Source organism: Georgenia satyanarayanai (assembly GCF_009193135.1).
In the GTDB taxonomy this organism is placed as follows: domain Bacteria; phylum Actinomycetota; class Actinomycetes; order Actinomycetales; family Actinomycetaceae; genus Oceanitalea; species Oceanitalea satyanarayanai.
On sequence record NZ_VUKC01000014.1, the window covers coordinates 1 to 96885 of the forward strand.

Genomic DNA, 96885 nt, shown 5'->3' on the forward strand with positions numbered 1-96885 from the left:
CTGGAGGCCCAGCCACCGGTGACCGGACGGGGAGGTGCGGACCATGATGTCTTCTCGCACGTGCACGGCCGCCGTCGTCGGCGCCCTCGCGCTGGCGGTGGGCTGCACCTCCCCGGACCCGCTCGACCAGCCGTGCCCGCCGTCCCAGCACAACGGCCGTGCCCTCTTCGACGGCACGCAGGAGAGCCTGGACCGGTGGCGCATGGCGGGACCTGGCAGCTTCGAGCTGCAGGAGGACTGCTCCCTGCGCACCGTCGGCGGGATGGGCCTGCTGTGGTTCCCCGAGGAGCTCGAGAGCTACCGGCTCATCCTGGACTGGAAGGTCGCCGGGGACGACAACTCCGGGGTCTTCGTCGGCTTCCCCGAGCCGGGTGACGACCCCTGGGTGGCGGTGAACGACGGCTACGAGGTCCAGATCGACGCCACGGACGCCCCCGACCGCACGACCGGCGCGATCTACCTCCACCAGGGGGCCGACCAGGCAGCCGTGGCACGCGCGCTCGAACCACCGGGGGCGTGGAACACCTACGAGATCACCGTCGAGGGACGGACCGTCACGGTCCATCTCAACGGCACGCTCGTCAACAGCTTTGACTCAGACCGCCCCGACGGTGACCTGTCCGGTCACGTCGGCCTCCAGAACCACGGTGAGGACGATGATGTGTACTTCCGCGACATCCGCGTCGCCGGGCTGGACGGCCGCTGACCGGGTCTCAGGACCGGGCGAGGAGCTGGTCGATCGCCGGTGCCGAGAGCACCTGCTGCGAGACCATCTGCGAGGCCCCCAGCACGCCCGCGCGCCCCTCGGTCTGCGAGGCGACGATGCGCAGGTGCTGGGTGGCCAACGGCAGCGACCGGCTGTAGACGACCTCGCGGATGCCGGCGAGCAGGTGCTCGCCCACCTCCGAGACGATCCCGCCGATGACGATGACCGACGGGTTGAGCAGGTTGACGCACCCGGCGACGACGTCGCCGATGTCCCGCCCCGCCTGGCGCACCGTCTGGCTGGCGGTGATGTTGCCCGAGCGGACGAGGTCGACGATCTGCGCGGTGCGCTGGATGTCCACCCCCTGCGCGCGCAGGGACTCCACCACGGCCAGACCGCTCGCCAGCGCCTCCAGGCAGCCCACGTTGCCGCAGCGGCACGGGATCTGGCGGCCGCGCGGCACGGCGATGTGGCCGAGGTCGCCGGCGGCGCCCAGGGCGCCGCGCCGCAGCTCGCCGTCGGAGATGATCCCCGCGCCGATGCCCGTCGCGATCTTGATGAACATCAGGTCCTTGACGTCGCGCCACCGAGCGGCGTGCTCACCGAGCGCCATGATGTTGACGTCGTTGTCGACGAGCACCGGCGTCGGCAGGGTCTTCGCCACGTGGCCCGGGACGTCGAAGCCGTCCCAGCCGGGCATGATCGGCGGGCTGATCGCGCGGCCGAGGCGGTGCTCGACGGGGCCGGGCAGACCGATGCCCACGCCGGCGACGTCGGACACCGGGCGCCCGAGCTCCTCGACCATCTCGCACAGCGCCGTCGTCACGGCGTCCAGGACCACCTGCGGTCCGTCGCCGATGGCGATCTCCAGCGACCGCTCGCTCAGGACTGTCGACGCGAGGTCGGTGATCGCCAGACGGCCGTGGCTGACGCCGAGGTCGGCGGCCAGGATGATGCGTGCGCCCGGGTTGAACGCGAACGTGGCGGGAGGCCGGCCGCCCGTCGAGGACGCCTCGCCCGCGGGCACGATGAGACCGGAGCTGAGCAGCTCGTCGATGCGCGCGGCCACCGTTGGGCGCGCGAAACCAGTGACGGCAGCGAGGTCCGCTCGGGTCCTGGGCCGCCCGTCGCGGATGAGCTGGAACAGGGTCCCGGCCGACCGGGGGTCGGCCTCTCGCCGGATGTCACCCCGCTCCTCGAGGCCTGTCGGAAGTATGACCATGCACAGAGTAAACCACCGATGCTTCGACAGGTCACGCTCACGTAACTATCTTCCCTCTGCCCGACTTTTGATTGACGGACAACAGAATGCCCCCATACAGTGTCGCCATGGTCACAGCAGACCCCACACCCCCCCTCCTGCACATCACTGACATCGTCAAGCACTTCCCAGGCGCGAAGGCCCTTGACGGCGTGGACCTCGAGGTCCGCGCCGGAGAGGTGCACTGCCTCCTGGGCCAGAACGGCGCGGGCAAGTCGACCCTCATCAAGGTCCTCGCCGGTGCGCACCAGCCCGACTCCGGAGAGATCCGGTGGAACGGCGAGGTCGTCAAGATCGGCTCGCCGACCGCAGCGATCGAGCTCGGCATCGCCACGATGTACCAGGAGCTCGACGTCGTCGACGGCCTGAGCGTGGCGGAGAACATCTTCCTCGGCCACGAGCTGTCGCGCGGCGGCATGCTCAGGCAGGCCGAGGCGCACCGGCGCACCCGGGAGCTGCTCACCCGCCTCGGCCACGGGGACATCTCCCCGGGCCGCGAGGTGGGGCGGCTGTCCGCTGCCGGCAAGCAGCTCGTGTCCATGGCCAGGGCGCTGTCGCACAACGCGCGCGTCATCGTCATGGACGAGCCGTCCGCCGTGCTGGACCCCGAGGAGGTGGACAACCTCTTCCGCGTCGTGCGCGCCCTCCAGGCCGACGGCGTCGCGGTCATCTACATCTCCCACCGCCTGGAGGAGATCCGCCAGATCGGCGACCGCATCACCGTCCTCAAGGACGGGCGCACGGTCGCGGAGAACCTCGCGGTCGCCGACACCCCCACCCCCGAGCTCATCAAGCTCATGACGGGGCGCGCGGTCAGCGGCGACTTCGGCGGCGGAGCGGGTACCCACGAGCGCGGCGACGCCCTGCTCGAGGTGGAGAACCTCTCCCTCGCCGGTGTCTTCGAGGACGTGAGCTTCACCGTCCGTGCGGGCCAGATCGTCGGTCTCGCCGGGCTCGTCGGCGCCGGCCGGTCGGAGATCCTCGAGACCGTGTACGGCGCGCGCAAGGCCACGGGCGGCACCGTCCGGGTCAAGGGCAAGAAGCTGCGCCCGGGCTCGGTGACCGCCGCGGTCAACGCCGGCATCGGGCTCGCGCCCGAGGAGCGCAAGAGCCAGGGCCTCCTCCTCGACGAGCCGGTCTACCGCAACATCACCCTGTCCACCTTCGCGCGCTTCGCCCGCTCGGGCTTCCTCAACGAGCGCGGCGAGCGTCGCGCGGCCGAGGAGCAGATCAAGGACCTCCAGGTGGCGCCCGCGGACGGGGAGCGGCGGATCCGCACGCTGTCCGGCGGCAACCAGCAGAAGGCCATGCTCGCGCGCTGGCTCGTCCACGGCTGCGACGTCCTCGTCCTCGACGAGCCCACCCGCGGCGTCGACGTCGGGGCACGTGCGGAGATCTACTCCCTCATCCGACGCCTCGCCGCCCAGGGGGCTGCGGTGCTCATGGTCTCCAGTGAGATCGAGGAGGTCCTCGGCCTGGCCGACGACGTCCTCGTGGTCGCCGAAGGCCGCGTGGTCCACCAGGGCCCCGCTGACCAGATCGACGAGCACGGCGTGCTCGACCTCGTCATGGAAGGAACTCACGCATGAGTGAGAACACTGCGGCAGGCACCTCCGCCGCTGCGGCCGAGTCCGCAGCCCTGCCGCCCACCAACCGCGACCTCGTCCCGGACGACGGCGCGGCCAAGCCCACGGCCCGCCGCGGCCGCGGCTCGGGACTCGTGCGGAACCTCGGTCTCGTCGTCGCGCTCGTGCTCCTGTGCGTCGCCGGGTTCGTCACGGCGGGGGACCGCTTCCTCAGCGGGTCCAACGTCGCGACGATCCTCGCGCTCGCCGCGACCGTCGGCATCCTCAGCATCGGGATGACCTTCGTCATCACCGGTGGTGGCATCGACCTGTCCGTCGGGTCGGTCATGGGGCTGTCCACGGTGTGGGCGACCACGCTCGCCACGCAGACGATGGCCGAGGACACGCACTGGCTCATCATCGCCGTCACCGCGATGCTCGTCGGCACGGCCGCGGGCCTGGTCAACGGCGTCGTCGTCGCCTACGGCAAGGTCGTCGCCTTCATCGCGACCCTGGCCATGCTCGTCGCGGCACGCGGGCTCGCCGAGATCATCTCCGACCGCAAGACCCAGATCCTCGACGTCCAGGCGTTCAAGGACTTCTTCGGCGCCAGCTTCCTCGGCCTTCGGATCACGGTGTGGATGTTCGTCCTCGTCGCGGTCCTCGGCTGGATCGTCCTCAACCGGACGACCTTCGGCCGCCGGACCATCGCCGTCGGTGGCAACCCCGAGGCGGCTCGACTGGCCGGCATCAACGTCCAGCGCCACACGATGTACCTCTTCGCGATCGCCGGCCTCACCGCCGGCATCGCCGCGGTCACGATGCTCGGCCGCACCGGTGCGGGCACCTCGACGCACGGCGTGCTCCTCGAGCTCGACGTCATCGCCGCGGTGGTCGTCGGTGGCACGCTGCTCATCGGTGGCCGCGGCACGATCGTCGGCACCGTCCTGGGCGTGCTCATCTTCTCCACCCTCACCAACGTGTTCATCCTCAACAACCTGTCCACGTCGGTGCAGCAGGTCGCCAAGGGCGCCATCATCGTCGGCGCCGTCCTGCTCCAGCAGCGTCTCGCGGCACGCGGGACCAAGTAGACCCCAGACCCCATCCATCCCTGTCAGCAGTACCCGTTCAAGGAGGAACCACCCATGTCCGCACGTACCACCCGCCGCTTCGCGGTCGCCGCAGGCGTCTCCGTCCTGCTCCTCGCCGGCTGCACCGGTAACACCGAGGAGCCGGAGGAGACCGACAACGGCGGCACGACCACCGACGCCGGCTCCAACGCCGGCTCGAGCAACGACGAGCCCGGCGACACCGTCACCATCGGCTTCTCCGCCCCCGCCGCCGACCACGGCTGGATGGGCGCCATCACGGAGCAGGCCGTCGAGGAGGCCGAGAAGTACGAGGACGTCGAGCTGCGCCTCGCCGAGGGCACCAACGACGTCTCGCTCCAGATCAGCCAGATGGAGACCTTCATCAACGACGGCGTCGACGCCATCGTGCTGCTGCCCTTCGACGGCGCGGCGCTCACCGACATCGCCCTCGAGGCGATGGCGGCCGGCATCCCGGTCATCAACGTCGACCGTGAGTTCTCCGACCCGAACGCCGCGCGCGTCACGGTCCTCGGTGACAACTACGGCATGGGCGTGAGCGCCGGCTCGTACATCTGCGAGCAGCTCGGCGACCAGTCGGACGCCGTCATCGCCGAGATCGCCGGTATCGACAACCTGCCGCTGACCCAGGACCGCAGCCAGGGCTTCGCCGACGCGCTCGGCGAGTGCGGGCTCGAGGTCTCCAACCGCGTGGCCGCGGACTTCACCGTCCAGGGCGGGGAGTCCGCCACGGCGAACCTCCTCCAGGCCGCGCCGGAGATCGACGCCATCTGGAACCACGACGACGACCAGGGTGTCGGCGTCATGGCCGCCATCGAGAACGCCGGCCGTGACGAGTTCTTCGTCGTCGGCGGCGCCGGCTCGGCGAACATGATGCGTGAGATCGAGGGCGGCGACTCGCTCGTCCAGGCCACGGTCATCTACCCGGCCAGCCAGGCCGCCGACGGCATCCGCCTCGCGCGTCTGCTCGCGCAGGACAAGGGCATGAGCGACCTCGTGCAGGTCGAGGTCCCGCGCCTCGTCCAGCTCTTCGCCCCCGTCGTGACCTCCGAGAACGTCGACCAGTACATCGACTCGGCCTTCGAGTCCTGAGTCACCCGAGGATCCGGGGGCGCCGGCTGGTCCGGCGCCCCCGGTCCCACATGTGAAGGAGCATGATGAGCGAGGACAAGCCACGGATCGGTGTGGCGATGATCGGGTACGCCTTCATGGGGCGTGCCCACTCCCAGGCGTGGCGTAACGCGCACCGCTTCTTCGACCTGCCGCTCGAGCCGCACATGGCGGTGCTCGTGGGACGGGACGAGCAGCGCGCCACCAGCGCCGCCCGCCAGCTCGGGTGGGACGCCGTGGAGACGGACTGGCGCCGGGCGATCGCCCGTGACGACGTCGACGTCGTCGACATCTGCACGCCGGGAGACACTCACGCCGAGATCGCGGTCGCCGCGCTCGAGGCCGGCAAGCACGTGCTGGTCGAGAAGCCCATGGCCAACACCGTCGCCGAGGCCGAGACCATGGCGGCCGCCGCGAGCGCCGCCCGTGGCCGCGGCGTCCGATCGATGGTCGGCTTCACCTACCGCCGGGTGCCGGCCGTCCAGCTGGCCCGCCAGATGGTCGCCGAGGGGCGCATCGGTGAGGTGCGCCAGGTGCGCGCCCAGTACCTCCAGGACTGGCTCGCCGACGCCGACGCGCCGCTGTCCTGGCGCCTCGACAAGGAGAAGGCCGGGTCCGGTGCGCTGGGCGACATCGGTGCCCACATCATCGACCTCACCCAGTTCGTCACCGGGCAGCGCATCGCCGGGGTGGCGGGCATGCTCGACACCTTCGTCACCGAGCGGCCGATCGCCGAGAGCTTCAGCGGCCTGCACGGCACCGGCGGCAGCGAGCGCGGCCCGGTCACCGTCGACGACGCCGCGATGTTCCTCGGCCGGCTCTCGAGCGGCGCACCGGCGGTCTTCGAGGCGACGCGCTTCGCCTGGGGCCGCAAGAACGCCGTCCGCATCGAGGTCAACGGCTCGACGGGGTCCCTCGCCTTCGACTTCGAGGACATGAACGTCCTCCACTACTACGACGCCACCGAGCCGGCGGCGACCGCCGGCTTCCGGCGCATCCTCGTCACCGAGCCGGAGCACCCCTACATCGAGGCCTGGTGGCCCGCCGGCCACGGCCTGGGCTACGAGCACGGCTTCGTCCACCAGGCCGTCGACCTCGTCCGCGCCCTCGGCGCCGGTGAGGACCCCACGCCCTCCTTCGAGGACGGCCTGCACGTCCAGCGCGTGCTCGACGCGGTGGAGCGGTCCAGCGCGCAGCACAGCACCTACACGGAGATTGGAGACTGACCATGGCTCGACCGATCACTCTCTTCACCGGCCAGTGGGCCGACCTGCCCTTCGAGGAGGTGGCCCGCCTCGCCGGCGAGTGGGGCTACGACGGCCTCGAGATCGCCTCGTGGGGCGACCACCTCGACCCGTGGCGTGCCGCGGAGGACGACGCCTACGTCCAGGACCGCCTCGACATCCTCGAGAAGAACGGCCTGAAGGTCTACGCGATCTCCAACCACCTCAAGGGCCAGGCCGTCTGCGACGACCCGATCGACCAGCGCCACCGCGACATCCTCCCGGACCGCATCTGGGGCGACGGCGAGCCCGAGGGCGTCCGCCAGCGCGCCGCCGAGGAGATGAAGGTGACGGCGCGGGCCGCGGCCCGCCTCGGCGTCAAGACGGTCACCGGCTTCACCGGCTCCTCGATCTGGAAGTACGTCGCGATGTTCCCGCCGGCGTCCGAGGAGCTCGTCGAGGCCGGCTACCGGGACTTCGCCGACCGGTGGAACCCGATCCTCGACGTCTTCGACGAGGTCGGCGTGCGTTTCGCGCTCGAGCCGCACCCCTCGGAGATCGCCTACGACTACTGGACCACCCAGCGCACCCTCGAGGCCATCGGCCACCGGGAGGCCTTCGGCCTCAACTGGGACCCCAGCCACTTCACGTGGCAGGACCTGGACCCGGTCGCCTTCCTCCTCGACTTCCGGGACAAGATCTTCCACGTCCACTGCAAGGACTCCAAGCGCCGCCTCAACGGGCGCAACGGGCGCCTGGGCTCCCACCTGCCGTGGGCCGACCCGCGCCGTGGCTGGGACTTCATCAGCACCGGCCGCGGCGACGTGCCGTGGGAGGACGCCATGCGGATGCTCAACCACATCGGCTACGAGGGTCCGCTCTCGGTCGAGTGGGAGGACGCCGGGATGGACCGGCTCGTCGGTGCGCCCGAGGCCCTGGAGTTCGTCCGCAAGCTCTCCTTCCGCCCGTCCGAGGCCGCCTTCGACGCCGCCTTCTCCACGCGCTGACCACCGCTGCCGACGCCGGCAGCCGGCACCGATCGCCTCGGTGCGGGCTGCCGGCGTCGGCGCGTCCGCGTGTGGCGAACGTCAAATTGTCACGGTCCGATCACGGACCTACCGTTGACAGTCGACGACGACACCCTGGGGGGATCGACATGACGGTACGACGTACGCTCGCGGCCGGGCTCACGCTCGGCCTGCTGCTGGTCGCGGCGCCCGCCGCCGCCAAGGGCGGGTCCATCGACGGTGAGGGCGACAGGTACCACCTGACGAACGGCTGGGCGGGCGTCACCCACCTGTCCTTCTCCTACGGGCGGGACACCGACACCGTCTACGTGGGCAACTGGAACGGGAGGGGCACCGACTCTCTGGCGGTGCGCCGCGGCGCGACCTACCACTTCCGCAACAGCCTCTCCGGCGGTGCGGCGGACACCGTCGTCACCTACGGCCGCGCCGGGGACGACGTGCTCATGGGGGACTGGGACGGCGACGGCGTCGACACGCCGGTCGTCCGGCGCGGGAACGTCTACCACGTGAAGAACAGCCTGCGGGGCGGTGACGCCGACCGCGTCATCACCTACGGCCGCCCCGACGACGTCGTCCTCATCGGCGACTGGGACGGTGACGGCACCGACACCCTGGGGGTGCGGCGCGGCAACGTCTACCACCTGAAGAACTCCATCCGCGGCGGCGACGCGGACGCCGTCGTCACCTACGGCCGCGCGGACGACGAGGTGCTCGTCGGCGACTGGGACGGCCGGCGCGGTGACACCCTCGCCATCCGCCGCGGGGACGTCTTCCACGTCAAGAACTCCATCGGCGGCGGCGACGCCGACGTCGTCATGGCCTACGGGAACGCCGACGACGCCCCGTTCGTCGGCGACTGGGACGGCAACGGCACCGACACCATCGGCCTGCGCAGCTCCACCAGCTATCCCACCGCCCCGCCGGTGGGCAGCATGCGGGAGTACGACGAGCGGATGATCGAGATGATCAACGCGGAGCGCCTCTCCCGCGGGATCGGCCCGGTCCGCGCCTGGCCCCAGCTGCGCGCCGCGGCCGTGCGCCAGTCGCAGGCGATGGTGGCGCTGGGCCGGATCCAGCACGCCTCGTGGGACACGATCAGCTCCGAGGCCCGTGCGGCCGGCTGCTCACCGGCGTCCGAGCACATCGTGCGGACCTGGCAGCAGCGTGGGCAGACCCCCGACCCGCGCGCCGCGATGGACTGGTACATGGGCTCGGAGGTCCACCGCGGCGGCATCCTCAACCCCGAGTACCAGTACGTCGCCACGGGCTCGGTCGAGGCCGGCAACTACGCGTACAACACCCAGCGGTTCTCCCGCGCCTGCTCCTGACGTCGCGCCCCTGACCGGGGGCGCGGCCCGGCGCGGCTAGGGTGGGCACCGTGGAGGGAGCGCGCGTGGGCAGGTCGCTGCACGTCGTCGTCGCCACCCGCATCTTCGCCCCCGAGCCGGCCGCCGCCTCGCTGCGGCTCGGTGCGCTCGTGCGGGAGCTGGCGGCCGCCGGCCACCGCGTCACCGTCCTCACGACGACGACCCCCGACGACGTTACCTACGTGCCGCCCGCCGGCGTGCGGGTGCTGCGCCGCCCGGTGCTGCGGGACCGCGACGGGTACGTCCGTGGCTACGTCCAGTACCTCAGCTTCGACGTCCCGCTCGCGCTGCGGCTGCTGCTCACCCGGCGTCCTGACGTCGTCGTCGTCGAGCCGCCGCCGACGACGGGACTCGTCTGCGCCGTCGTCTCCCGGCTGCGGCGGGTGCCGGTCGTGTACTACGCGGCCGACGTGTGGTCCGACGCCGTCGTCACCGCGGGCATGCCCGGGCTCGTGGCCACGGTGCTGCGCGGGCTCGAGCGCGTGGTGCTGCGCTCGGCGCGGGCGGTCCTCGCGACGTCCGCGGGCGTCGTCGAGCGGGTGCGGGCGCTGGGGGCCGAGGCGACCGTCGTGGGCAACGGGGTGGACACGACCGTCTTCCACCCCGACGGGCCCGCCGTGGAGCGCGAGCGCCCCTACGTCGTCTACACCGGCACCGCCTCGGAGGTGCACGGCGCCGACGTCTTCACCCGCGCCATGGGGCGGGTGCTCACCGAGCGGCCCGACGCCTCGCTCGTCTTCATCGGGCAGGGGAGCGACCTCGCGGCCATGCGCCGCCAGGCCGAGGAGCTCGCCCCCGGCGCGGTGACCTTCCTGCCCCGGATGCCCCCGGAGGAGGTCGCGCGGTGGATCCGGGGAGCCCGCGCGTCCCTCGCCTCCGTGCTGGCCGGGGCCTACGCCTTCGCCTTCCCCTCCAAGCTCTACGCCGCGGCCGCGTGCGGGACGCCGGTGCTCTTCGCCGGCGTCGGGCCCGCGCGCGAGCTCGTCGCCGAGGGGCGGCTCGGGCAGGCCGTCGAGCACGACGTCGAGGCGGTGGCTGCCGCCATGGTCGCCGCCCTCGACGACGCCGGCGGTGACTCCGCACCGGCGTCCCCCGAGCGTCACCGGCGGGCCGCCTGGGCCGCCGCCCACGTCTCCGCCGCGGCCGCCGCCCGCCGCGCGGTCGACGTCGTCGAGCGGGCGGCGAGGAGACCGCGGTGACCGACCTTCCCCGGCGCGACGGGCGGGCCACCCGGGTGGCGCTGCTGGTCTACAACGACGCCCACGCCGACTCCCGCGTCCTCAAGACCGCGCACTCGCTGCGGGAGGCGGGTGCCGAGGTGACGATCCTCGCCGTCGCCCGTGCGCACCTGGGCTACCCGCCCACCACCGAACGCCTGCCCGACGGCGTCGAGCTCGTCCGCGTCCCCGAGCCCGGCTTCATCACCTGGGTCCCGCGCCTCAAGCGCACCCTCGCCCGCGCGAGAACTCGGCTCTCGGCGAGGAGGGCGCCCGCCCCTCCCGCCGACAGCCGAGTTGTCGCCGACAGCCGAGTTGTCGCCGACAGCCGAGTTGTCGACACGGCCTCCCCGCGGCCGGCGGTGCGGAGCGCCGTCCTCGCCAGGGCCCTCGACCCGGTCGACCGGCTCGCCCGCACGGCGATCCTCGTCCACTACTGGGTGATGGCTGCGCGCGAGGGACGCCGCCGCCTGCCCGACGTCGTCCACGCCAACGACGGCAACACCCTCCTGCCGGGCCGGCTCATCGCCCGGACCACCGGCGCGCGCCTCGTCTACGACTCCCACGAGCTGTGGCGCCACCGCAACGTCCGCCACCGTCCCGTGGGCACGCGCGTCGAGGCCCTCATCGAGCGGGTGGTCGTCCGCCGTGCCGACGGCGTCATCACCGTCTCCCCGTCCATCGCCCGCTGGCTGCAGCGCACCTACCGGCTGCCGGTGCTGCCCACCCTGGTGCGGAACATCCCCGCGGCCGGGGAGCCGACCGACCCGGCGCAGGGGCGGCTGCGCCGGCTCGCGGGCCTCGCGCCGAACGACCAGGTCATCGCCTACGGTGGGCGCATCACGACGAGCCGCGGGCTCGAGGAGACCATCGCGGCGCTCGCGCTGCTGCCCGCCCACGTCCACCTCGTCGTCCTGGGCTACGGGGACACCGGCTACCTCGCGCAGCTGGACCGGTGCGTCGAGCGGGCCGGCGTGCGCGGCCGGGTGCACCTCGTCGGCAAGGTCGCCCCCCACGAGGTGGCCGGGGCGCTCGCCGACGCCGACCTGTCCGTCGTCTTCGTCCGCCCCACGTGCCTGTCCTACGAGTACTCCCTGCCGAACAAGCTCTTCGAGGCGATCCACGCCGGCCTGCCCATCGCCGCCGCGGACCTGCCCGACACCCGGGAGATCGTCGAGCGCTACGGCGTCGGGGAGATCTTCGGCCTCGCCCGCCCCGACGACGACGGCGAGGTCCCGCCGTCGTCCACCGACGCGGAGGCCGCGGCGATGGCGGGCACGATGGCCCGCATCCTCGCCGACCCGGACGCCTACCGACGCGCGGCGCGAGCGGCGGCGACCGAGCTGACCTGGCAGCGCGAGGAGGAGTCGCTCCTCGCGCTGTACCGCCGCGTCCTCGGCGCGGCCGCGGCCCGCCCGTAGACTCCGAGCGTGAAGAACGTCCTGAGCATCGTCCGCCCGCTGCTCAGGGTGCTCCCGCCCGGGAGCCGGCGCTTCCTGCTCACCTACGGGATCCTCACCGCCGCGCTCGCGCTGCTCGACCTCGTCGCGCTCGGACTCGTCGGGACCATGCTGCAGACCGTCCTCAGCGACGGCCAGGCGTCCCTGCCGCTCATCGGCGACCTCACGACGACGGCCGGCCAGGTGACGGCCCTGGTCACCGTGTGCGGCGTCATCGTCCTCAAGGGTGTCTTCGCCGTCGCCCTCCTGCGCGCGGCCACGCGCCGCTTCGCCAGCCACGAGGTCGCCATCGGTGACCGGCTCTTCGCCGCCTACCTCGCCTCCCCGTGGGCCGACCGGCTCTCGAAGAACACCTCCGAGCTCGTGCGGACGGTCGACGTCGGGGTCGGGGTCACGGTGGCAGGCGTCCTCATCCCGACGATGACGCTCTTCGGGGAGATCGGCACGATGCTCGCCGTCGTCGTGGCCATCGTCGTGTTCGACCCGCTCATCGCCGCGGTGACGATCGTCTACCTCGCGCTGGTCGCGCTGCTGCTCGCCGGGATCATCTCCCCGCGGGCGGTCGCCGCCGGCCGGGAGAACCGGGACTGGTCCCAGCGCACCGTCCGCGTGCTGTCCGAGGCGCTCGGCGCGCTCAAGGAGGTCACCCTCGCGGGGCGCACCCCCGACGTCCAGGCCCGCGTCCACGAGACCCGCGGCCACTCCTCCCGGGCGCGGGCCGAGGCGAACTTCCTCGGCCAGGTGCCGCGCTACGTGCTCGAGACGGCGCTCATCCTCGGCTTCGCGCTCATCGCCGGCGTCGGGTACCTCACGGGCGGGCCGGAGGGGGCCGTTGCCGCCGTCGGGATGTTCGGCGTCGCCGGCTTCCGGCTCGTGCCCTCCCTCACCCGGATGCAGACGGTCCAGTCGACGGTGAACTCCAACGCCGCCTACGCGCGGCAGGTGGTCGCCGACATCGACAGCTCCGAGGCGCTCCTCGAGCGGCGCTCCGCCGAGCGCCCCCAGCACGAGCTCACCGTCGAGCACCCCGACATCGTGCTCGACGCCGTCACCTTCACCTACCCGGGCGCCGAGACGCCCGCGCTGGACCGGGTGAGCCTGCGCATCCCCGCCGGCGCGCACGTCGCCTTCGTCGGTTCCTCGGGCGCGGGCAAGTCGACGATGGTCGACATCCTCCTCGGGCTGCTCGAACCCACCGGCGGACACCTCGAGGTGGGCGGGGAGCGCCTCGAGCTCGTGCTGGACTCCTGGCGCCGGCGCATCGGCTACGTCCCGCAGGACGTCTCGCTCTTCGACGCGACGGTGGCCGAGAACGTCGCCCTGACCTGGGAGCGGGAGAAGGTCGAGGACGACAAGGTGCGCCGCGCCCTGCAGCGCGCCCAGCTCCTCGACACCGTCGAGGCCCGCGAGGGGGGCATCGACGCCCGCATCGGCGAGCGCGGGCTCGCCTTCTCCGGCGGGCAGCGCCAGCGCCTGGGGATCGCGCGCGGCCTGTACAACGACCCGCGCGTCCTCGTCATGGACGAGGCGACCAGCGCCCTGGACACCACGACCGAGGCGGCTGTCACCCGAGCGATCCGCGACCTCCACGGGGAGGTCACCGTCATCACCGTCGCCCACCGGCTCGCGACGATCCGTGACTCCGACATCGTGTTCTTCCTCCGCGACGGCCGGCTCGTGGCGCAGGGCAGCTTCGCCGAGGTCGTCGCCCAGGTGCCCGACTTCGCCGAGCAGGCGGCGCTCGCCGGGCTCTCCCGCACCGACTGAGGCAGGCCCGTGCTCCAGTCGGTGCGGGGCCCGGTCAGCGGATGCCGCGGAGCACGCCCGCGACGGGCCGCTGCTGCTCGCCCTGCTGGGCCGAGAGCACGACGATCGTCCCGGTGAGCGCGGGCAGCGCCCACTGCGTGATGCGGAGCTTGCGCTGGGCTCGCTTGAGCTTGCGCGAGGCGCCGGGGCGCGGCTCGGTGGCGCCGACGGCACCCTCGTCGGAGTGCTTGGCCACCTTCGCGCCCAGCACCCCGCTGTAGGCGGCGGTGAGCATGGCGGCCAGCGTCACCGCGGTCTTGACGGCGGTGTTCGCCTGCACCTCCGGCTGCTTGGCGAGCCGGCCCTTGTTGCCCTCGAGCAGCATGATGCCGCCCACGGCGTGCGCGCCGATGGCGAGGGCGTTGACCGGCGCCCACCGCATCCAGCCGGCCGCGGACAGCTCCAGCCGCTCCCGCGGGTCGCGGGCCTCGGCCGCTGCGCCGTTGAGGCCGATCGCGCCCATGAGGGAGCCGCCGAACCAGGCGGCGAGGCCGAGGTCGTGCATGCTGCGGGCAAGGGTGTTGCGCTGAGACATGAGTGGTCCTGACGTCGTCGGGTTGGTGAGACGTCGTCCAGTGTGCGCCGCGTCACACGCGCGTGCACGGGGAGGGCGCTCAGCGCAGCAGGCGGTCCAGGACGTCGTCGGCGACCGCCGCCTCGGTGGCGAAGCTCAGCTCACGGCTCGCCGCGTGCGCGGCGGCCTTGAACCCGGTGACCTGCTCGCGGGACAGCCGGGCGAGGGAGGCGGCAGCCGCCCCCGCCGAGAAGTCCCCGGCCACGACCCCGAGGCCGTGGTCGCTGACGACGCGGGCCATCTCGGGGCTCGGTCCCACCGCGACGGCCAGGCGCGCCTGGACGAAGTCGAAGAGCTTGTTGGGCAGCGTGCGGGCGGCGTTGGCGTTGAAGGGCGGGATCCAGAAGACCCCGACGTCGTAGCGGTTGAGCGTCGCCGGCAGCGCCTCGGGGGCGACCGGGGCGTGGAAGGTCACGCCCGGCAGCCCGGCCGCGCGGTCCTGCAGGCTGCGCAGGTAGCGGCCCCCGTCGCCGCCGGGCATGAGGTACAGGTCCAGGGACCACCCCTCACCGAGCTCGCCGACGACGTCGAGCATCGTCTCGAGGCTGCGGCCGGGGATGGCCCCGCCGGAGTGCACGAGGCGGATCGTGGGCCCGTCGACGGCGGTGGGGGACAGGTCCGCCCACGGCGCCGCGTTGCGCATGACCCGGGGACGCACGCCGTAGCGCTCGGCGTAGAGGTCGGCGATGGAGGCGGCGACCGTCGTCGTCGCTGCGCAGCGGGGCAGGTAGGTGCGGCACAGGTGGTCCATGAGCGGGGCGACGAGCAGGCGCCAGGAGGTGACGTGGCTGCGTTCCTCCGGTGCCCACTCGTGCAGGTCGGCCCACACGGGCGCCCCGGCCGCGAGGCGGTGCGCCACCGGCAGCGCGCGCGCGTCGTTGGCGACGACGGCGTCCCACCGGCCGCCCGCCCCGAGCCGCAGCGCGTGCCGGGACGCCGGGGCGGCGAGCTCGGCGGCGCCCCACCGCCGCGCAGCCAGCAGCGCGACGCCGCGGGCCGTCTGGGGCAGGGAGGGGACGCCGTCGGGAAGGCGGAGGTGCTCGTCGGAACCGGCCGGCCGCGGCCCGTACCCGATCGTCGTCACGTGGGCTCGGCGGGCGACGACGGACAGCTGGCGCAGCACGCGGGCGTCGGTGTGGATCGGGGAGAAGGAGACCACGAGGACGCGGGGACGGTCGGCCACCCGGCGATGCTACCGGCGGGCGGTGTCGCGCCGGCCATGCCCACGTGCGCGTGCCCGGCCCGGGTGGCGGGCGCTCAGTCGTCGAGCAGCACGGCCAGCGTCCGCAGCGTGCGGTGCATCCGGTGCGCGTTGGCCGCCTCGCTGCCCCTCCTCAGCGCCTTCGTCCGCCGGTAGCGCCAGCCGCGCAGGAACAGGACGACGGCGGTGGCCACCTGCCGGCGCCAGGGCATGGCGTGGCTGGCGGCGCCCAGCCGCGGTGCGGGGAGGGAGGCGGCGAGGGCGGCGGGGTCCGGTGCGGACAGGAGCACCTTCATGACGTCGTGCGCGAGGTGGCCGTGGCCGGCGTACTCCCAGTCGACGAGCCCGAGCCGGCCGTCCTCGAGCCGCAGCAGGTTGCCCACCCCCGGGTCCCCGTGCCTCACGCCGGTCGTCATGGGGCGGGTGTCCTCGAGCAGGGCGGTGACCCTGCCTGCCAGGGCCCGCCGGTCGAGGTCGGCGGGCCAGGTGCCGTCGGGCGGGTCCTGCGCCAGCGCGGTGAACGCGGTGACGGCGCGGGATCGTTCCTCGTCGTCCAACGCCGCGTGCTCGGCACCGAACCGCTTCCAGACCTCCGGCAGCTGATGGAGCAGCTCGAGCGCCGCGCTCGCGTGGGCGTCGGGGGTGATGGGCGCACCGGCGAGAGCCTCCTCGAGGAGCCAGTCAGCCCTGCGGGGCCCGTGGTGACCGCTGTCCACGATCCGCGGCACGACGAACGGCGTGCGCCCCGCCACCAGCGCCTGCACCCGGCTCCCGGTCATGAGCGCCGACGGCTCGGTGCCCGCTCGTCGCTGGACGGCGAGCGAGAGCGCCGGCTTCATGTAGAACGAGCGGAAGCGCAGCTGCCCATTGGTTCGCAACGCCCCGGCGATCACGACGTCGGCTCGGGCGGTGGAGTGCACACGCGGGGCCTCGGCCGGGTCGACGAGGAGCGACGACTCCGTCGCGGGGTCCACGAACAGTGGCGCGCCACGGAAACCGATGACAACGGCGGAGCGGTCCCCACAGGCGTACTCGCGCTGCCTGCGAGGGCGGAACCACGGCCGCCGGATCGCGTGGGTGGACTGTTCGATCTCCGCCGTCCACGCCAGCGAGCGGGCGGCGTCGGAGCTCGGAGCGTCGGCGCCGTGGCGAAGGTCCATACGGCACCGTAGCGGGGAGCGCGCCGGGGACCTGTCACCACCGCGGCGTGGCGCGCCCCGGGTGACGCCTGCTCCGGTGACACGATGGTCCGGTCGGACGGAAGGACTGTGGTGGACCCTCGGATCAGCGTCGTCACCCTGGCGGTGCGCGACCTCGCCGCGAGCCGGCGGTTCTACCTCGACGGCCTCGGGTGGACGGCCGTCGTCGATGTGCCCGGCGAGGTCGTCATGGTGCGGGTCGGTGAGCACATCGTGCTCTCGCTGTGGGACGAGGCCGCCTTCGTCGCGGAGGTCGGCCCGGTCTCCCGCGGCGACGGCGTCGTGCCGGTCACCCTCGCCCACAACGTCGCCACCGTCGAGGAGGTCGACGTCGTGCTCGCTGCCGCCAGGGCCGCCGGCGCGTCCGAGGCGAGCCGGGGTGAGCGCCGCGAGTGGGGCGGGTACTCGGGCTACTTCGCCGACCCTGACGGCTTCCGGTGGGAGGTCGCCTACAACCCCGGCCCCGTGGGGCGGCTGCTCCTGCCCTGAGACCGTGCCCGCGGTCAGGTCCCGGCCAGCTCCTCGACGACCGGCACGAGCTCGCGGCTGAGCACCGGTGTCAGCGACCGGACGTAGGTGTCGGTGAGGTGCGAGCCCTGCCGGTAGACGAGGACGTCGCCGATGACGGGCACGCACTCCTCGGCGGGGCACACGTGCTCGGTGAGGTCGACGACGCGGGCCGTCGGGACCCGCTCCGCAGCAGCACGCTGGGTGGGGGCGGCACTCTCCGCGATGCCGGTCTCCCGGTCGAAGGCACACGTCTCGAGCGACTGGAGGTTCTCGGCCACGCACTCGTACACGCTGATCTCCGGCGCGGGGTTGTCGAGGAGGACGGCGACGGGGATGCCGAGCTCGGCGATCTCTTCCCACCGCTCGACGAGCCCGTCCGCCATCACCTGCGCGGACCTGCTCCCGAGGTCGTCACCGCTCTGCGGGGCGTCGCCGCTGCGCTGGGAGGTGAGCACGGCGTCCGGCTGCAGCCGGGTGACGGTCTCGAGGGCCTCCTCGTTCCAGGTGCGGCAGGAGTCGTTGACCTTCCCGTCGACCACCGTGAGGGCCGCGGCGAAGGGGCACCCGGACTTGATGACGTAGACGAGGCGCCAGCCCTGCTCCTCGGCGACGGCGTCGAGCGCGGACTGCCACTGGTAGATCTTCGAGTCGCCGACGACGGCGACGGTCACCTCGCCGTCGGGGTCGCCGTACTCGCACACGAGAAGGTCCTCCTCGGTGACGTCGACGTCGCACCCGTCCGCGTAGCCGGCCGGGACGTCGTCGGGAGCGTCCACGGGCGCGGGGACGACGGCCTTCACGTCGGCGAGCGAGGCGAGCGAGCCCGGTCCCGCCGTCGTCGTCCCCGAGGGGGCCTCCAGGGCCGCCGCGCCGCTGACAGACCCGCTCGCGGCGGGCGCCGCGCTCGGCACCGCGAGGACGAGCGCGAGGCCGGCTGCCACGCCGACGAGCGAGAAGTTCGCGCCGACCGACAGCGCCAGGCCGTCCGACCGCGAGACGCTGCCGGAGAAGCGGATCGGGTTCTCGACGAACCGGTGGCTGAGGTAGGCGGGCACGACGGCCGCCGCCATGACGAGGAGCCCGCGCCCGCCGCCGAGCTCGCCCCACACGGCGGTGGCCGCGACGACGAGCGGCCAGTGCCACAGGTACAGCGAGTAGGACAGGGCGCCGACCCACACGGCCGGCTGCCACGCGAGCAGGCGGGCCGGGCCGCGGTTGCCGTCGACGAACCCCGCGACGATGACCGCGGCCGTGCCCAGCGTGGGCAGCAGCGCGGCCGAGCCGGGCCACGTGGTCCCGGCGGTGAGGAGGAAGCCGCTGAGGACGACCGCGGCCAGCCCGGCCCACCCGAGCACGGTGGCCAGCGCCCGGGGCAGGCGGCCCCACTGCGTGGCGCCGATGGCGACGAAGGCGCCGATCCCCAGCTCCCACAGGCGCGTGGTCGTGACGAAGAAGGCGGCGTTCGGGCTGGTCGCGGAGTAGTGGACCGACCAGAGGAAGGAGGGCACGACGATGAGGAGGATCGCGACCACCATGACGGGCCGCACGCGCAGCCGTCCGTCGCGGCGCACCAGCCAGCCGACGAGGACGAGCAGCAGCGGCCAGACGATGTAGAACTGCTCCTCGACCGCCAGGGACCAGAAGTGCTGGACGGGGGAGGCCCCGACGTCCTCGGCGAGGTAGTCGACCGAGCGGCCGGCGAGCACCCAGTTGACGACGTACAGCGCCGCGCCGACGACGTCCCAGCCGAAGGCGCGCCAGTCGACGACGGGCAGGGTCCAGACGGTGAGCGCCGCGGTGACGACGAGGACGAGCCCGGCCGCGGGGAGCAGCCGCTTGGCCCGGCGTGCGTAGAAGCGGCGCAGCGACACCCGGCCGTCGCGCTCGATCTCGCGGATGAGCAGGCCGGTGATGAGGAAGCCGGAGATGACGAAGAAGACGTCCACGCCGACGAACCCGCCCGGCAGCTGCCGCACACCGGCGTGGTAGACGAGAACGAGGCCGATGGCGACGGCGCGCAGCCCCTCGATGTCCGGGCGGAAGGCCGAGGAGCGGGCCGCCGGCGCCGGCCGTGCCATCTGCGTGTCGGTACTCGTCACCCGGGGCTCCTTCTTCGCACCGCGCGTGGATGAAGGGGGAGCGCGCGACGTGCCGGGTGAGCGTAGCCGCGCGGCTGACGCGGGCTCAACAGCCACCCTGCCCATGCCGGTCGCGCGCCGCCGATATCGTGGCACCCGGGTCCGGACCGGCTGGACCGGGAGGTGAGGGACGCCATGCGGATCGCCGTGGTCGCACTGGGCAAGATCGGGCTGCCGCTGGCGGTGCAGTTCGCCGACGCGGGCCACGAGGTCGTGGGTGTGGACGTCCAGCAGTCGGTGGTGGACCTCGTCAACGCCGGGACCGAGCCGTTCCCGGGGGAGGCGCACCTGCAGGAGAAGCTCGCCGAGCTGGTGCCCGCCGGGCGGCTGCGGGCGACGACGGACTACGCGCAGGCCGTGCCGGGCGCTGACGCCGTCGTGCTCGTGGTGCCGCTGTTCGTGGACGAGGCGACGGGCCGGCCGGACTTCGGGTGGATGGACGCGGCGACGCGCTCGCTGGGCGAGCACCTGACGCCCGGGACGCTCGTGTCCTACGAGACGACGCTGCCGGTGGGGACGACCCGGGGCCGGTGGAGGCCGATGCTCGAGGAGGTCTCGGGCCTGACCGAGGGGGAGGACTTCCACCTCGTCTTCTCCCCGGAGCGGGTGCTCACCGGGCGGGTGTTCGCCGACCTGCGCCGCTACCCCAAGCTCGTGGGCGGGCTCAGCGAGGCCGGTGCGGCGCGCGCCGCGGAGTTCTACGAGGCGGTGCTGAGCTTCGACGAGCGCCCGGACCTGGCCCGCGCCAACGGGGTGTGGGACATGGGCAGCGCGGAGGCGGCGGAGATGGCCAAGCTCGCCGAGACCACCTACCGGGACGTCAACATCGGGCTGGCCAACCAGTTCGCGGTCTTCGCCGACAAGGCCGGCATCGACGTGTACGCGGTCATCGAGGCGTGCAACTCCCAGCCCTACTCCCACATTCACCGGCCCGGGATCGCGGTGGGCGGGCACTGCATCCCGGTCTACCCGCGCCTGTACCTGTCCACCGACCCCGACGCCTCGATCGTGCGGACCGCGCGGGAGCACAACGCCGCCATGCCGGGCTACGCGGTGGACCGGGCCGCGGAGCTGCTCGGGGACCTGTCGGGCCTGCGCGCGGTCGTGCTGGGTGCCGCCTACCGCGGCGGGGTCAAGGAGACGGCGTTCTCCGGGGTGTTCGCCACCGTGGCGGCGCTGCGCGAGCGGGGGGCGGCGGTCTCGGTGCACGACCCCATGTACACCGACGCCGAGCTCACCGCGCTGGGCTGGGAGCCCTACCACCTGGGCGAGCCGGCCGACGTCGCCATCCTCCAGGCCGACCACGCCGACTACCGCGGCCTCACCCCCGCCGACCTGCCCGGGCTCCGCCTGCTCGTGGACGGGCGCCACATCACCGACCCCGCCGCCTGGGCCGGCACCCCCCGCATCGCCATCGGCGCCGGCCGCTGAGCACCGCATGAGCTGGTGGGCCCTGGTGCCGGACGCGCTCGCCCTGGCACTGCTCGCCGTCGTGCCGGGCGCGCTCGCGCTCCGGCTCCTCGGCGTCCGCGGCCTCGCGGCGCTGGCCGCCGCGCCGCCGGTGACCGTCGCGGCGCTGGGCGTGCTCAGCGTGCTGCTCGCCCGGCTCGGCGTCGCGTGGCGGCTGCCGGCGGTGCTCGCCTGCCTCGCCCTCATGCTCGCCGTCCTCGGCGGGCTCGCGTGGCTCGTCACCCGCCGTCGGGCCGCCGACGACGGCGCGTGGCAGCCCGGTCCGCTCGGCACCCGCCGCGGGCTCGCCGTGGCGGCCGGCACGGTGGCGGGCGCCGTCCTCCTGGCCGTGCCCTTCGTCGCCACCCTGCCCGGCCCCGACGCGCCGCTCCAGCAGTGGGACGCGGTCTTCCACCTCAACGCGCTCGTCACCGCGCGGGAGACCGGGGTCGTCACCCCGCTCGGGGGCCTGGCCCCGCTCTACGGCAACGGCACGCTGGCGCCGTACTACCCGACGGGCTGGCACGCGCTCCTCGCCCTCGCCCCCGGCGCCTCGGTGCCGGCGGTCACCAACGCCGGGGTGCTCGTCCTCGGCACCGGGGTCTGGGTGCTCGGTCTCGCCGGCCTGGCGCGCGAGGTCTTCCCCCGTCGCGCCCTGCCGGCCGTGCTGGCCCCGCTGCTCGCCGCCGGCTTCGTCGCCTACCCCGCCGTCCAGCTCACCGTGCTCGCCCAGCTCGCCAACGGTCTGTCCACCGCCCTGCTGCCCGGCGCGGTCCTCCTCGTGCTCCGCGCCGTGCGCGCCGTCCAGGGGCGGGCCGGGGCGCCGGCCGTCGCCGGGAGCGTCGTCGCCGCGGCCGCCGGGGTGGGCGGCGTCGTCGTCGCGCACGCGAGCGGGCTGTTCTCCCTCGCGCTCGTCGCCGGCCCGCTCGTCGTCGGGGCGCTGGGCGGCTGGGCGGTGCGGCTCCTTCGTCGGGGACGCCGCGCCGCCGGCGGCGCGGTGCTCGCGGCGCTCGCGACCGCCGTCGTCGGCGTCCCGGTGGTGCTGGCGAACGTCGACGCGCTGTCCTCCGTCGTCGGCTTCGAGCGCGCCAGCGGCCGCAGCCACGCCGCCGCGCTGCGCGAGGTCCTCCTCGACCAGACGCTCGCCCACGGCTACCCGGGCGACGGTCGTGGCCACCTCGCCGTCACGGCAGCCACGGTCGTCGGGGCGGTCCTGCTCGTCCTGCACCGCCGCCACCGGTGGCTGGTCGCCGCCCTCGTCCTCCCGGTGGCGCTCGCGGTCCTCGCCGCCGGGCCGGCCGACCACCCGCTGCGCTGGCTCGCGTCCTTCTGGTACACCCAGGCCGGCCGCATCGCCCCGGTCGCGGTCGTCCCCGCGGTCCTCCTCGCCGCGTACGCGCTCACGACGGCGGTCGACGCCGTCCGGCGGCGTGTCCCGGCCCGCGCGGCGGGGCACCTCGCCCTCGCGGCGGTGCTCGCCGTCGTCGTCGGGACGGCGGTGGCGCGCCTGCCCCTGCAGGCCCGGGTGGTCGCCAGCGCCTACGTCCCGGGCGAGCTGGCCTGGGGGACGATGGCGACGGCGGAGGAGCTGGCGATGATGCGGGAGCTGGACCTGCCGGCCGGCGCGGTCGTCGTCGGGGACCCGTTCAACGGCTCCGCGCTGCTGCCCGCCGTGGCGGGGGTGGACGTCGTCTTCCCCCAGCTGGGGGCCAGCGGGATGTCCCCGGCGCAGCGCGTCCTCCAGGAGGGGCTCGCCGCCGTCCACGAGGACCCGGCCGTGTGCGCGGCCCTCACCGACGTCGGTGCCACCCACCTCTACCAGGACACCGCCACGGTCGAGGACGGCGCCAAGCTCGACGACCGCACCGCCGCGATGCGCGGCGTCGACGTGAGCGAGGGCTTCACCGAGGTCGCCCGCGCGGGAGAAGCCGCCGTCTACAGCATCGACACCTGCGGCTGACGTCCCCGGGGGCGGGGTGGTGGCAGGATGTGGGGACCATGAGCACCACCAGCCGCGAGGTCGACGTCCTCATCATCTCCGACCTCCGTTTCCCCGGCGGGACCTCCCACAGCATCGCCACGGAGATCGAGGCCCAGCACGCCGCCGGCTACACCACCGGCCTGCTCCAGCTCAACGGCCCGCTCGTGCGCAAGGCGCGGGGCGTCAACCCGGCCGTCGCCGCGCTCGTGCGTGAGGGCAAGGCCCGGCTCCTCGTCGGGCCGCGGCCGGTCGCCGCGCGCCTGGTCGTCGTCCGCCACCCCGGGGTGCTCCAGGCCGCGGCCGCGCAGCTGCCGCCGGTCACGGCCGCGCACGTCGTCGTGCTCGCCAACGCCGGGCCGCGGGACACCGACGGCACGGTCGTCTACGACGTCGCCGCTGCGGACCGCGCGGCGCGCGAGCGGCTGGGCCGGGAGCCGCTGTGGGCGCCGATCGGCCCGCTCGTGCGCGAGGAGATCCGGGCCGAGGTGCCCGCGGACCGGCTGATGACCGAGGACTGGGTCAACGTCATCGACGTCGACTCCTGGGCGCGGCCCCGCACCGCGTGGGCCGCGGACCGCCCCGTCGTGGGCCGCCACAGCCGGCCGTCGGCGCAGAAGTGGCCGCGTGACGCCGACACGCTCACGGCCGTCTACCCCGTCGACGGCTCGTGGACCGTGCGGGTCCTCGGCGGCGCCGACCCCGTCGAGCGGGTCCTCGGCCGCGTCCCGAAGGCGTGGGAGGTGCTGCCCTTCGGGGCGATGACCCCGCAGGACTTCCTCGCCGGCCTCGACTTCTTCGTCTACTACCACGACCCCCGGTGGGTGGAGGCCTTCGGCCGCACCATCCTCGAGGCGCTGGCCAGCGGCGTGCCGGCGGTCCTGCCCCCGCACTTCCGCGCCCTGTTCGGGGACGCGGCCATCTACGCCGAGCCCGGGGAGGTGCGCGGCGTCGTCGAGCGGCTGCGCGCGGACCGGGCCGCCTACGAGGAGCACGCCCGCCGCGCCGGGCAGGTGACCCGCGAGCGCTTCAGCTACCAGACGCACGTGCGCCGGGTGGAGGCCCTGGCCGGCCCGCCCGCCGCCGACGGGCCCCGGGCGCCCGCGCCCGCGGCACCGGCCCCCGCGGCCGGCACGCCGCTCGTCCGCCCCCGCGCCGACGACGACGCCCCCCGCGTCCTGCTCATGTCGAGCAACGGTGCCGGGATGGGCCACCTCACCCGCCTGTTCTCCTACGCCCGCCGCCTCGACGGTGACGCCCGCACCTACCTCCTGTCGATGTCCCAGGCCGTCCCGGTCGCCGCGCGGCTCGGCCACCCCTACGAGTACCTGCCCTCGGCGAAGGCGCTGGGGATGCCGCCGGGCCGGTGGCGCGGGATGTTCGTCGACCGGGTGAGCGAGACGATCCGGCGGGTCCGCCCCGACGTCGTCGTCTTCGACGGCACGTGGCCCTACCAGGGCGTGGACGAGATCCGTGACAAGAACCCCCACGCCCGGTGGGTGTGGTCCCGGCGCGGGATGTGGCGCGCGGGCCTCAACACCGAGCAGATCGCCAAGGCGGCGTGGTTCGACCGGGTCCTCGAGCCGGGTGACCTCGCCGCGGAGTACGACGCCGGGGCGACCGTCGGTGAGCCCGCGCACCGCGTCGGACCGGTCACCCTCCTCGACGTCGCCGACCTCGAGAGCCGCGAGGAGGCCCGGTCCGCGCTCGGCCTGCCGCCGGAGGGCCCGCTCGCTCTCGTCTCGCTCGGTGCGGGCAACATCAACGACACCTCCGGGGACCTCGGAGCGGCCGCCGCCGCCCTGGCGGCGCTGGGCGTGGGGGTGTGCGTGACGGTCCCGGAGATCGCGGCGTCCGGCGGCCCCGCGGGAGGCGACGTGCACCTCGTGCGCGACTACCCGCTCTCCCGGCGCTACCGGGCCTTCGACCTCGTCATCAGCGCGTCGGGGTACAACTCCTTCCACGAGCTCCTCCGGCTCGGCGTTCCCGCGCTCCTCGTCCCGAACACGGCCACCTCGCTGGACGACCAGGAGGGCCGCGCCCGGTACGCCGCCGAGCACGGCTGGGCGCACACGCTGCCCGCGCTCAGCGTCGCCGAGGCCCAGCCGCTCCTGGCGGACCTCCTCGCCAACGGCGCGCAGATGGCCGCCCGCGCCCAGGCCGCCGACCCCGGCAACGGGGCGCCGGAGGCGGCCCGGCTCCTGCTCGACCTCGCGACGGGAGAGACCCGATGAGCCCGCTCCCCGCCCGCGCCGCCCGCCTCGCCCAGGGCCTGGTCCGCCGCGTGCGGGCCAACCCCACCGCCGAGCGGCTCGGCGGCCGCGTCGCCGGGCGCGTCCGCGACAGCCGCACCGCCCGCGAGGTGGTCTCCCGCGTCTTCGACCTCGACGTCACCGTGGGCGGCTCCGTCTTCCTCTCCGCCGGCCGGCTCCTCGGGGGGCAGGGCCTGGACAACCTGCCCGTCGTCCTCGTCCTCCTCGTCGGGGCCGCCGACGACGACGTCCCCGAGCTCCTCGAGAAGGTCGCCCAGGAACAGGTGCTCACCGGCGGGTTCCGTCCGGTCGTCGTCCTCGACTCCGACCACTTCGGTGCGGTCCGTCAGTACGGCTGGCCGGTGGACTTCGTCGTGCCGCGGAGCGCCTGGACCGACCCCGAGGTGGCGTGGCGCGACTACCTGCGCGAGCGCCTGCGGGCCATGCGCCGCGGGTACGGCGCCGTCGCGCTCGTCGAGCTCGGCGAGCCCGACGGCCTCGGGCTCGACGTGCTGGCGAGCATGGGCGCGGCCGGCTAGAGCTCCCGGGTGGGCCCGGGGTGGACGACGCGCGCGCCGTCGCTCACCGCGCCACCGGCACGCCCCGCCGGGCGCGGAGCTCGGCCACGGCCTCCGTCAGCCGGGCGGCGCGTGCGTCGAAGGTGTGCTCGCCACGGACCCGGACCCCGAGCTCCCGGCGCGCCTCGGCGCGTTCGGGCGTCTCGCTGAGCTGGCTGCGGATGGCGGTGGCGATGTCGCGCTCCCCGCCGTAGGTGAGCACGACGTCACCGAAGACGTCCGCGATCTCCGGGAGGTCGTCGCTGACGACGCGGGCGTCGCAGGCGGCGAGGTCGAAGAGCCGGTTGGAGAGCAGCCCCATGTCCCGCATGTCGTCCCAGTGGTCGTTGAGGACGACACCGGCGGCGCTGTAGACCGCGGGCAGCTCGGCGTTGGGGATGTAGGTGCCCTTCCAGGCGCCGTCGGGCAGCTGGCCGTCCCAGCGCAACCCGTAGACCGCCGGCACGATGCCGGCCTGGAGAGCGGCCGCCACGCTGGGGCGCACCCCGCGGGCGTTGGCGACGACGAGGACGTCGTGCGCACGGTGGCGGTCGGGCTCCACCGGGTGGAAGCGGTGCTGGTCGGTGCACTGGAGGAGCGGCTCGACCGGGCGGCCCAGACGCCGCCCCATGGTGTGGCACCAGCGCGGGGACGCGCCGAAGGCGAGGTCGTAGCCGGCCAGCTCGCCGGCGCTCACCCGGTCGGGGTGGCTGATCACCCAGGCGACGTTGGTGTGCCCCGGGTTGGCCTCGTAGGTCGCGACACCGCGCAGCTGGAGCACGACGTCGTCGAGGTGGGACGTCGGCCGGTACCAGGAGTCCTTGCAGTCGATGGACACCTCGTGCCCGAGGCGCTCGAGGGAGTCGCGCAGCGACTCGGCGAAGTGCCAGTCGCCCCAGTTCGTGCGGCGCTCGACGGTGGGCGCCCCGATCTTGATCGCCCAGCGCAGCGGGCGCTCGGGACGGTCGTGGACGAGGAGCGGCCGGGGGGCGACCTGGGTGTTGCGGGCCCGGTCGAAGCCGACGAGCCGGTAGCCGGGCAGTGTCGTCGCCGGGTCCGAGGCGGGCCGGCCGGCCTCGAGGAGCAGCTCGCGCTCGCGGCGCTGGTTGTCCCGGGCACGTCGGAGCCCGGTCTCCGTCGTGGAGTCGGTCACCGGTCTGAGCCACGCGACGCGGCTCGAGGGCACGCACACCGCCGACCTGCCGGTCACCTGCCGCACCCGCGCGGAGAGCTCCCCGCCGTAGATGTCGTCGCGCACCAGCGGGTCGAAGCCGCCGGCCGCTGCGACGTCGGCCCCGCGGACGGCGACGGCGGCGGCGCTCACCGCGGCGACCTCACGCTCACCGCGCAGCTCCGGGGCGTCGCCCCCGAAGCCGGACCAGGGCAGGTACCAGTCGCCGCTGGCGAGGTACTCCACCCCGGCCGACCAGACCTCACCGCCGGGGGAGAGGACGAGGGGCTGGGCGACGGCGTGGACCCGCAGCGCCTCGCGGAGCGGGGCGTCCCACCCCGGCTCGGTCCACAGGCCGTGGTGGAGGAAGACGACGTCCCGCCCCCGTGTGCGCCCGAGCCCGGCGTTCCGAGCGAGCTCCATCGGCAGCGGCTGGGAGAGGCGCACGAGCACCACCTCGGGGTGCGCGCCGAGCCGGGCGTGCAGCTCGACGAAGACGCCGGGCTCGGACGTCGCGTCGACGACGACGACCTCGACGGGGCCGTCGGCCGTGGCGAGGAGGCGCCGGACCGAGGTGAGGACCGTGTCGGCCGTGGCGGTCCGGGGCACGGTGACGACGACGCTGAGCAGCTCCTCGTCGCGGGCAGGGGCGTCCCGGACCACCGCGTCGAGGTCGACGAGCGTCTTGTGCAGCACGGCGTACCGGTAGGCCATGGGCTCGTGGGTGGTGATCCGCTCGCCCTCCTCGGTCCACACGTCGTACTCGGTGGCGATGATGGGGAGGAAGGTGAAGTCGGTGCGCTCGGCGAGCCGGACGAGCAGGTCCCAGTCGACGTAGCGACGCAGCGACTCGTCGAAGCCGCCGACCTCGTCGATGAGGGAGCGCTCGTGGACGAACACGATCCCGTCGATGTAGTTGCGCTCGCGCAGGTGCGCCCGGTTGAAGGGCAGGCCGCGGTACAGACGCCGGCCCTCCCCGCCCTGCTCGACGAGAGCCGTCACGGCGTAGGCGACGCGGTCCCCGGAGTGGACGAGGTGACGCACCATGAGCTCGAGGAAGTCGGGCACCCAGGTGTTGTCGGAGCCGAGGTAGGCGACGTACCGGCCGGTCGCACGCTGCACACCGGAGTTGTGGGCCGCCGCGACCCCCCGGTTGACGTCGTGGCGGACGACCTCGATCCGCTCGTCCGAGGCGTACCGTTCGAGCAGGGCCGGGGTGTCGTCCTCGCTCCCGTCGTCGACGACGACGAGCTGCCAGTGCGGGTAGGTCTGCGCGAGCACCGAGTCGATCGTCGCCCCGAGCAGGTGGGCGCGGTCCTTGGTCGGCACGACGACGCTGACCGTCGGCGGGTCGGGCGGCAGCGGCCGCGAGCGCAGCTCGGCCTTGACCCGGGCCTCCAGCTCGGTGTCGAAGGACGCCCGGTCCCGCTCGACGTGCTCGAAGCCCCGGGTGTCGAGGAGGACCTGCGCGGCGGCCCGGGCGGCGGCGAGAAGCTCGGCCGGCTGGTCCCAGGGCTCGCCGGTGGCACCGTCGGAGGAGCCGAGGGCCCGCCCCGCGGACAGGAAGTGGGCCAGGGGGCCGCCGGGTGCGGTGCCCGACTCGGGGTGGCCGGCCAGGTAGGACGCCGCGTCGAAGAGCGGGTGGGGGGAGCGTCCCGCCTCGGCTCCGAGGTCGAGGTAGTGGAGGAAGGGCCGGCGCGCGACCTGGACCTGCTCCTTGGCGGTGCGGGCGGGCTGGGAGGCGTAGTGCCCGGGGACGAACGCCGGGTGCGGGGAGAGCCCGCGAGCGTCGCCGTGGTCGACGAGGTGGGCCGCGGGATCGGCAGCCGCGTCGGTCCTCGCGGCCGGCTCGAGCTGCGCGAGGTACCAGTCGGGGTCGAACAGCCCGCTCTCCTGCACCAGCCGCACGGCGCGTGCCCGGGAGGGCGGGATCCAGCCGGGCCGAGGGCGCCGGGCGGACTCGCGCAGCTCACGGTTCTCCCGGCGCAGCTCCCCGCGAGCGTCCTGCAGCCGGCGCACGTCCTCGAGCAGCGCACGACGCTGCTCGCGCAGCTCGTCGGCCTTCTGCTCGCGCTGCTTCGCCGCGCGCCGTAGCTCGTGGATCTGCGCGTCACGCTGCGCGATCGGCGGGAGCCGTCGCATCCATGCCTTCACCGCCATGCCATCCCATCCCTCCGCGGACCGGTCACCCGCGATGCTACGTGGGTCGGCCGACCCGCTGGGCCCAGGCAGGGGCGACCGGTGCCACGGTCGTGGGCGGCATGGGGGCCGTCACGGTGGGGTCGTGGTGTCCGCGGAGGACGGAGAAGGGGCGCCCCTCGGAGAGGTCGAGCTGGAGCCGGGCCTCGGCCCGGTCGTAACGGGTGCCGAGCTCCTCGTCCCACCGCCGGGTGAAGGTCTGCGAGTCGCCCGGGAGCGGGGTGAGCTCACCGAGCACGACGCCCTCGCCGGCGGCGTACAGGTCGACCCGGACGACGGGCAGGGGAACGGCGAGGGAGAGGGCGGAGGCGATCTCCGTCATGAGCGGGAGCTGGGCGGGCACCCCGAGGGAGGTGTCGTACGTCCGTCCCTGCTGCACCGTGCCGAGGTCCGTGCCGTCGGGCCCGACCATGCGCACGCGCGCCACCGACGTGTCGGCGTGGACGGGCATCCGGCGGAGGAGGACGAGCGCGACCTCGCCGTAGAAGGCATAGATCTTGACGTCGTCGGGCAGCTGCTCCTCGGAACCGGGGAGGAGGGTCTCGGCGAAGAACGGCGCCCGGGCACCACGGGCGGCGGTGTAGTGCGCCACGATCCCCTCGCGGGTGTACTGCGCGCTCCCGTCGAGGAGCTCGAACCCGGTGCCGGTGCGCCGCAGGGGCAGCACACCGCGTCCGGTGGAGCCGCCGTTGCTCTTGAGGACGAACTGCGCGGGCAGGGAGTCCCAGTCGATGTCCGCGGGCGTGGGCCACACGCCGAGCACCTGCGGGGTGCTCACCCCGTGGCTGCGCGCCACCTCGTAGTTGTGCAGCTTGAGGAAGAGGTTGTGGCGCGCGTGGGTGTGCGCCCGGTCGTCCCGTGCGACGACGTCCTGGACCCGCTGCTGCTCGAGGATCCGCGTGTGCCACGACGCGACGCGAGGGCGGTACCGGGGTGGGGGTGGGGGCGGGGGTGGCGGGGGCGGGGGGACGGCGAGGCGACGCTCGAGCTTGTCCACCTGCCGGCGCAGCTGCCTGATCTGCGCATCGCGCCTCGCCACGGGCGGGAAGCGGCGAAGCAGGTGACGAAGGGTCATGAGGGGATTGTGTCAGGTGTCGGCGTGGCGATCGGTGACGCGTCACCGGTCCGGGCGCCGGGCGACCTGACGACCGACCGGGGCCGCTGTGTAACCTGAGGCGGTCGTCGAGAGGGGTTCTTCGTGAAAAAGCTCGCCGTTGCCGCACTGGTGATCCTGGTGCTCGTCATCGGTGCCGCGGTCGCCTACGACCGAGGGGCCGGCGTGCTGACGATCGGCCTTCTCGGCCTCGTCGCAGGAGCGGGGACGCTCGCCGCGATCGACGCCAACCAGAAGGTCCGGCGCCAGCAGCGTCACTTCAGCCGGTGGCAGAAGGCCTCGGAGCGGCGGATGAGCGTCGTCGAGGAGGAGCTCCTGCGGCGCGGCGCGCACGTGGAGGCGGCCACCCAGGACGACGTGCTCGGCACCGTCAGGCTCATGCAGGAGCAGTACCTCGGGCGGCTGGACCGGGCGCGGGGCGAGCTCGAGCAGGCCGCTGCGGCACTCCGCGGGGCCGCCGGCACCACGCGCCCGGAGTGAGACCGTGAGCCGTGACGTCGTCGGCGCGTACGCGACGGCCGCCGCCGCGAGCCCGAGGACCCTGGCCCGGGCACTGGTCCGGACGAAGTCGCGCGCCGGGCGCGACGTCCTCGCCGCGCTCGCCGCGGACCGTCGGCTGACCTCGACCCAGCTCGAGGACCTGGGCCGCCGGTACCTCGAGGGGACGCCTCCGGGGCTCCCGCTCGACCCGCGGCGCGTGCTGGACCTCGCCCGTGTCGTTGCGCTCCAGACCGACGAGCCCGACGACCGGTCCGCGGCGCTCGGCCTCCTGTCGTGGGTGAGCGACGAGCACGCTCACCTCCTCGGGGAGCGGGAGGCGACCCTGCTGCTCCAGCTCGCCGTCAAGGAGCGCCGCTTCCCGCGGGCCGACGCGGTCCTCGCGAACGTGCCCGTGGCCACCGGCGCCGGTCGCCTGGCCGCGGCCGACCTCGCCAACCCGTGGCTGCGTCCCGGTGCCGAGGAGGCTTCCTGGCTCGCGGCGCTCAACGCCGCCCTCTTCGGCCCCGACGCCGTCCAGGCCGGTCTCCTGCCCGACGGCGACACGCCCTTCGACCGGCTGACGACGACGAGCGCGCAGCGGGTCGCGCACGAGAAGAAGATCACCGTCGTCATCAGCTGCTTCAACCCCGACCGCCACCTCCTCACCGCGGTGCGTTCCGTCCTCGAGCAGACGTGGCAGAACATCGAGCTCTTCGTCGTCGACGACGCCTCGCCGTCGCCCGCCCCGGGCGTCCTCGAGGAGGTCGAGCGCATGGACGCGCGCGTGACGGTCGTCCGCAAGGCCGTCAACGGGGGCACCTACCGCGCGCGCAACACCGCCCTGCGCCTGGCGACGGGCGACTTCTTCACCTGCCTCGACTCCGACGACTGGGCCCACCCCCAGCGGCTCGAGCTCGGGGTGCGGCCGATGCTCGAGGACGAGAGCCTCGTCGCGACGCGGAGCCTGGGCGTGCGGGCCACCGAGCAGATGGAGCTGGGCCGGGTCGGCTACGGCGGGCGTTTCAAGGCCGCCTCCTCGCTCATGATCAGGGTCTTCCCGGTCGTCAACCGGGTCGGGTTCTTCGACCCGGTGCGCAAGGCCGCCGACAACGAGTACGCGCTGCGCGTCGAGTCGGCCTTCGACGGCAAGGTCGTCGACGTCCCGACCCACGCGCTCACCGTGCTGCTCGCCGATGCCGGCTCGCTCTCCGCGTCCGACTACTCCTCGGGGTGGCGCCACCCCGCGCGCTCGGAGTACCTCGAGGCGTACTCCGAGTGGCACCGCCAGGTGGGCCGGCGGGAGGCCGCGAGGTTCCTCGCGCCGCACGGACCGCGGCCCTTCCCGGCGCCGCGCCGCTGGGAGCGCCACCCGCAGGACGGGGAGGCGGGGCGGGAGCTGGACGTCGTCGTCCTGGCCGACTGGCGGGAGGACTGGCTGCAGCCCGGCACCCTCGACCGGCTGCACGCCTACGTGGCCGGCGGTCGGCGGGTGGGCCTCGTCCACCACGAGTCGCTGGTCGAGCCGGTGGCCGAGGAGCGCCCCCTGGCGCGACCGGTCCGTGAGCTCGTGCAGCGGGGCGTGGTCGAGCGTGTCTACCTCGACGACGCCCGGCACGCGGTCCTCACCGTCGTCGCCGACCCCCGCGTCCTCCAGTTCCCCCCGCTCCTCTCGCCGCGTCTCACGAGCGGCCGCGTCGTCGTCGTCGAGCAGGCCGCGGACCACTACACGACGGCCGACGTCGAGCGCCATGTGCGCGAGCTCCTCGGCGCCGACCCCGAGTGGGGTGCGTGGCCGGCGGCCCCGGACCCGGCGGAGCTCGTCGCGGGCGTCCCGGCTGCCGCGGGGACCGTCGACCTCGGCGACACCCCCGAGGCGACGGGCGACCTCACCGTCGGCTCCTGGCTGCTGCGTGAGCCCGCCGACGCGGAGCGGGGCGCCCGCCTCAGCGTCGTCCGCCGCGTCGGCGTGCCGGGGGGTGGCCCCGAGACGCGCGAGCTGAGCGACGCGTGGGCAGCCGGGGCGGCTCCCTGGGAGGAGACCGCCACCGACTGGCTCGACCGCTCCCCGGGTGCCGTCGCCGTCGCGGTGCGGACGGCGAGCGCGCTGCGTGTCGTCGTCGCGGCCGGGCTCCGCGCGGAGGCGACGGGGGCCCACGGGATCCGGATCGTGCCTGACGGCGCCGGCTCCCGCCTGCTCGTGCTGCACGGCTGACGAGCGGCCGGGGGTGTCAGCGGCGGGCGGTGAGCTTGCGCCTGACCCGGCCGAGCAGGCGGCGGAGGCGGGCGCGCGCGGGGACCGGCCTGGTCGCCGGCGAGGCCTTCAGTGTCGGGGCCGGCTTCTCGCCGAGCGCGATCATCCCCTGCGCGGTCACGTGGAAGACGGCCGCACGCACCCCCAGCGACTCCGGGCTCACGGCCTCGGGCTCCGGCACGGTGCCCTCACCGGTGGCGTGGGCGCGCCGGAGGACCGAGCGCGTGGTCTCCACGGTGAGGTGGCGGCCGGGAGCGACCTCGGCGCGGACACCGCCGCCCTCGGTGATCTTCTCCAGCGCCCGGCCCACCGTCTCCCGGTCCAGCACGAGGCCGGCCGTCACGCGGGCGGTCACGGGAGAGGGGTACCCGGACCCCGGGGCCGCCTCGGTGAAGGAGACCCGGGCGTCGGCGGCGAAGTAGTCGTGGAGCCAGCGGGGCAGCGTGGCGGAGCCGGGCAGCGTGACCGTGAGGTCGGTGTGCCCGGAGGCGAGCAGGCTGTCGGTGGTGACCTGGACGTCCTCGGGTGCCGCGCCGTCGGTCTCGACGACGACGTGCACGCCCGGCACCGTCCACTGCCGACCGGTGTTCTGCGGGCGGAACAGCGGGATGGGGAGGAGGTTCGCCGCCAGGCCGGTGCGCTCACGCTTGATCTCGTCCCCGCGGGAGACGAAGTTGCGGGCGCCCTGGTGGTAGGCCGTCGTCTTCCAGTCCGGGATGATGACGCCGCCGGAGGTGAGGGCGCGGTACCCGAACTCCGTGTCCACGATCCCCCGCAGACCGAGCGGGGCGAACCCCCCGGTGCGGAGGTAGAGGTCTCGCCGCACGGAGACATCGGCTCCGACGACCGCGACGAACGAGTCCGCGACGTCCTGCGTGAGGTACCGCCGCTCCTTGACGAACGCCTCCTGCCAGCCGTGGCGCTTGCGCTCCCGTCCCTCGAGCAGCTCACCGAGCGCGTCCCCGGACACGGCCCGCGCGACGTCGTCGGGGGTGATGCCGTCGAAGTCGACGAACCACTTGCGGCCCAGGACGACGGCGTGCGGCGTCACGTGGTGCCAGCGGGCGTGCGACTCGAGGTGCGCGGCGCTCACGACCATGTCGGCGTCGAGGAAGACGATGACGTCCGCGTCGGTGCTGCGCGCCCCGCGTTCCCTGGCGCGTCCGGAGCCGTGCTCCTGGGCCTCCTCCACCCGCAGCACGCGGGTGCCGGCCGGAGCGAGCCCGTGGACGGTCAGCGGGAGGGGGGAGGCGTCGTCGACGACGACGACCTCGGTGAGCTCCGCGGGGTAGGTCTGCCGGCCGAGCGCGGCGAGTGTCCGGTCGAGGTCCTCCTGGCAGTCGCGGGCCGGGATGACGACACAGACCCGCAGGGTCGGCTCGAGCTCGCCGAGGGCGGGCACGGGCAGGTCCCCCCACTGCTGACCGGTCACGGTGTGCTGGGTCGTCATGCGCGCTCCTTCCGCAGCTCGGCCACCTGCTCGGCGATCTGCCGGGCGCGGGCGTCGAACGTGTGCTCCCGCCGGACGAGCTCGCCGAGCGCGCGGCGTGCCTGCTGCCGCTCGGGGCTGTCGGCGAGGACGTCGCGGACGAGGTCGGGCAGCTCGGCGGGGTCCCGGTAGGTGGGGACCGCGTCGCCGAGCACCTCGGGGATCTCGGGCAGGTGGTCGCTGACGAACCGGGCCTCGCAGGCGGCGAGGTCGAACAGGCGGTTGGACAGCAGCCCGTCGCGGCGCATGTCCTCCCAGTGGTCGTTGAGGACGACCCCGGCGGCCCGGTACACGCCCGGGAGCTCGTCGTTGGGCACGTTCTCGCCCCGCCACGCGCCGGCCGGGAGCAGCCCCTTCCAGCGGTAGCCGTAGACGGCGGGCACGATCCCGCCCTCGAGCGCGGCGGCCACGGCGGGGCGGGGCCCGCGGGCGTTGGCGACGGCGAGCACCTCGTGGACGCGCTCGGTGTCGGGCGGGCCGGGCGCGAAGCGGCGGTGGTCGGTGCACTGGAGGAGCGGCACGGCGGGCTGGTCGAGCTTGCGGCTCACCCGCTCGCACCAGCGGGGGGAGGCGCCGAAGACGGCGTCGAACTCGCGGAGCTCGGAGACGGTGACCTCGTCGGGGTGGCTGATGACCCAGATGAGGTTCACGTGCGCCGGGTTGACCCGGTAGGGGCCGCGGCCGCGCAGGACGAGCGTGACGTCGTCGAGGTGGGCGGTGTCGCGGTACCAGGCGTCGCGGCAGTCGATCGTCACCTCGTGGCCCAGGCGCTCCAGGGAGTCGCGCAGCGCGACGGCGAAGTGCCAGTCACCCCAGCGCGCGCGCCGCGGCACGTCCGGCGCACCGATCTTGATGGCCCAGCGCAGCGGGCGCTCGGGACGGTCGTGGACGAGGAGGGCGCGCAGCCGCTCGTCGGCGTCGCGGGCGAAGCCGGCGACGGCGTAACCGGCGAGATCCGCCGGCTCGGCACCGTCCCACCCCTGCGCGAGGCGGTGCTCGTTGTCGGCGGCCGAGACGAACCGGGAGGCGCGGGTGCGGGGCAGCTCGTCGCTCGTGAGGGCGACGACACTGGTGCCGGCGAGCCCGCCGGGCCGCCCGGTCCGGCGCGCGAGCCGCACGGACAGGTCCGGGCCGACGTGGTCCTGGACGAAGAGCGGGTCGAAGCCCTCGACGGCGAGGAAGTCGGCGGCCCGCACCGCGACGGCGAGCGGGGTGACGGCGGGGACCTCGCGGGTGCGGCGCAGCTCGGGGGCGTCCCCGGCCAGGCCGGCGAGGAGCGGTGCGGCGTTGCCGTCCCGTGTGCGCATCGCGCCGGCCGACCACACGGTGCCCTCGCGGGCGAGCACGAGCGGCTGGACGGCGCTGTGCCGCTCGAGCGCGTGGACGAGCGGGCCGTCCCAGCCGGGCTCCGGCCACAGCGCCTCGGGCAGGAAGACGAGCACGCCGCCGCGGGCGGTGCAGGCTCCGACGTTGCGGGCCACCTCCATCGGCAGCTCCTGGCTCAGCCGCACCACCCGGGCCCGCGGCTCGGACCACAGCGCGAGCTGGAGCTGGGTGGCGTCCCCGGCCTCGAGGCGGCTGTCGACGACGACGACCTCGACCGCCCGCTCCGCGGTGCGCAGCAGCCGGCGCACCGTCGTCAGGACCGTCGCGAGCTCCTCGTTGGCGACGACGACGACCGAGGTGAGGCCCGGGTCGCGCTCCGCGGCGCGCGCGGCGTCCCAGTCGACGAGGCTGCGCTGGCGGATGAGGTAGCGGTAGCTGGCGAGCTCGTCGGTGGTGATGCGGTCGGTGCCCGTCTCCCACAGGTCGTAGCGCGTGGCGATGAAGGGTGCGAAGCCGAAGTCGGTGACCCGGGCGAGGCGGATGAGGTAGTCCCAGTCGACGTTTCGGCGCAGCGACTCGTCGAAGACGCCGACCTCCTCGAGCAGGCTGCGCTCGTGGAGGATGACGATGCAGTCGATGTAGTTGCGCTCGAGCAGTGCCTCCCGGGAGTAGGGCATCCCGCGGAAGCGACGCCGCTCCTTGCCGCCCTGCTCCTCGAGCCCCGACATCGCGTAGGCGGCACGCAGCCCCTCACGCTGGACGAAGCGCACCATGAGCTCGAGGAAGTCCGGTTCCCAGGTGTTGTCGGAGTCGAGGAAGGCGACGTACTCCCCGGTCGCGGCGGCCAGGCCGGTGTTCCGTGCCGCCGCCACCCCGCGGTTCGTCTCGTGGGTGACGAGGCGGACCCTCGGGTCGCGCAGGAAGGGGACGAGGGCCTCGGGCGTGCCGTCCCGGCTGCCGTCGTCGACGACGACGAGCTCCCACCGCGCGTAGGTCTGGTCGAGGACCGACTGGAGCGCCGTCGGCAGGACCGTGGCGCGGTCCTTGCTCGGCACGATGACGCTGACCAGCGGCTCCTCGCCGAGCGGCGTGGCGCGCAGCCCCGCCTTGAAGGCCGCCTCGGCCTCGGTGTCGAAGGCGCCGGTCTCGCGCCGCAGGTGCTCGTACCCGCGGGTGGCGAGGATGCTGCGCGAGGCCTCCCGCGCCGCCTCGAGGAAGGCCGCGGGCGAGGTGAGCCCGGGGAGGTCCCGGACCGCGACGGGAGGCGCCTCGTGCCCGGCGAGGAAGTGGCCGAGCGGGCCGCCCGGGTGACGCACGGCCTCGGCGTGCGCCTTGGCGTAGTGGTCGGCCCGGAAGCCGGGGTGCGGTGAGACCCGCGCCCGGGCGCCGACGCGGAGGTAGTGGACGAGTGCCGGCCCGCGGAGCTTGTCCGGGGTCTGCGGCTGCTCGACGTACCAGTCGGCGTCGAAGCAGGGGTGGGGGGAACGGCCCGCGCGGTGCCCCTCGGTGAGGTAGTGCTCGAGGGCGTCGGCCGCCCCGGGCACCTGCTCGCGGTACCAGGCCTCGTCGAAGAGACCGCTGGCGCGCACGAGCTCGGCCTGGGCGGTGGTGCTGCCGTAGTCCAGCCCGTCCGGCTCCGGGTTGTCCGCCCGGGGGACGCGGCCCCCCAGCTTGGCGACCTCCTGCTGCAGCGTGCGGTTGCGGCGCTTGAGCTCCTTGAGCTGGGCGTCGCGCCGGGCGATCGGTGGGATCCGGCGAACCAGGCTCGTGAGCCGCACGTGGGGACCTCCGTAGACGACGGGTGATGACGGGCGGGACGCCTGGCACGACTCTACCGGGCGCCCAGATCCCGGCCCGGCGCGGCCCGGGCGGAGGCCGGAGGTTATGCTTCCGACCCGTACGAGGACGCGCGGGTCGCTGCGGCGGCACGCTCCCGGGGAAGGACACCGCGATCAGCGCCACCGGCGAGTCACGGGCAGACGACGCCACGACCGACGCACCCGAGCTCGCCGAGGACGCGCGTTCTGGGCAGGTCGTCGAGCGGCACCGCCGGGCGGTGCGGACCCGCACGCGCCGTCGTCTCGTGCTGCAGCTCGGCTCCCTCGTCGTCGTGCTCGCCGCGTGGTGGGCGGTGACGGCGGCGGGCGTCGTGCGCCCGCTGTACCTGCCGGGGCCCGGCGCCGTGTGGGACGCGTTCGTGCGGGCGAACTCCTGCTACGAGGCGGGCACGCGCGTGCTGTGCGGCGAGCAGGGCTACTTCATGTGGGAGCACCTGCTCGCGTCCTTCCGCCGGATCGGGGTGGGTGTGGGCGCCGCCATCGTCCTGGGCCCCCTGCTCGGCTTCCTCATGGGAGCGAGCCGGTGGTTCAACGCGGTGAGCGAGCCCTACCTCAACTTCCTGCGCGCGCTCCCTCCGCTGGGCTACATCGGTCTGCTCATCGTGTGGTTCGGCATCGGTGACCTCTCGAAGTACTGGCTGCTGTTCCTCGCCGCGTTCCCGCCGATCGCGATCGCCACGATCAACGGGATGCGCGGCATCCAGACCGACCGCGTCCACGCCGCGGAGTCGATGGGCGCCAGCCGGTGGCAGGTGGTCACGCAGGTCATGCTCCCCTCGACCCTGCCCGAGATCCTCTCGGGCATCCGGATCGCCGTGGGCTTCGCCTGGACCACCGTCGTGGCAGCCGAGCTCAACAACGGCATCCCCGGCATCGGTGGTCTCGCCTACATCGCGGGCACCCAGCTGCAGACGGCGCTGACGATCGCCTGCATCATCGTCATCGGACTGTGCGCGGTGGCGCTCGACACCGCGTTGAAGTACCTGACCCGAGCGCTCGTCCCCTGGTACGGAAAGGCGGCCTGACATGGCCCCCCAGCTCATCCGCCGCTCGGCCGGCGCCCTGGCCGCGGCCGGCGTCCTGGCCCTGGGAGCCTGCGCGACCGCGCAGGAGGCCGCCCAGGACGCCGCCACCGAGACCGCCTCCGGGCAGCCGCAGGAGGCGTGCCCCGTCGAGGTCGACGAGAGTGTCACCGCGGAGGTGGAGATCGCCTTCCAGCCCATCCCCAACGGTGACCTCGTCGTGCGTGACGCCGGCTGGCTGGAGGCGTGCCTCCCCGAGGCGACGATCTCGTGGAGCCAGTTCGCCTCCGGTGCGGAGGTGGTCCAGGCCTTCGGCTCGGGCAGCGTCGACATCGGGCTCGTCGGCTCCAGCCCGATGGCCAAGCTCGTCTCCCCCGAGGTGGGCATGGACGCCCAGGTGGTGTGGATCCAGGACGTCATCGGGGAGGCCGAGTCACTCGTCTCCCGCACCGGTGCCCAGTCACTCGAGGACCTCGCCGGGGCGACCGTCGCGGTGCCCTACGGCTCGACCGCGCACTTCTCCCTCCTCAACGCGCTGGGAGAGGCGGGGCTCGAGCCGGGGACCGACCTCACGCTCATCAACCTCTCCCCGGACGCCATGGTCGGTGCCTGGGAGCGAGGGGAGATCGACGCGGCCTGGGTGTGGAACCCGACGCTCGAGGTGCTCCTCGAGAGCGGCGAGATCGTCCTGTCGAGCGAGGACACGGCGGCCGCGGGCACGCCCACCTACGACCTCACCGCGGCGACCACCGAGTTCATCTCCGCCAACCCGGAGTTCATGGCCACGTGGACGGCGCTGCAGGACGAGGCCGTCCGGGTGATCCGGGAGGAGCCGGAGCGGGCCGGTGAGGCCATCGGTGCCCAGCTCGGCGTCGCGCCCGAGGAGGCGACCGAGCTGCTCGAGGGATACGTCTACCTGCGCGCATCCGAGCAGGCCGGCGAGGAGTACTTCGGTGGCAAGCTCGGGGAGGACCTCGTCCGGACGGCCGACTTCCTCCTCGCCCAGCAGGAGGTCTCCGAGATCGCGCCGCCGGGGGTGTACGAGCAGGCCGTCTACGCCGACGCCATCGACACGGTGGCGCCGTGACGCTCACGCTGGAGCAGGTGTCCCACCGCTACGTCACCGAGCGCGGGGAGGTCGTCCACGCGGTCTCCGACACGACCGTCACCATCCCCGACGGCCAGTTCGTGTGCGTCGTCGGCCCCTCCGGCTGCGGCAAGACCACGCTGCTCAAGATGCTCGCCGGGTTCCTGCGGCCCACCGGCGGGAGCGTGACGATGGACGGGCAGCCCATCACCGCACCGTCCCCCGAGCGCGGCGTCGTCTTCCAGCACCCCAACCTCTACCCGTGGCTCAGCGTGCGCAAGAACGTCGAGCTCGGGCTGAAGTTCCAGGGGGTCGCGGCGGGGGAGCGGGCCGCGCGCAGCGGCGAGCAGCTCGAGCGGGTGGGCCTGGCGCGTTTCAGCGACGCCCGCCCCTACGAGCTGTCCGGCGGGATGCAGCAGCGCGCGCAGATCGCCCGGGTCCTCACCAGCGACCCCGGCGTCATCCTCATGGACGAGCCCTTCGGTGCCCTGGACGCCCTCACCCGCGAGCAGCTCCAGGCGGACCTGCTCCGGATCGCCCGCGAGGGGGGCAAGACGATCTTCTTCATCACCCACAGCGTCGACGAGGCCATCGTCCTCGGCGACCGGGTCCTCGTCATGTCCCCGCGGCCGGGCCGGGTGGTCCTCGACGTCCCCGTCGCCATCTCCCAGGCGCACGGCCGGACCCTGGACGCGGAGGAGCTGAGGGCGACCGAGGAGTTCCGCGAGATCCGGGAACGGGTCGCCACGGCGATCGTCCGCTGAGAGGCCGCTGGAGCGTGACGACCCCCACGGCCCTGGGTACTACGGCCCGGCGGATGCCCCAGAGTGCGCGTGTACGATGCTTGACGCAGATCGGCACACGCGGGTGACCCGCCGTGTGCCACGGTGCGGGCGGCAGGTTCGCTCCGGAACGTGCGAGACGACTTGGAGTTGCACATGACCGTGGACCTTGCCGTTGTGGGGCTGGGGTACGTGGGGTTGCCGCTGGTGTTCGAGGCGGTCCACGCCGGGATGTCCGTTCGCGGGTACGACGTGAACCAGGGCGTGGTCGACGGCCTCAACGGCGGCGTCTCGCACATCGACGACCTGGCCGACGAGCAGATCGCCGACCTCGTCTCGCGCGGCTTCGCGGCCACGACCGACGCCGCGGTGCTCGCCGAGGCCAAGCACGTCGTCATCTGCGTGCCCACCCCGCTGGCCGAGGACGGCGGCCCTGACCTGGGCCCGGTGCGTGCCGCGGTGGGCGACATCGCCCGGCACCTGCAGCCCGGCCAGGTCATCGTGCTGGAGTCCACGACGTACCCGGGGACCACCGAGGAGATCGTCCAGCCGATGCTCGAGGCCGGTGGCCTCAAGGCCGGCAGCGACTTCCACCTCGCGTTCTCCCCCGAGCGCATCGACCCGGGCAACGAGAAGTTCGGCGCGAAGAACACCCCGAAGGTCGTCGGTGGGGTGAGCCCGGAGTCCACCGAGGCCGCGGCCGCGTTCTACGGGCGTGTGGTGGACACGGTGGTGCGGACCAAGGGCACCCGCGAGGCCGAGATGGCCAAGCTGCTGGAGAACACCTACCGCCACATCAACATCGCGCTCGTCAACGAGATGGCCCGGTTCTGCCACGAGCTCGGCATCGACCTGTGGGACGTCATCGACGCCGCCAAGACCAAGCCCTTCGGCTTCCAGGCCTTCTACCCCGGCCCGGGCGTGGGTGGTCACTGCATCCCGATCGACCCGAACTACCTGTCCTACAACGTGCGTGCGCGCCTGGGCTACCCGTTCCGCTTCGTCGAGCTCGCCCAGGAGATCAACGCGACGATGCCGACGTACGTCGTCAAGCGCGCGCAGGACATCCTCAACGAGGACGGCAAGGCGATGAAGGGGGCGACCGTGCTGCTGCTCGGTGTCACCTACAAGCCGAACATCGCCGACCAGCGTGAGTCGCCGGCCGTGCCGGTGGCCAAGCACCTGCGGGAGAAGGGCGCCACGGTCGTCTTCCACGACCCGCACGTCCAGCAGTGGCGGTCCAACGGCTCGGTGACCGAGCGTGTCGCGGACCTGGACGAGGCGATCGCCAGCGCGGACCTCGTCATGCTCCTGCAGCACCACCGCGACTACGACATCGAGGCCCTGGCCGGCGCGTCCAAGCGTTTCTTCGACACGCGCGGCGTCGCGGCCGAGAGCCCGACGGTCCAGCGTCTGTGACCGCACCCGCACCGGCGGCGGGGGGCGACGCCCCCCTGTCGTCGGACGCCGCGGCGCAGCTCGCCGCCAGGTACGGGCTCGAGCGGGGCGGCGTCCGGCCCCCGCTGGGGCGCTACCTCAAGGAGACGTGGGCGCAGCGCCGGTTCCTCTGGACGCTGTCCTCGGCGCAGTCCTACGCGCGCAACCAGGACAACTACCTGGGGCAGCTGTGGGGCGTCCTCAATCCGCTGCTGCTCGCCGCCGCGTACTTCCTCATCTTCGGTCAGCTGCTGGGCCTGGACGCCGGTGTGGACAACTACGTCGGGTTCCTCGTCATCGGCCTGCTCGTCTTCATGTACAGCGCCGGGACGATGACCTCGGCCTCCAAGGCCATCTCGGGGAACCTCAGCCTCGTCCGGTCCCTCCGGTTCCCGCGCGCCGTGCTCCCGCTGTCGGTGACGCTGACGGAGTTCATCGCCTTCCTGCCGTCCCTGGCCGTCATCCTCGTCCTCGTCCTCGTGACGGGGGAGCCGATCACGGCCCACTGGCTGCTCTTCCCGGTGGCGATGGGGCTCATCGTCGCGATCAACGCGGGTATCGCGCTCATCGTGGCCCGGGTCGTCCACAGCTCCCGCGACCTGCGCAACCTCATCACGCTCGTGGTGCGGCTGCTGCGCTACGTCTCGGGCGTCTTCTTCAGCATCACCACCTTCGCCGGCCACGGGCTGGTGGGGACGGTCATGCTCTACCAGCCCTTCGCGGTCATCCTCGACATCGTCCGGCAGTCGCTGCTCTCGGACACCCCCTTCAACCCGACCACGTGGTACGTGGCCCTCGGGTGGGCGATCGTGCTGCCGGTCGTCGGGTTCATCTTCTTCTGGCGGGCAGAGGCGACCTATGGCCGTAACTGACGAGCGCAAGCCCTCACTCATCTCCTCGCACGTCGACGTCATCTACCGCGTCTACGGGGCGAAGAAGATGGGCACCGTGAGCGGGGCGCCGGGCAACGCGAGCCTCAAGCGGCTGCTCAAGGGGCGAGGGTCCATCGGTGGCGTGCGCGAGGTGCACGCGGTCAAGGACGTCTCCTTCGTCGCCTACCACGGCGAGTCGATCGGCATCGTCGGGCGCAACGGCTCGGGCAAGAGCACGTTGCTGCGCGCGCTCGCCGGCCTCATCCCGCCGACCAACGGCGAGATCTACACGGCGGGCACGCCCGCCCTGCTCGGTGTCAACGCCGTGCTCATGCGCGAGCTCAGCGGCGAGCGCAACGTCATGATCGGCGGCCAGGCGCTCGGCCTCACCGCCAAGCAGGTGCGCGAGAAGATGGACGACATCGTCTCCTTCGCCGGCGTCGAGGACTACATCGACCTGCCGATGAAGGCGTACTCCTCCGGCATGGCGGCGCGCCTGCGCTTCGCGATCTCCACCGCGGCCGTCCCGGACATCCTCATGATCGACGAGGCCCTCGCCACCGGCGACGCCGAGTTCCAGGCGCGGAGCCGCGAGCGGGTGGCGGAGATCCGCGAGGCGGCGGGAACGGTGTTCCTCGTCAGCCACAGCGACTCCACGGTCCGCGCCATGTGCGACCGCGCCCTGTGGCTCGACAAGGGGCGCCTCGTCATGGACGGCCCGGCGGGCGAGGTGTGCGACGCCTACCAGGCTGCCCGGTCCAAGGGGCCGAAGAAGGCGGCCGCCAAGAAGCCGGCCGCGAAGGCCCCGAAGGCGCCGGCTCCGGTGGCCGAGAAGCCCCCGGCGGCGAAGGCCCCCGCCGCGGCACCGTCCGCACCGGCCGAGCAGCCCGCGGCCGCCGCGCCGGCACCGGCCGACCCGCCGGCACCGCGCGAGACGCGCGCACCGGACACCGGGACGACGACGGCGGAGGACGCCCCGCGATGACGCCGCAGCGGCCGTCGGTCCTGGTGGTCACGGTCGTGCACCACCCGCAGGACGCACGCATCCGCCACCGGCAGGTCCCGGCCCTCCTCGCCGCCGGGTGGGACGTCACCTACGCGGCGCCGTTCGGCGGCTACGGACTACCCGCGCCGACGGACGCGCGGCACGGCGCGGGGCGGCTGCACTGCGTCGACGTGCCGCGGGCGACCGGTCGGCGCCGGCTCGGCGCGCTCCGTCACGCCCGCCGCCTCGTCCGGGAGCTGGGCGGGCAGCACGACGTCGTCCTCGTCCACGACCCCGAGCTCCTCCTCGCCGTCCCCCGCTCCGTGCGGCCGCGCACGGTGTGGGACGTCCACGAGGACACCGCCGCCGCCGTCGTCGCCAAGCCGTGGCTGCCGCGCCCCGCGCGGGCCCTGGCCGCCGGTCTGGTCCGCGGCGTGGAGCGCTGGGCGGAGCGTCACCTCACCCTCCTGCTCGCCGAGTACGGCTACCGCGAGCGGTTCAGCCGCGAGCACGTCGTCGTGCCGAACACGGTGCCGGTGCCGGCCGACGCCCCCGCCCCCGGGACCGACCGGGTGGTCTACCTCGGCAGCATCACCCTCGAGCGCGGCGCGCGGGAGGTGGTCGAGACGGGGCGCATCCTGCGCGAGCGCACCGGTGGCGCCCTCTCCACCCACGTCGTCGGTCCCGCGCACGGCCCCGCCGAGGAGCTCGTGCGCGCGGCGCACGAACGGGGAGACGTGCACTGGCACGGCTTCGTCCCCAACGACCGCGCGGGTGAGCTGCTCGACGGCGCCCTCGCCGGCCTCTCGCTCCTCCAGGACCTCCCCAACTACCGCCACAGCATGCCGACCAAGGTGCTCGAGTACATGGCGCACGGTGTCCCCGTCGTCACCACCCCGCTGCCGCTGGCACGTGACGTCGTCACGACGGCGGGGTCCGGCGTCGTCGTGCCCTTCGCCGACCCGGACGCCGCCGCCGACGCGGTCCTCGCGCTGCGTGCCGAGCCGGGGCGCGCGGCGCGCCTCGGGGCGGCAGGGCGCCGTGCCGCGCGCGAGCGCTACGACTGGGCCACGGTGAGCGGGGCGTTCGTCGCCGCCCTGCGCACCGCATCGCCTCGCTGACCGAGCGTTCGGTCAACCCGTGGACAGAACGTTGACGCCCCACTGTCACCATCAGTAGTGTGACGAACGCAATAATGTCGTTGCGCGAAACTTAATGACGAGCCTCGGGCAGCGGCAACCCCGCCCACATGGAAGGCCTGCAATGAAGCAGCATGTCTCACGAGTACGAGCGGCGGCCCTCACCGCTGCGATCGCCCTGGGAGCAGGTGCCGTCGCTCCCGCCGCGATGGCCGACACCGCGGCGCCCGACGACGACTACCAGGTGCTGGTGGTCGGCAAGACCCTCGGGTTCCGCCACTCCCACATCGTCCCCACGACCAACGCCCTCATCGCGCTCGGTGAGGAGCACGGCTTCGACGTCGACGTCTGGGACCCCGCCCAGCCGACGCTCACCCTCGGGTCGACGCCCTTCACCTCGGCCGAGGACCTGTCGAAGTACTCCGCGATCATCTTCAACTCCCCGGTCGACGGCACGAACAACATGGACCCCAACCGCCCGCGGCTGCTCGACGACTCCGAGGTCGCCGCCTTCCAGGGGTACATCCGCAGCGGCGGCGGCTACGTCGGCCTCCACGCCGCGACCGACACCCTGCACACCGTGCCCTGGTACAGCCAGCTCACCGGTGGCGGCGCGCGCTTCCGCAACCACCCGCAGCAGCAGCAGGCGACGATGCGCGTGGAGAACCCCACGCACCCCTCGACGGCCGGTCTGCCCGTCGAGTGGTCCCGCTTCGACGAGTGGTACAACTACACCGTCAACCCCCGCCCGGACGTCCACGTCCTCATGACGCTGGACGAGTCCACCTACAACCCCGGCAACGGGCGGATGGGTGAGGACCACCCGATCGCGTGGTGCCAGAACTTCGAGGGTGGCCGCTCCTGGTACACCGGGGCGGGCCACACCGACCAGTCGTGGCAGGACCCGCTGTGGCTCGGCCACGTGCTGTCCGGCATCGAGTGGGCGGCCGGCCTCGTCTCCGGCGGCGGCGACTGCGTGACCTTCCCCGAGGTGGAGCGGATCATCGCCGCCGACACCGCCGGGGACGCCGGTGCCAAGGCGGCAGTCTCCGCGCTGCTCGCATCCGCCAAGGGTGCGGCGGCCGCGGGTGACCACGACGGCGCGCTCGCCTCGCTCCTCCAGGCCCGCACCCGGGCCGCGGACGCCGGCGTGGCCGGTCTCGAGGGCAAGGTCGCCGACCTCATCGTCTGGCAGCGTGCGCTGTCCGACAGCGGCGGTCCCAGCGACGCCGACGGCATCCCGGTCGACGTCTCGATCGTCGACAAGCCGGGCTCCCTCACGCTCACCGTCGGTGACTACGGCGACGGCGTCAAGCTCACGCCCGCGGGGGAGCGCCCCGACCGCTGGCGCTACACCGGCGACCTGCCGACGCTCACCGTGACCGACGCGCGCAACGCCGAGCAGGCCGCGGGCGGCGGGTGGGCCGCCTCCGGTCAGTCGACGGACTTCGTGTCCGACTCCGACGTCATCGGGGCCGAGTACCTCGGCTGGGTGCCGCGTGTGCTCAGCCCGCGTGACGGCGTCAGTGCCGGCCCGGCCGCGGCCACCGCGATCGACGGCGGCACCGGCCTGTCGACCCCGTCGCTGCTGGCGGCCGCCACGAACGAGGGCCGTCGCGGCACCGCCGAGCTCGACGCCCGGCTCGTCCTCGACGCCCCGGTCGGGTCCGCCGAGGGTGACTACAGCGCGCGGGTGACCGTCTCGCTGTTCCCGGTCGACTGACCTCCCGCAGGCGGGCGGGGCCGACCGCCCCGCCCGCCTGCACCCCACTCCGAGACTCCCGAGGATGACCGTGCTCCGTCTTCTCCGGTCCCTGGCCACCGGCGCGCTCGTCGTCGGCGCCGCCGCCCTGCCCGCCTCGGCCGCCCTCCCCGCGGCGACGCAGTCCGACGACGCGGCGGCCGGGACGACCTGGGCCCTCGAGCCCGCGGACGAGGCCGGGGCGGACGGCCGCGTGTCCCTGCGCCACGAGCTCGAGGACGGGACGTCCGTCTCGGACTTCGTCGTCCTGACGAACTTCAGTGTGCACGAGGCCACCTTCGCGGTCTACGCGAGCGACGGCCTCGTCGACGACGACGGGAACTTCGACCTCCTGCCCTCCGAGGCGGCCCCGGTCGACGGCGGGTCGTGGGTCGAGATCGGCGAGGTCGACGGTGCGACGCCGCGCGACGGCGGCGGCATCGTCGTCGAGGCGCCCGCGTCGTCGAGCACCGTGGTCCCGCTCGAGATCGCCGTCCCCGCCGGGGCGACCCCCGGCGACCACCCGGCGGGCGTCGTCGCCGAGCTCGTCCAGGGCGGGGACACCGCCCTGCAGATGAGCTCCCGGGTCGGCGTCCGCCTCCACCTCCGCGTCGCCGGGGAGGTCCTCGCTCAGGTGACCCCCGACGTCGTCGCGAGCTACTCCCCGTCGTGGAACCCCTTCGCCCCCGGCACGGTCACCGTCGACTACACGCTGGAGAACACCGGCAACATCCGGGTCGGGGCCGACGTCGACGCCTCGGTCACCGGCCCCTTCGGCGTCGGCGGCGCCGAGGCCTCCGCCGAGCACCGCGAGGTGCTGCCCGGGCAGAGCACCGTCGGGAGCGCGACCGTCGAGGTGTGGCCGCTGTTCCTCGGCCGTGGCGAGGTCGTCGCAACCCCCCTCGCGGTCGGTGAGGACGAGGTGCCGGCCGCCCTCCTGCCGACGACGACGGGGTTCCGGGTGTGGACGGTGCCGTGGTCCCAGCTCGTCCTGCTCGTGCTCCTCGTCGCCGCGCCGCTCCTCGTCGTCCGGGCGCGCCGTCGCTCGGCGGCACGCGTCCAGGCGCGCATCGACGCCGCCGTCGCCGCGGCCGCCGCGGGCGATGACCCGCAGGGCTCCGCGGCCGGGAGCGCTGACGGTGAGGCGCCTGCCGGTGACGCGCCGGACGTCGCCTCCGAGGGCGACACCGTCACCGCTAGATGAGGTACTTCAGGCCTGCCCGCACCGCGTAGTTCCCGAAGGCCCACAGGGCCCGGGGCAGCGGCAGCGCCTCGACGTGGCGGTAGATGTGCCAGTTGTACCGCGCCGCGACGAGCTTGTTCGCCGACAGGGAGCCGGTGCGGCCGGCCCGGTAGAGCGCGAGCGGCTCGTCCAGCCCGCGGGCGACGTGCCCGTCCCGCAGGATCGCGAGCATGAGCGCGTAGTCCTGCCGGCGCTCGATCGAGGGCAGCAGGCGCTTGCCCAGCACCCGGGTGTCGTAGACGGCGGTGAGGAAGCCGATGTAGTCCTGGCGGAGCAGGTGGCGGTACTCCAGCCGCAGCGGGGCGCGCACGACGCGCCCGTTCGGCTCGAAGCCCACCGCCTCACCGGAGAAGTCCGCGTCCACCTTGTAGTACGCGCTGTAGACGAGGGGGGCGCCGGACACCTCGAGGAGGGCGAGCTGCCGCTCGAGCTTCGTGGGCAGCCACAGGTCGTCGCTGTCGAGGAAGGCGATGTAGCGGCCACGAGCCGCGCCGATGCCCACGTTGCGCGTCGGTCCCGCCCCACCCGGCCCGTCGTTGCGCAGCACCCGCACGCGGGGGTCGGCGGCCGCGGCCCGCTCGGCGACGGCGTGGGAGCTGTCGCGCGAGGAGTCGTCGACGACGAGGAGCTCCCACTCCTGGACGGTCTGCGCCTGGACGGAGCGGATCCCCGCGCCGACGAAGGCCGCGGCGTCGTGCATCGGCATGATGACCGAGACGAGCGGCGGCGTCTCCGGGCTCAGCACCGCACGGCGGCGCGCTCGGCGGCCTGGATCGCGTCGAAACGGCTCGAGTCGACGTCCTCGCCGAGGAGCACGAGGGAACCACCGGCGCGCCAGGCGGCGACGGCGTGCGCCAGCATCTCGACGTGGTCGCGGGGCGCGCACAGGACGCGCGGGCGCTCCTCGTCGCGGTGGCAGGCGGGAGTCTGCTCGCGGCACCACTCGGCCAGCTCGCCGTAGGGCACCGGACCACCGGTGGAGCCGGCGATCTCGGGACCGGAGAGCGCGGCGTCGTCGGCGCCCGGCTCCTGGACGTGACCGAGGTGGTCCCCGTAGGTCATGAGCGCGGCCGCGGCGTCGAGCGCACCGGCGGGGATCGGCTCCTCGACGTGCATGGCGAGGGCCGGCAGGGCGACGACGAGCACGAGGCCGGCGCTCGGTGCGCCCGAGGGCTCGGAGGTCACCGCGATGTCCGGCTCCTCGGACGTCTCGTCCGGCACGAAGACCGACTCGTCGTCGTCCGCGTCGTCGTCCTCGTCGAGGTCGGCGTACTCGGGCTCACCGTCGGCGCCGTCGGCCTCGTCCTCCTCGGCGGGGAGCACGAGCTCACCGCCGGCGCACCACGTCGCCAACGCCCACACGAGCGCGCGCCAGTGCACGGGGACGTCGAGGAGCACCCGCGAGCCGGGCTCCACCTCGCCCTCCTCCACGAGGAGGTTGGTGGCCTTGGTGACCCAGTTCGCCAGGACACGGCCGGACAGCTCGACACGCTCGTCCGCGGGGCCGTACCAGGTGAGGCGGGGCTGGTTGGGCTCGTCCCCGGTGAGGAGGTCGAGCACCTTCGTCGCGATGCTCATGACCTGAGCCTAGTCCGTGGCGTGCGTGCAGTGGGAGCGCCGGCCGGCGACCGCGAGGGCCACGGAGGGGCGCGCTCCTGCCGGCGTCGTTACGCTGTGCCAACCTTGGTCGGTGGCCGGGTGGCGCACAGCGCGGGGGCTCTCGCCCACCGCGGGGTGCCCCGTGGCCGCCGGCACGACGCACGGGAGGGCCTGTCCATGAGTCCACTGAGCCGACGTTCGCGGCCCGCCGCGCCCGCCGCCGAGACCGTCGAGCCCGCGGCGGAGCCCCAGCCGGCCGAGCGGGGCGCCTCGGGGCTGTGGACCGACGGGCTCGGCCGTGTCGGCACGCGGTCACTGCAGGTGCTGGCCGTGACCGCGGTCCTCGCCGTCCTCGTCTTCGTCCTCACCCGACTCACCCTCGTCGTCATCCCGGTGCTCATCGCCCTCGTCCTCGCATCGGCGATCTCACCGCTCGTCTCGTGGCTGCGCCGCAAGGGCGTGCCGTCCATGGTCGCGACGTGGATCTCCCTGCTGACGATCGTCGCGCTGCTGGCCGCGGTCGTGTGGATGGTCACCCGCGCCGTCGCCAGCCAGTGGGACGAGCTGCGCGAGCAGGCGCTCGAGGGCTTCGCCGAGCTCCAGGCCTACCTCCAGGACCTCCCGTTCGACATCACCGAGGAGCAGATCGCCTCGGTCCAGGAGTCCGCGGCGAACCTGCTGCAGTCCGACGCGGTCGGCTCCGGCGCGATCGCGGGTGCGTCCCAGACGGTCGACTTCGTCGCCGGCTTCTTCATCATGATCGTCGTGCTGTTCTTCTTCCTCAAGGACGGCCCGAAGATCTGGGAGTTCCTCCTGCGCCCCTTCGAGGGGCACCGCTACCGCCGGGGTCAGCGGGTGGGGGAGATGACGGTCCGCACGCTCGGCGGCTACGTCCGGGGGACGGCAATCATCGCGGCCGTGGACGCGGTCGCCATCGGCATCGGTCTGGCGATCGTCGGGGTGCCGCTGGTGATCCCGCTGGCCGTGCTCGTCTTCCTGCTCGCGTTCATCCCGCTGGTCGGCGCGACCCTCGCCGGCATCCTCGCGGCCCTCGTCGCGCTCGTGGCCGTCGGGCCGGTCGAGGCGCTCATCGTGGTGGCGATCGTCATCGTCGTCAACCAGCTCGAGGGCGACTTCCTCCAGCCCGTCGTCATGGGTCGGGCCCTGCGCCTGCACCCGCTGGTCATCCTCATCGCGCTGACCGCCGGCACCGTGCTCGCCGGCATCACCGGTGCGGTGCTCGCCGTCCCGATCACGGCCTCGATCTGGCGCTCGATCCAGGTGTGGGACGGGCCCGACCTCCCCGCGCGCTTCGCGCGGAAGAAGCGGGACGAGTCGGTCTGACGCCCGCCCGGTGAGGCGCGTGGGACCCGTGGGACGCGGGGCGACGTGAACAAGCCCTCATAGCACCGGTGCGCTTGACGGAACGGGTATGACACGCGTGTAATTCACCCAGGGCAAGCGTTGGTCGACGATGGGAAGAGCAGTGTGGAACATTCTCGGTGATGGTCCGCTGAGCACCGGAGTCGCAGCGGACACCGCGCAGCAGGGTCTGTACGCGCTCGACGACGTCGCGGACGAGGGACTCCTCGGGTGGCAGGAGCGTGCGCTGTGCGCGCAGACCGACCCCGAGGCCTTCTTCCCGGAGAAGGGCGGGTCCACCCGCGAGGCGAAGCGTGTGTGCACCTCGTGCGACGTCCGCGCCGAGTGCCTGGAGTACGCCCTCGCCAACGACGAGCGCTTCGGCATCTGGGGCGGCCTCTCCGAGCGGGAGCGTCGCAAGCTCAAGCGCCGGGCTGTCTGATGCTTGATGTCGGCCGCTGACGCCGGCGCCGCCACGACCCTCGCGGTCGTGGTGAGCCCCGGCGTCTCGCCGTACCTGCCGCGGACGCTGCGGGGGCTGGCGGAGCAGACACGCCCCGTCGGGACCGTCCTCGTCGTCGACACCAGCGCCCCCGGGCGCGAGGTGGGCACCGGCGTCCCGGTCCACGAGGCGATCGACGCCGCGGGCCTGCGTGAGGTCTCCGCCGTGCGGGTGCTCCAGGTCCCCGCCCCGCGGACCTTCGGCGCGGCCGTGCGGGCCGCGCTCGCCGAGCACGCCGGCGAGGAGGCGCCCTGGCTGTGGCTGCTCCACGACGACTCCGCACCCGAGCCCCGTGCCCACGCCGAGCTCCTCCGTGCGGGGGAGTCGGGTCCCTCGGTCGCGGTCGCGGGCCCCAAGCAGCGCGACTGGGCACGCCCCGACCTCCTCCTCGAGGCGGGCGTCCGCGCGACGTCCACCGGCCGGCGCGTGCCGGACATCGAGAACGGCGAGATCGACCAGGGGCAGCACGACGCCCGCGAGGACGTCCTCGCCGTCGGGACCGCCGGTGCCCTCGTCCGGCGGACGTTCTGGGACGAGCTCGGCGGGCCGGACCCCGCCCTCGGCCCCTTCGGCGACGGCCTGGACCTGTCCCAACGCGCCTGGCTCGCCGGGCACCGTGTCGTCGTCGTCCCGGGCGCCGTCGTCCACCACGCCCGGGCCTCCTTCCAGGGCCTGCGCGACCTCTCCTCCGCGCGGCCGGACCCGCAGACCGTGCCGGACCCGCGCCGCTCCTTCGCCGCCCGACGCCGCTCCCAGCTCTTCCTGTGGCTCACCTCGACCCCGTGGTACTGGGTGCCGCTCGTCGTCCTGGCCATCCTCGCGCTCGCGCCGGTGCGGGCGCTGTGGCGCGTGGCGACCAAGGAGATCGGGCTCGTGAGCGCCGAGATGCGTGCCGCGGCCGAGGTGCTGGCCCGTCCGGCGGCCGTGTGGCGCGCCCGGCGCCGCCACCGGGCCACGCGCCGGGTGCCGCTGCGCTACCTGCGCCCGCTGCGCGCCTCCTGGCGCGACGTCGCGCGCGCCAAGCGCGACGAGCGTCGGTCCCAGGCGGCGGGCCGTTCCCACCGCGTCGCCCCGAGCGAGCTGGAGATCCGCGAGCGCGCCGCCCTCGCCCGACGGCGTCGCGGGACCCTGTCCCTCGTGCTCCTCGGCCTCGCCGCCGTCGCGCTCGTCGCCCTCGGCCCGCTGCTCACCGCGGGGGCGCTGCGCGGAGGTGCGCTCGCCCCGCTCGACGCCGCCGCACGGGAGCTGTGGCGGACCGCCACCTCGGGCTGGGTGCCCGCGGGCCTCGGTCACGCCGGCCCTGCCGACCCGCTGCTCGCCGTCCTCGCCGTCGCCGCGCTCCCGCTGGCCGGTGCGAGCGGCAGCGTCCTCACGACGGCGCTGCTCGTCCTCGCCGTGCCGGTCGCCGGCCTGGGCGCCTGGTTCGCCGCCGGCGCCGCCACCCGCTCGGTGCTCCTGCGCGCGTGGGCCGCTGTCGTGTGGGCGCTGGCCCCGGCGCTGCTCGTGGGCCTGGGCCAGGGCCGGCTCGGCGCCGTCCTCGCCCACCTCGCCCTGCCCTGGGCCGCCCTGGGCGTCGCCCGGGCGGTGGGCGTGCACCGCCGCGACGTCATCCTCTCCGGGCTCGTCGACGCCCGGCGGGCGGACGACGACGAGCCCGCGCAGCTCCCGGCCGCGGCTGCCCCGGCGGCCCCCGCGCCCACCGCCGCCGGCTCCATCGCCGCGGCAGCCGGCGGTGGCCTGGCGCTCGCCGTCGCGTGCGCGGGCGCGCCGGTGCTCCTGCCGGCGGCGGTGGTCGTCCTCGTCCTCCTCGCGCTCGTCGTACCGCGCCGACGGCGTCTCCTCGCGCTCATCGCCCTGCCCGCGCTCCTCCTCCTCGGCCCGCTGCTGACCGCGGCGCTCGACACCCTGCCCGAGGGCGGCTGGCGCGTGCTCGTCGCCGACCCCGGGGTGCCGCTCGCGTCCGACCCGGGAGCCGCCTGGCTCGCGGCCCTCGGCTGGCCCGTCGCCCTGCCCGGGCTGGCCGGTCTCGACGGGCCCTGGCTCACCGTCGTCGCGCTGGCCGGCGGCGCCGCCGCGGCCTTCGCCGCGGTCCTCGCGCTGCTGCGCGGCTCGGGTCGCGCGCGGGCCGTCCGCGCCGGCTGGGTCGCCGTCGTCGTCGGGCTGGTGACTGCGCTGCTCTCCACGCGCACGCCGGTGGCCGTCGGCCGCGACCTCGCCGGCGAGGCGCAGGTCGTCCACGGCTGGGCCGGGGCCGGGACCTCGCTCGCGCTCCTCGGGCTGCTCGTCGCGACGACGGCCGGCGGCGACGGGCTGCGGGAGTGGCTCACCGCACGCAGCTTCGGCTGGCGCCAGCTCTCCGCGGGCGTCGTCACCGCCGTCATGGTGCTCGGCCCGCTCGCGACCGCGGGCGCGTGGCTCGCCACGGTCGTCGACCAGCGCGTCGAGGAGGGGACCCTCCTCGCCCTCGAGGGGCGCGACGCACCGCCGGTCCCGGCCCTCGCCCGCGAGATCCAGACGAGCCCCGACCGCTCACGCGTGCTCGCGCTGCATGCCGAGGGCGAGACCGTCCGGCCCGAGGTGTGGCGCCACAACGGCCCCCAGCTGGGCGAGACCTCGACGGTGGTCGCGGCGCGGGGGCTCACGGCCGACGGCACCCCCGGCGAGCCCGACGACGCCACCGCCGAGCTGCACGGGCTCGTCGCCGAGCTCGCCACCGGGACGGCGGACGCGGCGGGCGAGCAGCTCGGCGACCTCGCCGTCGGCGTCGTGCTCGTCCCGCCCAGCGCGGACGCCACGACCACCCGCCAGGACCTCGTCGCGCGCCTCGACGCGACCGCCGGGCTGGAGCGGGTGACGGAGAACGCCTCCGGTGCCATCTGGCGCACGTCCCGGTCCGCGGGGACCGCCGGCGCGGCGCAGTCGGTGGGCCGTGCCCGGGTCGTGTCCGCGGCGGGGGACGTCCTCGCCACCCTCCCCGCGCGCCCGGTCGGCGCGAGCGGACGGGTCGACGCGGGGGAGGAGGGTCGTCTCCTCGTCCTCGCCGAACGGGCCGACACCGCCTGGCGGGCGACCTACAACGGCAGGTCGCTGCGTGCGACGACGGACGGGTGGAGGCAGGCCTTCGAGCTGCCCGCCCACACCGGCCGCCTCGAGATCACCTACGAGCCGGCGTGGCTCATGCCGTGGCGCGTCGCCCAGGCGGTGGGCCTGGGGCTCGTCGTGCTGCTCGCGGTGCCCGTGCGCCGCCGGCGGGAGGAGACGACATGAGCGACCCCACCAACCGCCGGGTCCTGCGCCGGGTGACCACCGCCGTCTCCGGGGCCGTCCTGCTCGCCGCGGCCGCCGGTGTCGCGCTCGCGGGCGAGACGGTGCCCGTGGACGCCGTCGCGGTCGCCGACGTCGTCGTGCCCGTGGAGGCCGCCACCCTCGTCCAGGTCTGCCCCGGGCCGCCGCGGCTCGCCACCGCCGTCGCCGGTGAGGACCTCGGCTACGACGAGTTTGACCCGGAGGGCTCGGGCACGCGCACGGTGCTCGACGCCGTCACGCTCGCCCGCAGCGACGACCAGCCGCCCGGCGCCCTCAGGGTGCGGCCGGGCCTCGATGCCCCGGCCGGGGAGGAGGTGCCTCTCGCGGCCGCCGCCCGCGTGGCGCAGCGCACCGACGTCGGCGAGACGACCGTCCTGGAGGCGGACCCGGTGCAGGACGTCGTCGCGCTCGCCGCGGGCACCAGCGTGGCCGTGACCGAGTCCGGCGACCTGCGAGGCCTGGTGGCGACGTCGTGCCAGGTCCCCGCCACGTCCGCGTGGCTCGTCGGCGGGTCCACCCAGCCCGGCGACTCCGCCCAGCTCGTCCTGTCGAACGTCGGGCAGACCCCGGCGAGCGTCACGCTCGCCGGGTGGGGCAGCACCGGCGCCCTCGACCTGTCCACCGCCGGGACGGTCCTCGTCCCGGCCGGCGGTCAGCGCATCGTCCTGCTCGAGGCCCTGGCCACCGACCCGAGGGTCGCGGTCCACGTCGCCGCGACCGGCGGTGAGGTGACCGCGCTCGTCCAGGACAGCCGGCTGCGGGGTCTCGTCCCCGGTGGGACCGACCTCGTCGCCCCCGCCGTCGCCCCCGCCGAGAGCGTCGTCGTCCCCGGGATCTTCCTCGGCCGCAGCTCGGGCGAGGAGGCCGACGCCCCCGCCGTGCGCGTCGTCAACCCCGGCGAGGAGACGGCGACCGTCACCCTCGAGCTCCTCGGGACCGAAGGGCCCGAGCCCGTGCCCGGTGCCGAGGACCTCGTGCTCGACCCCGGCGCCGTCGTCGACGTCTCCCTCACCGGGATCCCCGTGGGGGCGTGGTCGGCGGTCGTGAGCGCCGACCGTCCCGTCACCGCTGCCGCCGTGACGACGACCGTCGGCAGCGCGAGCGAGGAGGACCCCGGCACCGCGCCGCTGGACCGGGCCTGGGCGCCGGCGAGCCCCGCCCTCGGCTCCGGCGTCGCCACGGTGCCCGGGGACGCCGTCTCCTCCGCGCTGCTCGTCCTGGCCAACCCGGACGCGGACGCGGTCGACGTCGAGCTCGTCCCCGTGCTGCGTGACGGCACCCGCGGCACACCGGTGGACCGTACGCTCGACGCGCGCACGACCCTCCAGGAGGACGTGACGGCCCTCGCCGACGGGGAGGTGGCCGCGCTGGAGGTGCGGGCGGCCGGCGGCACCGTGCACGGTGGGCTCATGCTCTCGGCGGCCGCCCCCGACGGCAGCCTCATGTCCTTCGTGCCGCTCGTCGAGGACGCCCGGACGGCCACCGCCGTCCCGCTCGCCCCTGCCCCGCGCACGCTCGGCTGAGGCGGCTCAGAGGTCGTCGGGGTCGCGGCCCAGGAGGTGGGCCACCTGCTCCCGGACGACCTCCTCGACGAGCGCGTGGAGCTCGGTGGTGTCCTCGCAGCGGGACTGGATGGGCCGGCGGTAGAGGACGACCCGGTCGGTGAGGCCGGCGGCCGGGTCGGCCGGGAAGTACCGGCCCAGGGCGACGGCGTCCTGCTCCCACGGGCTGGGGTCAGACGGCGGCACCTCCTCGACGCCGAACTCGACCGCCGACAGCTGGCGCGACCAGCGCTTCTCCAACCGCTCGACGGCAGCGAGCACGGCGTCGTCGAACTCCTCGCTGCGGGTGCGCCACCCCGGGAGGGTCGGCGGCAGCAGGGGGCCGCGCAGCCCGCGGCCACGGCGGTCTCGCCGGCGCGCGAGGCGCCGGGACGGGATCACGAGGTCGTCGGGCACCCCCCGATGCTACGGCCCTGGGGCGGCTCCGGCGTGGCCGTGCCGGTGGTGTCCGCGCGACGTTGTACCGTCGGGGCGTGAGACCTTCCCGCCACTGCACGCGCGCTGCCTGCGGCCGTCCCGCCGTGGCGACCCTCACCTACGTGTACGCCGACTCCACCGCCGTCCTCGGCCCGCTCGCCACCCAGTCCGAGCCGCACTCCTACGACCTGTGCGAGGAGCACGCGCACCGGCTCACCGCCCCGCGCGGCTGGGAGGTCGTCCGGCTCGCCACCGAGTTCGTGCCGGCCCCGCCCAGTGCCGACGACATCGAGGCGCTGGCCGACGCCGTGCGGGAGGCCTCCCGGACCCCTCCCGGGCCCTCGGTGCCTGCCACCCGCCCCGGCACCGTCACCCCGGCACCGGTCACCCACCGCCTGCCCGAGCCCGAGCTCGGACGCCGCGGCCATCTCCGGGTGCTGCCCGGCGAGGCCGACTGACCCCGGCGACTACGCTGGAGGCCTGCGCACCGGGCGCAGGGAGACGGAGCGACGTGATGAGTGCGAGCGAGCAGCCGGCGACGATCGAGCCCTGGGTGCGGGACATCCTGCGCTGCCCCGTCACGGGTGCCGAGCTCGTCGAGGGCACCGCTCCGGACGGCACGCCCGAGCTGCGCTCCACCGACCCGCAGCGTCCGCTGGCCTACCCGGTCCGCGAGGGCGTGCCCGTGCTCCTCGCCGAGGAGGCCCGCGAGCTCTGACCCGGCGCTCGCGGCTCAGCGGACGAGCGGTGCCAGGGCCTCCTCCAGGTGGGGGGCCAGCGTGCGGACGTACGTCGCCGTGAGGTGGTGCGAGTCGCTGTGGGTGAGCACCCCGCCGACCACCGGCACGCAGTCCTCACGCGGGCAGACGAACTCGTTGAGGTCGACGACGTCGACCTCGGGGACGAGGGCCGCCCCCGCTCGGAGCATCGGCGTCCCCGAGCGCGCGACTGCGCTGTCCCGGTCGAGCGCGCAGGCGCTGAGGTCGTCCTGGTGCTGGGCGACGCACTCCGGGGCGTTGACGACGAGGCGTGGGGTGTCGAGTATGGCGACGACGTCGACGCCGGACTCCTCCAGCGCACGCCAGTTGGCGGCGCTGCCCTCCGCGAGCCCGGGCACGGACTCCTCCCGGCTCAGCGGAGCACCGTCCCCGGGCAGCTGGTAGGTCCCGTTGGCACTGACGACGACGACGTCGGGCTGCTGGTCGACGAGGCGTGCGCGGACGTCCGCCTGCCAGGCGTGGCAGCTGTCGTACGGCTGGTCGGAGCTGCTGTCCCACGTGAGCACGTCGGCGAAGATGCAGCTCGACTTCGTGTAGGTCTCCAGGCGCCAGCCGTTCTGCTCGGCGAGCACGTCGAGGGCGGGCTGCCAGTGCGCGGCGTGGGAGTCGCCGACGAGCGCGACCACGGTGTCGGAGTCCGGGTCGCCGTAGGTGCAGCTGGCGACCTCGGCACTGCGCTGGTCCTGGTGGCAGCCGTCGGCGTACATGTCGGCGACGTCCTCGGGGGCGTCGGCGAGCGCGGGCGTGATCGAGGCGACGCTGTCCACCGGCTCGCCGGCGTCCGCGGCGGCCGGGTCGTCGCCGAGAACCGCGGCACCGGGGGCGGGACCGTCCGTGACGCTCGCACGGTTCGTCGCCACGGTGAGCGCCCCGGCACCGGCCAGGCCCACGGCCACGCACACGAGGCCGAGCACAGCCGCCCGCCACGGCACGGCGAAGCGGGGAGAGCGGTGGAAGGGGCGCTCGACCAGCCGGTAGGTGAGCCAGGCCGGGACCACCGAGGCCGCGACGACGAGCAGGCCCGTGATGACGGGAAGCGTGCCGTCGCTGCCCCACACCGCCGTCGCGACGACGAGCAGCGGCCAGTGCCACAGGTACAGCGAGTAGGACCAGGCGCCCACGTGCTGCATGGGCGCGGCGGTCAGCGGCCCGAGCTCACCGCGTCCGTCGCCGCTGCCCGCGAGGAGGACGGCGGCGGCACCGAGGGTGGGGACGAGGGCGGCCGCGCCGGGGAACGTCGTGGCGGCGTCGAAGGTGAGGGCGGCGTAGCCGATCGCGGCCAGGCCGGCCCAGCCGAGGACGGTCCTGGCCGGGCGGGAGAGCCGGTCGGCGTGGACCACGAGGACGGCGAGGACGGCTCCGACGGCCATCTCCCACAGCCGCGTCGTGGTGACGAAGTACGCGGCGCCGGGGTCCGCCGTCGTCAGGTGCACCGACCAGAGGAAGGAGGGGACGGCGATGACGAGGAGGCCGAGCAGGAGGCGGCGGGAGGCGCTGCCGCGGCGCCAGCGCCAGAACAGCGCGACGATGAGCAGCGGCCACACGATGTAGAACTGCTCCTCGACGGCGAGGGACCAGAAGTGCTGGAGCGGGCTGGCGGCCGACTCCGCGGCGAGGTAGTCGACCGAGCGGTCCGCCAGGCGCCAGTTGACGAGGTACACCGAGCTGGCGGCGATGTCGCCCGCGATGTCACGCCAGCGCGTCACCGGGAGGAACAGCAGCGTGAGAGCCGCGACCGTGACGAAGACGACGGCGGTCGCGGGCAGCAGCCGCTTGGCGCGGCGCGCGTAGAAACGGCTCAGGCTGAGCCGCCCGGTGCGCTCCACCTCACGGACGATGAGGCCGGTGATGAGGAAGCCGGAGATCACGAAGAAGACGTCCACCCCGACGAACCCGCCGGGCAGGACGGGCACCCCCGCGTGGTAAAGCAGGACGAGCGCCACTGCCACGGCGCGCAGGCCCTGGACGTCACCGCGGAAGCGGGTCGCGGGGGAGGACGCGGGGGCCGCGACGGGTGTCGTGGCTGCGGTCATGCGAAAGCCTCTCCGTCCTGCTCGACCTGCCGGGCGAGTCCCGCCGGGTGCCACCCGGCGCCCACGGCCTCCCAACTGTACGTCGTGCGGGACGCAGCTGCCCCGGCATGACGGCGGCCCCGCCGCCCGGGTGGGGCAGCGGGGCCGTCGCGGGGCACCGGGTCGGTCAGCCGATGACGGAGTCGACGAAGTCGGGGTTCGCCTCGAGCCACTGGTCCACGGCGGCGTCGTTGTCCGAGCCGTCCAGCTCGTTGAACATGATGTTCTCGAGCTCGTGGAGCTGGTCGTCGGTCATCGTGAAGCTCGCCATCCACTCGGCGACGTCCGGGTAGGTGTCGGAGAAGCCGGCGGTGCCGTAGGTGAAGATGTCGTCCGGCTCCCCGAGGGCGCCCTCGGGGTCCTCGAGGTCCTTGATCGGGAACTCGTCGTAGGCCCAGTGCGGACGCCACAGGGTGACGGCGACGTTCTCGCCGGCGTCGACGGCCGCGCGCAGCTCGGTGAGCATCGCGGGGGTGGAGGAGACGAGGTAGTCCATGCCGTCCAGGCCGTAGGTCGGGATGACCTGCTCCTGGGTGATCTTCGTCAGCCCGGCACCGGACTCGATGCCCACGAGGCGGTTGCCGAAGAGCTCGGCGTTGTCGGCGAGCTCGGCGAGGGAGTCGATCGGGGCGTCCTCGTTGACCGCGATGGTGAGCGGGGCCTCCTGGAACCAGCTGCCGAGCTCCTCGAGGTCGTCACCGTACTGCTCGAGGTAGTGGCCGTGGGTGTTGGGCAGCCAGGTGTCGAAGTTGACGTCGTAGTCGCCCTGCGCGAGGCCGGTGAAGACCACGCCGGCGTCCGCCGTCTCCATCTCCACCTCGTAGCCCTGCTCCTCGAGGATGTGCTGCCACAGGTGGGAGACGGCGATGCCCTCCTCCCAGCCGGAGTGGATGCCGATGGTGATGGGGCCCGCGTCCGCGCCGGTGGTGGCGTCCGTGGAGCCGCCCTCGTCGGCGGACTCGCCGCCGCAGGCGGCGAGGGTGAGGGCCAGGGCGCTGGCGGAGGCGATGAGCGCTCCGCGGCGTCGGGTGTTCTTCATCGTTCGTCCTTTCGTGTGCAGGGTGAGGTTTCGTGGAGGTGCTGGTGTCGTGGGTGGGCCCGCAGGGCCGGTGGGGTCAGTCCTCGGCGGCGCGGACCTTGAGCGCCCGGGAGACGGGCGCGCGGTCGCCGAGGGCGGCGGTGACGCGGTCGAGGTACATCGCGAGGATGACGACCGAGAGCCCCGCCTCGGCGCCGAGGCCGATGTTGACGCTCTGCAGGGACTGGACGACCGGCTGCCCGAGGCCGGGGGCCCCGACCATGCCGGCGATGACGACCATCGACAGCGAGAGCATGATGAGCTGGTTGATGCCGGCCATGATCGTCGGCAGCGCGAGCGGGAGCTGGACCTGGCGCAGGATGCGGCCGGGCGTGGCGCCGAAGGCGTGACCGGCCTCGACGACCTCGCGGTCGACCTGCCGGATGCCGAGCTCGGTGAACCGGACACCGGGGGCCATCGCGAAGATGATCGTCGCGACGATGCCCGGGACCACGCCCACCCGGAAGAGGATGACGGCGGGCAGGAGGTACACGAACGCCGGCATCGTCTGCATGAAGTCGAGCACCGGACGCAGGGCCGCGGAGACGGTGCCGCTGCGCGCGGCCCAGATGCCCAGCGGGATGGCGATGACGGTGGCGATGACGGAGGCGACGACGACGAGCGCCACCGTCGCCATCGCGTTGTCCCACTGGTCCATGCCGACGATGAGCAGGAGCCCGACGACGGTCGCCAGCGCCAGCTTCCAGCTCTTGGCGAAGAAGGCGACGGCGGCGAGGACGAGCACGACGGCCCAGAACGGAGGGGTCGTGAACGCGAGCTCGGCGAGGTCGAAGAGCGCGCGGAGCCCGTCGGCGATGAGGCCGAAGAGCGCCGAGAGATTGGTCGTCAGCCAGTCGACGGCGGCGTCGGCCCAGTCGCCGACGGGGATGCGGACGTCGTTCATCGGGCCTCACCCTCCCACGGGGTCTGGACGGGGACGGCGGAGGTCGCCTCGTTGCCACCGGGGGCGGCGACGGTGGCCGCGGCGGCTGGAACCGCCTGCTGGGCGGCGGCGACGTCGGGACTGTCGTCGTCGGCGCTCGGCGGGACCATCGCCTCGAGCATCGAGACGCGGGGGACGACGCCGACGAGCCGGCCGTCGGCGTCGGTCACCGCGAGGGGCAGCCGTGCCTCGGCGGCGGGCGCGAACATGTCCGACAACGGGGTCTCGGGGGAGACGCCCGAGGTGTCCGGGCGGACGACGGACTCCAGGGTCCGGTCCCCGCGGCGCTGGGCGGCGAGGAGGTCGTGGTCGTGGACGGTGCCGTGGAGGACGCGGCGCCGGTCGACGACGTAGGCCGCCGAGCCCTGCGTGGCCTGCAGCTCGCGCAGGGCCACGCCGGGTCCCCCGCCGAGCTGGACGACGGAGATCGGGCGGCGCATGAGCGCGCCGGCCGTGATGACGCGGGAGCGGTCGACGTCGGCGATGAACTTGGCGACGTACTCGTCCGCGGGCGCTGCGAGGATCTGCTCCGCCGTGTCGATCTGGACGACGCGACCGTCACGCATGACCGCGATCCGGTCTCCGAGGAACATCGCCTCGTTGAGGTCGTGGGTGATGAAGACGATCGTCTTGCCGAGGGTGGACTGCAGCTCGACGAGCTGCTCCTGCATCTCCCGGCGGATGAGCGGGTCGAGGGCCGAGAAGGCCTCGTCCATGAGGAGGATGTCGCTGTCCGCCGCCAGGGCGCGGGCCAGGCCCACGCGCTGGCGCATGCCGCCGGACAGCTGCGCGGGCAGCGAGTCCTCCCACCCGGCCAGGCCGGTCATCGCGACGGCCTCCTCGGCCTTGGCGAGCCGCTCGGCCCTGGGCATCCCGCGGATCTCCTGCGGGTAGGCGACGTTGTCGAGAACGGTGCGGTGGGGGAGCAGCGCGAAGTGCTGGAAGACCATGGAGATCTTCGTGCGGCGGATCTGGCGCAGCTCCGCGGCGGAGACGTCGGTGACGCTCTGCTCACCGATGACGACACGACCGGCCGTGGGGGTGAGCAGGCCGTTGAGCATCCGGATGAGGGTCGACTTGCCCGAGCCCGACAGGCCCATGACGACGAAGGTCTCTCCCGGCTGCACCTCGAAGGAGGCGTCGATGACGGCGGCCGTGCCCATGGGCTTGACCTCGTCGCGGGTCGCGCCGGCTCTCAGCCGGCGGACGGCCTCCTGGGACCGGCGTCCGAAGACCTTGTACACGTTCTCTGCGCGTAGCGCGCTCACGCTCACCTCACTGCGGCTCGGGTTGGTCACGGCGTGGAGGCGCCGTGGCCGCTCACGATCACCGCACCGGCTGGTGGGCATCGCAAACTACGGATGAATGGGAACGGCCAACCACCATGCCACCGAAAGGGGCGCGAGGCCACCGTCCGACGCCGCCTCACACGCTCCTGGGGCACCCCGAGGCCGCCGACAACGCCGCGCTGACCTGCGCCTTTACCGGGCATAGGAACGTTACTGAACTGTGACAGACGTAACCGGGCGGGACTGTACCATCGCGGGTTTCCCGCGGCGATGTGAGACGGTCCGTCTCAGTTCCCGGGACGGCGGCGACGCACCACGACGGCGCCGGCGACACCCGCCGCGACGAGCCCGCCCAGACCGGCGACGGCGAGCCAGGGCGTGGAGTCGTCGTCGTCCTCGGGTGCGGGGGCCGGGCTCGAGGTGTCGAAGGTGTGCTCCCAGCGGTCCGTGGCGTCGTCGGCGAGGTGGTAGGCCGACGCGGGGTCGGCCACGGCCGTGACGACGACGCTGCCGGTGGCGGGGTAGGAGCCGGGGGACGCGGGCTCGCCGTCGACGAGGTAGGCGACGCCCGTGGTCGCAGGGATCACGACGGCGTCGTCCTCGGTGCCGGGGCGGTCGGTGAAGGTGACGTCCGCCGGGGTGACCTCCTCGGTGCGGCGCAGCCCGAAGCCGACCTCGGCGAGGACGGTGCCGTCCTCCGCGGTCACCGCGACGGGCAGCCGGCCGGTCGGGAGCTCGCGCCCGGAGACGACGGCGGCGACACCCTCGTAGTTGACGGTGGTCGCGCCGTAGCTCGCGAGGACGCTCGCCACCCGCGCCGGGACCGCCGCCAGGTCGTAGGGCGTGCCGGCCAGGACGGCGACGACGGGCGTCGGGCCTGCGGCCAGCTCCTCGAGCAGGGCCTGCTGGGCGGGGTTGGCACGCAGGTCGTCGACCGTGACGACGACGGCGTCCGCGTCGGACGCCGCGGCCACCGCCGCCGACCGGTACCCGGCACTGGGGCTGTCCCCGCTCTCGAGCCGTTCGGCGACGGTGAAGCCCTCCTCCTCGAGGAGCGGGCCCAGCCGCTCCGGCCACGCCGAGCCGGCGCCGACGACGGTGATCCGGTCGCCCGACGGGTCGAGCGGGAGCGGGAGGTCGTCGCGCAGGAGGGTCGCGGCCCGCTCGGAGATCGTCCGGGCGGTGGCCCTGTGCTCCTCGCTGCCGACGACGTCGAGGCCCGGGCCGGGCGCGCCGATCCCGCGTTCCGCCTTCCAGTCCAGGATGCGGGTGACCGACTCCTCCAGGCGCTCGCGGGTGAGCTCTCCGGACTCGAGGGCCTCCTGCACGCCGGCGATGGTGGCGTCGACGTCCGGGGAGTCCAGGAGGATGTCGGAGCCCGCCCGGATGGCGAGGACGGCGATGTCGCCGTCGTCGAGAGGGGTGCCGGGCAGCTGCTTGAGGGCGGCCATGTCGAGGGCGTCGGTGGTGACGAGGCCGGTGTAGCCGAGCTCCTCGCGGAGCAGCCCGGTGAGGACGGCGGGGGAGAGGGTGCCGGGCAGCTCGGGGTCGAGGGCCTCGACGACGATGTGCGCGGACATGACGATGTCGACGCCGGCGGCGATGGCCGCCTCGAAGGGCCGCAGGTGCTGCTCGAGCGTCTCGCGGTCGTACGTGACGACCGGCAGGCCGGTGTGGGAGTCGACGTCGGTGTCCCCGTGGCCGGGGAAGTGCTTGGCGCCGGCGGCCACGTGCTCGGACTGCATGCCCTCGACCTGCGCGGCGGTGAGCTCCGCGACGCGCTCGGGGTCGGCGCCGAGGGAGCGCAGGCCGATGACCGGGTTGGCCGGGTTGGTGTTGAGGTCGGCGACCGGCGCCCAGTCGACGTTGACACCCATGGCGGCCAGCTCGGAGCCGAGCAGCTGCCCCTGGGCGCGCGCGAGTGCGGGGTCGAAGGTCGCGCCGAGCGCCATCCCGCCGGGCAGCGCGGTGGCGGGCTCACCGATGCGCGAGACCTCCCCGCCCTCCTGGTCGACCGTGATCGCCAGCGGGACGCCCGAGCTGCGCTCAGCGGCCTCCTGCAGCCCGGCGGACAGCTCGGCGACCTGCTCGGGGGACTCGGTGTTCCCGGCCCAGGCGAAGTAGAGGACACCGCCGAGCCCGTACTTCTCCACGACCTGCGCCGGGGTGTCGACGCCGTAGCGGGTGCGGTTCTCCGCGGCCATGGAGGTGTCGTCGGCGGCGGAGCCGTAGACGTGCGCCCAGACCATCTGCCCGATGAGCTCGTCCTCGCTCATCGCCGCGACCTGCGCGGCGGGGTCCGGGGTCGCCGGCGCGGTCGCCTGGGCGGCGGGGGTGAGGAGAGCGAGCGCCGCGAGCGCGACGCCGAGGGTGGTGCGGGGGAGCGTCATGAGCCTGCCTGGGTGAGGGGTCGACCGAGCACCCCCACGCTACGCCGCCCTCCGCCGTCGCCCCTGCCCCTCCCGCCGACGGCTGGGTCCCACCCCGTCTCCCGCGCGATCCCGCGGCGCACGACAAGGGCCCCGCACCGTGGTGCGGGGCCCTTGTCGTGCCGTCCCCTGGCGAATCCAGCTCTCGCCGGGGGAGCGGGTCAGGCGGCGGGGGTGCGGCGCACGCCGATGCTGTCGCGGCCGTCGCCGTCCCAGTCGCCGACGAACACCTCGTCGCCCTCGCGGCCGTAGCGCATGACCCGCTCGGCCTCGCCACCACGCAGCGTGTTGGACACGTGGTAGTCGCGGCCGCGGCGCACGGCGAAGGTGTCGCGGCCGTCGCCGTCCCAGTCACCGGCGAGGGTGACGTCGGACTCGCGCCCGTAGGCGAAGACGACGTCCGCGTCGCCACCGGCGATCGCGTTCTTCACGTGGTACACCTTGCCGCGGCGCACGGCGAAGGTGTCGCGGCCGTCGCCGTCCCAGTCGCCGACGACGACGGCGTCGCCCTCGCGGCCGTAGACGACCACGTGGTCGGCGTCCCCGCTGCGCAGGGAGTTCTTCACGTGGTAGGTCGCCCCGCGGCGCACCGCGAGGGTGTCGGTGCCGTCACCGTTCCAGTCGCCGACGAGGACGACGTCGTCCGCCTTGCCGTAGGTGACCACGCGCTCGGCGGGGCCGCCGGTGGGGGCGTTGTTGACGAAGTACTGGTTGCCGCGGCGCACGGTGATCGAGTCACGCCCGTCCCCGTCCCAGTCACCGACGAGGACCTCGTCGGTGTGCCGGCCGTACTGGAAGGCGTAGTCGGCGTCGCCGCCCGTCCAGCCGTTGGTGAGGAAGAAGCCGTAGCGCTGCGTCGGCTGCTGCGGCTCCTCGCCCTCGTAGCCGAGGCCGAAGCCGATCGGGTGGAGCACGCCCTCACCGTCGGCGGTCGGGACGTTGACCGGCAGCTTGCCGGTCGGCTCGACGGTGCCGAGGACGACGTCGGCGACGGCCTGGAGCGAGGGGCGCTGGTAGCCGTAGGTGACGAGCTGTGCCGGCGCGGGGTTCTCCCACGCGACGTCGTACGGGTTGCGCACGGGCACGTGCACGACCGGGACGTCGGTGGCCTGGAGCGCGGTGAGGAGGTCGTGCTGCGCCTGGGTCTGGGCGGCGTTGGCCGGGGTGTGGGTCATGAGGACGATCGCGTCATGGCCCTCAGCGGCCTCGGCGGCCGCGGCGATCTGCTCGGCGTTCGGGAAGTTCGCCGTGTACAGGTGCTCGGTCTCCACGCCGCGGTCGGTGAAGGCCTGGGCGAGGTTCGGCACCCCGCTCTGGCCCCAGCCGGTGACGAAGACCGACTGGCCCTCGTCGAGCGGGAGGAGGTCGCCCTCGTTGCGGAGCAGGGTGACCGACCGGTCGGCGATCTCCTGCGCCGTCGCGGTGTGCTCGGCGTTGCCGACGATGTCCATGACCTCGTCGACGGGAACGCTCGGGTCCTCCTCCCACACCCCGCGCTCGACCTTCCACTCGAGGATGCGGGTGACCGACTCCTCCAGGCGCTCGCGGGTGATCTCGCCGGACTCGACGGCGGCGCTCACGGCCTCGAAGGTCGCCGGGACGTCGGGCGACATGAGGAGGATGTCCGAGCCCGCCTGGATGGCGAGGACGGCGATGTCGCCGTCGTCGAGCGGGTTGTCGGGCAGCTGCTTGAGTGCGGCCATGTCGAGGGCGTCGGTGGTGATGAGGCCGTCGAAGCCGAGCTCCTCGCGGAGCAGCCCGGTGAGGACCTCCGGTGACAGGGTGCCGGGCATCTCGGGGTCGAGCTCCTCGACGATGACGTGGGCCGTCATGATCATGTCGACGCCGGCCTCGATGGCCGCCTCGAAGGGCAGCAGGTGCTGGTCGAGGGTGGCGCGGTCGTAGGTGACGATCGGCAGGCCGGTGTGGGAGTCGGTCTCGGTGTCGCCGTGGCCGGGGAAGTGCTTGGCCGCGGCCCCGACGCCCTGGGACTGCAGGCCCTCGATCTGGGCGACGCCGAGCGCGGCGACGTTCTCCGGGTCCTCGCCCATCGAGCGGACGCCGATGACCGGGTTGGCGGGGTTGGTGTTGACGTCGACGACGGGGGCGAAGTCGGCGTTGATGCCGACGGCGGCCAGCTCGGAGCCCAGGACCTCGCCCTGCGCGCGGGCGAGCGCCGTGTCGAAGGTGGCGCCGAGGGCCATGTTGCCGGGCAGCACGGTCATCGGGGCACCCATGCGGGCGACGATGCCGCCCTCCTGGTCGATGGTCGTCGCCAGCGGGATGCCGGAGCCGCCCTCGCCGACGGAGACGGCCTGCAGGCCGTTGGAGAGCTCGGCGGTGAGCTCGGGGTCGCTGACGATGCCGGGGTTGGACCAGGCGAAGTAGAGGACACCACCGAGGTCGAACTTCTCGACGACCTCCCGGGGAGTGTCGACGCCGTAGCGGTCCTGGTTCTCCTCGGCCATCGAGTCGTCGTCGGCGGAGTCGCCGTAGACGTGGGTCCAGGTCATCTGGCCGATGAGCTCGTCGACCGTCATGTTGCTGACGATGTGGTCGATCGGGTTCGCCGACTCCGGCGCGGACGTGGCGCTGGCGGGGACGGCGGATGCGAGCAGCATGCCCGCCCCGAGGGCTGTGGCGACGCCCGCCCGGGCGCCGGGGGTTCTTGTGGACAACGTTCCTCCAGGGGTGTGAGTCGTCATCGATCACGCGCGAGACCTCGCGCGGCAACTCTTTTCGCGCATCCATGCGCAGGGGAAAGACCTGCCAGCGTCCACCCTACGCCAGGGCAGTGGTCCGGGTCACGTCCTGGTCTAGACCAAGGCCGAGGTCGGGCCGGACCGCGCGGGGACAGCACGGGTCGACCCCGTGGACAGGGCGCTGGGACCCGGCACGTGGCCGGGCACACCCGGAGGCCCGGGAGAGGAGCGTCAGCCCTCCAGGGCGAGCAGCTCGCGCACCGCCTTGACGCGCTTGTGCGTCTGACGGCGCAGCGGCTCCAGGCGGTCCGCCTCCCGGGCGCGCTGCATGCGCGCCTCCAGCCGCGAGAGCACGACGACGTGCGCAAGCGTCAGCTGCTCGGCCAGCGAGTAGTGACCCCGCGCGTGGCCCACCCGCCCGCCGAGGGCAGCGTCCAGCCGGTCGAGCGCCGGCCCGGCGGGGCCGGCGTTGACGTGCATCTTGGCGAGGTCGAAGGCCACGGGCCGGGTGCCGGCGTACTCCCAGTCGATGAGCACCACGCGGTCTCCGACACGCAGCACGTTGGAGGAGACGAGGTCGCCGTGGGTGAAGCTCACCTCGAGGAGGTCGTCGCGCGCGATGAGCCGGTCCACCCGGGCCGCGAGCTTCGGGGGGACGTGCCCGTCCTCGACGACACCGCGCCAGCGCTCGCGGAAGGCCGGGTTGACGACCGTGGACAGCGGTCTGGCCGTCACGCCCACGGCGCGCTGGAGGATCGCCAGCTCGGCCGCCACCACGTCCATCGCCGCCCTCACCTCGGTCGGGGTGTGGGGGGTGGCGCCCTCGACGACCTCCTCGACGAGGTAGGCGGTGCGCCCGGAGAAGAGCGTGCCGTGGTCACGCATGGCCGGGGCCAGGCCCGGCCGGTTGGCCGCGACGAGCTGCGCGGCCCGGACGCTGCGGCTGACGCCGTGCTCCCGCTCGGGGTGGCGTGAGCCCGCCTGGATGCGGGCGCACAGGCCCTCCTCGGCGTAGAAGGACCGCATGCGCACCTGACGGCCCCGGTCGAACTTGCCGATGAGGACGGCGTCGGCCGCGACGGGAGCGGTGACCGGGACGGCATCCGTCCCGGCGTCGGCGGGGACGACGCCGACGGGCAGGGCGGGGTGCGGCGGGACGCCGTGGGCGACGGAGCCCGTGGCCTCCAGGCGTCGCCAACGGGCCGCCGCGGGCAGCGCCGGGCTGCGCCGCTCGACCACGGCGAGCGCGGCCAGGGCACGCCGCCAGCGGCCCGTCGTCTTCCTCCACATGTCGTCCTCCTAGCCCCCGAGGCTAGGGCGCATCGAGAGCCGGGTGCGCATCGCCGCGCTCATCCCAGCTGGAAGGGCAGCCGGCGGAGCTCGGCGGTGGTCGTGGCGAGCGTGTCCCGGGCCCGCAGGCCCACGGCGTACTCGCGGTCGCGGCGGGCGACGAGCACCGCGGCGAGGAACCGCTCGGGGTGGGTGCCCCACGGCGGCGGCGGGGCCACGAGCGGCTCCACCCGGGCGGCGAGCTGGCGGCCCAGCTGCTCGCGGGAGGCGGGGTCGAGGGTGCCGGTGCGGTCGAGGAAACGACGGGCGGCGAGCGCGACACCGTCGGGCATGGCGCGGATGTCGGCGCCGCGGGCCCAGTCCTCGAGCTCGGGCGGCATGAGGAGCGGGGGCGCCTTGCGGTCCGCGCCCCGGGTGCGCACGGCGTAGGTCCCGGCGAGCAGGTCGCCCAGCCGCTTGCCGCGGCCGTTGAGGAGCGCGGTCATGACGGCGACCGAGCCGGCCGTCAGCCACAGCTCGCCGAACCCGGTGAGCGAGCGGGTGAAGGCGTGCCGCAGCCGGATGGGGCCGCCGTCGTCGCGGACGATGCGGATGCCGGTGGCGGCCTTGCCGAGGGACCTGCCCCGGCTCAGGGTCTCCACGACGGTGGGCGCGACGACGACGACCCCGGCGAGGGTCGCGATCGACACCGCCGTCACCCGTGCCTCGTTGAGGTCACCGAGGCTGCCGAGGACACCCACCGCGAGGGCGAGGAGCACGGCCGCGTAGGCGGCGGCGTCGATGAGCCCGCTGACCACCCGCAGGAGGAACGCGGCGGGGCGGACCTCCAGCGCCACGGCCTCCCCGGTGATGATGAGGTCGTCGGTCAGCCGTGCCGCCTGCAGCGCACGGCCTGCCGAGTGCGCCGCGTGCGTGGTCATGTGTGGCAGGGTACCCGCGTGGACATCGACGCCTTCGCGGCCGTGCACCGCCCGGAGTGGGAACGGCTGCGCGCGCTGTCCACGCGGCGCCGCCTCGCCGGCGCGGAGGCCGACGAGCTCGTCGCGCTCTACCAGGCCACGGCCGGGCACCTGTCCGCGCTGCGGACCTCGGCGCCGGACCCGCTGCTCGTCTCCGAGCTCTCCGGCCTGCTCGCCACGGCCCGCGGCCGGATCGCCGGCGCCCACGAGGCGCGGCTGTCGGACGTCGCCCGCTTCCTCCGCCTCTCGCTGCCGGCCGCGTTCTACCGGGTGCGCTGGTGGACGGTGTGGGTGGGGCTCGTGTTCGTCGCCGTCGGCGCCGCCAGCGGCTGGTGGGTGGCGACGAACCCGGCGGCGCTCGCGGCCATGGGCTCGCCCGCCGAGCTCGAGCAGTACGCGGAGGAGGCCTTCGCTGCCTACTACTCCAGCTACCCCGCGGGTGACTTCGCCGGCCAGGTGTGGACGAACAACGCGTGGATCGCCGCGCAGTGCATCGCGCTCGGCATCACGGGCGTGTTCCCCGTGTACGTGCTCGCCGCCAACGCCGTGGGGGTCGGTTCCGCGGGCGGTGTCATGGCCGCCCACGGGCACCTCGACGTGTTCTTCGGCCTCATCCTGCCGCACGGGCTCATGGAGCTGACCGCGATCTTCATCGCCGCTGGCGCCGGCCTCAAGCTCTTCTGGGCGTGGGTCGCGCCGGGGCCGCGGACGCGCTCACGAGCGTTGGCCGAGGAGGGGCGCTCGCTGTTCATCGTGGCGATGGGGCTCGTCCTCGTGCTCGCCGTCTCGGGCATCGTCGAGGGCTTCGTCACGCCGTCCGGGCTTCCCGGGTGGCTCAAGATCGCCATCGGGGCGCTCGTGCTCGCGGCCTACTGGGCCTACACCCTCGTCCTCGGCGGGCGGGCGGTGCGGGCGGGGGAGACCGGTGACCTCGAGGAGGACCTCGCCGGGCACGCCCTGGCCCAGGCGGGCTGATCACCACGCCGGGACGACCGTGATGCCCTCCCGGCGCAGGGTGCGGTGGAAGGCGGGGTCGCGGAGCAGCCGCAGCTCCCACAGCCGCTTGCGGCCGTCCGCCGCGGGCAGCCGCAACGCGGCCGAGCGGGGGGCCGGGTGCACCATGAGCTCGGACGTGCCCGCCGGCAGGCGACGCAGCTGGGAGAGGACCTCGGCCCGCAGCTGGGGGTAGCTCAGCGTGAGGCGGCCCGGCAGCCAGGCGCTGACGAGCACCTCCGGCAGGCGCACCCCGAGCTCGTCGGCGTGGGCGACCGCGCCGCGGTGGGCGGCGCGCAGCCCCCGCGCGGCCAGCCCGAGCACGGGTCCCAGCCGCCGCGGCAGCCGGAAGGCGAGCCCGTGGGCGGCGCAGAAGTCGACGGCGGTGTCCGCCAACGAGCGTCCGTGCAGCCCGTAGAGGGTCCCGGAGTGGGAGTCGACAGCGGCCGGCCGCAGCCCGGCCGCGCGCATCCACTCGAGCTGGGCGCCCATCTCCCGGGCGACGTCCGCGGGGCTGGCCCGACGTTCCGCGACGCCGCCCTCGACGGGGAGCGCGCCGTCGGGCCCGACGAGGGAGTCCACCCCGGGGGCGAGGGGCCGCCAGCCGGCCCACTCGTGCCCGGTGGACAGGGCGACGTGGAGCCGTGCCTCGAGACCGGCGGCGCGGAGGCGGCTGACGGCGTCCTCTGCGGCCGGTGCGACCGGGATGAGGGTGGTGGCCGAGACGAGCCCGTCCCGCATGAGGTCGACGATGACCACGTTGATGTCGGCGTCCGCCCCGAGGTCGTCCGCCGTGATGACGAGCTGCCGCTTCACAGGCTCACGCTAAGTCGGCCCCCATCCCCCCGCACCCCGCCAAGAACTTCGCAATTGGTGACCTGACCGACGTCCCGGACGCCCGGAGCGTCGCTCGACCCACCAATTGCGAAGGTGGCGGGGGCGGGGGCGGGGGCGGGGGGACGGGGCGGGGCGGTCAGAGGCGGCCGGCGGCTTTGAGGGCGAGGTAGGTGTCGGCGAGGGTGGGCGGGAGGTCGTCCGGGGTCGCCTCGACGACCTCGACGCCGCGACGGCGCAGCCGGGCCGCCGCGGCCGCCCGCTCGAGGGCGGCGCGCTCGGCGGCGGCGGCGTCGAAGACCTCCTCGCTCGTGCCGCGCCGGCGGCGGATCTCCTCGGCCTCGGGGTCCGCGGCGGAGGCGAGCACCACCTGGTGGTCCCGGGTCATCGCGCCGACGACGGGCAGCAGGTCCGACAGCACCGCGGCGGTGTCGAGCGCGGTGAGCAGGACGACGAGGGAGCGCTGGGAGAGCGCGTCGCGCACGGTCTGCGTCACCGTCGGCCAGCTCATCTGCACGAGGGAGGCCTCGACCGGCGCGAGACCCTCGGCGAGCGCCGACATGAGGCGTGGCCCCTGCACCCCCGACACCCGTGCCCGGACGGTGGAGTCGACGGCGACGACGTCGACCCGGTCCCCGGCCCGCGAGGCGAGCGCCGCGAGCAGGAGCGCCGCCTCGATCTGGGCCTCCAGCCGGGTCGCCTCCCCGAGCCGCGCGGCGGACAGGCGCGAGGAGTCGAGGACGATGAGGACGCGCCGGTCCCGCTCGGGCCGCCACGTGCGCACGACGACGTCACCGCCGCGGGCGGTGGCACGCCAGTCGATGGAACGGACGTCGTCGCCGATGACGTACTCGCGCAGGGAGTCGAACTCGGTGCCCTCGCCGCGGACCTGGACGGCGGCGCGGCCGTCCATCTCCCGCAGCCGAGCCAGCCGGGAGGGCAGGTGGCGGCGGGAGCTGAAGGCGGGCAGCACCCGCAGCCGGGCGGGGGCGGGCAGCGAGCGCTGCCGGGCGGCCAGGCCGAGGGGCCCGTGGCAGCGCAGGGTGACGAGGTCGGCCTCCCGGTCCCCGCGCCGGGTGGGGCGCAGCCCGGTCCGCACGCGCCGCGCCTCGCCGGCGGGCACCGTGAGGCGGTGCCGGTTGCGCTCGGCGCCGGCCGAGGGCACCCACGCGTCGCGGACGAGGAGCCGTGCGGTGCGGGTGCCGGTGTTGACGACGGTGAGCGTCGACGTCGCCGGCTCACCCAGCCGCACCGAGTGCGGGACCTCCCGCGCGGGCCGCAGCGCCCGCGGCGAGGCGGCGAGGACGAGGTCGAGGACCACGGCGAGCACGAGCAGGGCCGCCCAGGCGACCACCGTCGTCGTGCGCGGCACGAGCAGCACCGGCAGCACACCCGCGGCGGCGACGAGGACGGCGCGGCGGGTCAGCGCCATGCCACCTCCTCGGGCGTGGGTCGCGTGGGGAGCGGTCGCACGGCGCTCAGCGGGGGACGGGGACGGTGCGCAGCACGCCGTCGAGGACGGTCTCGGCGGTCACGCCCTCGAGCTCGGCCTCCGCGCGGAGCTGGACGCGGTGGCGCAGGGTCGCGTGGGCCAGGGCCTTGACGTCGTCGGGGGTGACGTAGTCGCGGCCGGTGAGCCAGGCCCAGGCGCGGGCGGTGGCGAGCAGCGCCGTCGCCCCGCGCGGGGAGACCCCGAGGGACAGCGACGGCGACGTGCGCGTCGCACGGCAGATGTCGACGACGTAGCCGAGCACCTCGGGCGCGACCTGGACTCGGGCGACCTCCTCGCGGGCGGCCGCGAGGTCCGCCGGCCCGGCCACCGGCCGCACGCCGGCCCCGGCGAGGTCGCGCGGGTCGAAGGCGTGGGCGTGCCGGTTGAGCACCTCGATCTCGTCGCTGCGCTCGGGCAGCGGGACGAGGAGCTTGAGGAGGAAGCGGTCCAGCTGCGCCTCGGGCAGCGGGTAGGTGCCCTCGTACTCGACCGGGTTCTGGGTGGCGATGACCATGAAGGGGTCGGGCAGCGGGCGCGGCTGACCGTCGACGGACACCTGCCGCTCCTCCATCGCCTCGAGCAGCGAGGCCTGCGTCTTCGGCGGGGTGCGGTTGATCTCGTCGGCGAGCATGAGGTTGGTGAAGACCGGCCCCTCGCGGAACGAGAACGCCGCCGACCGCGAGTCGTAGACGAGGGAGCCCGTGACGTCCCCGGGCATGAGGTCCGGGGTGAACTGCACCCGGGTCGTGGCCATGTCGAGGCTCGCCGCGAGCGTGCGCACGAGGAGGGTCTTGGCCACCCCGGGCACCCCCTCGAGCAGGACGTGCCCGCGGCACAGCAGGCCGATGACCAGGCCGGTCACCGCGGCGTCCTGGCCGACGACCGCCTTGCCGACCTCCTGCCGGAGCGCGGCCAGCCGGGCACGCGGAGAGTCGGGCGCCGGGGCGGGGGCCGGGGGTCGGACCGGCTCTTGCGTGGGCGGCGGGGGCTCGGGGGTGTGGGTGCTCACGACGGGTGGACCTCGCTTTCCAGGGTGTCGAGCTCGCGGGTGAGTCCGGTGAGCTCGGCGTCGGACGTCGGGGGTGGGCCGTACAGGAGGGTGCCGACCGCGGCCTCCTCGCGCCCGGTGGCGCGGGCGACGGCGGCGACGAGCACCTCGGCCCGCGCCGAGGGCGGCACGCCGAGGCGGGTGGCCATCCGGGTCGCGCAGCCGGCGCGCAGCCCGGCGGCGGCATGGGCGTGGTCGCGGGCGCGGCGGTAGAGCCGCCCGCGCCCGAGGGTCGTCTCGGCGGAGCGGACGACGACGGGCATCGGCTCGGTCACCACGCGCCCGAGCCGCCGCCCGCCCCAGAGGACGACGACGACGGCGAGCACGAGCAGCTGCACGCCCAGCGCCCGGACGGTGGGCGGGACGAGTGCGGCCGTGCTGCCGTCGTCGTCGCCCACGGTGTCGCCGATGGTCGGCAGGTACCAGACGAGCTCCTCGTTGGCGCCGAGCAGGCGCAGCACGAGCGCGGCGTTGCCGGCGTCGGCGAGGTGCTCGTTGCTCATGAGGGTGGTGTCGGCGAGCAGGGCGACGTCGCGGCCGTCCTGCTCCCAGGTGGCGAGCGCGCCCGCCCCGTCCGCCGTCGGGAAGCACAGCTCGACGTCCTCGCTCAGCGGCACGACGCCGCCGACGCTGCGGGACAGGGTCCCCGCAGCGGTCGCGTCCGGGTCCGCGCACGCGGCGGGGACGGGCTCGTCGCTGCCCGCGGGGGAGGGCTCGACCCTGTCGGTCAGCGGCTCGAGGTCGGGCAGGAAGGTGGGCTGGCCGAGGACGAGGTCGGCCCCGGTGTCGCGCACGGCGGCGAGCTGGTCGTCGTCGAGCCGTCCGGTGACCGTCACGAGCAGGGTGGTGCCGGGGCCGGCCACCCGGACGGCGTCGTCGGTCGTCGAGACGGTGCGGATCCGCACGCCCTGCTCGCGCAGGATCGTCGCGGCGGCCTGCGCCCCCGCCGGCTCCGGGTTGTCCGGCGCGAGCGGCACGGCGGACGTCGACCCGCGGCCGACGACGACCGCGACCACCGCGGCGACGGCGAAGAGCGCGGCGACGACGACGAAGAGCACCGGGCGCCGTTCGCGGCGGGGCGTCTCCTGCGCGAGGACGTCCGCGCTCATCGCACCGCCGCCCACGTCGCGCCGACGGCCACCGGGCTGACCGGCCGGCTGCGGGCGACGACGGCGCCGAGCTCCCGCAGGCGGGTGTCCTCCGCCTCCCCGGGCGCGGTGGAGCCGTAGCAGACGTCGTCGAAGAGGCGGCCGGCCCAGGTGAGCCCGTCCGCGCAGTCGGGCAGCTGCCGGGCGGCGGCGGTGCTCGCCTCGTGGGCGGTGAGCCCGGGGCGGTCGTCGAGGACGGCCCGCTCGTCGAGGGAGCGGATGACGGCGCGGAAGCGCATGAGGACGGCCTGGGCCCAGTCGCGGCGGCGGGCCGCGGCGTCCGCGGCGGCCGTGAGGTCCTCGCTCGTGGCGTCGGCGTCGTCGAAGACGGCGTGGGAGGCGCCGGGACCGCCGCGGCGGCGGGCGCGGAGAGGGCCGGCGAGGTAGAGGGCGACGGCGAGCAGGACGGCGGCCCCGACGACGACGACCACCGGCACGAGGTTGGGCGGGGCGCTCACGTCGAGCTCGAGGAGCCGCTGCAGCTGCTCGAGGACCCAAGCCCAGGCTCGCTCGAGGAGGTTCGGCTCGTCGGAGTACACGCCGCGCGAGAGCTCCTCCTCAGCCCAGCGGCGCGCCTCGTCCGCGTCCGGCTCGACCGGCACACCCAGCCGCCCGCTCATCCGCCCTGCGCCGCGCGGGCGAGCTCGACGTCCAGGCCCTCCTTGCGCATCCGCACGTCGATGTAGAGGAGGGCGAGCACGGCGGCCATGACGGGGATGGAGACCGCCGAGCCGACGAGCGACCCGATCGAGGACAGGATGAGCGGCACCAGGACGTCGCCCTGGACGGCGAAGACGCTCCCGAACATCGAGAACGGCACCGACAGGATGCTCACGAGGACGGTCACGAGGACGACGGTGAGGAGCATGATCCCGAAGAGCCGCCAGAAGCTGCCCCGGGTGAGCCGCCAGGACCGGGCGATCGAGGCGAAGACGCCGGTGCCCTCGAGCATGATCACGCAGGTGGCGAGCATCAGCCGGACCGCGAAGAACGCGACGACGCCCGCGAGGAGCAGGAACAGGAGGGGCACGAGGAGGACGAGCGCGAGCACGCCGTCGTCCGAAACCTCGGCGAGCGCGACGGCGAGGAGGATGACGAGCGCGCCCGCCCCGACGACGGCCACCACACCGGCGACACCGAGGAGGAGGGACAGGGCGACGAGCCGCCACAGGCGCCCGCGCGCCCGCTGCCACACCTGCCCGAGGCTGATCTTCCGGCCCAGGACGGACTCGCTGACCGAGAGGATCGCCAGGCCCTCGAGGACGAGGGTGGCGAGGCTGACGGCGGCCGAGCTGAGGAGCACCCCGGCCATGGCGCCGACGCTGAAAAAGGCCTCGAGCTCGACGACGCCCGCCTGGGCGGCCCGCTCGATCCGGCCGACCGCCGCCGCCGTGAAGCCGAGCTGGATGACGGCCCCGATCCCGACGACGATGATCGCCAGGCCGAACATCACCAGCGGGTTGCTGCGGATGGCGCGGAAGGCGCCGTCGTAGATCTCCCCGAGGGTGAGCGGGCGCAGCGGGATGATGCCCGGCTGTGCCGCCGGCGGCACGAAGCCCGGGCCGTAGTAGCCGCCCTGCCCGGGCGGCTGGCCGTACTGGCCGTACTGGCCCGGCGGCGGCAGGGGCTGGCCCTGCTGGCCCTGGGGTGGCGGGGCCTGCTGGCCGTACTGGCCGTACTGGCCGTACTGGCCGTACTGCTCGCCCGAGGGCGCGCCCGGCGGGTGGGACGCCGGCTGTGGCTGGCCTGGTTCCTGGCTCATCGATCCCTCCGCACTCTCAGCGGTCATCGTGCCACGGACGGGCGGCGCGCCGGAGCGGTGGTGCACGACATGGCCCGAGGCTCACCGGATTCGCCGCCCCGGGTGCGACGATAGTGGGCATGAACGCTCGAATTCTCGTGGTCGACGACGACACCGCGCTCGCGGAGATGATCGGCATCGTGCTGCAGGGCGAGGGCTACGACACCGTGACGTGCCCCGACGGCTCGCAGGCGCTGGAGATGTTCCGCGCCGAGGAGCCCGACCTCGTCCTCCTCGACCTCATGCTCCCCGGCATCGACGGTATCGAGGTGTGCCGGCTCATCCGCGCGGAGTCGGGCGTCCCGGTCGTCATGCTCACGGCCAAGTCCGACACCATCGACGTCGTCGCGGGCCTCGAGGCCGGGGCGGACGACTACATCCCCAAGCCCTTCAAGCCCAAGGAGCTCGTCGCGCGGGTCAAGACGCGCCTGCGCAGCACGACCGGCCCGCAGACCGAGCGGCTGACGATCGGGGACCTCGCCATCGACGTCGCCGGCCACCAGGTCACCCGCAACGGTGAGTCCATCGCGCTCACCCCGCTCGAGTTCGACCTGCTCCTCGCGCTGGCCCGCAAGCCCTGGCAGGTCTTCAGCCGCGAGGTGCTCCTCGAGCAGGTCTGGGGCTACCGGCACGCCGCGGACACCCGGCTCGTCAACGTCCACGTCCAGCGGCTGCGCGCCAAGATCGAGAAGGACCCGGAGAACCCGGAGGTCGTCGTCACCGTCCGTGGTGTCGGGTACCGGGCGGGCAGCTCGCAGCGGTGAGCCTCCAGCCGCAGGGGGAGCCCGGCACCCGCGGGTGGGCCGGTCGCGTCGTCGACCGCTGGCGCTCCTCCCTGCGGCTGCGGGTCTCGACGACGACGGTGCTCGTCGGCGTCGCGGCCCTCGTCCTCCTCGGTGCGGTCGTCACCGTGACGATCCGCGACGGCCTCTTCGAGGCGCGCCGCGACGAGATCCTCGCCGACGCGACCGCGCGCACCCGTTCGGCGCAGCAGAGCTTCGACGCGGCGATCGCCAACACCGGGCCGCAGGTCCAGGAGCTGGCCTACAACCTCGTGGCGGGCAGCCGGGCGGGGGGCAGCGGCGTCGTCGGCAGCATGCTTTTGCGCAGCCCCGACGAGTCCGCCCAGGTGCTCATCAACGAGGCGGTCCTGCCCGAGCGGCTCCTCGACGGCGCGGTCCTCACCGAGGAGATGCGCACGGCGGTCGCCGGCGGCGGGCAGCACTGGCAGTCCATCTCCCTGCCGCTGGGCACGGGCGGAGGGCCGGGCATCATCGTCGGCTCGGAGGTCACCCTGCCGGTCGTCGGCACCCACGAGCTCTACACCGTCTACACCCTCGGCCCGGAGGAGGACACCCTCACGCTCGTCATCCAGGTGCTCGGCGCCGGGGCGGTCGTCCTCCTCATCTTCCTCGGCGCGATGACGTGGTTCATCGCCCAGCGGGTCCTCGGTCCGGTGCGGCAGGCCGCGCGGACCGCCGAGCGCCTCGCCGACGGCCTCCTGGACGAGCGGCTCGACGTCCGCGGCCACGACGAGCTCGCCACCCTGGGCCGCACCTTCAACGAGATGGCCGAGAGCCTGCAGGACCAGATCGAGCGGATGGCCGAGCTGTCGCGCCTCCAGCAGCGCTTCGTCTCCGACGTCTCCCACGAGCTGCGCACCCCGTTGACGACGATCCGGATGGCCAGCGAGGTCCTCCACGCCAGCCGCGAGGACTTCGACCCGGCCGCGCGCCGCTCCGCCGAGCTGCTCCAGACCCAGCTCGACCGCTTCGAGCAGATGCTCGCCGACCTCCTCGAGATCAGCCGCTTCGACGCGGGTGCCGCCCTCCTCGACGTCGAGGAGCGCGACCTGCAGGACGTCGTCGCCCACGCCGTCGAGCTCGCCGCCCCGCTCGCCGAGCGCACCGGGTCGTCGATCACCGTCACCGGCCCGGGGCGCCCGTGCACCGCCGACATCGACCCCCGGCGCGTGGACCGCATCGTGCGCAACCTTCTCGTCAACGCGATCGAGCACGGGGAGGGCCGGCCGATCGAGATCGCGGTGGGGGTCAACGAGGTGGCGGTGGCCGTCGTCGTCCGGGACCACGGCACCGGGATGACCCCCGAGGCCGCCAGCCGGGTCTTCGACCGCTTCTGGCGCGCCGACCCCGCCCGGGCCCGGACCACCGGCGGCACGGGTCTGGGCCTGTCGATCTCGATGGAGGACGCGCGGCTGCACGGCGGCACCCTCGAGGCGTGGGGGCGGCCCGAGGAGGGCGCCGCCTTCCGTCTCACCCTGCCGCGGCGGGCGGGCCTCGTCATCTCCTCCGCCCCGCTCCCGCTCCACCCCGGCGAGGTCGCCACCGAGCCCGTCGCCGACGACGCCGGACCCACGTCCGTGCCCGACCTCGAGAACTTGGGGGGCCGATGAGCACCGTGCCGACCCGTCGCCGGGTGGTGGCGCGTCTCGCGGCCGCCGTCACCGCCGCCGTCCTCGCCGCCGCCGGCTGCGTGAGCCTGCCCGACTCCGGCCCGGTGACGGCCGCCGACCCCGTCCCCCAGGCGGGCAGCTCGGTGGCCCTCCTCGCCTACGGGCCCACGCCGGACGCGACCGCCAACCAGATCGTCCAGGGGTTCCTCCGGGCCGTCGCCGCCGGTGGGGGCGACGAGTTCGCCGTCGCCCGCGAGTACCTCGCCGGCCCGGCCGCCGAGACGTGGAACCCGCGCGCGCAGGTCCGGGTCTACACCGCCCGGGACGTCACCTACTCCCAGGCCGAGGACGGCGCCGTCCGGGCCAGTGCCGTGGCGGCCGCGAGCGTCGACTCCCAGGGCCGCTACACCGAGGCCGCGCCCGACTCCGTCATCGAGCTCGACTTCACCCTCGCCCGCACCGCGAGCGGGCAGTGGCGCATCGTCGACCTCGACGACGGCATCCTCGTCTCCCCGGTCGTCTTCGAGGCCCAGTACGACCAGTACCAGCTCTACTTCCTCAGCCCCGACGGTGAGGCGCTCGTCCCCGAGGTGCGGTGGTACCCCGACCGCAGCGCCAGCACCCTCATCGTGCGCCACCTGCTGGAGGGCCCCTCGCCGTGGCTGGCCGGCGGCGTCACCACCGCCGTGCCCAGCGGCACCCGGCTGGCCGAGGACACCGTCACGGTGACCGACGGCGTCGCGGTCGTCGACCTCACCTCCGAGCCCCTGGCCGCCGAGCCCGCCCAGCGTGCGCTCATGGTCGCCCAGCTCCAGGAGTCGCTGCGCAGCGTCCCCGCGATCCAGTCCGTCGACGTGCGGGTGGGCTCCAGCCGTCTGCCCCTCGAGGGGGAGAGCCCCCAGCTGCTGCGCAACCCCTACGTCACGGGCAACCCCGTGGTCGTCGCGGACGGTCAGGTGCAGCGCTTCACCGGCTCCGAGCTCGTCCCGCTCCCCGCGTCCAGCATCGTCGACGACCCGCGCACACCCGCGCTCCCGTACGACGACACCTCCGGCCGGCCGGTGGTCCTCGACGGCACCGACCGCCTCGTCAGCCTCCCCACCGAGGACGACGGCGGCGCGCTGCTGCTGACGGGCCGGGACCTCGTGCCCCCGTCCGTCGACCGGCACGGCTGGGCCTGGACCTCCCCACGCGCCGGTGACGGCAGGCTCCGCGCGGTCCAGCCGAACGGTGTCGTCGCCGAGGTCGACGCGAACTGGCTCGACGGCACCCAGGTGCTCGCGGTCCGCATCTCCCGGGACGGGACCCGCGCCGTCGTCGTCCGGCGCAACGACGACGTCGCCCATGTCGAGGTCGCCGCCGTCCTGCGGGACGCCGACGCCCGGCCGCTCGCCCTGGGTGACCCGGTGCGCGTGGGGGAGTCGCTCACCGACGCGCTCACGGCCACCTGGGTGGACGAGCGGACGGTCGGGGTGCTCGGCACGAGCGGCGCGGAGCCGGCGGTGGCCGTCCACCTCGTGACGATCGGCGGGCCGAGCGCCGACCTGCCGCCCGTCGCGGACGCCACCCGGCTGACCGCCGCGACCGGTGACCGCACGATCGTCGTCGGCACCGAGGCCGGCGAGCTGTACGAGCGCAACGGCCTGGGCTGGACCCTCGCCGCCAGCGACGTCCGCGACCCCGCCTACCCCGGCTGACCGCCGCCCACCACACCCGCCCCCTGTCGCCGAGAGCCGACTTGTCGCCGACAGCCGACTTCTGGCCGAGAGCCGACTTGTCGCCGAGAGCCGACTTGTCGCCGACAGCTGACTTGTCGCCGAGAGCTGACTTGTCGCCGAGAGCCGACTTCTCGCCGAGAGCTGACTTGTCGCCGAGAGCTGACTTACCGACGCTGCTCCCCAGCCGACGCTGGGGCACGTTCGGCCACGCCGGACCTCGTGTCGTCGGCCATGGCACCGGGCCGACGTCACGCTGGGCGCATGTCGCCCGCCACCACCGGCTCCGCCCGCGCGGCGCGGACGCTCGCGGAAGCGTTGGCACTCGTGCTGCCCGCAGACTGCGCCGGCTGCGGCGCCTGGGACGTCGCAGTGTGTCCGGCCTGCCGCGAGCTGGTCTCCCTCACCCCCGTGCGCAGTGACGGGGACGCCCCGATGCTCAGCCTCCCAGGTGACGCTGGCCCGTTGCTGCCGGTGTGGTCGCTGGCCGACTACGTCGGGCCCGTTCGGGGGCTGGTCGTCGCGTGGAAGCGCACCGGCCGGGCGGACGTGGCCCGCGCGCTCCTCGAGCGTGCCGATCGCGGCGCGAGGGTGTGGGCGCACGACCCGGAGCTCGCGCTGACGGGTAGCGGCGACGTCGTCGTCGTGCCAGCTCCGTCGGGGCTGCGACGCCGGCTGCGCGGTGCGCTCGTCACCGCCGACCTCGCCGACGCCGTCGCTGCCGGGATCGCCGCCTCCGGTGCCGTCGAGCCCGGGCGCACGGTGCGCTCGGCCGACCTCCTGCGCCGGTCCGGCGGCCGACGTCACCAGTCCGGTCTGGGCGTCCGCGCCCGAGCGCGCAACCGGGTCGGCGGGGTACGGGTGCTGGCAGCGCCGGGCCCAGGCGCCGTCGTCGTCCTCGTCGACGATGTGCTCACGACGGGGTCGACGCTTGCTGCCTGCGCGCGGGCACTCGTCACCTCGGGGACCCGGGTGGCCGGAGCGCTCGTCGTGGCGGCCACCCCACCGCCCGGCCGGACGCCGGTTGCTCGCGCCTGAGCACCGGCGGTAAGTCGGCTGTCGCCGAGAAGTCGGCTGTCGGCGGTAAGTCGGCTGTCGGCGGTAAGTCGGCTGTCGCCGGTAAGTCGGCTGTCGGCGGTAAGTCGGCTGTCGGCGTTAAGGCGGCTGTCGGCGGTAAGTCGGCTGTCGGCGGGATGGCGGGGTGGGACCGGCATCCCAGGTCAGCGGAGCGAACCTCGACTAACGTTCATGTATGGACGCCCTCTCGCCCCGCCGGTCCCGGCCGGAGGTCCGCGAGCTCCCAGGAGAGGAGGTGCCAGACAGCTTCCTCACCCGCCACAGCAGGCGGGACGCACCAGGAACCGACTAGGTTCCACTCTCTCTACGGAGGTCACCATGGACATCGCCGTTGTTGCCCGTAACACCGAGGTCGCGGACCGTTTCCGCACGCACCTGGAGGACAAGCTCTCGAAGGTCGAGCAGCTCGCCCCGCGCGCGCACCGCATCGAGGTGGAGATCACCCGGGAGCAGAACCCGCGGTTGGCCGACCAGGCCGAGCGCGTGGAGCTCACGGTGATCGACCGGGGCCCGACCGTCCGCGCGGAGGCCGCCGCGGACGACCGGTACGCCGCCCTGGACATGGCGACGACGAAGCTCATGGAGCGCCTGCGCCGATCGCGCGACCGGCGCAAGAACCACCACCGTCGTGACGCCGCCAAGGTGCCGACGCCCCTGCCCGACACCCTGCCGGAGGTGGTCGAGGAGGAGGCGCCGAGCGCGCCGACCCCGCCCACCGAGCCCGGGGTCGCCGTCGAGGCGCAGCTCGGGGACTCGCCCGTCGTCGTGCGCCAGAAGCTGCACGACGCCATCCCGATGACTGTCGACCAGGCCCTCTACGAGATGGAGCTGGTCGGCCACCCGTTCTACCTCTTCATCGACGAGGAGACGAAGCAGCCCTGCGTGGTCTACCACCGCCACGGCTGGACGTACGGCATCATCCGGCTCAACCACGAGGTCCAGGTCCAGGCCTGACGAGCACGACGACGGCGGGCCGCGACACACGTCGCGGCCCGCCGTCGCGCCCGGCCGGGGAGCCGGCCCCCGGGGGGGGCCCCCCAGCCCCGCGCCGCGGCCCGCCCCCCCCGCCCCGCCCCCGCCCCCCCCCCCCCCCCTCGGGCGCCCCCCCCCCCCGCCCCCCCCCCCCCGCCGCGCCCGGCCGGGTAGCGTCACCCGGGTGACGCGCACGATGAGCCTCGCCCAGGCCCGCCGCGTGGCGATCGCGGCCCAGGGACTGGACCGGCCCCGCCCCCGGACCGTGACGATGCGCCACCTCACGGGCACCCTCGAGCGCACCGGGCTGCTCCAGATCGACTCCGTCAACGTCCTCGCCCGCGCCCACCTGCTGCCGCTGCTCGCCCGGCTCGGGCCCTACGACACGGCGCTCGTCGACCGCGCCTCCGGTCGCGCACCGCGACGGATGGTCGAGGCCTGGGCGCACGAGGCCTCCTACCTGCCGGTCGAGACCTACCCGCTCGTCGCGGGGACCCGCCGGCGATGGGCCGGTATGGACCCCGTCGACATGGAGGTCCGCCACCCCGGCCTGCTGCGGCTCGTGCTGGACGTCGTCGCCGAGCGCGGCCCGCTGACCGGGCGGGAGGTGGAGGGGCTCGTCGACACCCGCTACACGGAGCGGGGGGAGGGCTGGGGCTGGCGCTGGAGCGCCGCCAAGACCGCGCTCGAGACGCTCTTCGACACCGGCGAGATCACCGCCGCCCGCCGCAACGCCCAGTTCGAGCGGGTCTACGACCTCACCGAGCGGGTCCTGCCGCCCCACGTCCGCGACCGCCCTGCGCCCGCGCCGGAGGACGCCGTCCGCGAGCTCGTGCGCATCTCCGCCCGTGCCCACGGCCTGGGCACCCTGCGCTGCCTCGCCGACTACTTCCGCCTCGGCCAGCGCGTCACCCGCCGCGCGGTCGACGAGCTGGTGGACGCCGGTGAGCTCCTCCCGGTCACGGTGACCGGCTGGGACCGGCCCGCCTGGATGCACGCCGCCGCGCGTGTCCCCCGGCGCACCACGGCGCGCGCCCTGCTCGCGCCTTTCGACCCGCTCGTCTTCGAACGCCGGCGCCTCCTCGAGCTGTTCGGCATGCACTACCGCATCGGCATCTACACCCCGGCCGCCCAGCGCACCCACGGCTACTACGTCCTGCCCTTCCTCCTCGGGGAGCACCTCGTCGCCCGGGTCGACCTCAAGCACGACCGCGACGGCGGACGCCTCCTCGTGCGCCACGCCTTCCACGAGCAGCCCCGGGCCGGTGACGCCGTCTCCTGGCCCGCGCCCGCCGTCGTCGTCGCGCAGCTGGCGGCGGAGCTCGCGACGACGGCGCGGTGGCTCGGTGCGGACACCGTCGCCGTGGACGACGACGCGGGCGGCGACCTGGTCCGTCCGCTCGGAGCGGAACTGGACGGGGTTCGGCAGACGGACGCAGACGCTTACCATTGACGGCAGGCGTGCGCACAGACGGTGCGCCCGACGCCGTCAACGGCGCCGACTGTCGAACCGGGAGTGGAACCGCGTGGCTTCGATCCTCAGCAAGATCTTGCGCATGGGCGAGGGACGGGTGCTCAAGCAGCTCACCGCGATCGCCGACCAGGTCAATGCGCTGGAGGAGAGCGTCAGCGGTCTCACCGACGCCGAGCTGCGCGCCGAGACGGACCAGTTCCGGGAGCGGCTCGCCGCGGGGGAGACCCTCGACGACCTCCTGCCCGAGGCCTTCGCCACCGTCCGCGAGGCGGCCAGGCGGACCCTCGGCCAGCGGCACTTCGACGTCCAGGTCATGGGCGGCGCGGCCCTGCACCTGGGCAACATCGCCGAGATGAAGACCGGTGAGGGCAAGACCCTCGTCGCCACGCTGCCCGCCTACCTCAACGCGCTGACCGGCAAGGGCGTCCACGTCGTCACGGTCAACGACTACCTCGCGAGCTACCAGGCCGAGCTCATGGGCCGCGTCTACCGCTTCCTCGGGCTCACCACGGGCGTCGTCCTGTCCGGCCAGAAGCCCGACGAGCGGCGCAAGCAGTACGAGGCCGACATCACCTACGGCACGAACAACGAGTTCGGCTTCGACTACCTGCGCGACAACATGGCGTGGTCCACCGCCGAGCTCGTCCAGCGCGGCCACCACTTCGCGATCGTCGACGAGGTCGACTCGATCCTCATCGACGAGGCCCGCACGCCGCTCATCATCTCCGGCCCCGCGTCCGGCGACTCCAACAAGTGGTACACCGAGTTCGCGCGCCTCGCCGCGCGCCTCAAGCGCGACGACGACTACGAGGTCGACGAGAAGAAGCGCAACGTCGGCGTGCTCGAGACCGGCATCGCCAAGGTCGAGGACCACCTGGGGATCGACAACCTCTACGAGTCGCTCAACACCCCGCTCATCGGCTTCCTCAACAACGCCCTCAAGGCCAAGGAGCTGTTCAAGCGGGACAAGGACTACATCGTCACCGACGGCGAGGTGCTCATCGTCGACGAGCACACCGGCCGCGTGCTGGCCGGGCGCCGCTACTCCGAGGGCATGCACCAGGCGATCGAGGCCAAGGAGGGCGTGCAGATCAAGGCGGAGAACCAGACGCTCGCCACGATCACCCTGCAGAACTACTTCCGTCTGTACGACAAGCTCTCGGGCATGACCGGTACCGCCGAGACCGAGGCGGCGGAGTTCTCCAGCACCTACAGCATCGGTGTCGTGCCGATCCCGACGAACCGGGGCATGCAGCGCATCGACCAGCCCGACCTCATCTACAAGAACGCCCAGGTCAAGTACAAGGCGATCGTCGAGGACATCGTCGAGCGCCACGCCGCCGGCCAGCCTGTGCTCGTCGGCACGACGAGCGTGGAGAAGTCGGAGCTGCTCTCCACGCTCCTCAAGCGCAAGGGCGTCCCGCACGAGGTCCTCAACGCGAAGAACCACGCCCGTGAGGCGGCGATCGTCGCGATGGCGGGCCGCAAGGGCGCCGTCACCGTCGCGACGAACATGGCCGGCCGCGGCACCGACATCATGCTCGGCGGCAACGCCGAGCACATCGCGATCGACACCCTCCGCCAGCGCGGCCTCGACCCCGAGGAGAGCCCCGAGGAGTACGAGGCCGCGTGGCCCGAGGCCCTCGAGGAGGCCAAGCGGTCGGTGGCGTCGGAGCACGAGGAGGTCGTCGAGCTCGGCGGTCTGTACGTCCTGGGCACCGAGCGCCACGAGTCCCGCCGCATCGACAACCAGCTGCGTGGACGCTCCGGCCGGCAGGGCGACCCGGGCGAGTCCCGGTTCTACCTGTCGATGGAGGACGACCTCATGCGGCTGTTCAACTCCGGGCTCGCCATGCGGGTCATGGACGGCTCCGCCTTCCCCGACGACATGCCCCTCGAGGCGAAGATGGTCTCCCGCGGGATCGCGTCCGCACAGGCGCAGGTCGAGGGACGCAACTTCGAGATCCGCAAGAACGTCCTCAAGTACGACGACGTCCTGTCCCGCCAGCGCACCGTCGTCTACGAGGAGCGCCGCCGGGTGCTCGAGGGCGAGGACCTGGAGGACCAGGTCCAGAGCTTCCTCGACGACGTCGTCTCCGGGCTCGTGCGTGAGTACACCGCCGCGCCGGACTCCGACACGTGGGACCTGGAGACCCTGTGGGCCGAGCTCGGTCGCGTCTACCCGGTGTCCATCACCGCCGAGGACGTCATCGAGGAGGCCGGGGGCCAGAACCGCCTCACCGCCGACATGCTCGTCGAGGAGCTGCGCTCCGACATCCACCTCGCCTTCCAGCGTCGCGAGGAGGAGCTGACCCCGGGCGTCATGCGCCAGCTCGAGCGCCGCGTCGTCCTCTCCGTGCTCGACCGCAAGTGGCGCGAGCACCTCTACGAGATGGACTACCTCAAGGAGGGCATCGGGCTGCGCGCCATGGGGCAGCGCGACCCGCTCGTGGAGTACCAGCGCGAGGGCTACCAGCTCTTCCAGGCGATGAACGAGGCCATCAAGGAGGAGGCGGTCAGCTACCTCTTCAACCTCGAGGTCACGGTCCAGCAGCCGGAGGACGCAGCGGCCGGCAACGGTCAGGGCGTCACCGCCGCTGCCGCCGCCCAGACCGCTGCCGCCGCCCGCCTGGGCGCCACCGCGGCGGGCACCGACGGCGCGGGTGACGGCAAGCCCTCCGGTCGTCGCGCGGGAGCGAAGTCCGTGACCGCCAACAGGTCCGCGGGGGCGCCCGCGGAGGCCGACGGCGGTGCCGCGGCGCCGGCCGCGTTCGGCGGGCCGCAGATCGTGGGGCTCGAGGAGCCGCAGCGGCCCACCGCGCTCACCTACACCGCCCCGTCCGCCGACGGCGACACGCGCCCCACCGTCCGCACCGACGGAGCCAAGGGCGCGGCCGCCGGGAGCGGGGACGCCGGAGCCGCGCAGGCCGCCGCCGGCGGGGGCAACCGCGAGGCGCGTCGGCGCGCCGCCAAGGCCGCCAAGAAGCGCTGACCGACCACGGACGCCCCGCACTGCCGCGCAGTGCGGGGCGTCCGCACGTCTGGGTGACGGACGCCTCACCGCCGTCGGAATAGACCACGGGCGTCGGCCGTTTCACCGGCTGTACATGCATACGCATCGAACTTGAGGGGCTGGCACATCATGCAGTTCGGGATCTTCACCGTCAGTGACGTCACGACCGACCCCACGACGGGGCGCACGCCGGACGACACGGAGCGGGTGCGGGCCATCCTCACCATCGCCGAGCACGCCGACCAGGCGGGGCTGGACGTCTTCGCCACGGGCGAGCACCACAACCCGCCGTTCGTCGCGTCCTCGCCGACGACGATGCTCGGCTACCTGGCGGGGCGGACGACGAACATCACGCTGTCCACGGCCACGACGCTCATCACGACGAACGACCCCGTGAAGATCGCCGAGGATTACGCGATGCTCCAGGTCATCAGCGAGGGCCGCATGGACCTCATGATGGGCCGCGGCAACACCGGGCCGGTCTACCCGTGGTTCGGCAAGGACATCCGCCAGGGGGTCAACCTCGCCGTGGAGAACTACGCGCTGCTCCGGCGCCTCTGGGAGGAGGAGGTGGTGGACTGGCAGGGCAGGTTCCGCACGCCGCTCCAGGGCTTCACCGCCACCCCACGCCCGCTCGACGGCGTGCCGCCCTTCGTGTGGCACGGCTCGATCCGCACGCCGGAGATCGCCGAGCAGGCCGCGTACTACGGCGACGGCTTCCTCCACAACAACATCTTCTGGCCCCTCGAGCACACCGAGCGCATGGTCCAGTACTACCGGCAGCGCTACGAGCACTACGGCCACGGCCGCGCCGACCAGGCGATCGTCGGGCTCGGCGGCCAGTTCTTCGCCCGCAAGAACTCCCAGGACGCATGGAACGAGTTCCGCCCGTACTTCGACAACGCCCCCGTCTACGGCCACGGCCCGTCGATGGAGGACTTCACCCGCGAGACCCCGCTGACCGTCGGCTCGCCCCAGCAGGTCATCGACCGCTACGCGACCATGCGTGAGCACGTCGGGGACTACCAGCGCCAGCTGTTCCTCATCGACCACGCCGGCCTGCCGCTCAAGACCGTGCTCGAGCAGATCGACATCCTCGCCGAGGACATCGTCCCCGCCCTGCGGGAGATCAACGACTCCCAGCGTCCGGCGCACGTGCCCTCCGACCCGCCCAGCCACGCCGAGCGCGTCGCCCGGGCTCGCACCGAGGGCAGGGCCGGTGACGCGCACGTCGCCGGTGAGGACCGCTGGACCGGCCGCCGCGCCGAGGACGAGGCCGCTGCCACCGCCACGCGCGGTGCCGCCTTCGGCCTGTGACCCACGAGGAGAGAACCGCCATGACCACCCGCACCATCGCCGTCGTCTCCGCCGGCCTCAGCCAGCCCTCCTCCACCCGGATGCTCGCCGACCGGCTCGCCCAGGCGACCACCGACGCGCTCCGCGAGCGCGGGGTGGCGGCCGAGGTCGTGACGATCGAGCTGCGCGACCTCGCCCACGGCATCACCGACGCCATGCTCACCGGGTTCCCCACCGGGGAGCTGCGCAGCGCCCTGGAGACCGTCACCGGCGCGGACGGGGTCATCGCCGTCACCCCGGTGTTCATGACGAGCTACTCGGGCCTGTTCAAGTCCTTCGTCGACATCATCGACAAGGACGCCCTGCGTGAGGTGCCGGTGCTCATCGGCGCCACCGGCGGGACGCCCCGGCACTCGCTCGCCACCGAGTACGCGATGCGCCCGCTCTTCGCCTACCTCCACGCCGACGTCGTCAGTACCGCGGTCTTCGCGGCCACCGACGACTGGGCCGGGCAGGGCGACGACGTCAACCCGCTGCCCGCGCGCATCCAGCGGGCCGGCCGCGAGCTCGCCGGCACGGTCGCCGCCCGCCCGGCGCGGGCCGCGGGCGCCGACGAGTTCGACGCCGTCCCCGACTTCGCCGACCTCCTCGGCCGGTAGCCGCTCACCCGATCTCCAGGGCGGTGGCCCGCCAGCGCCCGCGGTGGCACTCCACCCGGACGGCCGCCGCCCGGATGCGCACGCCGTCGTGGACGACGACGGCGGCCTCGTGGACCCCGGGCCGCACCTCGGTGCAGCGCACCCTGCGGACCCGGGCGCACAGGGCGGGGTCGGGGCGCCCGAGGATCCGCACCGCCAGCCCGGCCCGCCGCGCGAGCGACTCGTAGAGGTCGGCACTGAGCCACCGGGCCAGCTGCGCGGTGGGCCGGCTGCCGGTGAGCACCTCGACCGCGGCGCGCACGAGCGTGCCGGCCCACGGGCCGACGGGCGGCAGGCCGCTGAGCTCCGGCCCGGCCGGGGGTGGGTCCGCGGCCTCGGCCGGCGTCTGCGCGCTGAAGCGCACCCGGTCCCACGACCGGGCCACCTCGAGGCTCGGCGGGGCGGGACGCGGGGGCGCGGGCGCGGTGAGCGGTGGGGCGAGCGTCGTCATCGCTGCTCCTCGGTCTCGGGGGCCAGCAGGTGCTGGCCCGGGTGGATGAGGTGGGGGTTCGCGCCGACGACGGCGCGGTTGGTCTCGTGCCAGCGCGGCCACTCGGCCGCGACATCGGCGTCGGAGGCGCCCTCGCCCAGGTGGGACCGCGCGATCGACCACAGCGAGTCACCGGGCCGCACGACGTGCGCGGCCGCGCCGGGAGCATGGGCGGCCGGCCCGCCGCTCGGGCGGTCCGCTGCACCGCCGGCGGGTTGGCTGCCGTCCGTGACGGCCGCGACCGTGCGCGGCGCTGCGGACGCTGACGTCTCCGGGCCCGGCTCCTCCGGCAGCCCCGCCGGCGGCTCCGGCGCGGGCGCCTCGGGCTCCGGGCCGGGGTCGGACAGGGCGCCGATCCCCGGCCGCAGGTCGTGGGGGACGGTGTCGTCCGTCGCCGGGCCTGCGACCGCCGGGACGGCGGCCAGCGCCAGCCCCGCACCGACGCCGACGGCAGCAGCCCGCCGCAGCACGGGCGCACCGGCCACCGTGACGACGGCACGCAGGCCGCGGGCGAGGCGGGGTGCACGGGTGCTCAGCTCGACGAGCCGCGCCAGCACGAGGGCGGTGGCCGACAGCGCGTACCAGGCGGCGACGAGCGCGCCGCCCGCCGCCGTGCCGAGTGCGACGGCGTCGTCCACGCGCACGACCCCGCGTGCTCCGAGCTCGGCGGACCACGCACCGAGGAGTGCTGCGGCGAGCAGGGCGACGGCGGCCAGAGCGGCTGTCCGGAGCATTCGTGCCTCCGCGTGCTGACGGATGGTGGCGTTTGATGTCGTTTGGTGCTGCTTGACTCACATGTGTACGCCTTCGCGGGGCGGGTGTCCAGGGGGAGCGGGCGGGTGTGGACGGGCACTACCGTGGGCCGATGCGGTGGGAAGCCCTCTTCGACGACCTCGAGCGCCAGTTCCTCCAGGCCTCCCGGCTGGCCGAGGACGAGGAGGTCGCCGACCTCGCCGAGGCGGAGCAGGCGCAGGTGTCCCTCGCGGACCGGCTCCGTGCCCGTCACGGCCACGAGGTCGCCCTGCGCCTGCGGGACGGCAGCGACGTGCGGGGCACCGTCCTCGACGCCGCCGTGCAGTGGCTGCTCGTCGCCGAGGCAGGTCGCCGCGTCCTCGTCCCCACCTCCGCGGTGGCGGCGGCGCGGTCACTGGGCGCGGCGGCTCCGGAGGCGCCCGTCGTCGAACGTCGACTGCGGCTGACGCACGTGCTGCGCGCCGTGGCGCGTGAGCAGAGCGAGGTCGTCGTGCGGACGACCGCGGGGGACTACCGGGGCCGCCTCACGCGCGTGGCCGCGGACCACGTGGACGTCGAGGCCGAGCCGGGCACCGCCGTCGCCGTCGCGCTGGCGCACGTGCTGGCGGTGCAGACGGCCTGAGAACGGCTCAGTCGCCGAGGTCCTCCCCGCGGGCGACGGCGGAGCGCGTGCGGGCGTACTGCCGCTGGATGTACTCCTCGAGGACGACCGCCTCCACGCGCCACACGCCTCGGCCACCCACCTGGATCGCGGGGAGGTCGCCCGAGCGCACGAGGGAGCGGGCCTGCGCCACAGACACCGACAGCTCCTCGGCGACGTCCGCGAGGGTGAGGAAGCGCGCCATAGCCCCAGTCTCTCACCGGGGCGGTGCCCGGCGGAGCACCCTGTGCACAGGCGGGTCGGAGCGAACACTGTGGAGAACGCCTCCGCGCCGGGTCCTGAGCGGGCACGATAGGCCCAGACGCGCGGAGGGGAGTGCGATGAGCGACGACGACGCAGCGCAGCGGCTGAGGCGCCCCAGCTGGCGCGACCCGCGCCTGGGCGTGGGGGTCCTCCTCGTCGCCGCCTCGGTGGCGCTGGGGAGCTGGGCGGTGGCCCGCGCCGACCGCACGACCGACGTCCTCCTCGCCGTCGAGGCGCTCACTCCCGGTGACCGGCTCGTCGACGCCGAGCTGCGGCCCCACGCGGTGCGCCCGGACGGTCTTGCCGGTGCCTACGTCGCGGCCGGTGAGGATCTGCCCGACGACGCCGTCGTCACCCGGGTGGTCGGAGCCGGGGAGCTCGTGCCGGCCGCCGCCGTCGGCAGCTCGGCCGAGGTGGACCTGCGTCCGGTCGTCATCGGCCTGCCCGGCGCCGCCCCCAGCGGTGTCGTCAAGGGGGCGGCCGTCGACCTGTGGGTGACGGCGACCGCCGCCCCCGGGCTGCGGGAGGAGAGCGAGCCGGAACCGCCGCGGCTGCTCGCCGAGCAGCTCCTCGTGTCGGACCTCCTCGAGGCCGACTCGCTCTTCGCGGGCGCCGGCGGCTCGGCCGTCCAGGTCCTCGTCCCGAGGACGGAGCTGCCCGCCGTCCTCGCGGCGCAGAGCGGGGAGGCGCAGATCGTCGTCGTCCCTGTCCCGGGCGGCGGCCCGTGACGACCGGTGTGCTCCTCGCGCTCACCGGCCCGGAGGAGGCCGAGCTCGTCTCCCTGCTCGACGCCGCCGGCACCGGCCTGCAGGTCGTGCGGCGCTGCGCCGACGTGCCCGAGGTCGTCGCCGCCGCGCTGGCGGGGCTGGGCTCCCTCGCCGTGCTGTCGGCCGAGCTGCCCGGGCTGGACCGCCCCGTGCTCCGCCAGCTCGCGGGCAGCGGGGTGCGCACCGTCGTCGTCGCCGCCGAGCAGGACGCCGAGCGGTGCCGGGCACTGGGCGCGACGGCGGTCACCTGGGAGGGGGCGGGGGCCGCGGAGTGGTCGCGCGTCGTCGCCGAGGTCGCCGGCAGCGAGCCGGCACAGGTCGCCGCACCGACCCTTCCCGCCCCCGCGGGCGAGGATGCCGACGACCCGGTCGGCCGTGTCGCCGTCGTGTGGGGGCCGCGGGGCTCGCCCGGGCGCACGACCGTGGCCGTCAACCTCGCCCAGGAGCTCGCCGGCCGCGGTGAGGTGCTCCTCGTGGACGCCGACACCGAGGCGCCGAGCGTCACCCAGGTGCTCGGCGTCCTCGACGAGACGGCGGGGATCGCGGCGGCGGCGCGGCTGGCGGGTGACGGCCGGCTCGACGGCGGCGCCCTCCTCTCCCTCACCCGACGCCTGGACCGCGGACCGCGGCTGCTCACCGGCCTCACCCGGGCCGACCGGTGGCGCGAGCTGCCCGCCGCCTCCCTCGACGTCGTGTGGGAGCGCGCCCGGGAGGTGGCCGGATGGACGGTCGTGGACGTCGGGGCGGGGATCGACGACCCGGTCGGCGGCCTGACCGCCGGGATCGCCCCGCGCCGCCACCAGGCGGCGCTCTCGGCGCTGCGGGCGGCCGACGTCGTCGTCGTGGTCGGTGCCGGTGAGCCGGTGGGGATGCACCGCCTCGTCATGGCGCTGCAGGAGCTGGCGGAGTCCGGCGCCAGCGCGCCGCACGCCCAGCGCGTGGTCGTCGTCAACCGGGTCCGTGGCTCGGCGACGGGCGCGAACCCCGAGCAGGCGGTCGTCGAGTCCCTGGCCCGCTTCGCCGGGGTCAGCGCGCCGGTGCTCGTGCCGGACGACCGGCCGGCGCTCGACCGCGCCGTGCTGCGTGGCGCCACGCTCGCGGAGGTCGCCCCCGGCAGCCGGGCGCGCGTGGCCCTGCAGGAGCTGGCGGACCGGGTGGCCGGCCCGGCGGCGGGGACCCGCGCCCGCCGCAGGGGGCGGCGACCGGGTCGGGTGTTCCGGGCGGCCCGCACCGGCGCGGGATGACGGCCTTTCGTACGTCCGTGCGGGAGAATGCCGGTATGCGGATCTACCTGCCCGCCACGAGCGCGGACCTCAGCCGACCGGCCGGTGTGCCGCCGCGCTGGGCCCACGCGGTGACCGCCGAGCTGCGGCGGGCGCTGCCGGACGAGGACGACGAGGGCCTGGAGGAGAGCGCGATGCTCGCCGCCGCGGACGAGAGTGTCGTCCACCTGCGGGCGGCGTCCTCCGCGGTGCCCCGGCGGGTCGTCATCGCGGCGGACGTGGCCGAGGCCGGCGTCGTCGTGCCGGAGCGGGTCCGCTCGTGGCAGGAGGGCGACGACCAGCTGCCCAGCGCCGTCGAGGTGCGTGCGATCGTCCCGTGGACGGACGTGGTGAGCATCCACGTCGACGAGCCCGGAGCGGAGGGGGACGTCGCCGCCGCGCTGACGGACGACGCCGCCGTGGACCGTGCCGCCGAGCACGACCTCCTGTGGCACGACATCGTCGAGCGCGAGGTGCTCGCCCGCGAGCTGCGCGGCTGACCGCTCAGGCCCGCACGGTCAGCGTCGAGGCACCGGACCCCAGCCGGCGCACCTCGATGCGGTCGGCGATGCGGTCCTTGAGCTCGCTGACGTGGCTGACGATGCCGACGGCACGTCCGCCGGACTGGAGCCGGCTCAGCTCGCCGAGCACGCCGTCCAGGGTGTGCGGGTCGAGGGAGCCGAAGCCCTCGTCGATGAAGAGGGTGTCCAGGGAGATCCCGCCGGCCTCGCTGGTGACGACGTCCGCCAGGCCCAGCGCCAGGCACAGGGAGACGTAGAAGGTCTCGCCGCCGGAGAGCGTGTGCGGGTCGCGGCTGGTCTCGGTGACGTGGTCCTGCACTGCCAGCCCGAGCCCGGCCTTGCGCGAGCGTCCCTCGCGCTCGTCGATCCGGGTGAGGGAGTAGCGGCCGTCGGACATGACGGCGAGGCGGTCGTTCGCGGCGGCGACGACGTCCTCGAAGCGGCGCAGCAGCACGAAGGTCGACAGGGTGGTCGCGCGGGCGTTGCCCTCCCCGGCGGCGGCGAGCTCGCCCATCCGCAGCACCGGGGCGGCGCGCTCCGTGACGGCGCGGTGCCGGTCGAGGACGTCGGTGAGGGACCCGTGGCAGCGGCGCAGGCGGGTGAGGGAGTCCGTGGCCCGGCCCGCGGCCTCGGTCGCGGCGATGAGGGCGGCGTGCCGCTCGGCGTGGACGGCCTCCGCGTCCGCGACCCGTGGGTCCTCCTCGCCCGTGAGCGAGGCGATCGGGGCCTCGGCCAGGCACTCGCGCACCCGGGCGGTGGCGGCGCCGTGCTCGGCGACCTCCCGCTCGAGCTCGGCCATCCGGGCGGCGGGCAGCTGGGCGGCGGCGGCCTCCGCGGCGTCGGCGAAGCCCGACTCGGTGAGCGCGGACGCCAGGGCCGCGGCCGTCTCGTCCTGGCGGCGGCGGGCCGCGTGGAGCGCGTCGCGGGCCTCCACGACCCGCCGCGCCGAGCCGAGCCGGCTCTCGATCCGCCGGGCACGCGCCGCGACGGAGCCGGCCTCCGCGGCGCCGCGGCCGCAGCGCTCACGGTCGGCGGCGAGCGCGGCACGCCGGCCCCGCAGCTCCTCGGTGGCGGCGGTGAGGGCGTTCTCCTCGCGGCCCACGGTCTCCCGGAGATCCTCGGTCTGCTCGTCGAAGACGGCGAGCTCCTGCTCGCGCAGCGCCGCGAGGCGGACGGCGTCCTGCGCGTCGGTGAGCTCCTGCTGCGCTGCGACCAGGGCGCCCTCGGCGTCCGCGAGGGACGCGCCGCCCGAGGCGTCCTGCGCGGCACGGAGGCGGGCCTCGGCCTGGGCACGGGCCTCCCGGGCGGTTCCGAGGGTGTCCTCGGCCCGTGCCCGCCGCGCGGCGGCGGCGTCGACGTCCTCGGCGGTGGCGTGCTCGGGGGAGCGCGGCGCAGGGGCAGGGTGCTCGGTGGCGCCGCACACGGTGCAGGGCACCCCTGGCTCGAGCTCGGCGGCGAGGCTGCCGGACATCCCGGCGATCCACCGGCCGCGCACGGCCTGCTCCGCCTGCCCCGCCCGGGTGGCGTCGTCCGCGGCGGACGTGACGGCGCCCTCCGCCGCGACCAGCTCGGTGAGGCGCTGCTCGACGTGCCGGGCGGCGTCCCGGACCGCGCGGCAGCTCGCGACCCTGGCCTCGGCGGCGGGCACGCTCATCGCCTCGCGCTGGATGCGGGTGAGCGCCTCGGACAGCCGCTCGCGCTGCCTCGGGCGTCCGGCGAGCACCGTCCGGCGGTCCGCCAGGGCGGCGTGCCGCTCGGCGAGGGCGGCGACGTCCGCCTCGATCGCGTCCTGGCGGGCGGCCAGCCCGGCCTCGAGCTCGAGCAGCTCGACGAGGCTGCCGCGCTCCCCGGTGAGCTGGGTGATGACCTCGCGCAGGGCGGTGAGGCCGAGGTCGGTGAGATCGGCGTCGGGGCCGTCGGTGGAGGCGGCACACACCTGCGCCAGCTGCTCCTCGGCCTGCTCGGCGGCGGCCCGCGCCGCCGCCGCGGCGCGCAGCGCCCCGGCGGCCACCGCGGCTCGTCGCGCGGCCGCGAGCTCC

Annotated in this window: 76 protein-coding genes; 46 read left to right on the plus strand and 30 right to left on the minus strand. The window is 74.5% G+C overall.

Annotation, left to right across the window (positions count from 1 at the left end):
• The first annotated feature begins 43 nt into the window (after window positions 1-43).
• Window positions 44-706: a 3-keto-disaccharide hydrolase gene (locus tag GD632_RS12915; protein ID WP_152192628.1), complete on the plus strand. Its 663-nt coding sequence runs from the start codon at window positions 44-46 to the stop codon at window positions 704-706.
• 7 nt (window positions 707-713) lie between these two features.
• Here GD632_RS12915 and GD632_RS12920 read toward each other — a convergent pair whose 3' ends face one another.
• Entirely contained in the window at window positions 714-1928 is a 1215-nt protein-coding gene (locus GD632_RS12920) for an ROK family transcriptional regulator (protein ID WP_152192629.1), read from the minus strand.
• A gap of 107 nt (window positions 1929-2035) precedes the next feature.
• Between GD632_RS12920 and GD632_RS12925 the strand changes: the two genes are divergently transcribed.
• The 9 genes from GD632_RS12925 (at window position 2036) to GD632_RS12965 (ending at window position 13813) form a co-directional block, all read left to right on the plus strand.
• Window positions 2036-3556 (plus strand): sugar ABC transporter ATP-binding protein, encoded by a 1521-nt coding sequence (locus GD632_RS12925; protein ID WP_193311478.1) that lies wholly within the window; start codon window positions 2036-2038, stop codon window positions 3554-3556.
• Window positions 3553-4623: an ABC transporter permease gene (locus GD632_RS12930; protein ID WP_152192630.1), complete on the plus strand. Its 1071-nt coding sequence runs from the start codon at window positions 3553-3555 to the stop codon at window positions 4621-4623. The genes GD632_RS12925 and GD632_RS12930 overlap by 4 nt, the downstream gene beginning before the upstream one ends.
• 54 nt (window positions 4624-4677) lie before the next feature.
• Complete coding sequence (locus tag GD632_RS12935; RefSeq protein ID WP_152192631.1) at window positions 4678-5733, plus strand: substrate-binding domain-containing protein; 1056 nt, start codon at window positions 4678-4680, stop codon at window positions 5731-5733.
• A 65-nt stretch (window positions 5734-5798) separates the two neighbouring features.
• Window positions 5799-6977 carry a Gfo/Idh/MocA family protein gene (locus GD632_RS12940; protein ID WP_152192632.1) on the plus strand — a complete coding sequence of 393 codons (1179 nt, stop codon included), beginning with the start codon at window positions 5799-5801 and terminating at the stop codon, window positions 6975-6977.
• A 2-nt stretch (window positions 6978-6979) separates the two neighbouring features.
• Complete coding sequence (locus GD632_RS12945; RefSeq protein WP_152192633.1) at window positions 6980-7981, plus strand: sugar phosphate isomerase/epimerase family protein; 1002 nt, start codon at window positions 6980-6982, stop codon at window positions 7979-7981.
• A 149-nt stretch (window positions 7982-8130) separates the two neighbouring features.
• Entirely contained in the window at window positions 8131-9330 is a 1200-nt protein-coding gene (locus GD632_RS12950; RefSeq protein ID WP_152192634.1) for a CAP domain-containing protein, read from the plus strand.
• A gap of 50 nt (window positions 9331-9380) precedes the next feature.
• Complete coding sequence (locus GD632_RS12955) at window positions 9381-10568, plus strand: glycosyltransferase (protein WP_193311479.1); 1188 nt, start codon at window positions 9381-9383, stop codon at window positions 10566-10568.
• Window positions 10565-12007 (plus strand): glycosyltransferase, encoded by a 1443-nt coding sequence (locus GD632_RS12960; protein WP_193311480.1) that lies wholly within the window; start codon window positions 10565-10567, stop codon window positions 12005-12007. The genes GD632_RS12955 and GD632_RS12960 overlap by 4 nt, the downstream gene beginning before the upstream one ends.
• Window positions 12008-12016: 9 nt before the next feature.
• A complete protein-coding gene (locus GD632_RS12965) occupies window positions 12017-13813 on the plus strand; it encodes an ABC transporter ATP-binding protein (protein WP_152192636.1) in 1797 nt (598 codons plus the stop codon).
• Window positions 13814-13847: 34 nt separating this feature from the next.
• On the opposite strand, the gene GD632_RS12970 is transcribed toward GD632_RS12965, so the two are convergent.
• From GD632_RS12970 to GD632_RS12980, 3 genes are all read right to left on the minus strand, one after another.
• Window positions 13848-14387 carry a hypothetical protein gene (locus GD632_RS12970; protein WP_152192637.1) on the minus strand — a complete coding sequence of 180 codons (540 nt, stop codon included), beginning with the start codon at window positions 14385-14387 and terminating at the stop codon, window positions 13848-13850.
• 79 nt (window positions 14388-14466) lie between these two features.
• Entirely contained in the window at window positions 14467-15609 is a 1143-nt protein-coding gene (locus tag GD632_RS12975) for a glycosyltransferase family protein (RefSeq protein ID WP_152192638.1), read from the minus strand.
• 74 nt (window positions 15610-15683) lie between these two features.
• Window positions 15684-16787: an aminoglycoside phosphotransferase family protein gene (locus tag GD632_RS12980; RefSeq protein WP_152192639.1), complete on the minus strand. Its 1104-nt coding sequence runs from the start codon at window positions 16785-16787 to the stop codon at window positions 15684-15686.
• A 111-nt stretch (window positions 16788-16898) separates the two neighbouring features.
• On the opposite strand from GD632_RS12980, the gene GD632_RS12985 reads away from it, so the two are divergent.
• On the plus strand, window positions 16899-17315 hold the full coding sequence (locus GD632_RS12985; protein WP_152192640.1) for a VOC family protein: 417 nt from the start codon (window positions 16899-16901) through the stop codon (window positions 17313-17315).
• Between the two features lie 14 nt (window positions 17316-17329).
• Here GD632_RS12985 and GD632_RS12990 read toward each other — a convergent pair whose 3' ends face one another.
• Window positions 17330-19435 carry an acyltransferase family protein gene (locus tag GD632_RS12990; RefSeq protein ID WP_193311481.1) on the minus strand — a complete coding sequence of 702 codons (2106 nt, stop codon included), beginning with the start codon at window positions 19433-19435 and terminating at the stop codon, window positions 17330-17332.
• Window positions 19436-19609: 174 nt separating this feature from the next.
• Here GD632_RS12990 and GD632_RS12995 point away from each other — a divergent pair, with 174 nt between their 5' ends.
• The 4 genes from GD632_RS12995 to GD632_RS13010 are packed head-to-tail and all read left to right on the plus strand — an operon-like array spanning window position 19610 to window position 25692.
• A complete protein-coding gene (locus GD632_RS12995) occupies window positions 19610-20905 on the plus strand; it encodes a nucleotide sugar dehydrogenase (protein ID WP_152192642.1) in 1296 nt (431 codons plus the stop codon).
• 7 nt (window positions 20906-20912) lie between these two features.
• On the plus strand, window positions 20913-22883 hold the full coding sequence (locus tag GD632_RS13000; protein WP_152192643.1) for a DUF6541 family protein: 1971 nt from the start codon (window positions 20913-20915) through the stop codon (window positions 22881-22883).
• Window positions 22884-22921: 38 nt separating this feature from the next.
• Window positions 22922-25135: a glycosyltransferase gene (locus GD632_RS16270; protein WP_226924863.1), complete on the plus strand. Its 2214-nt coding sequence runs from the start codon at window positions 22922-22924 to the stop codon at window positions 25133-25135.
• The gene (locus tag GD632_RS13010; RefSeq protein ID WP_152192644.1) at window positions 25132-25692 is read left to right on the plus strand and encodes a hypothetical protein; all 561 of its coding nucleotides are present in this window, start codon (window positions 25132-25134) and stop codon (window positions 25690-25692) included. The genes GD632_RS16270 and GD632_RS13010 overlap by 4 nt, the downstream gene beginning before the upstream one ends.
• A gap of 43 nt (window positions 25693-25735) precedes the next feature.
• On the opposite strand, the gene GD632_RS13015 is transcribed toward GD632_RS13010, so the two are convergent.
• Together GD632_RS13015 and GD632_RS13020 are read right to left on the minus strand one after the other, a co-directional pair.
• Window positions 25736-29041, minus strand: coding sequence for a glycosyltransferase (locus GD632_RS13015; RefSeq protein WP_152192645.1), 3306 nt, complete (start codon window positions 29039-29041; stop codon window positions 25736-25738).
• 37 nt (window positions 29042-29078) lie between these two features.
• Window positions 29079-30155, minus strand: coding sequence for an ATP-grasp fold amidoligase family protein (locus tag GD632_RS13020; protein ID WP_152192646.1), 1077 nt, complete (start codon window positions 30153-30155; stop codon window positions 29079-29081).
• A 123-nt stretch (window positions 30156-30278) separates the two neighbouring features.
• Here GD632_RS13020 and GD632_RS13025 point away from each other — a divergent pair, with 123 nt between their 5' ends.
• Window positions 30279-30674 (plus strand): hypothetical protein, encoded by a 396-nt coding sequence (locus GD632_RS13025; protein ID WP_152192647.1) that lies wholly within the window; start codon window positions 30279-30281, stop codon window positions 30672-30674.
• Between the two features lie 4 nt (window positions 30675-30678).
• On the plus strand, window positions 30679-32886 hold the full coding sequence (locus tag GD632_RS13030) for a glycosyltransferase family 2 protein (protein ID WP_152192648.1): 2208 nt from the start codon (window positions 30679-30681) through the stop codon (window positions 32884-32886).
• 16 nt (window positions 32887-32902) lie between these two features.
• Here GD632_RS13030 and GD632_RS13035 read toward each other — a convergent pair whose 3' ends face one another.
• Complete coding sequence (locus GD632_RS13035; RefSeq protein WP_152192649.1) at window positions 32903-34375, minus strand: glycosyltransferase; 1473 nt, start codon at window positions 34373-34375, stop codon at window positions 32903-32905.
• Complete coding sequence (locus GD632_RS13040; protein ID WP_152192650.1) at window positions 34372-37518, minus strand: glycosyltransferase; 3147 nt, start codon at window positions 37516-37518, stop codon at window positions 34372-34374. Before GD632_RS13040 ends, GD632_RS13035 begins: the two co-directional genes overlap by 4 nt.
• Before the next feature lie 278 nt (window positions 37519-37796).
• Between GD632_RS13040 and GD632_RS13045 the strand changes: the two genes are divergently transcribed.
• The 9 genes from GD632_RS13045 to GD632_RS13085 all read left to right on the plus strand — a co-directional run bounded on the left by GD632_RS13045 (window position 37797) and on the right by GD632_RS13085 (window position 47847).
• Complete coding sequence (locus GD632_RS13045) at window positions 37797-38603, plus strand: ABC transporter permease (RefSeq protein ID WP_226924864.1); 807 nt, start codon at window positions 37797-37799, stop codon at window positions 38601-38603.
• Between the two features lies 1 nt (window position 38604).
• Complete coding sequence (locus GD632_RS13050) at window positions 38605-39687, plus strand: taurine ABC transporter substrate-binding protein (RefSeq protein ID WP_152192652.1); 1083 nt, start codon at window positions 38605-38607, stop codon at window positions 39685-39687.
• Complete coding sequence (locus GD632_RS13055) at window positions 39684-40451, plus strand: ABC transporter ATP-binding protein (RefSeq protein ID WP_152192653.1); 768 nt, start codon at window positions 39684-39686, stop codon at window positions 40449-40451. The genes GD632_RS13050 and GD632_RS13055 overlap by 4 nt, the downstream gene beginning before the upstream one ends.
• Before the next feature lie 174 nt (window positions 40452-40625).
• Window positions 40626-41888, plus strand: coding sequence for a nucleotide sugar dehydrogenase (locus tag GD632_RS13060; protein WP_152192654.1), 1263 nt, complete (start codon window positions 40626-40628; stop codon window positions 41886-41888).
• Entirely contained in the window at window positions 41885-42778 is an 894-nt protein-coding gene (locus tag GD632_RS13065; RefSeq protein ID WP_152192655.1) for an ABC transporter permease, read from the plus strand. The genes GD632_RS13060 and GD632_RS13065 overlap by 4 nt, the downstream gene beginning before the upstream one ends.
• Entirely contained in the window at window positions 42765-43763 is a 999-nt protein-coding gene (locus GD632_RS13070) for an ABC transporter ATP-binding protein (RefSeq protein ID WP_152192656.1), read from the plus strand. The genes GD632_RS13065 and GD632_RS13070 overlap by 14 nt, the downstream gene beginning before the upstream one ends.
• Window positions 43760-44884, plus strand: a complete 1125-nt coding sequence (locus tag GD632_RS13075; protein WP_152192657.1) for a glycosyltransferase — start codon at window positions 43760-43762, stop codon at window positions 44882-44884. Before GD632_RS13070 ends, GD632_RS13075 begins: the two co-directional genes overlap by 4 nt.
• Window positions 44885-45026: 142 nt before the next feature.
• The gene (locus tag GD632_RS13080) at window positions 45027-46625 is read left to right on the plus strand and encodes a ThuA domain-containing protein (protein WP_193311482.1); all 1599 of its coding nucleotides are present in this window, start codon (window positions 45027-45029) and stop codon (window positions 46623-46625) included.
• Window positions 46626-46689: 64 nt separating this feature from the next.
• Window positions 46690-47847, plus strand: coding sequence for a COG1470 family protein (locus GD632_RS13085; RefSeq protein ID WP_152192659.1), 1158 nt, complete (start codon window positions 46690-46692; stop codon window positions 47845-47847).
• On the opposite strand, the gene GD632_RS13090 is transcribed toward GD632_RS13085, so the two are convergent.
• Window positions 47840-48631: a glycosyltransferase family 2 protein gene (locus tag GD632_RS13090; protein WP_226924865.1), complete on the minus strand. Its 792-nt coding sequence runs from the start codon at window positions 48629-48631 to the stop codon at window positions 47840-47842. The two genes, GD632_RS13085 and GD632_RS13090, sit on opposite strands and share 8 nt — an antisense overlap.
• Window positions 48625-49464, minus strand: a complete 840-nt coding sequence (locus GD632_RS13095) for a TIGR03089 family protein (RefSeq protein ID WP_152192660.1) — start codon at window positions 49462-49464, stop codon at window positions 48625-48627. The genes GD632_RS13090 and GD632_RS13095 overlap by 7 nt, the downstream gene beginning before the upstream one ends.
• A gap of 198 nt (window positions 49465-49662) precedes the next feature.
• On the opposite strand from GD632_RS13095, the gene GD632_RS13100 reads away from it, so the two are divergent.
• The 4 genes from GD632_RS13100 (at window position 49663) to GD632_RS13115 (ending at window position 56178) form a co-directional block, all read left to right on the plus strand.
• Window positions 49663-50829 (plus strand): AI-2E family transporter, encoded by a 1167-nt coding sequence (locus GD632_RS13100; protein WP_152192661.1) that lies wholly within the window; start codon window positions 49663-49665, stop codon window positions 50827-50829.
• A gap of 142 nt (window positions 50830-50971) precedes the next feature.
• A complete protein-coding gene (locus GD632_RS13105; RefSeq protein WP_152192699.1) occupies window positions 50972-51289 on the plus strand; it encodes a WhiB family transcriptional regulator in 318 nt (105 codons plus the stop codon).
• Between the two features lie 6 nt (window positions 51290-51295).
• Window positions 51296-54616 (plus strand): glycosyltransferase, encoded by a 3321-nt coding sequence (locus tag GD632_RS13110; protein ID WP_152192662.1) that lies wholly within the window; start codon window positions 51296-51298, stop codon window positions 54614-54616.
• Window positions 54613-56178, plus strand: coding sequence for a DUF5719 family protein (locus tag GD632_RS13115; protein ID WP_152192663.1), 1566 nt, complete (start codon window positions 54613-54615; stop codon window positions 56176-56178). Before GD632_RS13110 ends, GD632_RS13115 begins: the two co-directional genes overlap by 4 nt.
• Window positions 56179-56184: 6 nt before the next feature.
• Here the strand turns inward: GD632_RS13115 and GD632_RS13120 are convergent, their stop codons facing one another.
• On the minus strand, window positions 56185-56613 hold the full coding sequence (locus tag GD632_RS13120; RefSeq protein ID WP_152192664.1) for a metallopeptidase family protein: 429 nt from the start codon (window positions 56611-56613) through the stop codon (window positions 56185-56187).
• 77 nt (window positions 56614-56690) lie between these two features.
• On the opposite strand from GD632_RS13120, the gene GD632_RS13125 reads away from it, so the two are divergent.
• Window positions 56691-57092 carry a DUF3499 domain-containing protein gene (locus tag GD632_RS13125; RefSeq protein ID WP_152192665.1) on the plus strand — a complete coding sequence of 134 codons (402 nt, stop codon included), beginning with the start codon at window positions 56691-56693 and terminating at the stop codon, window positions 57090-57092.
• A 56-nt stretch (window positions 57093-57148) separates the two neighbouring features.
• Window positions 57149-57352 (plus strand): Trm112 family protein, encoded by a 204-nt coding sequence (locus tag GD632_RS13130; protein WP_152192666.1) that lies wholly within the window; start codon window positions 57149-57151, stop codon window positions 57350-57352.
• Between the two features lie 15 nt (window positions 57353-57367).
• Here GD632_RS13130 and GD632_RS13135 read toward each other — a convergent pair whose 3' ends face one another.
• From GD632_RS13135 to GD632_RS13175, 8 genes are all read right to left on the minus strand, one after another.
• Window positions 57368-59446 carry an acyltransferase family protein gene (locus GD632_RS13135; protein ID WP_152192667.1) on the minus strand — a complete coding sequence of 693 codons (2079 nt, stop codon included), beginning with the start codon at window positions 59444-59446 and terminating at the stop codon, window positions 57368-57370.
• Window positions 59447-59612: 166 nt separating this feature from the next.
• Window positions 59613-60524 (minus strand): glycine betaine ABC transporter substrate-binding protein, encoded by a 912-nt coding sequence (locus GD632_RS13140; RefSeq protein WP_152192668.1) that lies wholly within the window; start codon window positions 60522-60524, stop codon window positions 59613-59615.
• Between the two features lie 76 nt (window positions 60525-60600).
• Complete coding sequence (locus GD632_RS13145) at window positions 60601-61467, minus strand: ABC transporter permease (protein ID WP_152192669.1); 867 nt, start codon at window positions 61465-61467, stop codon at window positions 60601-60603.
• The gene (locus GD632_RS13150) at window positions 61464-62774 is read right to left on the minus strand and encodes a quaternary amine ABC transporter ATP-binding protein (RefSeq protein WP_452176655.1); all 1311 of its coding nucleotides are present in this window, start codon (window positions 62772-62774) and stop codon (window positions 61464-61466) included. Before GD632_RS13150 ends, GD632_RS13145 begins: the two co-directional genes overlap by 4 nt.
• Before the next feature lie 308 nt (window positions 62775-63082).
• The gene (locus GD632_RS13155; RefSeq protein ID WP_152192670.1) at window positions 63083-65185 is read right to left on the minus strand and encodes a glycoside hydrolase family 3 protein; all 2103 of its coding nucleotides are present in this window, start codon (window positions 65183-65185) and stop codon (window positions 63083-63085) included.
• 200 nt (window positions 65186-65385) lie between these two features.
• Window positions 65386-67845 carry a glycoside hydrolase family 3 protein gene (locus GD632_RS13165; protein WP_226924866.1) on the minus strand — a complete coding sequence of 820 codons (2460 nt, stop codon included), beginning with the start codon at window positions 67843-67845 and terminating at the stop codon, window positions 65386-65388.
• Window positions 67846-68157: 312 nt separating this feature from the next.
• Window positions 68158-69216: a phosphotransferase gene (locus GD632_RS13170; RefSeq protein ID WP_152192671.1), complete on the minus strand. Its 1059-nt coding sequence runs from the start codon at window positions 69214-69216 to the stop codon at window positions 68158-68160.
• Window positions 69217-69275: 59 nt separating this feature from the next.
• Window positions 69276-70136, minus strand: coding sequence for an RDD family protein (locus GD632_RS13175; RefSeq protein ID WP_152192672.1), 861 nt, complete (start codon window positions 70134-70136; stop codon window positions 69276-69278).
• Window positions 70137-70154: 18 nt separating this feature from the next.
• Between GD632_RS13175 and GD632_RS13180 the strand changes: the two genes are divergently transcribed.
• Window positions 70155-71150 (plus strand): stage II sporulation protein M, encoded by a 996-nt coding sequence (locus GD632_RS13180; protein WP_152192673.1) that lies wholly within the window; start codon window positions 70155-70157, stop codon window positions 71148-71150.
• Here the strand turns inward: GD632_RS13180 and GD632_RS13185 are convergent, their stop codons facing one another.
• The 6 genes from GD632_RS13185 to GD632_RS13210 form a co-directional block, all read right to left on the minus strand.
• Window positions 71151-71984, minus strand: coding sequence for a carbohydrate deacetylase (locus GD632_RS13185; protein WP_152192674.1), 834 nt, complete (start codon window positions 71982-71984; stop codon window positions 71151-71153). It lies immediately after the preceding gene.
• Window positions 71985-72141: 157 nt separating this feature from the next.
• Window positions 72142-73434 carry a DUF58 domain-containing protein gene (locus GD632_RS13190; protein WP_152192675.1) on the minus strand — a complete coding sequence of 431 codons (1293 nt, stop codon included), beginning with the start codon at window positions 73432-73434 and terminating at the stop codon, window positions 72142-72144.
• A gap of 46 nt (window positions 73435-73480) precedes the next feature.
• Window positions 73481-74503 (minus strand): AAA family ATPase, encoded by a 1023-nt coding sequence (locus tag GD632_RS13195; RefSeq protein WP_152192676.1) that lies wholly within the window; start codon window positions 74501-74503, stop codon window positions 73481-73483.
• The gene (locus tag GD632_RS13200; RefSeq protein ID WP_152192677.1) at window positions 74500-75651 is read right to left on the minus strand and encodes a DUF4350 domain-containing protein; all 1152 of its coding nucleotides are present in this window, start codon (window positions 75649-75651) and stop codon (window positions 74500-74502) included. The genes GD632_RS13195 and GD632_RS13200 overlap by 4 nt, the downstream gene beginning before the upstream one ends.
• Window positions 75648-76310 carry a DUF4129 domain-containing protein gene (locus GD632_RS13205; RefSeq protein ID WP_152192678.1) on the minus strand — a complete coding sequence of 221 codons (663 nt, stop codon included), beginning with the start codon at window positions 76308-76310 and terminating at the stop codon, window positions 75648-75650. The genes GD632_RS13200 and GD632_RS13205 overlap by 4 nt, the downstream gene beginning before the upstream one ends.
• Window positions 76307-77452 (minus strand): glycerophosphoryl diester phosphodiesterase membrane domain-containing protein, encoded by a 1146-nt coding sequence (locus GD632_RS13210; RefSeq protein ID WP_152192679.1) that lies wholly within the window; start codon window positions 77450-77452, stop codon window positions 76307-76309. The genes GD632_RS13205 and GD632_RS13210 overlap by 4 nt, the downstream gene beginning before the upstream one ends.
• A 119-nt stretch (window positions 77453-77571) precedes the next feature.
• Between GD632_RS13210 and mtrA the strand changes: the two genes are divergently transcribed.
• From mtrA to GD632_RS13255, 9 genes are all read left to right on the plus strand, one after another.
• On the plus strand, window positions 77572-78255 hold the full coding sequence (mtrA, locus tag GD632_RS13215; protein WP_152192680.1) for an MtrAB system response regulator MtrA: 684 nt from the start codon (window positions 77572-77574) through the stop codon (window positions 78253-78255).
• A complete protein-coding gene (mtrB, locus tag GD632_RS13220) occupies window positions 78252-79904 on the plus strand; it encodes an MtrAB system histidine kinase MtrB (protein WP_152192681.1) in 1653 nt (550 codons plus the stop codon). The genes mtrA and mtrB overlap by 4 nt, the downstream gene beginning before the upstream one ends.
• Window positions 79901-81601 carry an LpqB family beta-propeller domain-containing protein gene (locus tag GD632_RS13225; protein WP_152192682.1) on the plus strand — a complete coding sequence of 567 codons (1701 nt, stop codon included), beginning with the start codon at window positions 79901-79903 and terminating at the stop codon, window positions 81599-81601. Before mtrB ends, GD632_RS13225 begins: the two co-directional genes overlap by 4 nt.
• Before the next feature lie 282 nt (window positions 81602-81883).
• Window positions 81884-82657, plus strand: a complete 774-nt coding sequence (locus tag GD632_RS13230) for a ComF family protein (RefSeq protein WP_152192683.1) — start codon at window positions 81884-81886, stop codon at window positions 82655-82657.
• A gap of 357 nt (window positions 82658-83014) precedes the next feature.
• Entirely contained in the window at window positions 83015-83650 is a 636-nt protein-coding gene (gene hpf, locus GD632_RS13235) for a ribosome hibernation-promoting factor, HPF/YfiA family (protein ID WP_152192684.1), read from the plus strand.
• A 214-nt stretch (window positions 83651-83864) separates the two neighbouring features.
• Window positions 83865-85121 carry a DNA glycosylase AlkZ-like family protein gene (locus tag GD632_RS13240; protein WP_152192701.1) on the plus strand — a complete coding sequence of 419 codons (1257 nt, stop codon included), beginning with the start codon at window positions 83865-83867 and terminating at the stop codon, window positions 85119-85121.
• 73 nt (window positions 85122-85194) lie between these two features.
• Window positions 85195-88134 (plus strand): preprotein translocase subunit SecA, encoded by a 2940-nt coding sequence (secA, locus tag GD632_RS13245; RefSeq protein WP_152192685.1) that lies wholly within the window; start codon window positions 85195-85197, stop codon window positions 88132-88134.
• Between the two features lie 150 nt (window positions 88135-88284).
• Window positions 88285-89472, plus strand: coding sequence for an LLM class flavin-dependent oxidoreductase (locus tag GD632_RS13250; protein ID WP_152192702.1), 1188 nt, complete (start codon window positions 88285-88287; stop codon window positions 89470-89472).
• A 20-nt stretch (window positions 89473-89492) separates the two neighbouring features.
• Window positions 89493-90110 carry an FMN reductase gene (locus tag GD632_RS13255; RefSeq protein ID WP_152192686.1) on the plus strand — a complete coding sequence of 206 codons (618 nt, stop codon included), beginning with the start codon at window positions 89493-89495 and terminating at the stop codon, window positions 90108-90110.
• Window positions 90111-90114: 4 nt separating this feature from the next.
• Here the strand turns inward: GD632_RS13255 and GD632_RS13260 are convergent, their stop codons facing one another.
• Window positions 90115-90600: an Rv3235 family protein gene (locus GD632_RS13260; protein ID WP_152192687.1), complete on the minus strand. Its 486-nt coding sequence runs from the start codon at window positions 90598-90600 to the stop codon at window positions 90115-90117.
• A complete protein-coding gene (locus tag GD632_RS13265) occupies window positions 90597-91373 on the minus strand; it encodes a LysM peptidoglycan-binding domain-containing protein (RefSeq protein WP_152192688.1) in 777 nt (258 codons plus the stop codon). The genes GD632_RS13260 and GD632_RS13265 overlap by 4 nt, the downstream gene beginning before the upstream one ends.
• A 131-nt stretch (window positions 91374-91504) precedes the next feature.
• Between GD632_RS13265 and GD632_RS13270 the strand changes: the two genes are divergently transcribed.
• The gene (locus GD632_RS13270; RefSeq protein WP_152192689.1) at window positions 91505-92014 is read left to right on the plus strand and encodes a DUF2642 domain-containing protein; all 510 of its coding nucleotides are present in this window, start codon (window positions 91505-91507) and stop codon (window positions 92012-92014) included.
• Between the two features lie 7 nt (window positions 92015-92021).
• Here the strand turns inward: GD632_RS13270 and GD632_RS13275 are convergent, their stop codons facing one another.
• On the minus strand, window positions 92022-92237 hold the full coding sequence (locus GD632_RS13275; protein ID WP_152192690.1) for a helix-turn-helix domain-containing protein: 216 nt from the start codon (window positions 92235-92237) through the stop codon (window positions 92022-92024).
• Between the two features lie 136 nt (window positions 92238-92373).
• Here GD632_RS13275 and GD632_RS13280 point away from each other — a divergent pair, with 136 nt between their 5' ends.
• Genes GD632_RS13280 through GD632_RS13290 form a run of 3 tightly spaced genes read left to right on the plus strand, consistent with a single transcriptional unit; the run spans window position 92374 to window position 94825 of the window.
• Complete coding sequence (locus GD632_RS13280) at window positions 92374-93024, plus strand: hypothetical protein (RefSeq protein ID WP_152192691.1); 651 nt, start codon at window positions 92374-92376, stop codon at window positions 93022-93024.
• Window positions 93021-94307, plus strand: coding sequence for a nucleotide-binding protein (locus GD632_RS13285; protein WP_152192692.1), 1287 nt, complete (start codon window positions 93021-93023; stop codon window positions 94305-94307). Before GD632_RS13280 ends, GD632_RS13285 begins: the two co-directional genes overlap by 4 nt.
• Before the next feature lie 35 nt (window positions 94308-94342).
• Window positions 94343-94825, plus strand: a complete 483-nt coding sequence (locus GD632_RS13290; protein WP_152192693.1) for a DUF6912 family protein — start codon at window positions 94343-94345, stop codon at window positions 94823-94825.
• Window positions 94826-94829: 4 nt separating this feature from the next.
• Here GD632_RS13290 and GD632_RS13295 read toward each other — a convergent pair.
• Window positions 94830-96885 (minus strand): SbcC/MukB-like Walker B domain-containing protein (locus GD632_RS13295; RefSeq protein ID WP_226924868.1); only part of this gene is annotated, 2056 nt, incomplete at its 5' end.

Coding starts and splice junctions, on each gene's coding strand:
- GD632_RS12915 (WP_152192628.1), top strand. CDS start 44: ATGATGTCTTCTCGCACGTGCACGGCCGCCGTCGTCGGCGCCCTCGCG.
- GD632_RS12920 (WP_152192629.1), bottom strand. CDS start 1,928: ATGGTCATACTTCCGACAGGCCTCGAGGAGCGGGGTGACATCCGGCGA.
- GD632_RS12925 (WP_193311478.1), top strand. CDS start 2,036: ATGGTCACAGCAGACCCCACACCCCCCCTCCTGCACATCACTGACATC.
- GD632_RS12930 (WP_152192630.1), top strand. CDS start 3,553: ATGAGTGAGAACACTGCGGCAGGCACCTCCGCCGCTGCGGCCGAGTCC.
- GD632_RS12935 (WP_152192631.1), top strand. CDS start 4,678: ATGTCCGCACGTACCACCCGCCGCTTCGCGGTCGCCGCAGGCGTCTCC.
- GD632_RS12940 (WP_152192632.1), top strand. CDS start 5,799: ATGAGCGAGGACAAGCCACGGATCGGTGTGGCGATGATCGGGTACGCC.
- GD632_RS12945 (WP_152192633.1), top strand. CDS start 6,980: ATGGCTCGACCGATCACTCTCTTCACCGGCCAGTGGGCCGACCTGCCC.
- GD632_RS12950 (WP_152192634.1), top strand. CDS start 8,131: ATGACGGTACGACGTACGCTCGCGGCCGGGCTCACGCTCGGCCTGCTG.
- GD632_RS12970 (WP_152192637.1), bottom strand. CDS start 14,387: ATGTCTCAGCGCAACACCCTTGCCCGCAGCATGCACGACCTCGGCCTC.
- GD632_RS12980 (WP_152192639.1), bottom strand. CDS start 16,787: ATGGACCTTCGCCACGGCGCCGACGCTCCGAGCTCCGACGCCGCCCGC.
- GD632_RS12995 (WP_152192642.1), top strand. CDS start 19,610: ATGCGGATCGCCGTGGTCGCACTGGGCAAGATCGGGCTGCCGCTGGCG.
- GD632_RS13000 (WP_152192643.1), top strand. CDS start 20,913: ATGAGCTGGTGGGCCCTGGTGCCGGACGCGCTCGCCCTGGCACTGCTC.
- GD632_RS16270 (WP_226924863.1), top strand. CDS start 22,922: ATGAGCACCACCAGCCGCGAGGTCGACGTCCTCATCATCTCCGACCTC.
- GD632_RS13010 (WP_152192644.1), top strand. CDS start 25,132: ATGAGCCCGCTCCCCGCCCGCGCCGCCCGCCTCGCCCAGGGCCTGGTC.
- GD632_RS13015 (WP_152192645.1), bottom strand. CDS start 29,041: ATGGCGGTGAAGGCATGGATGCGACGGCTCCCGCCGATCGCGCAGCGT.
- GD632_RS13020 (WP_152192646.1), bottom strand. CDS start 30,155: ATGACCCTTCGTCACCTGCTTCGCCGCTTCCCGCCCGTGGCGAGGCGC.
- GD632_RS13035 (WP_152192649.1), bottom strand. CDS start 34,375: ATGACGACCCAGCACACCGTGACCGGTCAGCAGTGGGGGGACCTGCCC.
- GD632_RS13050 (WP_152192652.1), top strand. CDS start 38,605: ATGGCCCCCCAGCTCATCCGCCGCTCGGCCGGCGCCCTGGCCGCGGCC.
- GD632_RS13060 (WP_152192654.1), top strand. CDS start 40,626: ATGACCGTGGACCTTGCCGTTGTGGGGCTGGGGTACGTGGGGTTGCCG.
- GD632_RS13070 (WP_152192656.1), top strand. CDS start 42,765: ATGGCCGTAACTGACGAGCGCAAGCCCTCACTCATCTCCTCGCACGTC.
- GD632_RS13075 (WP_152192657.1), top strand. CDS start 43,760: ATGACGCCGCAGCGGCCGTCGGTCCTGGTGGTCACGGTCGTGCACCAC.
- GD632_RS13080 (WP_193311482.1), top strand. CDS start 45,027: ATGAAGCAGCATGTCTCACGAGTACGAGCGGCGGCCCTCACCGCTGCG.
- GD632_RS13085 (WP_152192659.1), top strand. CDS start 46,690: ATGACCGTGCTCCGTCTTCTCCGGTCCCTGGCCACCGGCGCGCTCGTC.
- GD632_RS13095 (WP_152192660.1), bottom strand. CDS start 49,464: ATGAGCATCGCGACGAAGGTGCTCGACCTCCTCACCGGGGACGAGCCC.
- GD632_RS13100 (WP_152192661.1), top strand. CDS start 49,663: ATGAGTCCACTGAGCCGACGTTCGCGGCCCGCCGCGCCCGCCGCCGAG.
- GD632_RS13110 (WP_152192662.1), top strand. CDS start 51,296: ATGTCGGCCGCTGACGCCGGCGCCGCCACGACCCTCGCGGTCGTGGTG.
- GD632_RS13115 (WP_152192663.1), top strand. CDS start 54,613: ATGAGCGACCCCACCAACCGCCGGGTCCTGCGCCGGGTGACCACCGCC.
- GD632_RS13130 (WP_152192666.1), top strand. CDS start 57,149: ATGAGTGCGAGCGAGCAGCCGGCGACGATCGAGCCCTGGGTGCGGGAC.
- GD632_RS13135 (WP_152192667.1), bottom strand. CDS start 59,446: ATGACCGCAGCCACGACACCCGTCGCGGCCCCCGCGTCCTCCCCCGCG.
- GD632_RS13140 (WP_152192668.1), bottom strand. CDS start 60,524: ATGAAGAACACCCGACGCCGCGGAGCGCTCATCGCCTCCGCCAGCGCC.
- GD632_RS13145 (WP_152192669.1), bottom strand. CDS start 61,467: ATGAACGACGTCCGCATCCCCGTCGGCGACTGGGCCGACGCCGCCGTC.
- GD632_RS13155 (WP_152192670.1), bottom strand. CDS start 65,185: ATGACGCTCCCCCGCACCACCCTCGGCGTCGCGCTCGCGGCGCTCGCT.
- GD632_RS13165 (WP_226924866.1), bottom strand. CDS start 67,845: ATGCTGCTCGCATCCGCCGTCCCCGCCAGCGCCACGTCCGCGCCGGAG.
- GD632_RS13170 (WP_152192671.1), bottom strand. CDS start 69,216: ATGTGGAGGAAGACGACGGGCCGCTGGCGGCGTGCCCTGGCCGCGCTC.
- GD632_RS13175 (WP_152192672.1), bottom strand. CDS start 70,136: ATGACCACGCACGCGGCGCACTCGGCAGGCCGTGCGCTGCAGGCGGCA.
- GD632_RS13190 (WP_152192675.1), bottom strand. CDS start 73,434: ATGGCGCTGACCCGCCGCGCCGTCCTCGTCGCCGCCGCGGGTGTGCTG.
- GD632_RS13200 (WP_152192677.1), bottom strand. CDS start 75,651: ATGAGCGCGGACGTCCTCGCGCAGGAGACGCCCCGCCGCGAACGGCGC.
- GD632_RS13205 (WP_152192678.1), bottom strand. CDS start 76,310: ATGAGCGGGCGGCTGGGTGTGCCGGTCGAGCCGGACGCGGACGAGGCG.
- GD632_RS13210 (WP_152192679.1), bottom strand. CDS start 77,452: ATGAGCCAGGAACCAGGCCAGCCACAGCCGGCGTCCCACCCGCCGGGC.
- mtrA (WP_152192680.1), top strand. CDS start 77,572: ATGAACGCTCGAATTCTCGTGGTCGACGACGACACCGCGCTCGCGGAG.
- GD632_RS13225 (WP_152192682.1), top strand. CDS start 79,901: ATGAGCACCGTGCCGACCCGTCGCCGGGTGGTGGCGCGTCTCGCGGCC.
- GD632_RS13230 (WP_152192683.1), top strand. CDS start 81,884: ATGTCGCCCGCCACCACCGGCTCCGCCCGCGCGGCGCGGACGCTCGCG.
- hpf (WP_152192684.1), top strand. CDS start 83,015: ATGGACATCGCCGTTGTTGCCCGTAACACCGAGGTCGCGGACCGTTTC.
- GD632_RS13240 (WP_152192701.1), top strand. CDS start 83,865: ATGAGCCTCGCCCAGGCCCGCCGCGTGGCGATCGCGGCCCAGGGACTG.
- GD632_RS13250 (WP_152192702.1), top strand. CDS start 88,285: ATGCAGTTCGGGATCTTCACCGTCAGTGACGTCACGACCGACCCCACG.
- GD632_RS13255 (WP_152192686.1), top strand. CDS start 89,493: ATGACCACCCGCACCATCGCCGTCGTCTCCGCCGGCCTCAGCCAGCCC.
- GD632_RS13260 (WP_152192687.1), bottom strand. CDS start 90,600: ATGACGACGCTCGCCCCACCGCTCACCGCGCCCGCGCCCCCGCGTCCC.
- GD632_RS13265 (WP_152192688.1), bottom strand. CDS start 91,373: ATGCTCCGGACAGCCGCTCTGGCCGCCGTCGCCCTGCTCGCCGCAGCA.
- GD632_RS13270 (WP_152192689.1), top strand. CDS start 91,505: ATGCGGTGGGAAGCCCTCTTCGACGACCTCGAGCGCCAGTTCCTCCAG.
- GD632_RS13275 (WP_152192690.1), bottom strand. CDS start 92,237: ATGGCGCGCTTCCTCACCCTCGCGGACGTCGCCGAGGAGCTGTCGGTG.
- GD632_RS13280 (WP_152192691.1), top strand. CDS start 92,374: ATGAGCGACGACGACGCAGCGCAGCGGCTGAGGCGCCCCAGCTGGCGC.
- GD632_RS13290 (WP_152192693.1), top strand. CDS start 94,343: ATGCGGATCTACCTGCCCGCCACGAGCGCGGACCTCAGCCGACCGGCC.